The sequence below is a fragment of the Spirochaetota bacterium genome (genome assembly GCA_004297825.1).
GTDB lineage: Bacteria > Spirochaetota > UBA4802 > UBA4802 > UBA5368 > FW300-bin19.
This window is the reverse complement of sequence record SCSX01000018.1, coordinates 1-94,228: the sequence shown is the minus strand read 5'-3', so window position 1 is coordinate 94,228 and position 94,228 is coordinate 1. Positions and strand designations below refer to the sequence as shown.

General features: G+C 55.4%; 84 protein-coding genes and 2 tRNA genes. 58 read left to right on the top strand and 28 right to left on the bottom strand.

Annotated features, from left to right (window positions below; all coding sequences use genetic code 11):
- Positions 1 to 59 precede the first annotated feature (59 nt).
- The 5 genes from EPN93_03915 to EPN93_03895 all read right to left on the bottom strand — a co-directional run bounded on the left by EPN93_03915 (position 60) and on the right by EPN93_03895 (position 3,663).
- Positions 60 to 1,052 carry a class II fructose-1,6-bisphosphate aldolase gene (locus EPN93_03915; GenBank protein TAL38886.1) on the bottom strand — a complete coding sequence of 331 codons (993 nt, stop codon included), beginning with the start codon at positions 1,050 to 1,052 and terminating at the stop codon, positions 60 to 62.
- A 323-nt stretch (positions 1,053 to 1,375) separates the two neighbouring features.
- Positions 1,376 to 1,690, bottom strand: a complete 315-nt coding sequence (gene trxA, locus EPN93_03910) for a thioredoxin (GenBank protein TAL38885.1) — start codon at positions 1,688 to 1,690, stop codon at positions 1,376 to 1,378.
- 155 nt (positions 1,691 to 1,845) lie between these two features.
- Positions 1,846 to 2,490, bottom strand: coding sequence for a DedA family protein (locus EPN93_03905; protein ID TAL38884.1), 645 nt, complete (start codon positions 2,488 to 2,490; stop codon positions 1,846 to 1,848).
- A gap of 70 nt (positions 2,491 to 2,560) precedes the next feature.
- Positions 2,561 to 2,767 carry a hypothetical protein gene (locus EPN93_03900; GenBank protein ID TAL38883.1) on the bottom strand — a complete coding sequence of 69 codons (207 nt, stop codon included), beginning with the start codon at positions 2,765 to 2,767 and terminating at the stop codon, positions 2,561 to 2,563.
- Entirely contained in the window at positions 2,764 to 3,663 is a 900-nt protein-coding gene (locus EPN93_03895) for a hypothetical protein (GenBank protein TAL38882.1), read from the bottom strand. Before EPN93_03895 ends, EPN93_03900 begins: the two co-directional genes overlap by 4 nt.
- 300 nt (positions 3,664 to 3,963) lie before the next feature.
- On the opposite strand from EPN93_03895, the gene EPN93_03890 reads away from it, so the two are divergent.
- The 7 genes from EPN93_03890 (at position 3,964) to EPN93_03860 (ending at position 11,186) form a co-directional block, all read left to right on the top strand.
- Positions 3,964 to 4,713: a FadR family transcriptional regulator gene (locus EPN93_03890; GenBank protein TAL38881.1), complete on the top strand. Its 750-nt coding sequence runs from the start codon at positions 3,964 to 3,966 to the stop codon at positions 4,711 to 4,713.
- On the top strand, positions 4,655 to 6,370 hold the full coding sequence (locus tag EPN93_03885; GenBank protein ID TAL38880.1) for a glycerol-3-phosphate dehydrogenase/oxidase: 1,716 nt from the start codon (positions 4,655 to 4,657) through the stop codon (positions 6,368 to 6,370). Before EPN93_03890 ends, EPN93_03885 begins: the two co-directional genes overlap by 59 nt.
- A gap of 49 nt (positions 6,371 to 6,419) precedes the next feature.
- A complete protein-coding gene (locus EPN93_03880) occupies positions 6,420 to 8,057 on the top strand; it encodes an FAD-binding oxidoreductase (GenBank protein TAL38879.1) in 1,638 nt (545 codons plus the stop codon).
- 97 nt (positions 8,058 to 8,154) lie between these two features.
- Positions 8,155 to 8,631, top strand: coding sequence for a GNAT family N-acetyltransferase (locus EPN93_03875; GenBank protein TAL38878.1), 477 nt, complete (start codon positions 8,155 to 8,157; stop codon positions 8,629 to 8,631).
- 245 nt (positions 8,632 to 8,876) lie between these two features.
- Entirely contained in the window at positions 8,877 to 9,782 is a 906-nt protein-coding gene (locus EPN93_03870) for a DNA adenine methylase (protein TAL38877.1), read from the top strand.
- 5 nt (positions 9,783 to 9,787) lie between these two features.
- A complete protein-coding gene (locus EPN93_03865; GenBank protein TAL38876.1) occupies positions 9,788 to 10,516 on the top strand; it encodes an HNH endonuclease in 729 nt (242 codons plus the stop codon).
- Between the two features lie 109 nt (positions 10,517 to 10,625).
- Positions 10,626 to 11,186 carry a hypothetical protein gene (locus EPN93_03860; protein TAL38875.1) on the top strand — a complete coding sequence of 187 codons (561 nt, stop codon included), beginning with the start codon at positions 10,626 to 10,628 and terminating at the stop codon, positions 11,184 to 11,186.
- Between the two features lie 31 nt (positions 11,187 to 11,217).
- On the opposite strand, the gene EPN93_03855 is transcribed toward EPN93_03860, so the two are convergent.
- Positions 11,218 to 13,644, bottom strand: coding sequence for a hypothetical protein (locus EPN93_03855; protein ID TAL38874.1), 2,427 nt, complete (start codon positions 13,642 to 13,644; stop codon positions 11,218 to 11,220).
- A gap of 146 nt (positions 13,645 to 13,790) precedes the next feature.
- Positions 13,791 to 16,853, bottom strand: a complete 3,063-nt coding sequence (locus EPN93_03850; GenBank protein TAL38873.1) for a tetratricopeptide repeat protein — start codon at positions 16,851 to 16,853, stop codon at positions 13,791 to 13,793.
- A gap of 329 nt (positions 16,854 to 17,182) precedes the next feature.
- On the opposite strand from EPN93_03850, the gene EPN93_03845 reads away from it, so the two are divergent.
- The 5 genes from EPN93_03845 to EPN93_03825 all read left to right on the top strand — a co-directional run bounded on the left by EPN93_03845 (position 17,183) and on the right by EPN93_03825 (position 23,578).
- Positions 17,183 to 17,491 carry a hypothetical protein gene (locus EPN93_03845; GenBank protein TAL38872.1) on the top strand — a complete coding sequence of 103 codons (309 nt, stop codon included), beginning with the start codon at positions 17,183 to 17,185 and terminating at the stop codon, positions 17,489 to 17,491.
- Positions 17,492 to 17,508: 17 nt separating this feature from the next.
- Positions 17,509 to 19,578: a DUF4389 domain-containing protein gene (locus tag EPN93_03840; GenBank protein TAL38871.1), complete on the top strand. Its 2,070-nt coding sequence runs from the start codon at positions 17,509 to 17,511 to the stop codon at positions 19,576 to 19,578.
- A 344-nt stretch (positions 19,579 to 19,922) separates the two neighbouring features.
- On the top strand, positions 19,923 to 20,810 hold the full coding sequence (locus EPN93_03835) for a hypothetical protein (GenBank protein TAL38870.1): 888 nt from the start codon (positions 19,923 to 19,925) through the stop codon (positions 20,808 to 20,810).
- A gap of 48 nt (positions 20,811 to 20,858) precedes the next feature.
- Entirely contained in the window at positions 20,859 to 21,485 is a 627-nt protein-coding gene (locus EPN93_03830) for a hypothetical protein (protein TAL38869.1), read from the top strand.
- Positions 21,486 to 21,607: 122 nt separating this feature from the next.
- Complete coding sequence (locus tag EPN93_03825) at positions 21,608 to 23,578, top strand: ATP-dependent DNA helicase (protein TAL38868.1); 1,971 nt, start codon at positions 21,608 to 21,610, stop codon at positions 23,576 to 23,578.
- 73 nt (positions 23,579 to 23,651) lie between these two features.
- Here the strand turns inward: EPN93_03825 and EPN93_03820 are convergent, their stop codons facing one another.
- Complete coding sequence (locus EPN93_03820; protein ID TAL38867.1) at positions 23,652 to 24,011, bottom strand: anti-sigma factor antagonist; 360 nt, start codon at positions 24,009 to 24,011, stop codon at positions 23,652 to 23,654.
- Between the two features lie 105 nt (positions 24,012 to 24,116).
- Positions 24,117 to 26,342 (bottom strand): ATP-dependent DNA helicase PcrA, encoded by a 2,226-nt coding sequence (locus EPN93_03815; protein TAL38866.1) that lies wholly within the window; start codon positions 26,340 to 26,342, stop codon positions 24,117 to 24,119.
- Between the two features lie 122 nt (positions 26,343 to 26,464).
- Here EPN93_03815 and EPN93_03810 point away from each other — a divergent pair, with 122 nt between their 5' ends.
- The 7 genes from EPN93_03810 to EPN93_03780 all read left to right on the top strand — a co-directional run bounded on the left by EPN93_03810 (position 26,465) and on the right by EPN93_03780 (position 30,754).
- Entirely contained in the window at positions 26,465 to 27,472 is a 1,008-nt protein-coding gene (locus tag EPN93_03810) for an RluA family pseudouridine synthase (protein ID TAL38865.1), read from the top strand.
- Entirely contained in the window at positions 27,457 to 27,981 is a 525-nt protein-coding gene (locus tag EPN93_03805; GenBank protein TAL38864.1) for a DUF4416 family protein, read from the top strand. The genes EPN93_03810 and EPN93_03805 overlap by 16 nt, the downstream gene beginning before the upstream one ends.
- A 158-nt stretch (positions 27,982 to 28,139) precedes the next feature.
- Entirely contained in the window at positions 28,140 to 28,610 is a 471-nt protein-coding gene (locus EPN93_03800; GenBank protein TAL38863.1) for a PTS sugar transporter subunit IIA, read from the top strand.
- 4 nt (positions 28,611 to 28,614) lie between these two features.
- Positions 28,615 to 29,664 (top strand): Holliday junction branch migration DNA helicase RuvB, encoded by a 1,050-nt coding sequence (gene ruvB, locus EPN93_03795; protein ID TAL38862.1) that lies wholly within the window; start codon positions 28,615 to 28,617, stop codon positions 29,662 to 29,664.
- Positions 29,665 to 29,682: 18 nt separating this feature from the next.
- Entirely contained in the window at positions 29,683 to 30,033 is a 351-nt protein-coding gene (locus EPN93_03790; GenBank protein ID TAL38888.1) for a sulfite exporter TauE/SafE family protein, read from the top strand.
- A 285-nt stretch (positions 30,034 to 30,318) separates the two neighbouring features.
- Positions 30,319 to 30,543, top strand: coding sequence for a type II toxin-antitoxin system HicB family antitoxin (locus EPN93_03785; protein TAL38861.1), 225 nt, complete (start codon positions 30,319 to 30,321; stop codon positions 30,541 to 30,543).
- Entirely contained in the window at positions 30,536 to 30,754 is a 219-nt protein-coding gene (locus EPN93_03780; protein TAL38860.1) for a type II toxin-antitoxin system HicA family toxin, read from the top strand. Before EPN93_03785 ends, EPN93_03780 begins: the two co-directional genes overlap by 8 nt.
- Before the next feature lie 124 nt (positions 30,755 to 30,878).
- Here EPN93_03780 and EPN93_03775 read toward each other — a convergent pair whose 3' ends face one another.
- Entirely contained in the window at positions 30,879 to 31,538 is a 660-nt protein-coding gene (locus EPN93_03775) for a hypothetical protein (protein ID TAL38859.1), read from the bottom strand.
- Positions 31,539 to 31,766: 228 nt separating this feature from the next.
- On the opposite strand from EPN93_03775, the gene EPN93_03770 reads away from it, so the two are divergent.
- From EPN93_03770 to EPN93_03755, 4 genes are all read left to right on the top strand, one after another.
- Positions 31,767 to 32,771, top strand: a complete 1,005-nt coding sequence (locus EPN93_03770) for a hypothetical protein (protein ID TAL38858.1) — start codon at positions 31,767 to 31,769, stop codon at positions 32,769 to 32,771.
- 118 nt (positions 32,772 to 32,889) lie between these two features.
- Complete coding sequence (locus tag EPN93_03765) at positions 32,890 to 33,774, top strand: alpha/beta fold hydrolase (protein ID TAL38857.1); 885 nt, start codon at positions 32,890 to 32,892, stop codon at positions 33,772 to 33,774.
- A 94-nt stretch (positions 33,775 to 33,868) separates the two neighbouring features.
- Positions 33,869 to 34,297, top strand: coding sequence for a hypothetical protein (locus EPN93_03760; protein TAL38856.1), 429 nt, complete (start codon positions 33,869 to 33,871; stop codon positions 34,295 to 34,297).
- A gap of 109 nt (positions 34,298 to 34,406) precedes the next feature.
- On the top strand, positions 34,407 to 35,783 hold the full coding sequence (locus EPN93_03755) for an MFS transporter (GenBank protein ID TAL38855.1): 1,377 nt from the start codon (positions 34,407 to 34,409) through the stop codon (positions 35,781 to 35,783).
- Here EPN93_03755 and EPN93_03750 read toward each other — a convergent pair.
- A complete protein-coding gene (locus EPN93_03750) occupies positions 35,776 to 38,001 on the bottom strand; it encodes a heavy metal translocating P-type ATPase (GenBank protein ID TAL38854.1) in 2,226 nt (741 codons plus the stop codon). The genes EPN93_03755 and EPN93_03750 overlap by 8 nt on opposite strands.
- A 241-nt stretch (positions 38,002 to 38,242) precedes the next feature.
- Between EPN93_03750 and EPN93_03745 the strand changes: the two genes are divergently transcribed.
- Positions 38,243 to 39,118 carry an MCE family protein gene (locus tag EPN93_03745; GenBank protein ID TAL38853.1) on the top strand — a complete coding sequence of 292 codons (876 nt, stop codon included), beginning with the start codon at positions 38,243 to 38,245 and terminating at the stop codon, positions 39,116 to 39,118.
- Complete coding sequence (gene radA / locus EPN93_03740) at positions 39,115 to 40,458, top strand: DNA repair protein RadA (GenBank protein TAL38852.1); 1,344 nt, start codon at positions 39,115 to 39,117, stop codon at positions 40,456 to 40,458. The genes EPN93_03745 and radA overlap by 4 nt, the downstream gene beginning before the upstream one ends.
- Here the strand turns inward: radA and EPN93_03735 are convergent.
- Positions 40,439 to 41,527: a hypothetical protein gene (locus EPN93_03735; protein ID TAL38851.1), complete on the bottom strand. Its 1,089-nt coding sequence runs from the start codon at positions 41,525 to 41,527 to the stop codon at positions 40,439 to 40,441. The genes radA and EPN93_03735 overlap by 20 nt on opposite strands.
- On the opposite strand from EPN93_03735, the gene EPN93_03730 reads away from it, so the two are divergent.
- Positions 41,213 to 42,211, top strand: a complete 999-nt coding sequence (locus EPN93_03730) for a M23 family metallopeptidase (GenBank protein TAL38850.1) — start codon at positions 41,213 to 41,215, stop codon at positions 42,209 to 42,211. The two genes, EPN93_03735 and EPN93_03730, sit on opposite strands and share 315 nt — an antisense overlap.
- A gap of 67 nt (positions 42,212 to 42,278) precedes the next feature.
- The gene (locus EPN93_03725) at positions 42,279 to 47,987 is read left to right on the top strand and encodes a hypothetical protein (protein ID TAL38849.1); all 5,709 of its coding nucleotides are present in this window, start codon (positions 42,279 to 42,281) and stop codon (positions 47,985 to 47,987) included.
- An 8-nt stretch (positions 47,988 to 47,995) separates the two neighbouring features.
- Here EPN93_03725 and EPN93_03720 read toward each other — a convergent pair whose 3' ends face one another.
- Complete coding sequence (locus EPN93_03720; protein TAL38848.1) at positions 47,996 to 49,096, bottom strand: hypothetical protein; 1,101 nt, start codon at positions 49,094 to 49,096, stop codon at positions 47,996 to 47,998.
- A 30-nt stretch (positions 49,097 to 49,126) separates the two neighbouring features.
- Entirely contained in the window at positions 49,127 to 51,298 is a 2,172-nt protein-coding gene (locus EPN93_03715; GenBank protein ID TAL38847.1) for a hypothetical protein, read from the bottom strand.
- Between the two features lie 146 nt (positions 51,299 to 51,444).
- Here EPN93_03715 and ispE point away from each other — a divergent pair, with 146 nt between their 5' ends.
- The 6 genes from ispE to EPN93_03685 all read left to right on the top strand — a co-directional run bounded on the left by ispE (position 51,445) and on the right by EPN93_03685 (position 55,627).
- Entirely contained in the window at positions 51,445 to 52,461 is a 1,017-nt protein-coding gene (gene ispE / locus EPN93_03710; GenBank protein TAL38846.1) for a 4-(cytidine 5'-diphospho)-2-C-methyl-D-erythritol kinase, read from the top strand.
- A 36-nt stretch (positions 52,462 to 52,497) separates the two neighbouring features.
- Positions 52,498 to 52,569: transfer RNA gene (locus tag EPN93_03705), tRNA-Gln, on the top strand.
- Between the two features lie 27 nt (positions 52,570 to 52,596).
- Complete coding sequence (locus EPN93_03700) at positions 52,597 to 53,340, top strand: UDP-N-acetylglucosamine diphosphorylase (protein TAL38845.1); 744 nt, start codon at positions 52,597 to 52,599, stop codon at positions 53,338 to 53,340.
- Positions 53,341 to 53,344: 4 nt separating this feature from the next.
- Positions 53,345 to 54,283, top strand: coding sequence for a ribose-phosphate pyrophosphokinase (locus EPN93_03695; protein ID TAL38844.1), 939 nt, complete (start codon positions 53,345 to 53,347; stop codon positions 54,281 to 54,283).
- A 58-nt stretch (positions 54,284 to 54,341) separates the two neighbouring features.
- Positions 54,342 to 54,974 (top strand): 50S ribosomal protein L25, encoded by a 633-nt coding sequence (locus EPN93_03690; protein ID TAL38843.1) that lies wholly within the window; start codon positions 54,342 to 54,344, stop codon positions 54,972 to 54,974.
- A gap of 38 nt (positions 54,975 to 55,012) precedes the next feature.
- Complete coding sequence (locus EPN93_03685; GenBank protein ID TAL38842.1) at positions 55,013 to 55,627, top strand: aminoacyl-tRNA hydrolase; 615 nt, start codon at positions 55,013 to 55,015, stop codon at positions 55,625 to 55,627.
- Here EPN93_03685 and EPN93_03680 read toward each other — a convergent pair.
- Positions 55,624 to 56,076, bottom strand: a complete 453-nt coding sequence (locus EPN93_03680) for a DUF327 family protein (GenBank protein TAL38841.1) — start codon at positions 56,074 to 56,076, stop codon at positions 55,624 to 55,626. The two genes, EPN93_03685 and EPN93_03680, sit on opposite strands and share 4 nt — an antisense overlap.
- A gap of 26 nt (positions 56,077 to 56,102) precedes the next feature.
- Entirely contained in the window at positions 56,103 to 56,468 is a 366-nt protein-coding gene (locus EPN93_03675) for a polymer-forming cytoskeletal family protein (protein ID TAL38840.1), read from the bottom strand.
- A 603-nt stretch (positions 56,469 to 57,071) separates the two neighbouring features.
- Between EPN93_03675 and EPN93_03670 the strand changes: the two genes are divergently transcribed.
- From EPN93_03670 to EPN93_03660, 3 genes are read left to right on the top strand one after another with little or no spacing between them, the layout of a single operon-like run.
- Positions 57,072 to 57,956 (top strand): ATP-binding protein, encoded by an 885-nt coding sequence (locus EPN93_03670; protein ID TAL38839.1) that lies wholly within the window; start codon positions 57,072 to 57,074, stop codon positions 57,954 to 57,956.
- 30 nt (positions 57,957 to 57,986) lie between these two features.
- The gene (locus EPN93_03665; GenBank protein ID TAL38838.1) at positions 57,987 to 58,535 is read left to right on the top strand and encodes a hypothetical protein; all 549 of its coding nucleotides are present in this window, start codon (positions 57,987 to 57,989) and stop codon (positions 58,533 to 58,535) included.
- A gap of 41 nt (positions 58,536 to 58,576) precedes the next feature.
- Positions 58,577 to 59,050: a hypothetical protein gene (locus tag EPN93_03660; GenBank protein TAL38837.1), complete on the top strand. Its 474-nt coding sequence runs from the start codon at positions 58,577 to 58,579 to the stop codon at positions 59,048 to 59,050.
- Positions 59,051 to 59,086: 36 nt separating this feature from the next.
- On the opposite strand, the gene EPN93_03655 is transcribed toward EPN93_03660, so the two are convergent.
- Positions 59,087 to 59,341, bottom strand: coding sequence for a hypothetical protein (locus EPN93_03655; protein ID TAL38836.1), 255 nt, complete (start codon positions 59,339 to 59,341; stop codon positions 59,087 to 59,089).
- Between the two features lie 87 nt (positions 59,342 to 59,428).
- On the opposite strand from EPN93_03655, the gene EPN93_03650 reads away from it, so the two are divergent.
- Positions 59,429 to 60,097, top strand: coding sequence for a hypothetical protein (locus EPN93_03650; protein ID TAL38835.1), 669 nt, complete (start codon positions 59,429 to 59,431; stop codon positions 60,095 to 60,097).
- Between the two features lie 20 nt (positions 60,098 to 60,117).
- On the opposite strand, the gene EPN93_03645 is transcribed toward EPN93_03650, so the two are convergent.
- Positions 60,118 to 60,342 carry a hypothetical protein gene (locus EPN93_03645; protein TAL38834.1) on the bottom strand — a complete coding sequence of 75 codons (225 nt, stop codon included), beginning with the start codon at positions 60,340 to 60,342 and terminating at the stop codon, positions 60,118 to 60,120.
- A 183-nt stretch (positions 60,343 to 60,525) separates the two neighbouring features.
- On the opposite strand from EPN93_03645, the gene EPN93_03640 reads away from it, so the two are divergent.
- Entirely contained in the window at positions 60,526 to 61,440 is a 915-nt protein-coding gene (locus EPN93_03640) for a hypothetical protein (protein ID TAL38833.1), read from the top strand.
- Here EPN93_03640 and EPN93_03635 read toward each other — a convergent pair.
- The 7 genes from EPN93_03635 to EPN93_03605 all read right to left on the bottom strand — a co-directional run bounded on the left by EPN93_03635 (position 61,437) and on the right by EPN93_03605 (position 66,561).
- Positions 61,437 to 61,853 (bottom strand): PilZ domain-containing protein, encoded by a 417-nt coding sequence (locus EPN93_03635; protein ID TAL38832.1) that lies wholly within the window; start codon positions 61,851 to 61,853, stop codon positions 61,437 to 61,439. The genes EPN93_03640 and EPN93_03635 overlap by 4 nt on opposite strands.
- A complete protein-coding gene (locus EPN93_03630; GenBank protein TAL38831.1) occupies positions 61,850 to 62,332 on the bottom strand; it encodes a GNAT family N-acetyltransferase in 483 nt (160 codons plus the stop codon). Before EPN93_03630 ends, EPN93_03635 begins: the two co-directional genes overlap by 4 nt.
- A gap of 1 nt (position 62,333) precedes the next feature.
- The gene (locus EPN93_03625) at positions 62,334 to 62,927 is read right to left on the bottom strand and encodes an SPOR domain-containing protein (GenBank protein TAL38830.1); all 594 of its coding nucleotides are present in this window, start codon (positions 62,925 to 62,927) and stop codon (positions 62,334 to 62,336) included.
- A 120-nt stretch (positions 62,928 to 63,047) separates the two neighbouring features.
- Positions 63,048 to 63,800: an rRNA pseudouridine synthase gene (locus EPN93_03620; protein ID TAL38829.1), complete on the bottom strand. Its 753-nt coding sequence runs from the start codon at positions 63,798 to 63,800 to the stop codon at positions 63,048 to 63,050.
- The gene (locus tag EPN93_03615; GenBank protein TAL38828.1) at positions 63,772 to 64,569 is read right to left on the bottom strand and encodes an SH3 domain-containing protein; all 798 of its coding nucleotides are present in this window, start codon (positions 64,567 to 64,569) and stop codon (positions 63,772 to 63,774) included. The genes EPN93_03620 and EPN93_03615 overlap by 29 nt, the downstream gene beginning before the upstream one ends.
- A gap of 128 nt (positions 64,570 to 64,697) precedes the next feature.
- Positions 64,698 to 65,069, bottom strand: a complete 372-nt coding sequence (locus tag EPN93_03610) for a DUF1232 domain-containing protein (GenBank protein TAL38827.1) — start codon at positions 65,067 to 65,069, stop codon at positions 64,698 to 64,700.
- Positions 65,070 to 65,100: 31 nt separating this feature from the next.
- Complete coding sequence (locus EPN93_03605) at positions 65,101 to 66,561, bottom strand: M20 family peptidase (protein ID TAL38826.1); 1,461 nt, start codon at positions 66,559 to 66,561, stop codon at positions 65,101 to 65,103.
- A 486-nt stretch (positions 66,562 to 67,047) separates the two neighbouring features.
- Between EPN93_03605 and EPN93_03600 the strand changes: the two genes are divergently transcribed.
- The 9 genes from EPN93_03600 to EPN93_03560 all read left to right on the top strand — a co-directional run bounded on the left by EPN93_03600 (position 67,048) and on the right by EPN93_03560 (position 78,974).
- Positions 67,048 to 67,866, top strand: a complete 819-nt coding sequence (locus EPN93_03600; GenBank protein TAL38825.1) for a GDSL family lipase — start codon at positions 67,048 to 67,050, stop codon at positions 67,864 to 67,866.
- 40 nt (positions 67,867 to 67,906) lie between these two features.
- Positions 67,907 to 70,777, top strand: a complete 2,871-nt coding sequence (locus tag EPN93_03595; protein ID TAL38824.1) for a hypothetical protein — start codon at positions 67,907 to 67,909, stop codon at positions 70,775 to 70,777.
- 153 nt (positions 70,778 to 70,930) lie between these two features.
- Positions 70,931 to 71,374 carry a 50S ribosomal protein L13 gene (locus tag EPN93_03590; GenBank protein ID TAL38823.1) on the top strand — a complete coding sequence of 148 codons (444 nt, stop codon included), beginning with the start codon at positions 70,931 to 70,933 and terminating at the stop codon, positions 71,372 to 71,374.
- A 25-nt stretch (positions 71,375 to 71,399) separates the two neighbouring features.
- Positions 71,400 to 71,792 (top strand): 30S ribosomal protein S9, encoded by a 393-nt coding sequence (locus tag EPN93_03585; protein ID TAL38822.1) that lies wholly within the window; start codon positions 71,400 to 71,402, stop codon positions 71,790 to 71,792.
- A 74-nt stretch (positions 71,793 to 71,866) separates the two neighbouring features.
- Positions 71,867 to 72,529 (top strand): regulatory protein RecX, encoded by a 663-nt coding sequence (locus EPN93_03580; GenBank protein TAL38821.1) that lies wholly within the window; start codon positions 71,867 to 71,869, stop codon positions 72,527 to 72,529.
- Positions 72,516 to 75,149: an alanine--tRNA ligase gene (gene alaS / locus EPN93_03575; GenBank protein ID TAL38820.1), complete on the top strand. Its 2,634-nt coding sequence runs from the start codon at positions 72,516 to 72,518 to the stop codon at positions 75,147 to 75,149. Before EPN93_03580 ends, alaS begins: the two co-directional genes overlap by 14 nt.
- A gap of 100 nt (positions 75,150 to 75,249) precedes the next feature.
- Positions 75,250 to 75,612 carry a response regulator gene (locus EPN93_03570; protein ID TAL38819.1) on the top strand — a complete coding sequence of 121 codons (363 nt, stop codon included), beginning with the start codon at positions 75,250 to 75,252 and terminating at the stop codon, positions 75,610 to 75,612.
- Positions 75,612 to 76,829: a glucose-1-phosphate adenylyltransferase gene (gene glgC / locus EPN93_03565; protein ID TAL38818.1), complete on the top strand. Its 1,218-nt coding sequence runs from the start codon at positions 75,612 to 75,614 to the stop codon at positions 76,827 to 76,829. Before EPN93_03570 ends, glgC begins: the two co-directional genes overlap by 1 nt.
- Positions 76,830 to 76,889: 60 nt before the next feature.
- A complete protein-coding gene (locus EPN93_03560) occupies positions 76,890 to 78,974 on the top strand; it encodes a DUF1926 domain-containing protein (protein TAL38817.1) in 2,085 nt (694 codons plus the stop codon).
- Positions 78,975 to 78,977: 3 nt separating this feature from the next.
- Here the strand turns inward: EPN93_03560 and EPN93_03555 are convergent, their stop codons facing one another.
- From EPN93_03555 to EPN93_03545, 3 genes are all read right to left on the bottom strand, one after another.
- On the bottom strand, positions 78,978 to 79,364 hold the full coding sequence (locus EPN93_03555) for a hypothetical protein (protein TAL38816.1): 387 nt from the start codon (positions 79,362 to 79,364) through the stop codon (positions 78,978 to 78,980).
- A 457-nt stretch (positions 79,365 to 79,821) separates the two neighbouring features.
- Complete coding sequence (gene queD / locus EPN93_03550; GenBank protein ID TAL38815.1) at positions 79,822 to 80,202, bottom strand: 6-carboxytetrahydropterin synthase QueD; 381 nt, start codon at positions 80,200 to 80,202, stop codon at positions 79,822 to 79,824.
- Positions 80,203 to 80,236: 34 nt separating this feature from the next.
- The gene (locus EPN93_03545) at positions 80,237 to 81,271 is read right to left on the bottom strand and encodes a DegT/DnrJ/EryC1/StrS aminotransferase family protein (GenBank protein TAL38814.1); all 1,035 of its coding nucleotides are present in this window, start codon (positions 81,269 to 81,271) and stop codon (positions 80,237 to 80,239) included.
- A 200-nt stretch (positions 81,272 to 81,471) separates the two neighbouring features.
- On the opposite strand from EPN93_03545, the gene EPN93_03540 reads away from it, so the two are divergent.
- The 11 genes from EPN93_03540 to rpoC all read left to right on the top strand — a co-directional run bounded on the left by EPN93_03540 (position 81,472) and on the right by rpoC (position 94,016).
- Positions 81,472 to 82,392 (top strand): septal ring lytic transglycosylase RlpA family protein, encoded by a 921-nt coding sequence (locus tag EPN93_03540; GenBank protein TAL38813.1) that lies wholly within the window; start codon positions 81,472 to 81,474, stop codon positions 82,390 to 82,392.
- A 159-nt stretch (positions 82,393 to 82,551) separates the two neighbouring features.
- Positions 82,552 to 82,624, top strand: a tRNA-Thr gene (locus tag EPN93_03535).
- A 143-nt stretch (positions 82,625 to 82,767) separates the two neighbouring features.
- The gene (rpmG, locus tag EPN93_03530) at positions 82,768 to 82,920 is read left to right on the top strand and encodes a 50S ribosomal protein L33 (GenBank protein TAL38812.1); all 153 of its coding nucleotides are present in this window, start codon (positions 82,768 to 82,770) and stop codon (positions 82,918 to 82,920) included.
- Positions 82,921 to 82,954: 34 nt separating this feature from the next.
- Positions 82,955 to 83,137 (top strand): preprotein translocase subunit SecE, encoded by a 183-nt coding sequence (secE, locus tag EPN93_03525; protein TAL38887.1) that lies wholly within the window; start codon positions 82,955 to 82,957, stop codon positions 83,135 to 83,137.
- Between the two features lies 1 nt (position 83,138).
- On the top strand, positions 83,139 to 83,681 hold the full coding sequence (nusG, locus tag EPN93_03520) for a transcription termination/antitermination factor NusG (protein TAL38811.1): 543 nt from the start codon (positions 83,139 to 83,141) through the stop codon (positions 83,679 to 83,681).
- Positions 83,682 to 83,749: 68 nt separating this feature from the next.
- Positions 83,750 to 84,199, top strand: coding sequence for a 50S ribosomal protein L11 (gene rplK, locus EPN93_03515; GenBank protein ID TAL38810.1), 450 nt, complete (start codon positions 83,750 to 83,752; stop codon positions 84,197 to 84,199).
- A 55-nt stretch (positions 84,200 to 84,254) separates the two neighbouring features.
- Positions 84,255 to 84,932 (top strand): 50S ribosomal protein L1, encoded by a 678-nt coding sequence (locus EPN93_03510; GenBank protein TAL38809.1) that lies wholly within the window; start codon positions 84,255 to 84,257, stop codon positions 84,930 to 84,932.
- A gap of 5 nt (positions 84,933 to 84,937) precedes the next feature.
- Positions 84,938 to 85,456: a 50S ribosomal protein L10 gene (locus tag EPN93_03505; GenBank protein ID TAL38808.1), complete on the top strand. Its 519-nt coding sequence runs from the start codon at positions 84,938 to 84,940 to the stop codon at positions 85,454 to 85,456.
- Positions 85,457 to 85,614: 158 nt separating this feature from the next.
- Entirely contained in the window at positions 85,615 to 85,992 is a 378-nt protein-coding gene (locus tag EPN93_03500) for a 50S ribosomal protein L7/L12 (GenBank protein ID TAL38807.1), read from the top strand.
- A gap of 327 nt (positions 85,993 to 86,319) precedes the next feature.
- Positions 86,320 to 89,766 carry a DNA-directed RNA polymerase subunit beta gene (gene rpoB, locus EPN93_03495; GenBank protein ID TAL38806.1) on the top strand — a complete coding sequence of 1,149 codons (3,447 nt, stop codon included), beginning with the start codon at positions 86,320 to 86,322 and terminating at the stop codon, positions 89,764 to 89,766.
- Between the two features lie 47 nt (positions 89,767 to 89,813).
- The gene (gene rpoC / locus EPN93_03490; protein TAL38805.1) at positions 89,814 to 94,016 is read left to right on the top strand and encodes a DNA-directed RNA polymerase subunit beta'; all 4,203 of its coding nucleotides are present in this window, start codon (positions 89,814 to 89,816) and stop codon (positions 94,014 to 94,016) included.
- Positions 94,017 to 94,228: the final 212 nt, after the last annotated feature.

Genomic DNA, 94,228 nt, shown 5'->3' with positions numbered 1-94,228 from the left:
GGCCGGGTCACGTGACCCGGCCTTCGCGCGTTTGTGTGTCGTTATTTCGGGTTTTATTATCAGGCGTGCCCGGAGGATCCGAGCACGTTGATGTTCTTATGCATGTACAGCTCCTTGAGCGAATCGCGCGCCGGTCCCAGGTACTTCCGCGGGTCGAACTCCGCGGGCTTTTCGGTGAATACCTTGCGGATGGCCGCGGTCATTGCGAGACGCCCATCCGAATCTATGTTGATCTTGCACACCGCCGAGCGCGCCGCCTTGCGCAGCTGGTCCTCGGGGATGCCCACCGCGTCCTTGAGCGCCCCCCCGTGCGTGTTGATGATCCTCACCTGCTCTTGTGGAACCGAGGACGATCCGTGGAGCACGATCGGGAAGCCGGGTATACGCTTCTCGATTTCCTCGAGTATGTCGAAACGCAGCGGGGGCGGTACCAGGATTCCCTGGTCGTTCCGCGTGCATTGTTCCGGCTTGAACTTGTTCGCCCCGTGGGAGGTTCCGATAGAAATGGCCAGCGAATCGACGCCCGTTTTTTTCACGAAATCCTCCACCTCCTCCGGTCTCGTGTAATTCGAGTGCTCCGCCGATACGTCGTCCTCGACGCCCGCGAGCACGCCGAGCTCGCCCTCTACCGTAACATCGTGCTTGTGCGCGAATTCAACCACCTTCTTCGTGAGCGCGGCGTTTTCGTCGTAGGGGAAATGCGATCCGTCGATCATTACGGAGGAGAATCCGCTCTCTATGCAGTCCTTCGCGAGCTCGAACGTGTCGCCGTGGTCGAGGTGCAGGACGATGGGGATGGGATACCCGAGCTCCCGGGCGTATTCGACCGCGCCGCGCGCCATGTTCCGCAGCAGGGTGGCATTCGCGTATTTCCGCGCCCCCGAGGAGACCTGGAGGATCACGGGAGACTTGGTCTCCACGCAGGCCTGGATGATGGCCTGAAGCTGTTCCATGTTATTGAAGTTGTACGCGGGAATGGCGTAACCGCCCTTCATCGCCTTCGCGAACATATCCCGCGTGTTAACCAGTCCGAGTTCCTTGTAGCTTATCATGACGATACTCCCGCTCCCCATTGGAAAATTTTGCGACACCGATCATCGCCGGGATCTTTGCGCGGCATCATTGTATGTACCCTGATTTCGACGACCGGAATCTGCGGCAGGTATCCTGAATTGCCTGGATGTTCGCCCCCCGCCCTATAAGTATGTAATTAAAAATCCGCGCCGTCAAGGCAATTATCCGCTCCGAACGAATAGCCGACCGGCGGGTGCGTGTCGGCTTCCCGCGCCGCGTGATGACGATACCGGGCATGAAATAGGTCCATGCCCGGCGCAAAATTGGAAGAGCGGGGAGGTTGTGCGATGTGCTTTCTGAATTATTGGAGCCTCTTCTTGAGCGATGCTGCCGGCTGTACGCCTACCATCCTTTCCGCCTCCTGCCCCCCCTTGAACAATATGAGGGTCGGGATCGAGTTGATCGCAAAACGGCTGGCCAGGCCGGGATTCTCGTCGGTGTTGCATTTAACGATCTTGACATTCACCTCTCCGGATTGGGCGATTTCTTCGAGTATCGGGGTCTGCATCCTGCACGGCCCGCACCAGGGGGCCCAGAAATCAACGAGGACGGGTACGGTGCTGGCCTGCACCTCGGTGGAAAAGTTCTGCTCGGTGAGTTCGGTTATATGGTCCATGAATATCTCCAAAACGAAATGGTATTTTAACAAATATTAAAATAATGAATTATCGAACGATCGTAAAGAATATTTTTAATAGGCGGGAAATATGTGAGACTCGGAACAACCGGTATGCACCGTCCAGGGACCGCCGGGCATTGAGAAGCGCAGTCCTAGGCGGCGGACCCGGCGCGTTCCTTTGCCGACCTGCGCACCCGGTATATAACGTATACCACGGCCGCCGCCAGCATGATCGCGCCTACGGCAAGGTTGTAGTTCCGGAGCAGGGTCTGTGTTTTGCCGCGGACGGCGTCCCAGTTGGTGCCCAGCATGAAACCGGCGTGGATCCAGATGAAATTCCATACCGCGGCGCTCGCGACAGAGAGCGCCAGGACACGTGCAGGGGAAAGCATGGAGATTCCGGAAACCAGCGAAATCACCGAACGTATGCCGGGGAGAAACCTGTTTCCGGCTACGACGGGATATCCGAACCTCCGGAACCATGCCTCCGCGGAAAGGATGCTTTTGGAGGAGAAAAAGCTGTAATTCTTGTTCATGAAAAATTCCTTTCCCATGAACCTTCCCAGGAAAAACAGCAGCATGAAACCCACAACACTTCCCAGGGTCGTGACGCCGTATACGAGGAAATAATTGAGCCTCCCGGTTCCCACGAGAAATGCCCCGAAGGCGGTGATGGTGTCCCCGGGAATGGGCGGAAAAAGGTTTTCAATGACGGCGCTTACAAACAGGAACAGGTAGAAAAGCGCCTCATTGCAGGCGAGTACCTTGTCGAGAAGCTCTAAAATTGTGGTTTCCATTTAATGACCATAGCGTGTATATCATGAAATTTCCGGATTATCATCAAACTGGCCCGGAATGGCACAAGCCCTACACATATCCCTTGTAAATGTTAATCTCGGGGTCGTCGTTGCATTTCCCGCAGAACGCCATCGATTCCGCATGCCCGCAGCTGAATCCCCAGAGGTCCAGGATGCGGCATTCCCTGCAGAGGGGCTTCCCGCAGCCATTGCACACCACGACCGCGTCGCGCGCTGCGCATACCTGGCATGGCGTGCCGTCGATGATCGTGATCACTCGCCGCGTCCTTCCACGATGTATATCGCGCGCGGGTACACGAGCGCGGTGAGCGCATACAACTCCCAGGCGAAGGCGACAAACCCGAGGTACCCAAGGACCGGCATTTCGAAAAGTTTCACGTCGCCGAGTATCGGTACCGTATAGAACCATTTCGTGTGCGCCCAGTAGTTCCAGAATTCCCACAAATAGCCGCACAGGAGCCCCGCGAGGGAGAGGGCGGCCGCGGGCCTGTAATTCCCCCGTGTCATGGCGCCGGCAAGGGACGGATTTCCCATGGAGTAGTTCAGCGGCTCTATGAGCAGGAAGAAGCCGATCCAGACGAATGCGGCGGTGTACTCGGAGAGGTGCGTTCCGGTGGCCCATTTCAGGAATATAAAAAGCGATTCGTCCGCGGCGCGGCCGGCATAGTACATGGAGAACGGCACTATGGGGACCGCGAGGAATATCAGCCCCAGGATGAAGGAGACGGCAAGCGTCCTTTTCCCCAGGCGCAGGGGACGGCCCCGGAGCGGTTTCATCATGTGTGAAAGCATGCCGTAGGCCAGCAATACCCCCGGCACGATGGTCGCGAATGACCACACATAGCCGAAATAGCGCACCCCGAGGTTCGGGGTGAGATTGAGGTAGTGCCAGTTGGAGAGGAAGATATTGAACCACTCGAACACCCACCAGCTCACCACGGAAATTACGGCAAGGGGGACGATAGCGCCCGTCCGGATCAGGGAGGCGCGGCCCGTACGGACGAGGACCGCGTCGAAGACAAGTATCAGGCCGGTCCAAAGGACAGGTGTGGCCCAGGTGGTGAACGCATTTGCCTGCACCAGGATACAGCACTCCATGCCTACGATAAGCACAACACCCGGCCAGAAATGATACGGTATCCCGGATTTCACAGACCATCCCCGAATTCTTAATATCATGAATCGCCGTGAGTATAAGGAGGGGGACCCCGTTGGGCAAGACTTTTATCGCGCGCGAACCCGCCTCCCGCGAGTCGCCGACGTCTCTGCCCGAAGCCGGGAAACTGGCAGGCCTTTAAGGCCCGGCGGGGAGGGGGCCGATACGGGAAAGGCAATCCACCATACCCGTGGAAAAAATAAAATTCCGGACAAATCTCAATTATTTATTGACGGAATGCCTGCCTTTATGGTAAATTGTTATTGGTCGGACCACTCGGCCACCGGACAAATAACATGACAAGCGCGGCAAGAAAACTGGATCCCGTCGTCAAGAGCAGGCTGCACGAGGGAATCGTGCGCCAGGTGCTGCAGAAAATCCTCGCGGGGGAGCTCAAGCCCGGTGAGAAGCTCCCTGCCGAAAGGGAGATCGCGGAAAGCCTCAAGGTAAACAGGGCCACCCTGCGCGAGGCGCTCAAGAAGCTCGAGGTGCTGGGGCTGGTCGATATCCGGCACGGGGACGGCATCTACGTACAGAATTATCTCGAAAGCGGCAACCTGGAGCTTTTCCGCGAGATAATTTACAGCAAGGCGATACTGAACCCCGGCGTGCTGGAAAACATCCTGGTGATACGCCGGATACTGGTGCCCGAGATGGCGGCTATAGCGGCGGAGAAGCGAACGGACGAACATGTGCGCGATCTTGCAACGCTCGTCCTGGACGATCCCGGCGACGAGATGCTTGAACGCGATCTCACCGTGCATCGGATGATAGCCCGCGCGAGCGGCAATTTATTCTACATATTCATACTGAATTTTTTCAACCAGCTCTTTCGGGACTTCGGGCCAATCTATTTCGATTTTCCCGAAAACAGGGAGCGCTCCGCGAAATTTCACCGTGACATCGCGGCGGCGATAGGGGCCGGGAAGGCCGACAAGGCTCGCAAGATTATGCACGAGGTCCTGCTTTTTACCGAGGAAAGGATACATGAATACTACAAGGCCGGCAACTCCGTGGGACGCGGCGCGGCCGGCAAGGGGGCGTAACATGAAACGGTTCATCGAAAAATACAAGGGCGAGGAATACGACATCGTGGTCATCGGGGGAGGAATCACGGGAGCGGCCGTGGCGTATGACGCGGCGTCCCGCGGGCTGAAGGTGGCGCTCCTCGAGAAAAACGATTTCGGATGGGCGACCTCCGCGGCGACCTCCAAGCTCATTCACGGGGGACTGCGGTATCTCAACAACATGGAGTTCGGCCTCGTGCGGGAATCGCTCCGCGAGCGGCGCATCCTGGAAAACATAGCCCCGAACCTGGTGTACCCGATTCCCTTCATGGTTCCGAACTACCACAAGTTCAAGAACAACAAGTGGATAATCAAGATCGGGCTCACGCTCTACGACATTCTTTCCTTCGATAAGAAATGGACGTGGGACAAGAGCAAGCGGATCCCCAACCACTCATCGTACTCGAAGAAGAAGGTCATGACCATGGAGCCCAACGTGAGAAAGCTGGGGCTTACCGGGGCGGCACTCTACTACGACTGCCAGAGCATCTTCCCCGAGAGGCTCACCCTGGCATTCGTCAAGTCGGCCGAGAGCTACGGGGCGCATGTGGCCAACTACGCCAGGGTTCTCGACTTCCTCTACAGCGACGGGAAGGGCGTCGCCGGCGTAAAGGTGCAGGATATCCTAACCGGGAAAACCGTCGAGGTAAAGGCGCGCCTCACGATAAACTGCGCGGGCCCCTGGGCGGACATCGTGCTCAACCTCGCCCAGAAGGGCAACGGGAACCACCATATCCGGCGTTCGGAAGGGATTCACCTCATCCTGAAAAACGCGGTCGAGAAAAACGCGGTGACCATGCTCACGCCGGGTGGGAGGCATTTCTTCGTGGTGCCGTGGCGGGGCCACTCGCTGGTCGGGACCACCGACAAGGAATATGTGGGAAATCCCGATGAGTACCATGTTTCGCGCGCGAGCATCGAAGAGTTTATTACCGAGATCAACGGGTCCTTCGGGGACGGCGGCATCTCCTACAAGGACGTGCAGTACGCCTACGGCGGACTGCGCCCGCTGGTCGATACCCAGACCGAGGGGACGTACAAGTCTTCCCGCAAGTACGAAATTTACAATAACGCGCTCCAGGGCTTCGAAGGACTCATCACGGTCGAGGGCGGCAAGTATACGACGAGCCGGAAACTCGCGGTAAATGTGCTGAAAATGGTCCAGGTGAAGCTGAAAACACGGCTGCCCCGGTCCACGACCGCGCTCGAATATCTCAAGGGATGCGAGATCGAGGACATGGCCGGGTTCCTGGACAGGGCCCGCAAGCAGAACCCGGACTTCAGCATAAAGACGCTTGAGTACCTCGCCCGGAATTACGGGACCGAGTACAACGCGGTGCTCGAGCTCGCGCGCGCCGATAAAAAGCTCGCCCAGCAGGTGAGCGCCGACGGGGAAATACTCGCCGAGGTCGTCTACGCGGTACGCGTCGAGTGTGCGCGGACGCTTTCCGATATCATGCTGCGCCGGACGGGGACCGGTACCCTGGGCTACCCGGGCGACAAGATCATGAAGCTCGTGGCTGCGGTCGCGGCGAAGGAGCTCAAGTGGGACGCGGCACGCGTGCGGAAGGAGATCGCCAGCGTCAAGGCGCAGCTTGTGCTTCCCAACGGTGAAAAGGGCGCGAAGAAGCGGTAACGCGGACCTCACGCCGCGTAATGACATCATTACCTTTGGAGTAAGGGACATGCACAAGGATAAGACCTACCGGGACATTTTGAAATGGGGCGACCCGTCCCACGAGGAGACGCTGGACGCGCACCTGCTCGAATTCGCGGGGAAGACGTTCGGCCTTTCGAAGGGCGATCTTGAAGGGAAATACCTCCCGGGCGACGCTTCGGTGCGCGTGCGAAAAAGCGCGCTGCCGAAACCGGTGATATCGGCGCTCGAAAAAATAGCGGGGGCCGGGAACGTAAGCGTGGACGGCTTTGAAAGGGCATACCACGCATACGGGAAGTTTTTCCTCGACCTGGTGTATCTGCGCCTGGGCCGGGTGAAGTACCCCCCGGATGCGGTCGTCTATCCGCGGGACGAGGAAGACGTCATGAAGCTCGTGGCGTTCTGCAACGCGAAAAAAATTCCCATAACGCCCTTCGGCGGTCACTCGTCGGTGACGCGCGGCGTGGAGACACCGCGCGGGGGTATCAGCCTGGACCTCACCCGGCATATGAACGGGGTGATCAGGGTGAACGAGGTGAATTCGACCGTGACGGTGCAGCCCGGCATGTACGGCCCGGCGTTCGAGGAATATCTCAACAAGTTTAAATCCGGTTTCACCTGCGGGCATTTCCCGCAGTCATTCGAATACTCCACGGTGGGCGGCTGGGTGGTGACACGCGGCGCCGGCCAGGCCTCGACCGGGTACGGCAAGATCGAAGACATGGTGCTTTCCCTGCGCGTGGTCACGCCGCGCGGCGTCATTGAGACGAAGGATTATCCGGCGGCGGCCATTGGGCCCGATATCGACCAGGTCATTATCGGATCCGAGGGCGCGTTCGGCGTGGTGACGGAGGTCACCATGAAGATTCGAAAATTCCTTCCGGCAAACACCGCGTACGCTTCTTTCATTTTCAGGGACTTTACCGGCGCGGTGCGCGCGATGCGCGAGGTGATGCAGGGCGAGTTCGGGAAGCCGCACCTCTTCCGTATCTCGGACTACGAAGAGACCGACGTCGCCTTCACGCTCAAGGGCGCGGAAGGCTCCCTGGCCGACAAGGTGCTTTCCTTCCTGGGCTACAAGCCGCTCAAGCGCTGCCTCATGTTCGTCGCCGTGGAGGGGGAGCGCGATTACGCGAGGTTCGTCGTGAACAAGGTCAAGGCCGTGGCAAAGGCCCACGGCGCCTTCGCGACCGGGGCCTCCCCCACGAAAAAATGGCTGGAGCAGCGCTACTCGAGCGCGTACCTGCGCGATCCCCTGATGGACCTTGGCCTCATGACCGATACGCTCGAGACCGCCGTGAGCTGGGAAAACCTGGTCCCCCTGTGGAGCGCAGTGCGCGCGTACATCAAGGCGCGTCCCGATACGGTATGCATGGTGCACATCTCGCACGTCTACGAAAACGGGGCGAACCTCTACTTCACCTTCCTGTCGCCCATCAGGAAGGGCCAGGACGCCGACGATTTCATAAAGTTTCACAAGGGGATCATCGACACGGTGCACGCGAACGGCGGATCGCTCTCCCATCACCACGGCGTGGGGAAGCTCATGGCCCCGTGGATGAGGGACGAGCTTGGGGCGACGGGGCACGGCCTGGTGCAGGCGATGAAGGATTATTGCGATCCCAAGGGCATCATGAACCCCGGGGGGACGCTCGGACTCAAGTAACTCTTCTCGATCCCCACATCTTCTATTCTTACACACCCCTCAAAGGCGCAGGAATGTAGTGATTGACAAATCATAAGCATGGGTTCCGATATTACTTATGGCACAGATAAAACCCCTCGCCGCGTGTCCGGACTACGCGCCGGTCCTCGCCTACTGGTCCTACAACCTCTGGTACCGCACGCGTCCGATCGACTACGACGTGCTGGTGAAATCATACCGGCAGCGCACGACGGCGAATACGATACCGCTTGCCTGGGCGGCCGTCGATGAGAGCATGCCGGTGGGAATGGTATCCCTGAAGAACGACGACCTCTGGGCCCGGAAGGACCTGAATCCATGGCTCGCTTCGCTCTTCGTGGTCCCGGAATTCAGGAGACGAGGTATTGCGGAGGAACTTGTTGCCGCCGTTATTGGAAAGGCCAGGGATCTCAAGCTGACCATGATCTACCTCTTCCTGGACGCGAAGGACGAGACGCGTCTCGCGGAATACTACAAGGCGCGCGGCTGGCGCTATCTGGAAGACGCGCTCGACAACGAAGGCCATCCCACGCAAATATTTTTTTTCCCGCTCTAGTTTCGCGATCGTGAATTTCATTCCGCGTGCGCGGAAGCTCCGCGACGCCTGCGTAGATATCCCCGTCCGCGTCAATTTCGATTCCCAGGCACATCACCCCAGCTTTATCGAGTCTGTTGTACGCAATTCTTGGCGTCTTCCTTTAGTGTTATATAATCACTTTAACATAATATGAAAAAACACTTTACAAATATTCGATTATCGACTACCTTAACTTATGAATAGTGCGCCAAGAGAATAAAATTATGAATATCCCTCAGCCAATACCCTATCAGGGAAGTAAAAGATTTTTAGCTCCTTTAATCCTAAAATTTTTTCCTCTATATTTTGATAAATTAATTGAGCCATTTGCTGGTTCGGCAGCTATATCATTTGCTGCCGCAGCAAACAATTTAGCCACGAGCTATCACTTAAATGATCTTAATGCACCGCTAATGCACCTATGGAATTTGATCATCAATGATCCCTTTTCTTTAATTGACTCTTATAATAAGATTTGGCATGATCAGATTGGGAATGAAAAGGAATATTATAACCATATACGAAATAGATTTAATAACAACCACCACCCATCCGACCTGTTATTTTTGCTTGCAAGATGTGTTAAAGCAGCTATTAGATATAATTCAAATGGTGAATTCAATCAAAGCCCAGATAACAGACGAAGAGGTAAATCCCCCACTAATATGAAAAATGAGATTCTTGGAGCATCAAAACTATTAAAAGGAAAAGTTAAAATTACATCATTTGATTACAGAAATATTATTAATGATATAAATCAGAATGATCTTGTATATATGGATCCTCCCTATCAAGGAGTTGTTAGTAAACGTGATACTAGATATTCAAACGGGGTCGAATATAATGAATTTGTAGAATTTCTTAATGAATTAAATAATAAAAATATAATGTATATTATAAGTTATGATGGAAAACGAGCAGATACTAATTACGGAAAAGATTTACCTGTTTTTTTAAGTTTGCATAAAATCTTACTTGATGCCGGTTTATCAACCCAAGCAACATTATTAGGAAGGACTGAGCGAACCTATGAATCGTTATATCTTTCTTCAAGATTAACTGAACAATTAAATGCTAAATATAATCAGATCGACCACTTTCAAGAGGATCAACAATTATTATTTGCTTAGCCAAAATGAAAAAAAACAAAATACCTGCTGATATACTTAAATTTATAAAATCAATAACAAATAAAAGGGCCAAGATAGTAATTGACCATATTATTAAGAATGAATTTATTACTACCGAACAATTAAAAAATGATTATGGTTATGATCATCCTCCACGTGCTGCAAGAGATGTAAGAGAATCAGGTGTCCCCTTAGAAACTTTTTACATTAAATCAAAAAATGGGAAAAATATCGCTGCGTACAAATTTGGAGATTTTAATAAAATTAATAAAGGTAAATTGGGGGGCCGTAAAATATTTCCTAAAGAACTACATGATAAATTATATGAAGAAAACCAAGGGAAATGCTATATATGTAATATCCAATTAGAAAAAAGGTATCTTCAAATAGATCATAGAGTCCCTTATGAAGTTGCTGGTGATCAAAACAATAATTATGATGAACATAATTATATGCTTCTATGTAGTTCTTGCAATCGTGCAAAGTCTTGGTCATGTGAACATTGTGAAAATTGGATAAATATCAATACTATTGAAATATGCTTAAACTGCTACTGGTGTCATCCTGATAATTATAATCATATTTCCATGATAGATACGAGACGACTTGATATTACTTGGCAAGGTGAAGAAGTTCAACTCTACAATTTAATAAAAAATCAAGCTAGTAATTCTTCAAAATCTCTTTCCACTTTTGTTAAAGAAATAATTGAAGAATATATTATTAATAAATAATAACCTGTAACAGGTATAGTATTGGCGTCACACGTGCGGGATGTCCGGTTCAAGGTCGATATGCTCCGCCCTACGTAACTCAAATACAAATTCGGGAAAGAGGTCTACGATGATTCGCAGGATTCTGGTTTTATTAACAGCAGCGACGCTTGCAACCGCCGGGTGCGAAACCGGGCAGCCGAAAACCGGAGAGCCGGAAAAAACGAAATTGAAGACCGAAACCGAGGCAGAAAAATTCCTGAAGGTCAACAAGGATTCCGCCGAGCTGTTCAAGGTTCTGTGGACGTCGGATCGTTACGCGGTCGCCCAGATGGCGTATGAGGACCAGGTCAAGCGCCAGGACGATCCGGGCGGGGACAAGTACATGGCGGAGGAGCTCAAGAAGTTTGACAAGATCGATCACTTCTGCGAAGGGGTCGTGTCGATATCCATCCGGCCCGATAACGGTCACATCGCGAAGGTGCGCCCCAAGGAGCTCACCTATCTCATGGAAATAGACAAGCTCATCGTCGAGGACATACAGCGCTGGAATTTCCAGTTCCCGGCGAACGTCTACAACCCGCCGCTGCGCTTCGACGTGCGCTACCGCGTGGTGCTGCGCAAGCAGCAGTCCGACGAGGAGATAATGAAAGAGGTTCGCGAAAAATTGAAGGAGAAGACCCCCCAGTAGCCGGGCTGCGGGGGGCCCGGCCGGCGGAAAACTACAGCGTGGTGGTATTGATGATCAGCCGCACCGCATGTTCGTCCATCTGCAGCTTCTTCGAAATGTCAAGCGGCGTCCATCCTTTCGATGAGAGGTCGCGCACCGTTTTAATCATTCCCTCATTGATGTTCTTGCCCAGGGCAGGATCCCCCTTCATTTGACGCGCGATCGGGTTGTTTGTCTCCACCGCCTGGAGGAAATCGGCGAATTGCTTCATCTTCCTGTCGGTCTGGTCGAACATCTGCTTGAGCCGCGTATCGGTGCTTTCGATATCGGTGCGCATCGTTTCGACCCTGTGGGACATCGCGTTGATCTGGAGGATTCGCTGTTCAAGGTGTTCCGATAGGCTTTCGAGCTCGGCGAACTTGTCCTTCACATCGCGAATATCCTGCTCCCTCGACTTCAAGACCAACGTGTTTTCCTCGATCGATTTCAGGTACTGGGTGAGCTTTTGGGATTTCTTGTCCGCACGGTCGATGGCGCCCTGGAACGAGCTGATCTTTCCTTCCAGCGTCCTGATAAGCACCTCCGAGGACTGCACCGATTCGAGATTTTTCCGTATCGCGTCGTCCTGCTGGTTGAGATCCGCTATGCGCGACTCGAGCGTGTTGTAGCTCTGGCCTAGCGCGTCGATGCGCGCGTTCACCTGGTCGATTCTGGAGGTCTTTTGAACGAGGGTATCGGCGCGGTTGGACACCTCGTCGGTGATCTCGATGAGCCCGGTGAGCTGGCTTTCGAAATGCTCCAGCTTGCCCTTGCGCGCCTCGTATGCCTTTATCTCTTTGTCAACGCTGCGGCGCATGTCCTTGAAGCGCTCGAAATCCTCCTTGAATTTCTGGAGGTTTTTCGTCTCCTCCCGGGCCTCGCGTATCACCCCGTGATACTGCTGTATGGCTTCCTCGACCTTGCGGACCATCTCCTCGTTCCTCGAGAAGATCTGCTTGCTCTCTTCGTATTTCAGGATTTCGCCGTGGATCTCCGCCAGTCGGGTATCCATCTGCGAGAACTCGTCCTTGACGCGGTCCATCTGGCGTGTCATTGAAATATTAAGCTGGTCTTCCATGGATGAAAGCCTGTCGGAAAGCCGCTCGAACCGTTCCTCGACGCCCTGGTACTCGGACTGGAGTTTGTCCACCTTCTGCTGGGCGGTCTCCGCGAGCCCGCGCTCCATCTCCATGTACTTCTCGCCGAAATCCTCGATTTTTCTCCTGATGTCCTCGGCCTCGCTGCGGGCGGCGCGCACGATTTCGTCCTTCTTCGAAATGGAATGGATGGTCAGGTTGTCGAGCTCGACGCGGATTTTTCCGACTTCATCTTCGAAGGAAGCGATGAGCTTGGATTTGGAATCGTCAATGTTCGACTCAACGTTGCGGAGTTTGCCGTACACCTTCTCGATGTCGGCGTCCAGCTTATCGAACAGGGAATCGCGCGTCGCGCCGAATTCGGCGACCGAGCCGGAGATCTCCTTGCGGAGCTCGCCGGTCTTTTCCTTGATATCGGCGAATACGCTGTTCTCGAGATCGGCGAGTGTCAGCTTGAGCGTCTGAATCTTCTGGCTGATATCCGAGACGTCGGCGCGGGTGTCGGAAAGCGCCTGGTCGCGGGTTTCCTGGAGCGTGAGATCGAAGCCGTCTATAGCCTTCTCGAGGGTCATGATCTTAGCGTTGATCTCCGAGAATACCTTTTTCTCGGCCGATTCGACCCGGTTTTCCAGGAGGTCAACCGAGTGGCCCACCGAATCTGCCTTCTGCTGGATTGTTTCCATGATGGCGTCACCGGTAGTGGTTATGCCCTGCTCCATCCGCTGCAGCGAGTCCGTGAAGCTTCCCATGAGGGAGTCGATGCGCTCCTGGGTGACCTTAAGCAGCGCGGACTCGTTGTCCTTTACGGAATCCTTGAGCCTGTTGAACTGGACGGCGATCTCCTCGCCCAGCTCGCGGGAGCGCTCGCGCACCTTTTCGTTGAATGCCTGGATGAGCACCGCGCTTTCCCGCTCGAGCCGCGCGAGCCCCTCGGAAAGGTTCACGATCTTCTTCGTCATCTCGTTGAAACCGGCTTTCGTGGAGGCGATGAACTCGATCTGGCGGTTTACGTCGCGGGCGGCGTTGGATACCACCTTCAGATCTTCCTCGACCTTTTTGAAGCTCGTCTTCTCGGCGTCTATCCCCTTCATCTTCGTTTCGATCTCGGAGATGGATTCGCGCAGGTTTCCGGAAAGGCCGTGCGCCTTCTTTATGAGAATGTCCATTTCGATGGTGGCGTCATTGAAACGACGGCCCTCGGTGTCGGCGAGTTTGCGGAACTCGGAAAAGATTTTCGAGGAGTACCTCCGGAGCTTGACCAGCTTGAGGTTCGAGCGGTCGAGCCTTCTGAAAAGCACGATCGTCAAAAGGCACGCGAGCATCGTGATGATATTCAAGGTCATTGCGAGCTCCAGGATCGGGTGATATCGTGTGTGCGCGCAGGGACTCCGCGCCAACTGATAATAATTTAATATATGGAGCAAATTGTCAATATATATTTTATGTCACATTAAAAAACGCCTGTCGGTCAATGCCGGCCGTGGGGGACCTACTTTTTTGGCTGTTTCGCGGGATCCGTTTCCTCGGGCGGGACCTCGGAATCCTTGAGCCGGATGTCCTTTGCGGTCTGGTTTATGGGAAGGGGCATGGTTTCGTCCTGCTCGACGTCCATTTGGTTTTTACGGTCCTGGGGTTTCTTAAAAACCCTCCTTGCCTGGAGAGCCTGGCTTATCCGCTCGATACTTGACTGCACGGCGCTGTCATTCGGGTCGGCGAGGAGCGCCTTTTCGTAATATGGTTTCGCCTCTTCCGGCCGGCCAAGCTTTTCGTAGCAGAGCCCCATGTAATGGAACAAAGATTCCGGGCTCTCCCTGAGCGCGAGTGTCCTGGTGAAATATTCCAGCGCCTGCGTGGTCTGCCCGCTTGAAAACAGGAGCACGCCCATCTGGTAGAGGACCCTCGGGTCGTCGCGCCGGAGTTCCATGGCGTGTTGAAGGAATTTGAAGGCATCGTCAAGATTCTGAAGCGTGATCGAAAGTATTCCCATCCGGTAGTTCGCCTCGAAGTGCGCTGCATTGATCCTGAGGATGGCGCGGTAGAGCCGGCTTGCCTCTTCCCAGCGCTTGTCCTTTTCGAACCTGATCGCCTCTGAGAAGAAATACTCCTCCCTGAATGCGGTCAGTTTTCCCGAGTACGCGCGCAGGTCGGCATTGTATTCGGCGAGCGCTTTAAGCTGGGAAAGAGCCTCCGTTTCGGTTTCGTATTCCATGCGTGCGGCCGCGAGCTCCGCCCTCTTTAACAGACTGAGCGTTTTTTCGTTCTGGTTTAAGGCCGCGGGGAGGATTCCCGCGAGCTCGAAATTCGCCGGATCCGTGTCGAGAAGCAGGGTCGCCCCGGCTGAACCGCCAAGGTACGCTTCGATCAACTGTCCATCGATATCGATACCGCCCGATTGCTTTGCCGCGAGCAGGTCAGGGGCGGGCGCCTGGATGTCCATATCCGCAACCGCCGTGACATCATTGGTCAGGTAGTGCGACAGCAGGTGATATTCGTTCAGCTGGAGGGCCGCGATCCCGGGGTGCTCTTTCAGGATCGTGCCGACCCTGTCAACTCCCTGTTTCGAAATTCCCAGGGTTCGGGAATCGTTCGCGGCGAGTACGAGCAGGTGATCCGAAAAAAAGAATACCGCCGTTCGGGAAAAATGCTCCTTGATGCCGCGGCACGCGGAGGCGAAATACTCGGGCCGGCACCCGCTCACCGAGAACACCTGCGCGAAGAGGCCGTCGGGGGCGAGCTTCTTTTTCACCATGCCATAGTACGAGCCGGAGAAGCGGACTGGATTTTGAGACTGGTCGAAAAGATTCGGTATGTCGCAGATAGTCTCGTATACGTCATCCGCGCGGTGGAGAATTGAAAAAAGCTCGGTCTTTTCCGCCGTGTAAAGCTGCCTGCCGGAAATCGGCAGGCGGTTATAGTCCACCCCCCGGTCCGAAACGTAGTCGATGCACCGCATGGATTTAAATTGCCCCAGGATGGGATTGCGATAGAAGCTTTGCGTCCCGTCCAGCACCAGGACGGGACGCGCATGGTCGCGGGCGTCCCTTGAGAAAAACAGCACCGTGAGCATGGCCCTATTTAAATTCTTCACCGTACTGTCGTTGCAGAGAAATATTTCCTTCCCGTTGAAGCGTACCAGGGCGCGCTGTTTTATGAAATCCTGGTGGACGTTGATCGCCTGCAGCGCTTCGAATCCGGAAGAATACTGAACATATAACCCGTCGACGATGGGAATGCCGAAATAAAGATGCGCGAAGATCACCAGGGGTATGACCGAAATCGAAAATATGAAATATATGAGTTTCTTGTACCCCGCAATGGCCCTTTGCATGAGGTGAACGCCGGGGAAAACGATATTCAATAACGTCATGGTGTACAGCAGCACGAAAAACCAGAGATTCGTCAGTTCGACCGACAGGAACGCCAGCAGTATGGGATACGGGAGCATGAAGAGCGACAGGTCGAGAATCAGGAATCGGCGCCGATGTTCATAGTTCGTGACAATATTCCGGATAGTATGATAAAGTGAAAAACCGAGCCATGCGCCCAGGGGTGCCGCATAAAGCGATTGGCTCATGGACGCGGATACGTTCTTTTCCGTGTACAGGAGCACCATGAAAATCAGGAACAGGACCGGGAAGAGCATCTCGGTATAGATATGCCAAAAGGAGGCCTTTACGAATCGCGCGCACACAAAACCCGCGCACATGGATGAGAGCATGATCGCCAGGAAGAGCACCTTGACGAAAGGCCAGCCTCCCGAAAATTTACAGATGCTCTCGTATGCCAGGAGGCAGTATATGAGGATGTAGATGAAATTCAGGTAGGTAAAAAGAAGGCTGTCCCTGCGCACCCCCTCCTCCCCGGATTTAATCACCTCCCGATGAGTCTCCTTGAAGTCCTGAACCATGATGGGTTGCGGGAAATAGGGCGTCTTCACCATCATCGCCGATGAAAATACGAAAAGGATCAGCAGGGCTGCCGCCGGGTAAAGCACGGTGAATTGGATTGCCGCCTGTGCGAAGAGAGCGCCCAGCGCCAGTCCGAGGGCGAGGATAAGCAAATATGAATATACCGGCCTCTTTTCGTCGATGTAATCCCCTGTCGCAGCTTTGAGGGAATAGTTCAGCTTGAGACCGGGGAAAAAGGCGAAAACAGCCGCGGCTAACAGGAATAGCGGCCGTTTCGTGAAATACGAGGACAGGACAGGATCCGGGTGTGACTGGGCGAATCCGGACTTTAAGAAATAGAGTCCCGCGAGGGACAGATATATCATCTCCACGGTTATAAAGACGACCCGGTAATAGGGCAGGCGGAAGAGCACATTCCCGGCAAGGTTGCCGGCGAACAGGCCGGTTACTACGGCAAGGAGCACCGTTTTAACCGCGGATTCATAAGGGGTATAGGGCGCGATGAATAAACCGCAATGGAAGCTGATCATCCCGAGCAGGAAAAAACCGAAAAACGAGTTAATCAGGACTATGCGGCGCTGGAAAATATCGGGATAACTGAATTCCTTGAGGAACTTCATTCGTGAGAGTCTCCATTGGTGCATTGGCGAGAGGCGTCGGCTTTTTCCATATAAAGACGGTGAGCGTACCCGCCCGGGTGATTTGAATATTCTTGAACGGGATAATAAAAAAACAAGAACTTTTTACCCGGGGAGAGCGTTAGCGCAGCGGCGGAAGAGGGCGGGGGGGCGGCAAAAAATAGTAAGTTATCGTCGGCATTATTCCGTTAATTAACTATAGAAACCGGCAGGAAGATACCTGTATCCTGTGCGGACGGGGTTCGCCCTGTTTTTCGGGTTCATATTAATTAGTAATTGAAGTTTTCATTTAATATATTTAGTAATGAATCTATACTATCGAGTCGAGGGCTCGCATGAAGATTGAAAATATCCCCGAGAACAATCTTGTAATTCTTTTCCTCCTCATGCTCTTAACGGTGTCCCTGTATTATTTCTGGTGGCTTGCCAGGGTAAGCCGGGCGTTTGGCGACAATCCCGTCACCAATATCCTGCTGATCGTCTTCACGGGGGGCGCATGGTGGTTCTACATAAACCTCAAGTATATGCAGAAATCGGAAGAGCTTAACGGTAGGGAGATGAAGTGGTATCTGCCCCTGTTCGTCTTTATTTCACCGCTGATAATCCAGCACAATTTGAACGAAAGGTATTGTCCGGGTAGATAAGAGATCAGGAGAATGCGATGATAGTAAGGTGCACCCACTGCGACGCGGCTTACGCGGTAGACGATAAAAAAATCGAAAACAAAAAATTCGGATTTTCGTGCCCGAAATGCGGCACGAACGTCATTATCGATAACAGGATTCATGCGGATGGCGATTCCGGGGCGTTCGACTTCGGTGAGGAGTCACCTGCGCCCGCCGCCGGGAAACGCACGGCCGTTATGCCCCCGGAAGATGATTTTATCGTCGAACCCCCCTCGGCCCGCGGTGCGCAGGCCCCGGTAAAAGACGACCTGGCGTTTGAAAGCGATATGCTGGACAGGGACCTTGGGGACGTAATCGGCGATGAGGACGCACCCTCCAGGACGGCGACGCCGGCGGACGCGTCCGGGGATGAATTCGATTTTATCGATGAACCGCGTCAGAAGAAATCGGCGAAGCCGAAATCGGGCCCCGCGGAACAGGAGTTGGATGACGAACCGCTGAGTCTCGAGGATTTTGCCTCGGGAATAGAGGAGGCGCCTGCCAAAGGCGCCAAGGAAAAGTCCGCCGACGCGTTCGATGACATCTTGTTCGACGAAGATGAAAGGGTTCCGGCCGGGGTCTCGGCCGAGCCCAGGGCCAGGAAGGGCGGTGAGGCCGCAGCCGCCGACGACGACCTGAACCTCGACGATATCGTAACCTATTCCACCCCCGCGGCAAAGACGAAGGGCGCGAAGGCGAAGACAGACCTCGACGAATTCGAATTGCAGGAAGATATCACCCTCGACGACGAGATAAAAACTGACGAGATTTTTTCCAGGGAACCCACGAAAAAGCCGTCCTCAGATATGGACGAAAGCATTACCATCGACCTCGATACGCTCGACATCGAGCTCGAGGAAGAGCCGGGCGGAAAGGCCGTCTACAAGGAAGCGGGTCCCGGCGAAGATTTCCTGATGGACGAGGATTTCCTGAAAGACGCGCCCGGGAAAAAGACCGTCAGGCTGGACGAGGATGAAAGCACGACGATCGACCTCGATTCCCTGGACATTACCCTCGAAGAGGAAGAAGAACTTAAAAAGGGCGTGGAGCTCGACGAAGACGAAAGGCTCACGCTGGACGATACAGGACTCAGCATCGACGACCTGAGCGAACAGGAACTGAAGTCCACCCTGGAGGACGACCTGCCGCTCGACCTCATCGAGGACGAGGACATCAAGCTCAACCTGAAGGAAATAGACCCGAGCCTGAGCATCGACGATCTCACCAGGCCCGAGGGGGCCGGGTCCCGGCTCGTCACGGACGAGTTCGAATCGGAAAAACTGCCGGAGATCGACATCGACCGGCTCGAGCAGGAAGATTTTACGATCGCTCACAGGCCCCTGCGTACCAGGACCGGAATCACCGCAGCGGCCCCCGATTCCATACTCGATATTGAAAATGAAAGAACGGGTCCCGTGTACGATATCGAGCATCCCGAAACGGCTGTCGAGGTGCATGACACGGTCCCGGGGGGAGCGGTCAATTTTTCAATCGACCATTCGCTGGGCTATTCGAGAATCGGCGCGCTCCTGCGCCTGTTCTGCCTTTATTACATTGCGCTTATCCCGCATTTTATCGTCCTGTTCATCTATACCCTGCTCACGATGATCCTGGGTGCCGTGAATACTTGGATCACGCTTTTCGGCGGAAGGTGGCAGGAGGATTTCGCCGAGATTCAGGAGAAGACGCTCCGCTACATGATCTCATTAGGTGCCTGCGCCGCGGACGTGGTCGAGGAAATGCCCCCGTATGCCGGCAAGTCCAGCATTGACTACCCCCTGCAACTGAACGTGATATTCCCCGCGCGCAATTCACGCTGGATGGCATTGCTGCGCGCGACCGGCGTGGGAATGCTCGTCGTGGCGCTCCCGCACCTGCTTCTCCTGTTCCTTCTGAGCCTGGGGGCCGTCCTCATTTCGTTCGCGGGTCTGATATCGCTGATCGCCACCCGAAGCTGGCCGCACATCCTCTTCAACTTCATGGCGAGCTATTACAATTATGCGGCGAACGTCCTCGCGTTCCTGGGGGGCATAGTCGATCGCTACCCCTCGTTCAGGGTGGAATAGCGGTATCTGCGCATACTTCGTCGGGTCAATTCCCCGGCGAATTCGGGAACCCCGAGGCATCTGGGCACGCGTACAGGCCGCCCACCAGGCCCGCAGGGGGCCTTCGCTTTTATGCGCTTCAACCTCCCGTGCCGGTATACTCCCCCAGTTCAATGTAACAGGATAGTTGAAATATGTGCCGGAGTGTCCGACCCCTGCACCGATTTGGCTTGACAGTTTTGAATTTCCCGATATCGTCGGGATATCAGAAGGATTTCGCGTTGCCGATCTCCCCATCGCCGCCAGCAGGATCCTTTTGCGAGTCGTATCATAAAGGACTGATATAGATACAAGGGGAGGTCCTCATGAAACGCGCGCGCATGATATTTTATGCCGGTATCGCATGTTTTCTTCTTCACCCGTTAACCCTGCACGCACTTCAGACCAATTTCCAGTTCTCACCGCCGCCTATCCCGTGGTACGAATTCAATGAGGGGGATAAGGATGCAAGGCTTGGCGGAACGGCGATCTATCTGAAGGGTGATTTAAAAAACCCGGATGAACCGGAAATGAACGGCAGCGTCGACGTGTACGGCGGCGGCGGCAGTTGGTTCGGTCGCTACGCGTTCAGGAAGCATTTCGCGATCGATATTGGCGCCTCAGGGTTTTATGCGGCGGGGAAGGTGGGCAGCAGCGCCGATATGACACTGGGAATGCTCTCCATCCCGGTCGATATCGAGTTCCAGCCAATCAAGAATGACAGGTTCGCATTGATACTATTCGGTGGATTCAGCTTTTCCAAGATATGGCTGGGCATTGATATTAAAACAAGTACAATCGATCAGTCAGCCGATATCACAAGTACCATGAAAGGACCGCAGGGTGGGGTACAGCTTGCGATCAAGCAGTCCGACTTCGTTTTTACACCCTTCTTCATGTTTGCTTCACTTGCCGGAGATACTACAATAAAACTGAGCGGAGATACAACTGGCACATATTCTGTATCGGTCGTAGCCGCGACCGCATATTATTACGGGATTGATATCGTGTACGTGCCCTGGGACATCACCCTGAGCTCCCTTATTCAACAGGTATCCTCCAGCGGGGATAACCAGGGTTACAAAACCTATGTGTTTACCGTGAGCTATCATTTCTCGACCCCGGCAGGAGAAAAGAAAGGGGACGAGAAAAAAGCCGAACCGGAAAAAAAGGCCGAAATGAAACCGTATACGCCCCCTGACGATACGGAATAAAATAGAATGAGTGTTGGACTTTATAAACAATATTATACGGGAGGTAACATGAAGACTATTAAACATGTTTTATTGATCATGCTCGTGCTGTGCGGGGTCACCCTGTCACAGGTATTCGCCGAGGAGAAGGAAGCGGGGAAGGGCTTCGCCGGCAAGGAGTATGACCTAGGCATTTCCCTGGGTATCTGGTTTCCCGGCAATATCAATATCGATTCGGACCTTGTCGCAGTGGATGCCGACAAGAGCAGCGGATTGCTCGTACGCGCGTTCGCCGATGCGTACGTCGCCCCCAAGTTCGCGGTCGGGGCTTATGGAAACTATTCGAAAGCCACCCTCAAAGCGGGAGGCCTGGAGTCCGATGCGACTTTTTACGAATTCGGTGTCGCCATGAAACCGCGCTTTCTGCTCTCACCGACCGTTGCGCTTAAACCCGGACTGAATATCGGCTATCGCAACTCGACGCGGGAAACGATCGCGGGCCTGGACGCGGCCGATGCCGACCTCTCGGCCGACGGCATGGGGCTCAACCTGAGCGTAGAGCTTCAGATTATGATCGAAGGCGGGTATATATTCCATATAGACGGCGGCTTTCTCTCGCAGCCGGTCGGCGGGACGGACGATGCGGATGTGGCCTGGGCGCCCATCATGTATCTGGCTGCGGGCATAACATTTTAATCGTGATTAACCCCGATCGCAAAAGGACACCGGCACTCCCGGTGTCCTTTTGCGATCCGGATGTATATAGAACGCATAAATAGTGCTTGAAGATTCCTTTCAGTAGCAAATCCTCGGCTCCGATGAAAGAGATATTCGGAAGGGACGGCGTACTCAGCGCGCTGCACGAGCGTTTCGACTACCGCGAAGAACAGGAGCGCATGGCGCGGTTCATCGAGGAGGTGCTGTGTGGCCAGGAGATCGGGCTCGTAGAGGCGGGGACGGGCGTGGGGAAGACCATAGCGTATCTGGCCCCCGCGATCCTTTACTGCAAGGAACACGGCAAGAAGCTCGCCGTGAGCACCGAGACGAAAACGCTGCAGAAGCAGCTCATCGAAAAGGAAATCCCGCTGGTGAAGGAGGCTTTTGCGCGGCTGGGTAAAGACGACTTCACGCATGCGCTGTGCCTGGGGGGCGCCAATTATCCGTGCCGTATGCGCTTCGAGGCCATGCTCGCCATGGGAAGATTCACCCGCGACGACCTGGGCGTGATCGACGATCTCAGGGAACGCTTCCAGTCGGAGCAGGTGTTCACCCGCATGGATGTACGGCTTCGCCCGGGGCTCTGGGCGATGATATGCAGGGAGTCCGACGCCTGCTCTCCGCATTCGTGCCCGTTCGGGCAGGGGTGCGCCTTTCAGCAGGCGCGCAAGGAATGGGCGCGCGCCGATATCCTCATACTGAATCACTACCTCTTTTTCGCGAACATCGCCTCCGGCCGTACCTACCTTCCCGGAATAGGCGTGGTCATATTCGATGAGGCGCACGCGCTCGAAGACATCGCCAGCGACCAGCTCGGTTTCGGGGTGAGTCATTCGGATATCACGGATGTGCTTTCGCGGTTTTACCGCCGCGGCACGAAGCGGCACATTCTCTCATCCGTTTCATCGGCGGCGGTGAGGAAAAAGGCGATCAGCCGGATCAACGGCATCGCCTTGGAGCTGGGCGGATTTTTCGAGGGGCTCCGCCCGCGGCTTACGGGCCAGAGGCTGAGTGCGCGTCTGCGCGAGCCCCTTGCCGAGGGAAAGGATCTCGTGTCGGCCTGCCGGGATTTGTACCGCCTGGTCGAAGAGATGGAGGAAGAGATAGACGATTCATTCGTCAGGGTGGAATACGACATCGCGCGCAGCAGGCTGTTCACGGCGATCGAAAACCTGGCTTCCGCGGTCTCCAATTCGTCCGATGACTACGTATACTGGCTGGAGCGCAGGGAGGACGAGATCCTGGGCGATATCGAGATCAAGGGACAGCCGGTAGACGTCGCGCCTATCCTCGAGCGCGAGGTATCATCGTACTATGAATCCTGCATATTCGTCTCCGCAACGCTCACCGTGAACAGGGACTTTTCGTTCATCGCGAACAGGCTCGGTATTCCGTCCTACCGGCATCTCCTGCTGCAATCTCCCTTCGATTACAAGGAACAGGTGGTGTTGTATCTCCAAAGGGGCGGGGATGAACCCGGGGGCGCAAACTTCGCCGCGGGATCGGCAAAGATCGCGGCGGAGGTGATCCGCCACCTGGACGGGAACTGCCTCATGCTCTTCACCTCATATAAGATGCTGGATGAGGTGAAGTACGAATTGAGCGGCAATATCGGACACCCGATATTCGCGCAGGGTGAGTACCCTGCCCCGGAGGCGCTGGAACTGTACCTGAATACCCCGGGGTCGGTTCTCATGGGAACGCATTCATTCTGGCAGGGGGTCGACCTCCCGGGCGATCTCGTCCGCGGGGTCATACTCATGCGGCTTCCCTTCAGCGTACCGGATCGGCCCATGATAGAGGTAAAGATCGAAAGGCTCGAGGCGCGGGGACAGAATCCCTTCTACGCATACCAGGTTCCCAACGCGGTCATCAAATTCAGGCAGGGATTCGGCAGGCTCATCAGGGGAAGAGGGGACCGGGGAATCGTTGCGGTCCTGGATTCGCGCATTCTTTCCAAGGGATATGGAAAGGTATTCCTGCAGAGTATCCCGCCGTGCAGGATCGTGTATTCCATCGAAGAGATGAAATCCGCGTTTACCACCAACGCGCAAACTCCACTCGGCGGGTGAGAATCGGCGCGCAGCGCAAAATAAAAAACTTGGTCTTGATTTTGTAAATCTGGAGACCCTGAAGCGCCAGGGACTATTTGGCGGTTTTGATCTCCCGGATGGCATCGTAGTCGGTATTGTAGATGTCGACGAAGTCGGAAATCCCGACGATATCCATCACCTTCTGGAAATGCGTGGAAAGACCGGCGATGCTGATTTTCCCGCCTATTTCTCCAATGTCCTGGATGATGTTGATGAGGGTTGCGATTCCCGCGGAATTGATGTAATTGGTTTTTTCGAAATTTATAACCACACTCTTGGGAGCGTTTTTCTCTTTAATCTTCTGGTATGTCTTCATCACGTCGCTGTCGGCTTCCGACGTCATATCCCCCTCGATGACCATGACGGGGATATCCTCGATATATTCAAATGAGACTTTGTGCGTGTTGTCCATCACCGGCTCCTGCGGTCAGTTTGGCTCTTTATAGAAACGTGCCCTCTTGGATTTATCCGACACCCTAATCTTCTGTGCCTGACAAGCTCAATGTCAAGCAATAATTTAGCCCCTCATTTTTTCGAGCGGGGTATATTTTTCCATGAACGTTTTCGTGCCCCCCGACAGGAAGTTTATGGTGAGGCGCACGTTGTCGCCGCTTCCCTCTATTGCCGTTATCCGGCCTTGCCCGTATTTCGGGTGGAGGACCTGGTCCCGGACGCGGAATTTCAACGACTGCGACGGGGACGGCGCGGGGCCGGGAGCGGGCTTGCCCGGGCGTGGGGCGGACGGTTCTCCGAACTCAAAACGGCTCTGCCTGGTCGGGGAGTATCCCTGCTGCACGAATTCGGAGATCGTTAAAAGCGCGGGCGGTATCTCGAGAATAAAACGGGAAGGACTGCGGTAATCTACCCCGGCGTAACTGCGCCGCACCTCCGCGGAGGTGATGAAAACGCGGTCCTTTGCGCGGGTGATGCCCACGTAGCAGAGCCTGCGCTCCTCTTCGATCTCCTCGTCGGTATCGCTCGACATGCTGTGCGGAAACGTGCCCTCCTCCATTCCCGTGAGAAAGACGACCGGGAACTCGAGACCCTTGGCGATATGGACGGTCATGAGCGTGACCGGATTCGCCGTCACGTTTCCATCCTCAGGAGAATCCTCGGAGGTGAGAAGGGAAATCTCCTGTAAAAACTGGTCCAGCGTCGCCGCCGGATTTCTCGACTCGTAATCGAACACGCTGTTCAGGAACTCCTCGATATTCTCGATCCGGGAGCGGCTTTCCAGCGTCTTTTCCTCTTCGAGGCACGTGCGGTAACCGGAGAGGGTGACCATTTCCTCGACCAGCCCGGAGAGTTTGAATTCGCCTTCCGGTTTCGCGGCCAGTTCAATGCCGCGCTCGATCATCTCGCGGAACTGGACCAGTCCCGCGGGAAGCTTTCCCTTGAGGGGGAGGGATCGCTTGATGACCTCCCAGTCCGAGATGTTTTCGGTATAGGCAGTGTCGCGAATGCGCTCGATGGTCGCGGCGCCTATTCCCCGCGCCGGAACATTTATTATGCGCATGAGCGCGACCGAATCGTCGGGATTCGCGACCAGGCGGAGATAGCAGACGAGATCCTTGATCTCCTTGCGGTCATAAAATTTCAAGCCCCCCACCACGCGGTAGGGAATGTTCTCCCTGCGCAGCACTTCCTCGAACACCCGGGACTGGGCGTTCGTGCGGTAGAAGAGGGCGAAATCGCCGTTCTTTAGGCCCTCGCGCCTCTTGAGGGAGATGATGCTGTTCACGACGTACTCGGCCTCGCCGTACTCGTTGTAGGTGCGGCACCACACGACCGGCTCGCCCTCTCCCCGGAAGGCGCGGATATTCTTAGGCTTTCGGTTTTGATTGTTCTTTATCACCGAGGTGGCAACATCGAGAATCTGGGAGGTGGACCGATAATTCTCCTCGAGGGTGATGGTGCGGGCGTCCTCGAAATCCTTCTCGAAGTTGAGGATGTTGCGGATGTCGGCGCCCCTCCACGAGTAGATGGACTGGTCGTCGTCCCCCACGACGCAGATATTGCGGGTCGCGGACGAGAGATGCTTCCCGATGAGGTACTGCGCGTAATTGGTGTCCTGGTACTCGTCGATCATGAAATACCGCCAGCGGCGCTGGAGCTGGGCGCGCACGTCCTCCTGGTCGCGCAGGAGTTTCACGGTGTGAATGAGGAGATCGTTGAAATCCAGCGCCTTCTGCGCGCTCAGGCGCGCCTGGTAGGCATCGAAGACCTCGGCGAAGTTGTGGAGAAAGTTTTTCGGCATGACGCGGGAGATATCGCCGCCCTCCAGTATATCGGACCCGTCCTTAATCTGTGATATCCTGGAGACGACGGCCGAGGGCTTGATCTTCTTGGGATCCAGGCGCATTTCCACGAGGATATCTTTTACCAGCGATTCCTGGTCCTTCTGGTCGTAAATGGAAAAGTTGCGGGGTACGCCCGCGGCGTCGCCGAACCGCCTGAGTATATACACCGCCGCCGAATGGAACGTCTTGATGAAAACATTCTCGCCTATGGGCCCTATGAGGTCGGCGATGCGCGAACGCATTTCGCCCGCGGCCTTGTTGGTGAAGGTGACCGCGAATATGTCGTAGGGCGGAACGCCCATCTCCCTGATGAGGTAGGCGATGCGGTAGGTGATCACGCGCGTCTTTCCGGAACCCGCGCCGGCGAAGATGAGAAGGGGCCCCTCGGTGTGGGTTGCCGCGATCCTTTGCTGCTGGTTGAGCTGTTCGAGTAAGGCGTTCATGTGATTGGTCTCTCGTGGGTGATTGACTTACGAGCACCGCGCGCGTTCAATTTTCAAGCAGTTTTTTTCGATGTCCCGCCTGCCCGGCGGAATTCTCCTCTCCCCGGTAAAAATATATTGCCATGATGCCGGGCCCGGTGTATCGCTTCCACGGCATGATCGAAGTATCCGAAAATTCGTTCGAGCGGCGCGTCGAAACCGTTGTAGCGCCCGAATCCGGGGGCGTGCGGATGGACGCGTACCTCTCGCGCCGTTACACGTACCTCAGCAGGAACGCCTGGCAGGCGGAGATAAAACGCGGGCGGATTTTCCTGAACGAGTCCTGTATGACGAATCCGCACAGGACGGTGCGCGCCGGGGACAGGATCCGGTTCTCCGGCATGCGCGTGGAGGAGCCCCCCGTCGACGATCGGGTGGGAATACTGTTCGAGGACCAATGGCTCGCGGTCCTTGACAAAAGCGGGAACATGCCGGTGCACCCGGCGGGAAGATATTTTAACAACACACTCGTCAGGATAATGGAAAGAAAAATGGGGTGCGCCCTCCTGCCGGTGCACAGGCTCGACAGGGAGACCTCGGGTGTCATCCTGTTCGCGAAAGATTCCCGGACGGCATCGGCGATCCAGAGGAATTTTTCCAGGGTGCGCAAGAGTTACGTGGCGATCGTGCACGGAACCATGACGCCGCGAAGAATCGAGGTCGATGTGCCGATAGGCTATGACCCGTCATCGGAAATCAAGAAAATGCGACTCGCGTACAAGGATGCCCCGGAGGCGGCGTTCACGGATTTCAAGGCGCTGTTTTCGTTCGGAGACTATACGCTGGTACGAGCCTATCCGCGCACCGGGAGACTGCACCAGATACGCGTGCACCTCAGGTACGCGGGATTCCCCATCGTGGGTGACAAGATGTACGGAAAGGACCCGGCGCTGTACCTGCGCTTCATCGGGGAGGGAATGAACGAATCCCTCGCGCGCGAACTGGAAATGGCCCGATCGGCCCTGCATTCGCGGTCGCTCAGCTTTTATCATCCCCGGGAGAAAAAAATGATATACGTAAAGGCGCCGCTTCCCCAGGATTTCAGGGAATTCATTCTTTCAAGGAGCCAGGGCGAATGTCGGAACCGGTGATCCCCACACGCGCCAAGCTCTTCATGGGACTGCTCGTGAACTCGGACCTGGTCCTGGAGCGCACGGAATTCCTGCTTCAGAAGAAATACGGCGAGATCGATTTCAAAACCGTGAAGATGCCGTTCGACCATACCGAGTACTACAGCAAGATCGGGAAGAACCTGTTCCGCGTTTTTCTTTCCTTTAAAAAACTGGTACGCAGGGAAGACATCGTAAAGATAAAGCTGTACGCGAACGGGCTTGAAAAAAAGCTGTCCGAGAAGGATAACAGGCGGGTGAATATCGATCCGGGCTACCTCACGCTTTCAAACGTGTACCTTGCGACGTGCAAGGAATTTTTCCACCGCGTGTATCTCCGCGAGGGCGTGTACCTCGAGAACGAATACCGGTATGTGGCGCGACGCTTTGAACCGTGGGACTGGACCTATCCCGACTACCGGAAACAGGAGAGCGTCCAGTTTTTCTACAATATCCGCGTTATTTACGCGCGCCAGCTCAAGGAGAGATAGACGATCGGGCGGCCGGCGTACGGCAATATAAAACTTGACTTATTGAGCGCACTGCCGCGTAGTACTATCTGCGTTCCGCCGCTCTTCCCTTGTCGGGGCGGAAGTGCGCGCGGTTCAGGGATTTTCCCGGTCCCGGCGGCGCTGACCAGAGATGCAGTATGCTTATTTCCGAATACCTGAAAACGGACAACATTATCCTTGGCGCGGCGTCGAAAGACCGCTGGGAGCTTATCGGCGAAATGCTGGAGCGCGCCCTCGCGAGCGGAGAGATCAAGCCTGAGGATCACGACACGATCAGGAAGGCGCTCACCGAGCGGGAAAAATCAATGAGTACGGGGATCGGCAAGGGCGTCGCCATACCCCACTGTTCATCGGTCAAGGTGGACGAGGCGACCGTCGTGCTCGCGGTGTGTGCGAATGGAATCGATTTCGACGCCATCGACAACGAGCCGGTAAGGATCGCGATCCTGCTCTTGGTGCCCAAGAACAAGCTCGCGCAGCATATCAAGACGCTCGCAAACATCGCCAAGCTGATGAGTATCGAAGAACTGCGGTCGGAGCTCCTGAATTCCAAAACCCCCGACGCGACCCTGGATGCCATCAGGAAATACGAAAGCCTGAAGAAGTGACTTCATGGAAGAACCGGCCCGTCTCATAAATGTAAGCCGCCAGGAAGAGGACGAGGAGGAGCGCTCTCTCCGGCCGTCGCGGCTCGATGAGTTCATCGGCCAGGTGAAAATCGTCGACAACCTGAGGGTCTTCATCACCTCGGCGCGGATGCGGAAACAGCCCCTCGACCACGTGCTCCTGGCGGGGCCTCCCGGGCTCGGCAAGACGACGCTCGCGTTCATCATCGCGCAGGAGCTTGGGGTTAACCTTCGCGCCACCTCCGCGCCCGTGATCGACAAGGCGGGCGATCTCGCCTCCATACTGACCGGCCTCGAGGCGAACGATGTCCTTTTTATCGACGAGATTCACCGCCTGTCGCCCGCAATCGAGGAAATACTCTACCCCGCCATGGAGGACCGCTGCATCGACGTGTTGATCGGGCAGGGGGTGGGCGCGAAAACGATCAAGATTAACCTCGCGCCGTTCACCCTGGTGGGGGCGACCACCCGCACGGGGCTGCTCACCTCTGCGCTCCGGGACCGCTTCGGCATCCCGATCCGGCTCAATTACTATGAGGATGCGGACCTCAGGAAGATCGCTGCGCGCAGCGCGCGCATACTCGGTACCGCGCTCGAGGGCGAGGCGGCCGACGAGCTCGCGCGGCGCTCAAGGCGAACGCCCCGCGTGGTGAACAGGCTCCTGAAACGCGTGGCCGATTTCTCGGTAGTGGAGAAAAAGGACACGATCGATATCGCGCTCACCCGCTACGCGCTCGCCCGGCTCGATATAGACGAGCTGGGACTGGACGAGATGGACCGGAGAATCCTCTCAACCATCATCGAAAAGTACGAGGGCGGTCCAGTGGGGCTCAAAACCATAGCGGTGTCGGTAGGGGAGGAGACCGATACACTGGAAGATTTCTATGAGCCCTTCCTGGTCCAGAGCGGCCTGCTCAACCGTACGCCCCGGGGACGGGTCGCGACAAGGCTCGCCTATGAGCACATCAAGGTCGCCTATACCAAAAAGCCCGACAGAGAGGTCCAATCGGGGCTCTTCGATACACCGGCGGAATGAGGGAGATTTCTCATGTACATGATTGGAATCCTGATAGGCGTCGTTGCGGGAATTCTCGGGGGATTCATGGGAATCGGCGGCGGTATCGTCATGATCCCTGCGCTCGTTTTTTTCCTGGGGTTTGACCAGCACTCGGCACAGGGGACCACGCTTGCGGCGATGGTGCCGCCCATTGGCCTGTTCGCGGCGTATGTCTATTACCAGAAGGGGTACGTGAACATTCCACTGGCAGCCTGCATCGCGTTCGGTTTCCTCGCGGGCGGCCTGGTCGGGGCGAGCTTCGCCGTGGGTATCGACGAGGTGATGCTCAGGAAGGGATTCGGCGTTGCGCTCCTGCTGCTCTCGCTGTATCTCATCTTCTGGAAATAAGGCTTTTATCTTTGAAGTCGTTATAATTGATATTGGAACAGGCAGATAAATGATGTTACTTGAAATTAATATCTCGTGAAAAGGATGCATAGTAATTACAATTCGCTTTATATCAAATAATAGACTTGTTGCATAACTCTAGTCTTTACGGGGTTAAAGGGGCGAAGCCCCTTTAAAGCCCCCGCAGGGGCTTCCCGCGAGCGCGAGACGGCAGTTCCGCAACAAGTCTAATGAGATCAATTCTTCTGATTCAATAAGGGAACGGATATCATAGTGGGAGATGTAATGATGACAAAACAATTAACTGCAATCATCGAGCGCGAGGGTGACGGATATGTTTCATTGTGCCCTGAGTTAGATATAGCCAGCCAGGGGAATACAATCGAGGATGCGCGGTTAAATCTTCAAGAAGCATTGGAACTGTTTTTTGAAACTGCCTCCAGCGAAGAGGTTGCACAGCGCTATCACGAGGAAATATATATAACACGGGTTGAGATCGCGATTGGGTAGGTTACGGGTTCTATCAGGTATGGAGGTATGCGCGATCCTGTCCCGCCATGGGTTTCTAATGATTCGCCAGCGAGGATCACATGTGATAATGCAAAAAAAGCTCCCCGAAACCACAATTACGGTTCCTGTTCCCAATCACTCGGAGATTCGTATTGGGACATTGCATTCGATTATTCGCCAGTCAGGAGTATCCCGTAGCGAATTTGAATAATAGCCTGGAATGGAATAATTGTTATACCGTATTAATTTTCCGAATTCCGTACCCCGAGATACTGCACCAGAGCCAGAATCCCCAGAAAAGCTCTGAATTAATGAACACCGGTACTCACGAATAACTATTTTATATTGTACTTCGCTTTCGCCCGTTCGTAAAAGACCGGGTTTTCCGCGGCGGCGCGCATGTTCCGCAGGGTATGGAAGGGCATGTCCTTGCTGAACGCGTTCGCCACGAACGCGGGGATGGCGCCTCCCGGGTTCGTCGTGTTCGTGAACACGACCATCGTGCGATCGGGCGCGATTCGCTGGAAAATCCAGTGCTGCTCGGAGTTCGTGATGCGCAGGCAGCCGTCGCGCACCGGCACCAGGGGCTCCGCCGTCGCGATGCTGGTCACGTCCACGTAGCCCGCCTGCCAGTCCACCTTCGTCTTCGTTATGAAGATCACGTCCCGGTAATTGAGCGGCCACGGCGTTTTAATCACGTAGTACTGGACCAGGTTCTGCTCGTTCTCCTGGCTGACGATCTTTACCTCGACGCAGTCCTTTATCCAGTTTATCTGGTTCGGGACGTCGGCAAGGAGTTCGCCGACAACCTCGATGGGCTTCTCGATTACAGCCGTCGCGCGGAACTCGTCGATGTCGGACCCGGCGACGCTGCGCGTTTCGACGGTAATGCCCTCTTCGTTGATGACGGTTTTCCAATCCGCGTCCGCCCCGGAGGGCCGGGGGGAAATTCCGGCGAGTAGTATTGTTAGTGTGATGAGTGCCGTTCTTTTCATTCCTGTTCTCCTCCAAGTGTACTCGTTATTATCTGACCCTTCGACTGCTGCAATACTTTTTCGAGCTGGTGTATAGTGGCGATCGGCATTTCGACTATGTGCTTGCCGAATGTGCTAACATAGAATCGTAGTCTATATTAGTCAAGAAGATTCGGATATTTTGAAAAGAATATCTCCTTGCGTAATTGCCTTTGGGACTAATAGTATACGTTACCAGGAGCAATCCCCATGAAAACTCATCCGCTTGCAGCAAATTATAATTTTTCACGATACCGTGAGGGCATGAAAACCGGCCATTACGAAAGCTTCTTCCTGCGCGCGAACCATCCCGTCAAGGCGCAGGCCTTCTGGATAAGGTATACCATATTCGTGCCGAAGGGCGAACCCGGCAGCGCGATCGGAGAGCTCTGGGCGACCTGGTTCGACGGAGCGACGGGGAGGCATGTCTCGGTCAGGGAGGAACTCCCGGCAGTTAAGTGTGCATTTTCCCCCGATACCCTGGGGGTGCGGATAGGGGGCGCCTTTCTGGAAACCGGAAGGTTGAAGGGAACCGCGCATCACCGGGGACACACGGTGGCCTGGGACCTCGCCTATAAAGGAAACGAGCCCCCGCTCTACCTGTTCGCCCCGGCGCTCTATGCGAAGGGCTTTCCCCGTGCAAAGAGCCTGGTGGGTCTGCCGCTCGCCGCTTTTTCCGGAAATCTCACCGTGGACGGGACCGTGCACCGCGTGGATGCATGGACCGGGAGCCAGAATCACAACTGGGGAAGCAGGCATACCGACGACTATGCCTGGGGACAGGTCGCGAGATTCGACAACGCGCCCGCGAGCTTCCTGGAGATCGGGACCGGAAGGGTGAAGATCGGACCGCTGTGGACGCCCTATCTGACCATGATCTCCCTGCGGCACGACGGCGTGGATTATGGGCTCAATACCATCCGCCAGGCGCTCAGGGCGCGGGGCAGTTTTGGCAATTTCCACTGGAAATTTTTCTCGGAAAACAGGCAGGCGCGCATTGGGGGCGAGCTGGTATCGGACCCGAAAAATTTCGTGGGGCTCACGTATCGCAATCCGCCCGGGGGGAGCAAATTCTGCCTCAACTGCAAAATCGCCTCGTGCGCCCTCACGCTCACCCTGCCCGGAAAGAGGCCCATTAGAATGGAGACCGCGAACCGGGCCGCGTTCGAGATACTCACCGACGATCCCGGGCATGGGGTGACGATGCACGTTTAAAATGTTAATATTAACTTCGTAATTTTTTAAACCGTCCAGGCGGATTTTTATTGACTAAAATGAACCCTTGTTCTATGTTTAACTTAGTTCAATAAATAGAAACAGCCGGAGGGTTTGAATGCTTAGAAAGTCATTGATGCTTGTTCTTTTAGCCGTAATCCCGGCGGCCGCGTTTGCCGGCGGAGACTCATCGCCCTGCGCGACGAAGTATCCCATCGTCCTCGCCCACGGCATGGGAACGCAGTCGGAAATCGTGAGGATAGTCGACTACTGGTGGAACATACCCGACGCCCTGCGCGACGAAGGCGCGGAGGTCTATATCTCCAACGTGAACGGCATGGATTCCACGGCGAACAAGGGCGCCCAGTTCAAGGCCAACGTGCTCTATTTCCTGGCCGCCTCCGGCGCCTCCAAGGTGAACGTTATCGGCCACAGCCACGGCGCCATCTATTCGCGGTACGCAATCACGAACCTGGGACTTTCATCCAAGGTTGCGAGCTATACGAGCATGGGCGGGCCGCATCGCGGCAGCGCCGTCGCGGATCTCATCATGGGGGCCATTCCGGACGCCTTCGAGCCCTTCGTGGGAGGGACGCTCGACCTGGTGTACACGATCCTGTTCGGCGACAAGAACGGCGATGCCGCCCAGAACGGGCGCGACATGGTGCGCGCGAACATGATAAACGTATTCAATCCCAACACCCCGAACGTGCCCGGCGTCTACTACCAGAGCTGGGCTTCCAAGATTAAAAACATCCTCGCCGGCGAGCTCCTCGCGGCGACATGGCTCATCATGCTGGGCTACGAAGGGGATAACGACGGGCTGGTTTCCATCAATTCCGCGAAATGGGGAAACTTCAGGGGAACGCTGTCGGGGGCGTGGTGGTGCGCGGGGGTCAATCACCTGCACCAGGTCGACCAGTTCCTGGGCTTTACGCCCGGCTTTAGCGCCCCGGATTTCTACGTGGACGTCGTGAGCGAGCTCCAGGAAAAAGGATACTGAGAAAAAAAGACATACACGCAAAAAAAGCCGCGGCCATGCCGCGGCTTTTGCATTATTGTTGACCCGGGGGGATGCCGCGGGGAGAATTCCTTCAATGAGCTCACACGGCCTTGAAGCGCTGAAGCAGATATGCACGAGCATCGCCCGGGAGACGCCCGCCGGGTACGCCTGGGCGTGGGACGAGCGCTTCCGGACCGCGCTCCTCGTGTTTGATGCGAAGGACCACGAGCGTATCTGCGCCCAGGTGATCGGGCGTTTCATGGGGAAATGGGACGTGACGACGATCGAAAAGGCCTCGGCCATGGTGCACGACCTGGTTCGCTCGCGGCTCGACATTCGACCCGGGCAGGTGGTATTCGCGAGCGACGACGGGGTGCATACGCTGCTCTACGCGGCCTGGTGGCCCTGGGACGACGGCAGCCGCATCTCGCTGCGGGTAGGGATGTGCGCCGGAAGGGCGGGCGCGGTGATCGACGAAAAGCTGGAGCACTTCATACGGGAATGGTTCGATATAGGCGGCTGAGCGTTTCCCGGTACGGGTTTTCCGGCATGGTCCGGCAGGCGTTTCGCCCGGCCCGGGGACGGCGTATCGGCGCCCTAAAAGCCGTAAAGAATATTCAGGGGACGGGGGCATGAACACCGGCACGCAGGTAAAAAAATTTCCCGTTCTCATCATGGCGACCATGGTGTCGTTCATCACGCCCTTCATAAGCGCCGCGGTGAATATCGCGCTGCCCATGATCGGCGAGCAGTTCGGGATGGACGCGATGGACCTGGGCTGGGTGGCCTCGTCCTTCCTGCTCGCGGCGGCCGCCTTCCTGGTCCCCTTCGGGCGGATCGCCGATATCTACGGCCGAAAAAAAATATTCACGATCGGGATGTGGCTCTACACGGCATCGGCGCTTGGGGCGGTCTTCGCCTGGAACGCTGCCTCGCTCATCCTTTTCAGGGCCCTGCAGGGACTGGGAAGCGCGATGGTCTTCGGGAACGCGCTCGCCATTCTCACCTCGGTGTTTCCCCCTAAAGAGCGCGGAAGGGTGATCGGCGTGAGCGTGGCGGCGGTGTACCTGGGGCTTTCGATGGGGCCCTTTCTCGGGGGGCTGCTCGCGCATTACGCAGGCTGGCACTCAATTTTCCTCGTGATGGTGCCCATGGGCCTCGCGGTGATTCTCATGGTCTACCGGTACCTCCCCGCCGAGTGGGCGGAATCGAAGGGAGAGAGGTTCGACGCGGCCGGCTCCGTTCTTTACGTGCTGGGTCTCATATTCATGATGTACGGATTTTCGAGGCTTCCCGCCCCCGGCGCAGCGGGGCTTACTGCGGCGGGATTCGCGCTCCTGGTCGTGTTCGTGATCTGGGAGAAACGCGTGAAATTCCCCGTGCTGCACCTGGATCTGTTCTGGAAAAACACCGCGTTTGCCATGTCGAACCTCGCGGCGCTCATCAACTACTGCGCGACCTTCGCGGTGGGATTTCTCCTCTCGCTCTATCTCCAGTATATCAAGGGAATGGGTCCAAGGGAGGCGGGGATCGTGCTCGTCGCCCAGCCCGTCATCATGGCGCTCTTCTCCCCGTTCGCCGGGAGGCTTTCGGACAGGATCGAGCCCAGGGTGGTGTCGTCGATAGGAATGGCGCTCACGACGGCAGGGCTGGGACTCCTCACGTTCGTGCGCGAGGACACGCCGCTCTGGTTCATTATCGCGTGCCTGGTTGTGCTCGGGTTCGGGTTCGCCTTCTTCTCGTCCCCCAATACGAACGCCGTGATGAGCTCCGTGGAGAGCAGGCAGTACGGTGTCGCCTCCGGCACCATAGGGACGATGCGCCTGGTGGGGCAGATGCTCAGCATGGGGATCGCGATGCTCATCTTCGCGCTTTTCGTGGGACACGCGAAGATCGGCCCCGAAAACCACCCCCAGTTCCTACAATCAATGAAGCTCGCCTTCGGCATCTTCGCCGTCATGTGCGGGGCGGGAATTTACGCCTCGCTCGCGCGCGGGAAGATCAGGTAGCGCGTCCCTTCCCGTACACATTGGGAACGAAGCGCTTCAAGAGCAGCGACATGCTCACCACCGTGACCGAGCTCATCGCCATCGCGAGGCCCGCGAGCTCCGGGCGGAACGATATCCCGAACAAGGGATGGAGCGCCCCGGCGGCGACCGGGACGAGAAGCATGTTGTAGGCGAAGGCCCAGAAGATGTTGACCCGTATGCGCGCCATGACCGCCCGGCCCAGTTCGAGCGCGGCGGGCACGTCGCGCAGGTCGTTTTTCATGAGGACGATGTCCCCGCTCTCGACCGCGATATCGGTGCCGCCGGAAAGCGCGATCCCTACGCCGGCGGAGGCGAGCGCCGGGGCGTCGTTGATGCCGTCCCCCGCGAACGCGGTGCTCCTGCCCGCCCCCCGGAGCCGTTCCACCTCCGCCGCCTTGTCTCCCGGAAGCACCCCCGCGATGATCGTCTCTATCCCGGTTTCCCGGGCCACGGCCATGGCTGTCCGCTCGTTATCGCCGGTTATCATGTGCACCGATATGTTCATCTCTTTAAGCGCGCGCACTGCCGGGGCGGCGCTTTCCCGTATGCGATCCGCCACGCCCAGGAGGCCCAGGACACGGCCCCCGTGTGCGACCGCGATCACGGTGGCGCCCCGGTCTTCCATTCGGACAACCGCTTCCCGGGCGGCGCCGGGAAGCACGATGCCCTCCCGCTCGATATACGCGGGCGAGCCGGCCAGAATCGCCTGTCCGTCAAGAACCGCACGGACGCCCTGACCCGCGACCGCGCCGAACGAATCCACCGGCGGAACGGCTATTCCGCGCGACTGAACGTGCCGCATGACGGCGCCGGCCAGCGGATGCTCGGAGTTTTTTTCCGCGGCCGCGGCGCAGGCGAGCAGGTCGGCCTCATCCGTCCCGAAGGGAAGCGTCTCTACAATCGAGGGATGCCCCTGGGTCAACGTACCGGTCTTGTCGAAGAGAACGTCGGTCGTTCCGGACGCCTTTTCAAGGGTTTCGCCGTCGCGTACCAGGATACCGAGCTCCGCGGCGCGTCCTATCCCTACCGTCACCGCGGTGGGGGTGGCCAGGCCCAGCGCGCAGGGGCACGCGATGACCAGGATGCTCACGAACGCGGTGAACGAGAAGAGGAGCGATTCCCCGGCGAGGAAATACCAGGAGGCGAACGCGAGCACGGCGACCGTGAGTATGACCGGGATGAACCAGCCCACCACGCTGTCGGCAATACGCTGGACCGGGGGACGCGATCCCTGGGCGTGCCTGACCAGCCGGACGATCTGCGCGAGCACGGTTTCCTCCCCTACCCGTTCCGCGCGCACGCGGAGCACGCCGTTGGTGTTGAGCGTGCCGCCCGTTACGCGGCTTCCTTCCGCCTTGCGGACGGGAACGGGCTCCCCGGTGAGCATGGATTCGTTCACGAAGCTTTCTCCGCCCATCACGGTCCCGTCGGCCGGGACCCTCGCCCCGGGCTTCACCACGAGGATGTCGCCGATACGCACCTCGCCCAGCGGAATTTCCCGTTCGGCGCCGTCCGATTCGAGGAGGGCGGTCTCGGGATTGAGCGCGATGAGCTTCCTGATGGTATCCGACGTGCGCCCGCGCGCGCGGCTCTCCAGGTAGCGCCCCAGCATGAGGAAGCCCGCGAGCATCACGGCCGTCTCGTAGAACATGAAATGATGCGGCAGCACGCCCAGCGCGCCCAGGATGCTCGCGCCGTACGCGGTCCCGATCCCCATCGCGTACATCACGTCCATTGAAAGGTTCCTGTTCCGCAGCGCCCGCCAGGCCGCGAGAAAAATCGGGGCGGCGGTGTAGACGAAGAGCGGGAGCGAGAGCGCGAGGAGCGCAAGGTGCAGGGGCACGGGGAACAGCTCCGGGAGGTACATGAGCCCCATCAGCACGAAACCGCCGGCGATGCCGGCGATGAACCGGTTCCTCTTTCCCCGGAGATCGCGCTCCCGCCACGCGTCCTCGGCGCCGGACGAATCCTCATCCGCGGAACCCAGCACCTCGTAACCGGCCTCGTGGATGGCCTTGCGCATGATGTCGAGTCCCAGCGGGTCGCGTGCGAATTTTACCCGCGCCGAACCGGTCGCATGGTTAACCTCGGCGGTTTCCACACCGTCCAGCCCCGTGAGCGCGTTCTCGACCGTGCGCGCGCACATCACGCAGCTCATTCCCCCAATTTTCAGATCGATCTCGGATTGCCTGTTCATTGCAGCACCTCGGTGAGAAGATAGTACCCAGACCACGTTTTGAAATCAACCAGTTGAAAAAAAATAATTCGATTACGGTTGGACGAAACGTATCCACTACACCGGGATTTATAAAGGGGAGGGGGGCCGATACGCCGGCATGCCCCGCCAGGCGCTTCCGGAAGACGGATGCCGCCCAGAAAAATTAATTTACAGCCCCGCCGCGATATGTATAGTCAGACACGGACCCTGGAGGTGACGCATGAAACTCAGTAACGAAGCGCGGGTGGGCCTTATGGTCACGGTGAGCTTCACCATCTTCCTGCTCCTCGTGGGCATACTGGCAAAGATAAACGTGGCCCAGAGCGGATACCGCCTTAAGGTCTACTTTGGATTTCTGAACGACCTGCGCATCTCCGCGCCGGTGAAGATCGCGGGGGGCATCCGGATAGGGCAGGTAGAGGAGATCAGCCAGTCGTCGGAGAAGACCGAGGTCACGGTGTGGATCGACCGGAAGTTCAAGCTCATAAAGAGCACCAAGTTCGCGATCTTCACGACGGGGATTATCGGCGAAAAATATATTAACGTGTTCGTCCCCCCTTCCCTGGACGTCGAGGATTTCCTGGGCGACGGGGACAAGGTGTACGGCATCGACCCGCCCAGCTTCGACCAGATGATGCTCACCTTCCAGGGCTTCATGCAGGACAAGAGCGGCGGCGAGATCCTTGCCGAGATTTTCCAGAACTCGAACAGGTTCGTCGCCAATTTAAACAAGATGGTCGACGAGAACCGCTACGACGTGAAGCAGTCCGTGTCCACCGCCCGGGTGATGATCGAAACCATGGCCATGGACACCAAGATACTCATCGAGCAGCTTAACCTGCTCTCGCGCAACCTCGCGCAGATTTCCGAGAAGAACAAGGAAGAGGTCTCCATAACGATGCGAAACCTCTCGGAGGTCGCCGCCGAGCTCAACAAGGTCATATTCAGGATAGAGAGCGGCCGCGGCACCCTGGGTAAGCTTCTTACCGACGAGGAAGTCTACAACAACCTGCGCGACGCGTCCGTCTACGCGCGCGACCTCTTCTATTCGCTCAAGCAGGATCCCTCCAAGCTCTTCTATAGAACGAAGCAATGACGGCCAAGGCGGCCGACAAGAAACACGCGCGCTTCGTCTGCACCTCGTGCGGGGCCGAGCACCCCAAGTGGGCGGGACGATGCGACGCCTGCGGCTCGTGGAACACGATCGCTGCGGCGGAGCCCGTTCATTCCCGCGCAGCGCGCAAGGCGGTGCTGCACCCCCTTGCCGACGAGTCCAGCGAGGCGCCTTGCCGGGTCACCGGCGGGATCGCGGAATTCGATCTGGTGACCGGGGGTGGCATAGTCCCGGGTTCCGTGATACTCATCGGCGGCGACCCGGGGATAGGGAAGTCCACCCTCGCGCTCCAGATCGCGTGCTCCCTGCGCTCCATCTATTTTTCCGGGGAGGAATCCCCCCTGCAGATCCGCCAGCGCGCGGTGAGGCTCGCCGTCCCCGCGGAAAAGGTCCGGGTGTCCTCGAGCACGACGGTGGAGGAGATCCAGGCCGTCGTCGAGGCGGAAAAACCCGAGCTCGTGGTCATCGACTCGGTCCAGACGCTCTCGCTCGCGGAGCTTCCCGGCTACCGCGGCTCCGTGGGGCAGATCCGCGAATCGACGGCCCGGCTGGTTGAGCTCGCGAAGCGCACGGACATCCCCATCATACTTATAGGCCACATCACCAAGGACGGCGCGATCGCGGGCCCCAAGATGCTCGAGCATCTCGTGGACACGGTGCTTTATTTCGAGGGGGACTTCTCGCGCGACTATCGAATCCTGCGCGCGTTCAAAAACAGGTTCGGCTCGGTGAACGAGATAGGGCTCTTCCGGATGACGGAAAAAGGGCTGCAGGAGATCCGCGACAAGAACTCGCTTTTCCTCTCCCCCTTTTCCTCGCACGCCGCGGGGAGCGCCGTATCGGCCTCGCTCGAGGGAAGCCGCATCATCCTCTTCGAGGTGCAGTCGCTCGTCACCTTCACCAACTTCTCGAACCCCCGTCGCATGGCGGACGGCTTCGACCTGAACAGGCTTATCCTGATCGCCGCGGTGCTCGAAAAGCACGGGATGCTCAAGCTGGGGACCTGCGACGTGTTCGTGAACGTGGCGGGGGGCTTCTCCATTACCGAGACGGCATCGGACCTCGCGGTGGCCATGGCTATCGCATCGAGCCTCCGGGAGCGCCCCATACCCGCGCACACGGGGTTTGCGGGAGAAATCGCGCTTTCGGGCGAGGTGCGGCCCGTCCCGCAATGCCACCGGCGCATCCAGGAATTCGCGCGTTCGGGGTTCAAGACGCTCGTGCTTTCGAAGAAGGACAGCCTGGAGACGAAGGCGGCGGGATTTGCGGGCGAGGCTATCGGCGTGGCGAATATCGCCGAGGCTATGGAGTATCTTTTTTGAAATTGTCTTCCTGGAGTGCGTCGTCGAGCATGATCGTGAGAAGCCCGTCGGTCGCCAGTACCGGGTCGACGCGCCCGGCTACCCTGGATACGATCACCTGGAAGAGGGCCTCGGCGTCTTTGAGCATCTGAACCTGTCCCACGGTGCGCACGGCCTCCCTGCATTTTTCCGGCTCGTCGGTGGAATGATACGCCCTGCAGGAAAGGGGCCGCGCCTCGTATACGGAGCAGGCGCCGTCAACGAGAAAGGGGCAGGGCGTGCCGCGCGAGAACCACGTCGCGTCGCGGTCGTCCGCTTCCGCCCGCTCGTTCAGGAACTGCTTGAGCGCCGCGGCGTGGGGGCTTACCAGGGCGCGTAGGTCGTCCACGCTGCGGGAGGCATAGCCCAGCATATAATCGATGAGTCCCAGCGCCTCTATGCGCGACGCGACCACGATGCGGCTGCAACAGAAGTCGCACCCCTTTCCGCAGCGCACCCGAGGGGCCGCCTCGCGGAGCAGGCCCTCGAGGGGCGCGTACACGGTATGCGCGAGGATGGGATAATACGAATCGAAACGCTCGAAAGCCTCGTCGATGCGGCTCATGAGCAGGGTGTGCAGGTCGCCGGTCATGAGAGACTGTGTACCGGCGGCGCCCGGCGAGCGCAAGCGATTAATAGTAAAAAATGCTTGCGCGATAAATTGAAATTTTCGATAATCTAAATATCTGAAATTGTGCAGTTTTTGGCCGATTTCGCGCTCAAAAAAGGGATACCGATGAAGTTCAAGATAAAACAGTACCAGAACAAGTTCCGGATGCGCTTCTCCGAGAGCTACTACATATACATGAAGCGATTCACGAAATGGTGGGACGGCTTCCAGGAGAAGGGGCACGAGAAGATCACGGTTATGTTCATCCCCCACAACGAGAAGAAGATATTCAACTTCCAGATATCCAAGTTCACCGTGCTCTTTTTCATCGCGCTTTTCAGCGTGGTGCTCGTGACCTCCGCGTACGCCATAATCAAGAACGCGAGCTCCCGCAGCGAGGAGCAGCGCCTGTTGATGAACTACAAGGACATACGCTCCCATCTATTGAAATTCGAAAAGCTCACCGTCGCGATTTCGGACGTGGTGGACGACATGAAACCCGATATCGAGGAGCTGTACCTGCTCGCGGCGGGAGAGAACGTGAAGACGGACAATATCTGGAAGCTCGACAAGTTCGATCCGCGCGCGGTATCCGACAAGAAGAGCGTCGCGGGAATCATGCCCGACGAGATATTCACCCTGCGGGAAATTCAGAAAAACATAATCTGCTCCACGAATACCATCAAGACCATCAAGAATTTCGTGGACGTGCGCAGTAAGGTGGTGAACGATACGCCTTCCATCGTGCCCAACATGGGAAACGTCACCTCGCTCTTCGGCTGGCGCAGGTCCCCGTTCGGGATGGGGCGCGACTTCCATTCGGGGATCGATATCGCCGCGCCCGACAGCACCGAGATCCACGCCACCGCGCCCGGAACCGTCGAGACCGCGGGATGGATGGGCGGGTACGGCAACACGGTGAGGATCAAGCACAAGTACGGCTTCGAGACGATTTACGGGCACTGTTCGCGCCTCGTGGTGAACCAGGGGGACCATGTCCAGAAGGGACAGCATATCGCCTACGTGGGCCAGACGGGATCCGCGACGGGTAACCATTGCCACTACGAGATCAAGCTCGGCAACGTCGCGATCAACCCGTATCCCTATATGAGCAGGATCTGGTAACGACGCGCGCGGCCTCCGCGGCGGTGCCGCGAATATAAAAAGAGATCCGCTCCCCATCCCCTGAGGTATGATACAGCGACTGCCCCTTCTTGCGAAACTCGGCATCCTGGCGGGGACCCTCTCCGCGCTCACCTATGCGCTTTCCCAGGAAAACGGGAAAGGGCGCGCATTTACCGACATGCTCCGCACCTACCTGGAGGAGCGCACGGGCCGGCCGGTTCCCCCCGTCATTCAAGAGGGGGGAAAGGGCGGTATCGATTCCCTCTTCCCGGTCGACCCCAACGCGCCCCTCGCCTATCACGCGGGAGACTGGCATCGCTACATCATAGAGCCCAAATACACGCTCCTCTACGAGAGCATGGACGAGGGAAGGCTGGTCCTTGAGGAGCGCGATGACGTGGACATCAATTCGTACGGCGCGGCGAAATGGAACCTGCTCCGCGGGAAGTCGGCGTTCACGAGCCGGAAATACAAGCTCTTCGACACCGACGAGCCCGTTTCGCGCGTGATCCAGTCGGGCACCACGGTGGAGAGCGAGATGCAGCTTCACATGGAAGGCCGCGTGGGCGACCGGCTCACGGTTTATATCGATCACGACAGCAGGCGCCAGAACAACGAGAACCAGTATCGCATGCAGTACAAGGCGGTGCGCGACGACGAGGTCATCCGCGAGATCAACGCCGGCGATATCAGCATCAAGCTCAACAATTCCAAGTACGCCGTTTACGACGAGACCTCCACGAGCGGACTGGGGATCGATACCACCGTGCGCAAGGGGAATCTCACGGTGAAGGCCTTCGGGAGCGTCACCCGGGGGGAAACCGAGGTCGAGTATTTTCGCGGAAATTCCGCGTCCGGAAACCTCACGCTCGCCGAATACCAGTATATCAGGAACACCTATTTCCAGATCGAGGCCTTCAAGCGCTACGACAACCTGAGCGCGCCGCCGGGGGCCCCATATGTCACGCGGACCTTCACCTCCGCGCCGGCGAGCTTCACGCCGTACCAGGTAAATATCGACGCCCAGGGCTTCGAGCTCTACGTGGACGACCAGAACCCGCTCAACAACCTGAACGCGATCACCCTCGCGATCGACGACGGGAAGTACACGAAGATGGTCTCCGGCGCGGACTACACGATCAATTTCGCGACAGGGCTTGTCACGTTCCTGAAAACAGTGCCCGCAGGCGCGCGGATATTCGCGGTCTACACGCTGAACGGAGGGAGCACCTCGTCGTCGGATCCCGCGAAGCGCAGCGACGCGCAGTTTCCCGGAAAAATATTCGTATTCATCAAGTACGGCTATTCGATAGACGAAGACGCGGACAGGAACGGATTGTCCGACGGCGATAAAAACGGCGACGGCGTGATGAACCTGGACATCTACGAGGTGCGCTCGTTTTATCACGTCGGGGAGCAGCAGCTTCTCCAAAATAATTTCAGCCTGAAGTTTTTCGAGCGCACGCGGCTCCTCACGAAAACGGAAACGGGCGATCTTGGAAGCTATACCGTCGATTACACGAGGGGCATAATAGGCTTCTCGCTCAGGGAGCCGTTCAGGAGCGGGCTTTCGCTTTCGGTCGCGGCCGCGATCTATAGCGAGATACAGGCATCCAATATCGCGGATGTGTCCGCGTTCAGGATGCGGGTCGACTATTACCGGGAGGCCAGGAGCTTCCAGCTGAAGCACTTCAACATCATCCCGGACAGCGTACGCGTCAAGGTGGACGGGCGCGAGATTCCCGCCTCCCTCTACACGCTGGACCTCACGTCCGGGTATTTCGCCTTCGTGAACCAGAACAACCCCGTCATCTCGCCGGAGACCGCGATCGAGATCAGGTACGAGTTTCTCCCGTTCGCGGCGGAGGCGCAGTCCTTCGTGGGCGGGGCGCGGGCCGACTACCGTCTCTCGCGCGACCTGTTGGTGGGGGGGACCATGCTCTTTACGCGCTCGGCGGGCGGCGGGGTTATCCCGGTGGTGGGGTCAGAGCCCACGCAGACCCTGGTGCTCGAGGGCGACATGTCGCTCTTCCTGAGCGAACAACGCATGAAGGAGCTCGTGAACCTGTTCCCCGGCGTGCACGTCGATTCGTCGCCCGTGGACGTAAAGGCGTACGCCGAGTACGCCCGCAGCTACCGGAACGTGAACACCTTCGGGAAGGGACTCATAGACGACATGGAATCCGCGGACGAGGTGGTGTCGATCTCACTCTCCGAGAAGGACTGGATACTCTCGTCCATGCCTAATCCCCTGGCACAGAACCTGAGGGGGCTTTTACTGTACAAATTCTACCGCGAGCCATCGAGCCCCGACCGCCTGCAGGGGACGGGCTTTACGCCGTATACGATCCCGTATTCCGTCAAGCCGGGTCCCTACAACGTGGCGACCGGGCACGTAGCCGATTCCATCCAGAAGGCGGAGACGCAGCGATCCCTGGTGCTCGATTTTGACCTGGGCTCTTCGGGAACCACCGTTCCCATCGTTACGCGCAACCTGTCGTCGGACGCGGTGGATTTTTCCGGGCTCCAGTACGTCGAGATATGGTACCGTGCCGGTTCCGGGGCGGAGGCGCTCGAAAGCCCCGTAAACCTTTTCCTGGACCTGGGTTCGATAAACGAGGATGCAGACGGCGACGGCTCCCTGGACACGGAAGACCTTAACGCGAACGGTTTCCTCGACTACGACCCGACCCGCAGCCAGACCGAGGACCGGGGATACCGGTTCAACCCCTCCGGGGGCACCGATACCGTGATAGGCTCCGGACCGGGGCTGTCCGATTCGACCCGCGGCGACGGGATACTCAACTCCGAGGACCTGAACGGGAACGGGACGCTGGACGCCGCCGAAAGCATCGTCCGGCTCCAGGGCGCGATCCTGAAGGGCGCCTCCGCGACGCCTATAACCGTCGCACCCGGCGACACCGCATGGCAGATGGCGCGACTCTACATCGAAAGGAGCTCTACCGCGTTCACCGACAACATTTCCCTGCTGAAGCAGGTCAGGTCGATCAGGCTTTTCCTGGCGGGGAGCGCGCCCAATGCGGGAAGGATCTACATCGACAGCATGCGCTTCGTGTCGTCGCGATGGCGCAATATTAAAATTAATGGGACTTCAGATGAGGACCCGGACAGGTTCAGCGTCACCATGGTCGATTCGATAAACGACCCGGAGTATCGGTCCAATTCCTTCCTTTCGAAAAAAAGCGATGTGTACCAGGAGCTTCACGGAGAAAAAACGAACCGCGAGCTCGAGATCGAGCAGGAAACCGCGATGCAGATCGATTACAACCTCCCGGGAACCTTTACCGGTTCCGTATCGCGCAAGTTCGCCAAGGAAATGGATTTGCGGTTTTATAAAACCCTTTCACTCTGGCTGAACTGCAGGTCGACGCTGCCTTATAAAATCGGCGTGCGTGTAGGTTCTTCGGAGAATGATTATTACGCATATGAATTCATTCCCGATTTTCCGGACATCTGGCGGGAAGTGAAACTCAACCTCAAAAGCGGTGCAAATGGAATCGACCGGATTTCGGCCACCGGGCATCCCGACCTGAAACGCGTCAGTTATATGGAGATAATCATTGATAGCGGAAGCACCGGGGGCGCCGGAAAAATCTGGGTCAACGATATTTACTCCGGGGACGCCGAAACGCTGGTGGACAGCGCCTACTGGTACGAGGGCGAAATAAGGGGGAAGAGGCCGCTTTTCAAAACGGCGGCGGGGGTTCCGATACTCTCGGACCTCGAGATAAAAGTGATCGAGAAGGGACACGGCGCGCAATTCAGCTCGGTGGGGAAGACCCAGTCGGACGTCATGGAGCGCTACCGGGAGATATTCTCGTCGGTAAAGATCCTGCCGGCCTGGAGCGCGCGGCTCGACTATATCACGGAAGACTCCCGGACCGATTCGCAGAACGAAAACGTATCGGTCCAGAAGCGGGGGAAATCCGGCAGATCCAGCTTAAGCATCGAGTCCGATTTCGCACCCTCCGCAACGGCGGTTCCGGGCGTGAAGCTCGTCTACAAGAACGATCGGTACAGAAATTCCCACAGCGATTACCTTTCCGCCGACATCTTCCGCGAGGATAGCGAGGAGGATGTGCAGAATCCCGTGGTCATCGTACGCGAGAACCTGGACGATTTCCTGGGGGGAAAGCTCCTTGCCTCGCTGCTCGTCGATACCTCCTTCAAGCAGGAAAGCGTCACGCGGGGCTCTCCCACGCTCCCGAAAAACATTCTAAACCAGTCCGTACCCGTAAGCGAGCGGGAAAAGCGCCAATCATCGAGCGCGGAGCTCACGGCGGATTACCAGGGCTCACACGTCTACGTGCAGCCGGCGATCACCGTGTATTCGCAGGAGATCGTCGATATCCGGGGCCGTTCCTCGTACACGGACACAGGCGTCCAGGGAGACATGGAGGGCGATTTTCACATTCCCTTCTTATACGGCTCCGACTACCGTTTCGTCGAGCGAAACAAGAAGGGCGCATTGAACCTGGGACTCAAGGGTATCGGGGCCGTATCGCCCTCCTGGAAAGGCGAGATGGTATATTTTGAAAACCAGTTCCGGGACTACGACGACAACGAGAGGCTGCTCTCGGGGCGCTACCGCAGGGACAAGGACGCGCGCAGCTTCGTGTCCAGCGCGTGGAACCTGCCGTTCGATTTCAGCGCTTCAAAAAATCTCGATTTTATCAGCTCCATGAATTTCGGCTACACGCGTTCGCTGCAGTTTCGGGAGGAAGGTATTCCCTACGAGGGTGAGGGGGCGTCGTCCTTCTCGGAGCGTTACGGCATCAACAGGACCTTTGACGGAATCGCGGGCGAGGCATTCAACATGGCGAAATATCCCCCCTGGTATTTCATGACGGGAAGGGGAAACTACGCGCGGGGCCGCGATTTTACATACGCGCGGTTCAACAACCCCCTCACCTTCTCGGACGGGGAGAGCGCCCAGGATTATGATAACGGACTGAGGCTTATCGATAACTTTTCCCTGAATTCGACGCTCAATTTCCAGAGATGGACGCTGGCCCTGGCGTCGGGCCTCAACCAGGTGAGCGAGCGCCAGGCGGTGGAGGGTGTTCCCCAGCAGGTGATAACCTTCACCTCGAACGCGGACCTGAGCTTCGACCTCATGCGTTTTTTCAGCTTCTGGTTTTTCCGGCCCAATCTCCCGGGGATCCCGTTCCATGCCGTTACCCTGAGCCTGGGGTATGATTACAGCAGGAACATGATCATTACTTCCAACGTCCGGGAAGACGTGCATACCCCTGAGCTGGGAATCGTGTTCAAGCGCGACAGGGCAAGTCTCGGGCTCAAGGCCGGCGTGGATCTGCGAAACCGGCAGCGGGAGGAATATATCGACCAGGGCGGCGGGAACGACCCCAGGGACGATGTTTACCTTGATAACATGCAGAAAAATCCCTATTTCCGGGAAATAGACCGGGGATACCGGTTCTCCGCAATTTTCGAAACCGACGTGCACTGGATTCACGAGTACTTTTCCGCTTTTTACACCCTCACCGGGTTCCCGATTTTTTCAATAGAGTACTCGATGCTCCTGAACCGGTATGATTACATCCGGACCGTATCGCCCGAGCCTTACGACCAGCACCTGGTGACGGGAAAGCTCACACTCGATCTTCATAAAAATGTCCAGGGGGGGCTGGTGGGAAGATGGGCCCTCGAAAAATTCCGGAATCGGGAGACGGGCAATGTTTACCGGGAAATCATGTCCTACGAACTGGGGATGAATTTTTCGCTCGTTTTCTAGGGTGGAAACTATTCGCCCTCACTGCCCGTGAAGAGCCTGTGGAGCCGCCTCCGTATCCGCTTGTAGAATCCCTTCAATTCAGCGAAATGCATGTCGTCCCTGCTTCGGTGGAGCGCCTCCCTGGTCGCGTCACTGAGCACAAGCCAAAGCGCCTCCCGATTCTCGCAATAGCGGAAATAGTCCAGGTTTATCTGGAACGCCCCCTTGTACATGCGGCCGCCGCCGTTGGGGGTTATTTTCTTGATGATCATGTCCAGGTCCAGGTTGGGGTTTCTCGTCCGGAACGACGCGTCAAGGGTGAGGCCGTTTTTCCTGTCGATCGCGGCGAAGATGATGACCGTCTCGGCGCGCTCCTGCTGGAGGACGAAATCGGCTACTATCGCGATACTGTCCCTTATTGATTCGTCGATAAAACCGAGTCCCGCGTAGAGCCAGTCCCTGTACATTCCCTTTTCCAGGAAGGCCTTTTCTATCAGGCGAAGCGTCTGGTCCGAGAGCGGGGAATTGGCGATCCGCGCGATGACCTGCCTGTTTGTAAGCGGCGTCAGGTATTCGAGCGCCTCGCTCTCGAGTGTTCCGGCGTGCCGGAAATTGTCCGTATCGGTAAGAATACCCAGGTAGAGGGCCGTTGCCAATCTCGTTCGTTCCTCCGGCGAAAGTCCGATATCCCTCGCCTTGAGCACAAGCGCCATAATTGTGCTTACCGACCCGGCGCTCGCCGATATAAGGGTAAACTCCGCTTCGACCGTGTCGTCCATTTTTTCGTGATGATCGATGTGGATGGCGCATGGTATCCGGCCGGAAAGCTTTTCCACCGCGGCCGACTGGTGATCGAGCACCGCGTACGCGTCAAAACCCTCCGGGGGATGGTCGGGCCGCCCAAAGAGAATCGGGATATCGAGCGTTTCGACGATCGCGCTGTTTTGCGGGAGGGAAATTTTAGAAAATGCGAATATCTGCGCCTTGACCCCCGCGAACGCGGCGAGGTGCTTGAGTGCGAAGGACGAGGCGATCACGTCGGGATCCGGAGAGCCCTTTATGACGATGAGGAGGGTGCGGTGTCGGGCGAGCGCCGCCAGCAGGCCCTCGGATGTTTCAACGATATTCATGGCATTGACGTGCGGGACGGACCAGCTCCTTTACTCGGCCCTGAAGATTACCAGGCTCGCGTCCTGGGATTGAGCGGCGCCCGCGATAAACTGCTTGATGTCGGCGAGCACCTTGCGGACAAGGACCGCCGGCGAATCGTTCTTGTTGAGACGGACGATATCCTTGATCCTGCCGGCGGAATACGACGTCCCCTGCGCATCCAGCAGGCTTTCCAGGCCCGGCGTATGGATGATCCCCGTTGAACCGGGGGAAACATGCATGGTCTTGGATTCGTAGATGAAATTACGATCGAGCCCTATGGGAATTCCCTTGGTGTCGAGCTCGGTATAGGTTTCATGCTCGTAGTCGAAAAGCGTAAGCGGTTTCATCGCGGCGTTCGAGAAGCTCAGCATCCTGGAACTTGCGTTGTAGATCATGTAATAGCAGGGCGCGTACGTGTCGGAGAAGCGCGAGGTGGTGACTACCCAGTTTAAAAGGTTCATTATTTTTTCGGGAGATTCATTCGCGCCCGCGTGCGCGTGCAGGACGCTGAAAAGCTGCAGCGCGACGGTGAGGGAATGAATGCCGGCGTTCGCGGTCGTCCCCATGAAAAGGCCGACCTTGTCCTGTTTCACGATCGTGGAATCAAAAAAGTCGGTACTGAAATCGGAGTTGTTGAGGAACAGCGAACTCATGCGCAGTCCCTCTATCTGCTGCATGGACTTGGGCATGATCTTCGCCTTTGCGCTCTGGATCACGAGACGGTCGTGCTCGGCAATTTTGGATTCCTTGATGTCCTCGAGAAAAATTGAATTTGCCAGGGATACCTCGAAATGGATGCGGTAGAGATCGAGCACGCCCAGGAGGTCCATTGAATACGGTTTCCTGCCGGCAAGCGAGCCCAGCATCAGTATTCCGATAATCTGTTTCTCGATATTATAGAAGGGAAGCGCCACCTGGATATTATTCTCGTTAAAGAATGTGCGCAGCGCCGACCGGTATCCCGAGAGGCGATCGTCGGTAAAAAGCAGCGATTTCTCGAGCAGCCCCGGGAAAGAATCCATACAGCGCACCAGGTCGCTGTTTTCATCGATCGCCCTCAGGCCGATCTCATCCCCGAATCCGTAGTTAAAAAGATAACTCTGATCCCTTGTCCTGTGCATGAAAAATGCCGCGTTTTCGATCCCGAACCGCGTGTGCAGCGCGTCGATGGTGCTGCCGAAAAACATATCCCAGTAACCGGCCTGATCCTTCGTATCGGATACGCTGCTGATCCCCTGGAAGAATTCGTTCACGTTTCTTTCGAACTGAATATACCGGAACCGCGCGAACTGTTCGATCATCGGGGCGCCGAATCGATAGAACAGGAAAAAGTAGATGAATATCGCAAACGCCGTCGCCACCGCAGGAACGCCCTGCGACTCCTGCGAGGAATCGAATCCCAGGGCTATAAGGAAATACGCCGGGACAAAAAGGACAAGAAACACCACAATTCGGTACAATACCCTGAAATAAAATTTCTTGAAGTCCAGGAGGCGTTCTTCCGAAATCGCATAGTTACTTATAACCAGCAGTATAATGCCGCCCGTAGCGAGCGCAATCGCCTGGTATCGGTGGATCGCGAAAAAGTAGGGAAGCACAATAAATCCGCCTACGGAGATCGCGGCCCCTATGTTTTCCCCCAGGGACCTGAAAAACAACTGGATCCGGAACGAATCGTTTTCGAGCACGCGGTGCTTGTAGTTTATAATAACGGTACAAATGAGCAGGTTGAAAGAGAAAACCGCAATGTACGCCGCATAGTACTCGCCGAAGACGAAAGTCCAGGACCCGTCTGAATAGAGCGCGGCAAGGATCGTGTAGGGTGTCGCCGCGGTGATCACGAAGAGTGCGCTTCCCGGCAGGGCGGTCGTGAGCATCAGCCATAGGGGTGATCGCTTTTCCCATCGGGGAACTACCTGTGCGTAGTGCATGTACAGATGGCTTTGAAGCGCGACAAGGGCGAAATAGACCCGAGCCGCATCGGTGGCATAAGGCCATTGCGGATCGAGAAGGAGGTAGGCCATGATTCCGAACATGGGCAGCGAAATGAACGCCATAGCGCTCACCAGGTAATTCTCCGCGTAGCGGTTTCTTCTGAAGAATATATTGATGATGAATACATACAGGGCGGTGGCGATTGCCGCCGCACAGGCGCTCACTTCCAGGTAAGTTAAGTTCACGAGCCGATTCTCCGCGGATCTTAATTATGGTGCTGCTTCTCGAAACGCGCTTTTACCCGGCGGGGTGTTCTTTTCGAGTCCCGCGGGCCTGATAAGTGTAGGCCGGTCTTCTTTTATTTCAAGCCAAATATAGCCGCTTTCCCCAAATCCGCACGGGTAGTGTACGCATAGCGGGGCTAAGTGATGGCAATAAAAAACTTGACACAAATACCCGGCTATACTACCTTTGCCACCTACTTTTACCAGGTGCTCCCAAACCCTTGGAAATCGAAACACGAGCCCACGCGAAGATTAATCTGCATCTCGAGGTGCTCAACAGGCGTCCTGACGGATACCACAATATTTTCAGCCTGATGACCAGGGTGGGATTAAGCGATCTTTTAAAACTGAGATGCAATCTGTACTGGCGTTCACCGGTTTCGCTCGAAGTCGGGCTGAGGGTTACAGGCGGATCGTTCGCCCGGGTAATCGAAAAAACACCGGCGGGGGACAATCTGATAACCAGGGCCGCCCGAATCTATTGTGAAAGGGCCGGACTGTCCGGGGGGATCGAGGTCGAGATCGAAAAGAATATCCCGGCAGGAGCAGGTCTGGGGGGAGGAAGCAGCGACGCTGCGGCGGTGTTTACCGCTTTAAACGACTTGTATCGCGCGTTTTCCACGGAAGAGCTCCTCGGGCTTGGGGCCGGCCTGGGTGCCGATATACCCTTCTGCATGACTGGGGGCGCCGCGTTCTGTGAGGGAATCGGAGAACGGATAAGCCCGGTCAAGTGCAACCTAGGCTTCGCGGTCGTAATCGGTTTCGACGGAACCCATGTGAATACAGCCGCGGCATACCGGGGGCTTGGGCGGACCACGGAATCAATGAGAACCCCGGGTTATATTGAACGGAAGCGCAACGAGCTTGCGAGACTGTGCCGGCAGGACCTTGAAATTGATAATTTCGATTTACTGCAAAACGATTTCGAGCCGCTTGTAGTCAGGGACAACCCAACGATCGGGGAGCTAAAGTCCGCACTATTGCACGGAGGCGCGGTCCATGCGGCGATGACCGGTTCGGGTTCGGCGGTCTTTGGTTTATTTACCTCCCGCGAGCGGGCAGCGGAATCGGCGGATGCGGTGCGATCACGGGGCGCGTGGGCCCATACCTGCGATTTTATGTAGACAGTATGCACTTTTTATACTATTATTTTTTTACTTTGAGGCGTAGCCAAGCGGTAAGGCACCGGGTTTTGGTCCCGGCATCCCAAGGTTCGAATCCTTGCGCCTCAGCACGTTACAAGGAACTGGGCCGTATCCATGACAAAGGCGGTAATTCTGGCTGCGGGCAAAGGGGTCCGCATGAAATCGGACCTTCCCAAGGTGCTTCATCCCTTGGGCGGAATTCCCCTGCTCGTCCACGTAATACGCAGTTTGAGGGAGGCGGGGATAGACGATATCATCACCGTGGTGGGCTACCGCGGCGATGAAGTGGCGCGCGCCGCGGGTGAAGGGGTGCGCGTCGTGTGGCAGCATGAACAGAAGGGGACGGGGCACGCGGTTATGCAGGCCGAACCCCTTCTCGCGGATTACCGGGGCCTGGTCGTGATCGCGTGCGGCGACGTTCCCCTGATAAGCCCGAAGACCGTGCGTGAGATGGTAATCGCCGCGCGAGAGCCTGGCGTGAAGGCATGCGTGCTTTCAATGACACCGCCCGATCCCTTCGGGTACGGGCGGATTCTAAAGGAACCGGACGGCACGCTGGTCAGGATTGTCGAGGAAAAGGACGCCGGGGAAGAGGAGAAACGGATACGCGAGGTGAACACGGGAACGTATGTATTCCATTCCGAGTTTCTTTTTCCGGGACTAAAGACAATAACCACGAACAATGCGCAGGGTGAGTATTACCTGCCTGACGTGTTTAATTATATACGATCGTCTGGATTCAAGACGAGGGCCATGATGCTGGCGGATCCAATCGAGGGAAGCGGTATTAATTCTACCGAGGATCTCAAAGTGCTCGAGGCTCGTATCGAGTCCAGGAAAGGCGCGGAAATAAAATAGAACCATGACAGGATCCATGAAAATAATATCCGGATCGTCCAATACGCAACTCGCCGAGGAAATCGCAAGTTACCTCGGTATTAAGCTCGCCGAGGTGGAGCTCAAGAAGTTCAGGGACGGTGAAATATCGGTCAAGATCGGGGAAAACATCCGCGAGGTCGACCTTTTCATTGTTCAGGGGACGAGTAATCCGGCGAACGATCATCTCATGGAGCTGCTGTTGCTCATTGATGCGGCCTTCCGCGCATCGGCGAAGCGCATTACCGCCGTAATACCCTATTTTGGATATGCGCGGCAGGACAGGAAGGTGGAGCCCAGGGTTCCCATATCCGCGAAGGTCGTGGCGAACATCCTCCAGGCCACGAATGTGAAGCGCATTTTAACCATGGAGCTCCATTCGGACCAGATTCAGGGTTTTTTCGATATACCCGTGGACAATCTCATGGCGTCCCCGATCGTGATCGATTATTTAAATTCCCTTGAAATTGACAACCGGGTCGTTGTCTCCCCGGACACGGGGGGGGTGGTAAGGGCGCGATTCATAGCGAAGAGATTAAAGGCCAGCCTCGCGATTATAGACAAGCGCAGACCCGAAGCCAACGTCTGCGAGGTTATGAATGTGATTGGCGACGTGAAGGGCAAAAATTGCATCATCGTGGACGATATGATCGATACGGCAGGATCTATCTCCGAGGCTGCTCACGCCTTGAAGGACAGCGGCGCGAAGGATATTTATTGCGCGTCGACCCATGCGGTGCTTTCGGCGGACGCGCCGGTAAAGTTGAAAAACGCGGGTTTCAAGGAGATTGTCGTCACCAATACTATCCCCATCCTTGGGAACAAGCGTATGGACAACATGACGGTACTCTCAATAGCCCCGCTGTTCGGGGAAGCGATACGAAGGATTCATAACGGGGAATCGGTGAGTTCCCTGTTCATATAGTGAATGATCAAATGCTGACAGTGAACGGCATAATAACCAGCACGGATGTGAGGCAACCATGAAAACACACAATCTCAAAGCACAATCCAGGACCGCAACCGGGAAAAACGAGTGTAACAGGATCAGGAGCAAAGGATATATACCGGCGGTGATGTATTCCCACGGGAAAGCAGAAGCCTTGCAGGTTTCCGAGCATGAATTCTCAAGGCTTTTCCGCGGGCAGGTACCGGAAAGCGTACTTATAAACATGGACTTCGAAGGGACCCCCGGACAAAATGTGATCATAAAGGATTACCAGCTGGATCCGGTGAGCGGCAGGGTGCTGCATCTTGATTTCTACAAGGTGACGACCGGCGAGAAACTGCACACGGTGGTGCCCGTGATCATCAAGGGTACCTCAAAGGGCGAGCGCCTGGGCGGCATAATGGAAGTTCTCGAAAGGGAGCTCGAAATCGAGTGTCTGCCCACGGAACTCCCGGAAAAAATCGAAATAGATGTAACCGACCTCGATCTCGCGCACTCTATTCATGTCAGGGACCTCCCTGTTACCGGGTCGATGAAATTCCTCGCAGACGGTGACCGGGCGGTCGTCACGGTGCTCGTGCCCAAGGCTGTGAAGGAAGAAGTGCCGGCAGAAGCCGCAGTTGAAGAAGCGGTTGCCGCCGAACCGAAGGAAAAGGCCGAGGAGTGATGCTTCCCGGCCATCATCCGTACAAGGGGTAGAAGTATTTGAAACTAATAGTTGGTTTCGGGAATCCGGGCGAGCGATTCTTGAATAACCGCCAGAATATCGGCTTCAAGGTTATCGATATTATAGGCAACAATGAGAATATAGAAGTAAAGATCAAGAAGAAAAAATCGCTCATTGGACGCGGCAAGATACGCGATGCCGATGTGGTGCTGCTGAAACCGCAGACCTTTGTGAATCTCACGGGCGAATCGGTCCTGTACATTGCGTCTTTCTTGAGGATCAGCGTGGCGGACATCATGTGTATCGTGGAAGACTCCGCGCTTTCAATCGGCGAACTCAGGATCGATTACCTGTATTCCGCGCTCACGCATCCCGGCGTACATTCCATAGCCAAGGCGCTTAAATCCGATAAGTTCGCGAAAATCAGGGTGGGGATCGGCACTCCTCCGAAGGGCGTCACCATGGAGGAATATCTTCTTCAAGATTTTACGGACGAGGAAAACCTTATCCTCATCGATGTGCTGAACAAGGCTGAAAAGGTGGTGAAGATGCTCATCACCACGAGTATCGAAGAGGTTCAGAATAAGTACAACCCCGGGGGGGCGCCTAAAGTCGAGAAGAGGAAAATACGCAAACTTCGCATTCGACGCTAGTAGGCGAGGTCCAGCAGCAGGCCGCGTATTTCCTCGATTGACTTGAGCAGGTTGAATGCCTTGTTCCCGCGCGTTATTGCGCCGGTCATCTCCAGCAGCCGGACGTTGATCTTTTCGATCACGGTGAAATCCGCTTTATTTCTGCGAGGGCGTTTCAGCGTGGTGGTTTTAAAACCGTCTTCAAGTATCGATTTTAATATTTTTTGCACAAGCGCCTTGTAACGCTGAAGCTCGTAACTGGTCTGGCTGTCCAGGAATTTTTTTTCCTGATCCCGGAGATCTTCCATCAGTTCGTCTATGCTCCCCTGGAACTCGAAGCTGAGAGACGAGTCGAGAGCGTGGGCGAACGCCCCCGAGGTCGCGCGCCCCGCATGGGCGCGCTTTTTGCCCTTTATTTTAAGCTTCTCTTCACGGTTGAGGTCACTCAGGGTTTTTTCTATTATCCCCATTTAGTCCGTCGATCGTGCGCGGCTTCTTACGATCGAACCTCCTGGGCTTTATTGATTATGCAATTTCCGTCGAAAATCACCCCGTCTTCCATCACGAGGCTGGGTGTGATTACATTTCCATGCATTCGTCCCGTCGAAAGCATAATGACCCTCTCGGACGCGAAAATGTTTCCCCTTACCGTGCCCCCGATCACCACCACCCTGGCCTTGATATCCGTGGTCGCCTCGCCGTTCTGGCCGATAAGAACCTTGCCGTCGGTTTCCAGCGTTCCCTTAAACCTGCCGTCGATGCGCAGAAGTCCATTGATCATGAATTCACCCTTGAATTCCGATCCCTCTCCAATTATGCTGTTGACGAGGTTATCCTCGATTTGTCGCGTTGCTCGTGCCATAGTCCCCTGGAATTCACGGCCCGACCGGGCCTTGGATGTAGGGAAAGGCTACACAGGATGGGCGGTTTTGACAAGGATAAAATTCCCCCTGCCTTGAAATCCAGCTTTTTATACAATAATACTTATGCATATATAATTATATGGTCAGTTTCGAATAATTAATAAAAAATGATTGATAATTACGACAGGTGTGAATTAATAATCCTGACGGAGGAATCGAATACATTTCAGGGAGGAAATATGAGGAAATCTATCATCAAACTTCTCGAATATGGCTGGCCCGACAAAATAATCGCGAATTACCTGATGATAAAGCCCACGATAGTAAAGTATTACAGAAAGAAATATCGGATTTCCCGCAACGAGTACCAGGGCTTTTACTGAATGCCGACTGTTTATCCCCAATAAAAAAGAGGGGGGGACTAAAAATCCCCCCCTTGAACGAGAGAATAATATTTGGAGGTTCGCAAAAAAGGAAGACAACTGGGACCAGTTGTCGAAACCTTGCGCTTTTTTTCAAGGTTTTTTCTCCATCGCAGGCCGAAAATAATAGTACGCAATTCTTTTAATATCTGACCATCGGGTAGTCGTGTGTATGGTGCAATGAATGAGGCCCTGGTTCTCCCCAATCGGTGCAGGGACGCGTATGCGTTCGAGGAAATAATCAAGGCGCAGGATCCGATCTATGCCAGGGGTGTTTCTGTACTTGATCTGTCGCGCATAGATTTCATCGAGCCGTATTCGATGCTGGGACTGCTGCTTCTTGGAAGAACCTATTTACGGAATACCGGACACCGGCTGTCATTGACGGCGATTCCGCTGGCAATCCACCAGTACCTGTCAAGGATGGATTTTTTCAAGTGGGGATATTTCGATGTTTCTCAACGGCTTGAGGAGGGACGGCAGCTCAAGAGAAGCGCGTTCAGCAATCGCGTCGTGGAGATAACGGAAATATCCCACCGCGAGCGCGAAAGCATCGCCGCCATCTCCGCCGTTATAGGCCTCTTCAGGAAAAGGGCAGAGCATATACTCAAGTACTGGGTGTCAGAATCGACCGTTGATTATTTCGTGACGGTGATTTCAGAGGTATGCCAGAATATTTTCGAGCACAGCCTTGATTCAGGATATTGCGCGTTGCAGACATATTCCGCGGGGGGAGAGCACGTGCTGCGGCTGGTCATTTCGGACTCGGGGATCGGAATCCCCGCCAGTTTTGCCTCCCGGCCGGATATTTCAGGTGAGTCGAACGCGAGGCTGATAGAAATGGCGCTCACCACGCCGATTTCGAGCAAGCGCAAGTTCGGTTACGGGCTGTGCCAGGTCAACGACATCGTTGAAAAGCTCAGGGGGGGCATATTCATGAGGTCGGATCACGGTTCTGTCGCGGTCATGTACAATAAAAAGCGCAGCGGCCCCCCCCAGGTTTTCCTGAGAAACGATTTGACGCATTTTCCGGGTACGCAGATTTCGATCAGTCTTTTCGGGTAGGAGAGGAGGAATGCACGGATGCAATGTGTCATGAAAAAAATAGCGCTGGACCTGAAGCTCCCGCTTCCGGACCTGATTACCCGGCCGGTGGGACGAAAAATGTATGAAAAAGTCCGAAAGATGCTATCCGTGCTGCACAATGAGGAGGTCGTCGCCCTGGACTTCGGCGGTGTCAAGGTCGTGGATTCATCGTTCATCGATGAATTCCTGCTCAGGCTTATCCTGGAAGCGCGCACCGCAGATCCTGTCTATTTCATAAAGATCCAGAATTTCTCCGATGCCGTCGAGGTTAACTGTGAATCGGTATTCTCATCCTACCGCCGGTTCAATAACGAGCGCGTGGTGGTGATTACGGACAGGGTGACCGGGAACAATTCGGTCTTTTTGGGCGCCCTGGCCGCCGTCGAGCGGGATATCGTGGATTACCTGCATGTCAACCGGACGGCGAAAATCGGCGATATCGCCGGTTATGTGGGGAAATCGGAAGAAGAGGCATCCGCTCTCGCCGATTCGCTTTATTCTCTCCGTGTAATTCGGCGGGAAAAAGATGATGGCAATTTCCGCTATACGGCGCTATGATTGACCCGTCGGGAACCCGATACAGGCGTACACCAACAGCCATGAAAAACCCGTATAAAAAAGGGGCGGAGTTGTCCCGGACAGAAGATGAAAGCCTTTTCGGACTCCTCTCCTCGTATAAGTCTTTCAACACGTATCTTAATATCTACATGTCCGAAAAAGACGACCAGGTGATGCTCATTATCACCGACAACCCGAAGCGGTGGTCGCTCATGTCGGATGAGAAGTATAAAAATTTCAAGCCCCTGCGCAGGCTGTCAATCGGGGTAGGCAAACTTTCGGTGAAATTCCTGCTGCCGGAACATCTCGTGCGCTTCATGGGTCCCATGCTGGGAATGAAACTCCCCTCAAATAAAGTGGCATTCGTCAACAACCTCGATAAGGACGGATTTTTCCTGCTTGAAACTTCGCTCAAATTCCTGCCCGAAGTGGTACAGGGAATTAAAAAGATAATCAGCATGCCGCCGCAGAAGAAGTACGAGATACTCGAAAAATGTCTTGTCGATAATTCATGAGGTGCCTGGATGTCCCCGGAAAAAACGCAGTATGGTTCACTGAGCGAACAGGCCCGCATGGTCAATATTGCGGCGAAATATACCGGCGGAGATATCGAGAAAGCCCGTCAGATGGTTGCGGGACAAAATAACGACGCGGTCGCAGTGAAAGGGAAGTTTTCGGTGATTTCTGCGAACAAATTCGGGATTTTCATCATATTTGTAAACATACCGGGAAAATATCTGATGAATATCAATGATCTGGTTGTCGGGTCCCGAACGGGAATCGAGAAGGCCCGTATTTTCGATCATTGGAAACATTACTATACCGAATTTGCGGAGATAGCGAAAAGGGAAGGGGATGGCGCCGCGGGATCATACGAGTTATCAAACCACCTGATGAACTCCATGGACGGCTATAATCTTTACCCGGGCATCGAATCGGGAGACCTGGAGGGCGTTACCTCCGCGATTACGGAAATACTCGTCAAGTTTTTCGGGACAGGCGACGTGGAATGCCAGGTCGAACTCGAAAAAACCAGTTCGCTTGCAATAGAACTGGAGGGAATTCCGTTGGAACAGACGGACGGGATTTCTCCGGAACAAATATCGCCCGGAGCGGAGACCGCGAAAGGCAAATTCCACGAGATCGAATCCCAGGCCGATTATATCGTCGAGGGAAAGGTTATAATTTCTCCTGCCAGGGGTAAGAGCATTCAATCCCTGAAGCCCGGGGAAACGTTCAAGGTCCAGCTCCTGAACAAGGATGAAATTTCGATGCGCGTGGCGGAGGTTCTCAAAGCGGTAACGGAGGAAGGCGATATCCTTCCGATAAAAGGAAGACTCAAGGCTAAAATTCCCGATGAAAACGCCGGAACGATTTTGTATGCCTATATCGCGAAGAATGTCCTCGCCAAGATCATTGAAGAAGAAAATGTCCGGATCGAGGTAGACACCCTGCGCGCCGAAGAAGAAGCCGATGATTCTTCCAACAAGCTTTCCCTTTACGTCGCGTTGCTGGCCGGCCTGATACTATTTACGGTCCTGCTGTTATTGGCGATATTCTGAAAACCCGGGCAGAGGGGGATTCAATCCAGACGGTACTTTTTAATCTTTGTCTTGAGGGTGTTCCTGGCAATATCCAGGAGCCTGCTCGATTTTTGCAGGTTCCAATCCGTGAATTCCAGGGTTTTCGCGATGTGTGCGCATTCGACCTTATCCAGCACCTGCTGCAGGGTTTCATAACCGTTGGTCAATTCCGCTCCTTTTCTTTTCTTGACGACGGGTGCAGAGCTTTCTTTTTGCTTTTTCATGGCTACGCCTCTCGGTACTGGAATATAGTTTAAATTATAGCATAAATTTGGCGAGAAAAAATTTTTTTATTCATCACTACCAAAATTTTTTACTGTTTAATTTGTAATATTCAAAAATCATGGTCACAGTAAAATTCCCTCGAGGGGCGCCCTGTCGTCCCTGTACGGGAGGGACATAAAAACATGCGAAATCCCAGCGCTATTACCGCTCCGGTCGGGCCAATCCTGGTCGCCATCCTGTTCATGTTCTGGAGCGCTCCCATTTCCTCCCAGATGCCGGATTGGGTGACCGTTCGTGACCGCGACGGCAATACGATGTTCATGGATCGTAATGGCAGGATATATTGCGATGGCGATCCCCGGCCCGGATTTATCAGGGTATCGGCCGATAACGCGAGTTTTTACCTCCACCAGGGCGCCGAACTCATCAGGAACCACTACAAGAGGGAGGGCCTGACGGTTCTAAAATCCATACTCGCGCTTCCCGAGAAGGATGAGCGCGTGCGGAAGGCCCGCGAGGGCGCGTCGGCACTCGTAAACGCGTTTGTAAAAAGCGAAGGCGATCGGTTCGATTCCCTTAACGCGCAGGCATCCCTGTTTCACATTAAGGCGGACGGGATCGAATCCGTTATCAATGATAAGTACGGATACAGGTTTGATATCCGAGGCAGGGTGGCCATCCTTAAATCGAGCGAGCGGAAAACGGGCCAATCTGGCTATCACGGGCTTTCATTCAGCGTGATCCTTGAAACCGGTTCCCCGGCAGCCGCAGAGGAGAGTGCGAGCGATGCGCTCGTCGCGCTTGATGTGGAGAAATTCCCTGAACGGGCCGTCTCCGTGGCCAGGGCGGAGGACCATTGGCGTAAAACCCTGGGTGCCGATACGTTCATCCGGACCAGGCATCGTTTCGATGAGCAGGCCATTGAGTACGAGTTTTCCGATGCGAAGGCTCCCTACGGGGGTTTCGAGGCCATATACCTCGCGGGCAGGAAGGTAATCTGCCTGCGCATCATTTCACCGGCGCAAAAATTCCAGGCACAAACTGCAAAGTTCCGGGAAATCCTGAAAGGATTTTCTACGGTTAACGGCGCGGATTAATCAATATCGAGTGCGCTATCGGGGTCATCGTCATCATCGCGTGACGGCTTCGTGAACAACAAGGGCTGGCCCTTTCCTTTCGCTTCCCTGGAAAGTGAAGGATATTCGTAATTGAACGCTTCCACGAATCGCCCGATCTCTTCCTCTGAATTCAGGAATTTCACGCCTACCTCGCGGCCGTCCAGGCGAAGTACCTGCGCCTCGAGAATTACTTTCGCGTTTTTAAACGGAAACTTGATCAGCAGGACATCGTTTTTTGTGAGAATCGAGTTCCTGAGAAAGCATAATCCCCCCGAGGAGATGTTGACTATTTCCACCTTGAAGGGCGTTTCGCTGCCTTTGACCTTGTATTCAATGAAACTGTTGGGAATCCTGATCCTTCCCGTATTTCTCTTGTCTATCGACTTTCTCATTGGGCTCCGACTTCCTGTACATGGTGATATTCCAGGGCTGTTTCCCCGCACTCCTCGCGGTGAGAGCAATGGTCGCAGTCTTTCCAGATTTTTTCGGGAAGGGATTCCTTGGGCACCTCGACAAATCCAAGCTTACGGAAAAAATCGGGTGAGTAGGTCAGCACGAATACTTTTATATGAACGCCGCCCGCCTCCAGGCGCTCGTTGAGGTGGCGCACGAGGCTTGATCCGATGCCGCCGCCTGAGAGCTCCTTCCGTACGGCCAGCGAGCGGATTTCCTTGAGCCGGGGGCCGTAATTGTGGTAGGAAATCGTTCCCGCGATTGCGCCCCCGCTTTCAGCGACAAGGAAAGTCCTGATTTCGCGTGCAATTTCCTCACGGGTTCGCTTCAGTATGAGTCCTTCCTTTGCATAGGGACGCAACAGTACCAGGATATCGTTGATATCGGAAGGGCTGGCGGGACGTACGGTTACGGGCATATCATCGCTTGACTATTGTGGCGTTATCGAACCAGTCCTTATTCGGATATGCGCTTATTTTTTTCAAGGATATTTCAGCTTCTTTTTTTTCCTTGAAGGGGCCAATGTAGAGGCGATAGCTCTGGTTGTTCTTTGCCAGGATCACGGTATGGCCCTTGCCGCTCAGGAATGTGGCGATCTCCTGCGATTTCGATTTGTCGAGATCGCCTCCCAGGCGCACGGCGTAGGGATACTCGTCCCGCGGGAATACATTTTTCCCCTTGGAATGCTCCTGGCTGGTTTCGGCCGAGGCGTCCTCGCTGATAAAAGACGACATCCTGCTTCCGATATCGGTCATCATTTTTTTCGTGTGCTCGTCTACTATCTCGTTCCTGGAGCCCGAGGTGAACTTGATGCCGATGATCAGCCCCGCGGTAAAGGAGATGATGCACAGCGCGATGATGAACGACATCATCCGGCTGGCGCGCTTGCGGTTGCAATCCTGCTCCCGGTGATGGGTATTGGAGAGGCGCGTGAAATACTCGGGGTCCTGTATATCGAGTTGCATGGGAAAATTCTTTGCGGGACGCCTGGTGTGGAAATCCATGTTTTGCATAGGTTTGTCAGTTCCCCTGTGAATATACAGGCGCGCGCGCCTGACGCTCTCCGGCTGCCGGGGCGAACGCCGCCCCGCAGCATAACTATGTTTTATTTTCGACCGTGCGGGGGGATACGATTAGGAAAAATCGGTTTTCGGACGGGGAGCGAGGAGCTGGCGGAGCAGACGTATTTCTCCGGGCTTGAGAAGCCGGTACTCCCCTGAGTGGAGCCTTCCAAGGCTGATGGGGCCGAATCGGACCCGTGCGAGCTTTTTGACCTTGTATCCGAACGAGGTGAACATGATGCGAATCTGGCGCTTTTTGCCTTCATTGATGGTGATCCTGACCGCGTCGCCCACCGGCCCGACGGGGGATATGCTCGCCCTGTTGGTCCTCTTCCCGTACAGGAAGATGCCTTTTTCAAGGCGTTCCCGGTCCCGGGAATCGAGGGGCCTGTCAAGATTGACGATGTATTCTTTCTCTACGCCGAACTTGGGGTGGGTGAGGGTGTAGGCGACATCGCCGTCGTTGGTGAGGAGGAGCAGGCCCTCCGTGTCCTTATCGAGCCTGCCCACCGGGAAAACCCCGGCATGCCTGAATCGGTCTGGGATGAGGTTGAACACGATGGCCCGCCCTTCGACGTCTTCGGCGGTGGTGAGATATCCCTTGGGCTTGTTGAGCACGAGGTAATAGAATGTGCCAATCATGGTCACCCGGGTTCGGTTGATGGTCACCTTGTCGACGTCCGGGTCCACCCTGTGAGAGAGGTCCGTGATGACGGTGTCGTTCACGCGAACCTTGCCCTCAAGAACAAGATTTTCGACCTTGCGGCGCGAGCCGAGACCGCAGGCCGCGAGGTATTTATTGATTCTTATCTGGTTGTTTTCCACTGTCAACGGGCGCCTTCGCGGCCTCTTTACCGGCCTTTTTCTCTTTTTCCTTCTCTTTGTCTTTTTCGGCCTTTTCTGCCTCGATATCGTCCACGATCTTCTTGAACCTCAGGTTCCATCCGTCGACCTTGGTTTCGAGACGATACACGGTCCCCTTCTTGGAATACTTCACGTTCTTCCCGAACGAGGTACCCTCTGAAAAAAGGAGTTCGTTTTCCATATAATTGAAGGAATAGTCTCCCTCGATTTCCTTCTGGCCGCGCAGGTACGATTTGTATTTTCCATCTTCATAAAGCTCAAGCGCGTGATTGGTATAGTCGTCCCGAATGTCCACGCTCCACCACTTCCCGGAGAGCACCTTGCGGTATTTTTTTTCCTCGTCCTTGTAAATGGCGGTCACGTAGCTGTCGATCGATTCGGCCTGCGCGAGCTTGAAGGTCTTGATATTGCCGCCAAAGAGCCAGCCGGTGATGCCCTTTCCCATTTTAACCTTGTACCAGTAGTCGCTCAGCTTTCCGGCGGTGGACTTGTCCTTCGTCTGTTCAATTATCTCCACCCTGTCGCCTTTGTTGAGAAGGGCGATGCGCGTCGAGTAGAGGAGGGGATCGATGCGCAGATTCGCGTCGTCGCTGATGACAATGCCGTACTGCAGCACCTGCTCGCCGGCGGCGGGCTGCGTGCCGGACTTTCCCCGGCATGAGGGGATACATACGAGCATTGCGAGCGCCATCAGGGCTGCCCTGGAAGTTTGCGCGTGATTGGAAGCCATGTCTACCTCGGGAATACGGATGCTCCGGTCTGATCCTACTCTTAAATCCCGCCCGAACACCCTGAGTCAATCATTTTTATTCTCCGGGTGGCCATTTGCAAGAATTATTCAGCAGCGGCCTGCCGGCATTATCGGACAAATAGAATTAAAACAAGGCCGATGCAAAGTGCCCAGGCCGCGAGGACAATGAGAATCCCGGAGCGCATGGTGCGGGGTGAGGCGGATGAACGCGCCATTTCGCGGCATTCCTCCATAATCCCGGGTGGGATGAGCGCGCGCGACGCAGCTATGCCAAGCGGCAGGAGGATGATATCGTCAAGAAGCCCCAGGACCGGGATGAAATCGGGAATGAGATCGATGGGGGAGAGGGCATAGGCCGCGACGATAAAGGCGAGCGCTTTCGCATACCATGGCGTGCGCGGATGGCGCAGCGCATAAAAAAGCGTGCGGGCCTCCATGTCGAGAGCCCGCACGCGTTCTTTCATTGTATTCTGCTTCATGCCGCGCCTGTAGCGGGTACGGTCGAAAAGTCTACTTCGCGTCCGCGTTTTGGATAAGCTGGATGTAAAACCTGATGCACTGTTCGTAATTTTCCGTGCTCATGCGCTCGTTGGTCCCGTGTATGCGGGGCAGGTCGTCCGGTTTGGTGATCGTTGGTCCAAACCGGAAAATACTTTCCGTCACGTTCGCGTAATGCCTGGAATCCGTCGCCCCGAGCACCAGGTAGGGGCTTACGATCGTATCCGGGAACAGCTGGCGGATTGTCTTCTGGATATTCTTGTAGCTTCCGGATTCGACGTCGGATATCCTGGACGGGTTGTCGGTCTGAAATGCCTTGATCTGCACCCGGGGATCATCGATGGTCTTTTTCACGTATTCGGTAACGCTTTCGACCGTGTCGCCCGTAATGATCCGGAAGTTTATCACCCCCACCGCCTTCGAGGGCAGCACGTTTTCCTTGACGCTGCCCTGGAGCATTGTCGGGGCGATGGTCGTGTGCAGGGAGGCAGCCATGGATGCGGATTTCGAGAGCTGTGATTTCACCATGCCACCCAGGAGCCAGAGGTTCGAAAGTGCGATCCTGTTGCCGAACGGCATCTCCGGTCCCAGGGTCTCGAACATGAGTTTTACCGGGCCGTCGATCTTTTCAGGGAAGGGATTGTCCTGGATCTTCGCGATGGCCTTGCTGAGAATACCCACCGCCGTCTCCCTGGGCGGCATGGACGAGTGGCCGCCCTCGGCGGTCACGGTGAGCTCCAGGGTCAGGTAGCCCTTTTCCGCGATACCAAGGAGCGCGACCTTCTTGTCGATCCCCTTCACGATATCCTGGGTGATGGTCCCGCCTTCATCGAGCACGAACTCGAGCTTGATGCCGCGCGACGCGAGGAGCTCGGCGATTTTCTTGTTCCCGTTCGCGCCGCCCACTTCCTCGTCATGCGAGAAGGCGAGGTAGACGGTGCGTTTCGGTTTGAACCCCTTCCCGACGAGGTATTCGACGGCCTCGAGGATGCCCATCACCCCTACCTTGATGTCCTGAGTCCCGCGTCCCCAGATGAAGCCGTCGGCGTTTTTCCCGGAAAAGGGGGGCTGGGTCCAGCTTGATTCGGTTCCCGGCTCGACGGGTACCACGTCGAGGTGCGACATGAGAAGCGCCGGCTTCAGGGATTCGTCGCTTCCCTTCCAGGTGTAGAGCAGGGTCAGGTCATTCACGGTTTCCTTTTTCAGTTTAGCGTGCACCCCGGGAAACGCCTCCTGGATGAAGCGATGCAGCCCGAGAAACTCATTGCGATCGACCTTTGATTGGTCCTGGAATGAAATGGTTTTAAACTGGATGGCGCGGGAAAAATTCTGGAGCGCCTTTTTAATGTCCAGCTTCACGGCGGGCGCGGGTTCTGCATTGATCTGTTTCGAGGTGAAAAGGCTCATGCGAATGAAGAGAACGGCCAGCAGTACTATGAATACCGCAAGCGCGCCAAGCGCGATCTTTTTCATGTGGGTCCCCCTGGAATGCGGATTAAAAGCAGCCGAGCTGGCAGCCCTGAATCTTTATCTTTAATTCGTTGAGCTTTTTTCCCACCTGGGCGGGCGCTATATCGAGCCGCTCGGCTATGGCGAGCGCTTCTTTACAGGGAATCTTACCGTCCTTCACCTTCTTGTTGATTTCTTCGACCAGATTGTCCATCGGCAACTCCGTTTATCGTAGCGTAACCATGAAATTATATCAGTAACGATGTTTTTATCAATTCTTTATTTGCTGTTCAGGCAAAATTTGCATATTTTCATTAAACTTTGGACTTGTTGCGAAGCTGCCGTCTCGCGCTCGCAGGGAACCCGTGCGGGGGGCTTCACCCCTTTTACCCCGTAAAAAATGGAGTTATGCAACAAGTCTGTTATCATTTTGTCCGCAGGCGCATGCAGCCCGGCCGTCGGGTGGCAATGAGGGCAAATCGGAAGGAAAATTGCCGCGAATAATTAAAACTGGAACGGTGTGAACCCGGAAATGAACTTGACCCGGCCGGTTGTCCCGGTATAGAAGATTCCGGATCAATAAGCATTATCCCGATTTCCAGGAGCGGTCCCTTGCGAAAAATCCGGAATATCCGCCTGCTGACGGCGACGCTGCTTTTCGTGTATGCCTGCGCCGCCACGCCCGATTATTCCGCCGTCCGCCCCGCGCAACGGGGCGAGGAATGGTGGAAGAAAAGGTTCACGACGCAAAACGATCGCGCCCGGTGGGCAAATTTCGACGTGGTCTTCGTGGGCGACTCGCTCACGCAGGGATGGGAGACGGCCGGCAAGAAGGCCTGGGAGCGCTACTACGCGCCGCGCAGCGCCCTGAACCTGGGTATTATCGGCGACCGGACGCAGCACGTGTTGTGGCGGCTGGACAACGGCAACATCTCCCACCTCTCGCCCCGTCTCGCCGTCCTGCTTATCGGTGCCAATAACAGAAGGTATAATACCTCACTCGAGATCGCGGAGGGGGTTACCGCGGTCGTGGAAAAATTGAAGATGAAATTTCCGGCGGCGAAGGTGCTCGTGCTCGGCATCTTCCCGTGCGATGAAGACATGTCGGTGTATCGGACCAAGATCTTCGAAACGAATCGAATGCTCTCCCTCCTGGACGACGGCCGGCGGGTGTTCTTCCTGGACATCGGGCGGAACTTAATCACGGGCGAGGGGGGCACGCTCTCGCGCGACATCATGCCCGACTTCCTGCATCTTTCCAGGAAAGGCTACGACATCTGGGCCGAATCCATGGAACCGGCGATGAAAAGGCTCCTTGACGAAAAATAGAACTTGCAAAACTCACCGCGGATTATAAAAGGTGCATCCCATGAAACGTCATATTTTTATTTTAATACTCGCGTGTGCCGGCTCCCTCGCGCTCCTCGCGCTCGCCCAGGAAACCGTGTGCGCGCGCTACGGCGTGAGTTATTTCCCCGCATTCAGGGATTACGTGCCCGCGGCGCTCCTCTCCCTCGCGGCGCAGCCCGCGGAATCCGATAAAACAGCGGACGATCCGAAACCGGCCATCGAAAAGCTTCCCGTCTTCGACGACGGCAAGGGCCACGAGAGGCTTGCGCGCTTTTTCAAAAAACTGTACGAGCTCGAGAAGAAGGACAGGAAGAAGGTCCGGATTCTCCACTACGGCGATTCGATCATCTGGGGCGATATCTTCACCCTGGGGCTGAAACGGCGCTTCCAAAAGGACTTCGGCGACGGGGGGCGCGGCGTCGTACCGATCATCTACACGCGGCACACCGACATTAAGGACTATGTAAACAGCACTAACAAATCGGAGTTTTATTTGAAGGATCTCCTCCAGGGATTCCGCAAGGATCTGGTCCCCCTCCTGGACCCGGGCGTAAATCCCTGCCTGGGGTTTACCGGTGAGAGCGCGCTTCCGACAAATCCCTACGCGACGATCCGCTACGCGATCCCCGACGGGGGGACGCCGCTCGAGCGCCTCCAGATTTTCCTTCGCGCGCCCATGAACGACGGCGCGGAGAGCGCCGAGTACCGGGCGAACATCGCGTGCGTGCCCGCGGGGCAGAGCGGCGAGGAAAAACTCAACTGGAAAATTTCCCTGAAGCCGGACGAAACGGGCGTGGTCAATTTCAATATTCCGCCCTCAAAGGGAGTGAATATCGATTTTTCGGGGGCCGATGCGCGGCTTCCCTGGGTTGACGCGGTGAACCTGGAGACGGCGCAGGGCCTGGTGTACAACACCGTATGCCGCATGGGAACGTTCATGTCCTGGCTGAACATGATCCCCGAAAAGAATCTGGAGCCCTCGATCAAGGCGCTCGCGCCGGACCTCATCATTTTCCAGTGGGGAATGAACGAAGCCATCGAGCTCCAGCAAAACAAGCAGTTCTCGGCGGAGCTCTACAAGGCGCAGACGACCAGGTGGCTCTCGAGGATCAAGGGCATCTATCCCGACGCGGACTTCATGCTTATCGGACCCATCGAGGCGATCAACACCTGGCACGGGAAGGCGCTCGCGCTGGTCGAGGTGCACGAGATCATCCGCATGCAGCGCGAGATGGCGAAAGAGCTCGGCATGGCCTTTTTCAACCCCTACGAACACCTGGGCGGCGAAGGACAGATGTTCGAGATGGTGAAGACGGGGCTCGCCATAAGCGATCACACGCACTTCACCGTCAAGGGGGGCGAAAACCTCGCGGAGGGGTTTTACCCCATGCTCATGAACGCGTACAAGTCCTCCACCGGCAGGGCGGGCGACGTGAAGGCCACCGGAACCGCGCTCATACGGGAGGAAAAGCGCGAGCCCATTATGTTCAATTCGAAATCCTTCGTCTATTTCATGGCGGTGGTGCTCGTGATCGCGGGGCTGTTGTCGCGGCTTCCCCGGTTCCGGGTCGCGTTCATTCTCGCGGCGTCATGCATGTTCTACCTTTCATGGCAGGTATGGCCCATCGTGTTCCTTCTCGGGATTTCCGCCCTCGATTATTTTCTCGCCCTGGGAATCGAAAATGCCCAACTGCGCGGGCGAAGGGGATCCCAGTACGTCGTGCTTTCGCTTCTCGCGAACCTGGGGGTGCTGTTTATCTTCAAGTATTTCGATTTTTTTTCTACGCTCATAAGCGATGTCCTGAGCGCCGGCGCGCACAGGATAGATCTTCCCCTTCTTAAAGTGGCGCTCCCGGTGGGAATCTCGTTCTATACCTTCCAGAGATTGTCCTACACGATTGACGTCTGGCGGGGGCACATGAAACCGGAGTCCCGGTTTCTGCCGTTCATGATGTATGTCAGTTTCTTTCCGCAGCTCCTCGCGGGTCCCATTGTAAGGGCGAAGGAGTTCCTGCCCTCGCTTAGTGAAAAGCTGAGGCATTTCGCCGTGGACAAAGAAAAGGTTCTCGCGGCGCTCTTCCTCATCATGACCGGGCTTATTAAGAAAACCGGCGCTGACTGGCTCGCGGTGAACCTTGTCGACCGTGTTTTCACCAGCCCCCAGATGTTTTCGTCGCTCGAGACCGTAACCGCGCTCTATGCGTATACGGTACAGATATATGGCGATTTTTCCGGTTATACCGATATGGCGGTGGGAAGCGCGATGCTCCTGGGGTACAACCTCACGCTGAATTTCAATCGCCCCCTGCAATGCATTTCGATCACCGATTTCTGGAAACGCTGGCATATTTCACTGGGAACCTGGTTCAGGGACTACCTGTATTTCGGCCTGGGGGGGAACAGGCGCCACGTTTACCTTAATCTCCTTTTCGTGATGAGCATATGCGGTCTCTGGCACGGCGCGAACATGAATTATTTTTTCTGGGGAGTGTACATGGGCCTTTTCCTGGTCCTGGAGCGCAGGTTCAAGCTGAACGAGAAGGAGATCGCAAACCCGGTCAAGAGGGCCTTCAGGATATTCGTCGCTATTCAAATACTGGCCGCGGGCTGGCTGCTTTTCCGCCCAAGCACCTGGGATGCGACCCTGATCATGGTTCGGAACATCGCCCAGGGTTCCCTGCAGGCGGCGAATCTGTCATTAACCCTGCTGGCCGTCATCGCGCTGTTTTTCGCGGTGCATTACACCCCGTTGAGCTGGAAGGACAAATTACGCGCCTACTGGATAGGAAGTCACCCGGCCCTCCAGGGGATGTGCGCGGCGGGAATCGCGGTATTCGTATATAATATCGCGACCGCCCAGGTGATGCCCTTCATCTACTTCAAGTTCTGAATTAATCATATTTTTTATTGACAAAAATACGCACCAATACTAGCGTTGCGCTCTGACTGTTTGACCCCAATCGGCAGTTATTCCTTTATCGAACGATCTCCAGACAGGGACAGTACGGTAACGAAGCGCAATTCGTATGCAATGAGGAATCCGATGAGCAAGCTACATAAAACATACTCGATGAAAGAAGCGGAAATCCAGAAGAAGTGGTTCATTGTCGACGCCGAGGGCAAGATCCTGGGCAGAATGGCCACCGAGATCGCCATAATCATCCGGGGGAAGCACAAGCCCACATACACCCCGCACCTGGACATGGGCGATAACGTGATCGTGATAAATGCCGACAAGATCAGGCTCACGGGCGCGAAGGCGCAGGACAATGAGTACTTTTCGCACAGCCAGTACCCGGGCGGAAAGAAATTCACCAATATCCAGAAAATTCTAAAAGAGAAGCCCGAATTCGTCGTGGAGCACGCGATCAAGGGAATGCTTCCGAAAGGTAAGCTGGGCAGGAAGTTATTCAAGAACCTGAAAGTATACGCGGGCACAGGGCACCCCCATGCGGCGCAGATGCCCGAGGTTCTGGAACTCAAATAGACATCTCGTATAAGGAGCACTATATATGGCAGCCGAGAAATTATACGCTACTGGCAGAAGGAAATCCTCCGTCGCGCGCGTGTATCTCAAGCCCGGTTCGGGCGTAATCAAGATCAACCACCAGCCCATTTCCAACTATTTTCGCAGGAAGACCCTCGAGCTTATCGTGCGCCAGCCGCTCGAACTCCTGGGGTCGGTGGGAACGTTCGATATCGAAGCCCAGGTGGACGGCGGCGGATGGTCCGGCCAGGCCGGCGCGGTGAAGCTTGGAATCGCACGCTGCTTGGTGAAGGTCGACGAGAAGCACCGCAAGCCGCTGCGTGACGCGGGATTCATGAGCCGCGACTCGCGCGAGGTGGAGCGCAAGAAGTACGGACGGAAAAAGGCGCGCAAGAGATTCCAGTTCTCCAAACGCTAGGACGTGCGTCGTACATTACGCATACACGGGAGGGTGTCCTTTTTACGGGGCATCCTCTTTTTATTTACACGGGCATGATCGAAGTCATCAGCATACGGACTAAAGGCGAATCCATATACGCCGAATTTTCCACGGGCGAGAAGCTGCTCGTCCCCCCTGACTTCGTGAAAATATATGGACTCGCGAGCGGAAAAAGCATTGACCCGTCATCCTTCGAAAAGCTAAAGGAGGGGGCGGAGCGCCACCGGTGCAGGCGCAAGGCGCTCGATCGCCTGGCCCTGAGGGCCCGGAGCGTCCGCGAGATGGAAACGTATCTCCAGGGAAAGGGTTTCCCGCGCGAGATGGTGACCGGGGTAACGGCTTCCCTCAAGGACGCGGGATACCTGGACGATTTTGAGTGCGCAATGCAGTATATCCGGGCGCGCAAGAGCCGGAAGGCGATGGGGAAAAACCTTCTCGCAGCCGAGCTCGCACGCAAGGGAATAGATCGCGGCACCGCGACGAAGGCGCTTGCAGAATCCGGCGCCGATACAAGCGACCCCGAGATGGTGTATGCGTGCGCGCGCAGCCGCCTGGCGCGGCTGGCCGGAAAACGAAACAGGCTTGGGAAACTGGCATACTTCCTGAACCGTCGCGGGTTCGACGCCCGCGAGGTGCGAGCGGCCATCGACCGCCTGCGGCGGGAAGGGCTGATTTCAGACGAATCGGAAGAGGAGATCCACGATGAAGGTCAATGAACTGAGGGAGTCGTTCCTGGATTTTTTCAAAGAGCGCGGGCACAGGATTGTTCCCTCGAGCGCGCTCATCCCGCGCGACGATCCCACGCTCCTGTTCACGACGGCGGGTATGGTCCAGTTCAAGCCCATGTTCGCGGGTACGGTAACGCTCGACTATACCAGGGCGGCCACGGTGCAGAAATGTCTCCGCACGAGCGACCTCGAAAATGTCGGCAAGACCGCCCGGCATTGCACCTTCTTCGAAATGCTCGGGAATTTTTCATTCGGCGATTATTTTAAAAAAGAGGCCATCGAGTACGCCTGGGATTATTCTACGCGGGTGATCGGCTTTCCAAAAGACGCCATATGGGTGTCCGTGTACGAAAAGGACGACGAGGCGGTCGAACTGTGGAATAAGCATATCGGCGTCCCGGGGGAAAAGATCGTACGCCTGGGTAAAAAGGACAATTTCTGGGGACCGGCGGGCGATTCGGGCGCATGCGGCCCGTGTTCCGAGCTTTATCTGGACCGCGGTCCCTCCTACGGCTGCGGGGATGCTGAATGCAAACCCGGATGCGAGTGCGACCGGTTCCTTGAATTCTGGAACCTCGTGTTCAACCAGTTCTACCAGGATACCAACGGGGCGCTTTCGCCGCTGCCGCAGACGGGTATCGATACCGGGATGGGCCTGGAGCGCCTCGCGACCCTCATCCAGAACGTGGAGACCATCTTCAGCACCGATGAGCTCATGCAGCTCGTGAATTTCGTCTGCCGGGAGAGCGGCGTAAGCTACGAAGGGAAAAACATCTCCCCGGTGAACGTCCTGGTGGAACACGCGAGGGCGCTCACCTTTGCGATGTCCGACGGCGCGTACCCGTCGAACGACGGACGGGGGTACGTCCTTCGACGCATTCTTCGCAGGGCCCTGCGCTTCGGCCGGCAGCTGGGTATATCGGACCCCTTCATTCACAGGATGGTGAAACCGGTGGTCGACATCTACGGGGTACAGTATCCCGAGCTTTTGAAAAGCCTCGACAACGTAAGCCGCGTGCTCCAGGGAGAGGAGGTGCGCTTCCTGGAAACCCTTGAAAACGGGATGGACCGGCTCGAAGAAGGAATGAAGTCGCTGCAGGGACGCGGAGAAAAAACGCTCCCGGGCAAAGATGCGTTCATTCTATACGATACCTTCGGCTTCCCCCTCGAGATGACGAACGAAATCGCGGGCGAAAACGGGCTCGCGGTCGATATCCCGGGCTTCGATGCGGAGATGGATAAGCAGCGGCAGCGGGGAAAGCAGAGCTGGAAGGCCGGGGATTTGGGAATCGAACGACTGTTCGAATCCGCTTCGAAAGAAGCAGGGGATACGGCATTCCGCGGGTACGAGCAAAACTCGGTGCGGGCGAAGATATCGGTGATGGGTTCGGAAGCGAAGTTGGTAAAAAGCCTCCTCGCCGGGGAAAAAGGCTTCATCGTGCTGCCCGAGACGCCCTTTTACGGGGAATCGGGCGGCCAGGTGGGCGACCAGGGACTCATCAGCTCGGAAAAAGGCGCCGTCTTCCGCGTCGATGACACCAGAAAGCTCAACAAGACAATGATACACGTAGGCGAGCTCGTGGAGGGCGCGCTGTCCGCGGGCGACGAGGTCACCGCCGAAATCGATATCGTGCGCAGGAACCTGATACGGGCGAATCATACCGCCACTCATTTGTTACAGGCTTCACTGCGCAGGGTATTGGGCGATCACGTGCACCAGACGGGTTCGCTCGTGGAGCCGGAAAGGCTGCGGTTCGATTTTACCCATTTCAAGGCCCTCGCCGAGGATGAACTTATGCAGATCGAAGACCTCGTGAACGACGTAATCTGGCGCGCGATTCCCGTGAACACCCAGGTCCGTGATCTCGATGAAGCGGTCAAGCTGGGCGCCATGGCCGTGTTCGACGAGAAGTACGAGGACAAGGTGCGGGTGGTGAGCGTGCCCGGTTTCAGCATGGAGCTGTGCGGCGGAACACACATGGACAACACCGGGAAGATCGGTGCATTCAAGATCATGCGGGAAGCGTCGCCGGGGGCGGGGATGCGCCGGATCGAGGCGATCACCCTCAAGGGCGTGCTCGAACGGATGAAGGCGAACGGCGCCATCGTATCCTCCATCATGGGCGCTCTCAACGCCACGGAAAGCGAAGTTCTGAGGAGGGTGAGCGATCTGCAGGAACGCGTGCGCGGGCTGGAAAAGGAGCTGGAAAAGACCAGGACGAAAAACATCACCGCGGACATGGACGGGATAATTGCCCGCGCGATCGAGGTGTCCGGGACCAAAATCATCGCCCACCAGGTAGCCGGCGCCGGTGTCGAAGAGCTGCGCGCGCTCGCGGACGCGATTCGCGTGAAATGCCGCGATTCCGTCGTCTGCCTGGGCAGCGAATCCAACGGGAAGCCCATGCTTCTCTGCGCCGCGACCCCACCCGCGGTGGGGAAGGGCGTAGACAGCGGCGCGATCATCAAAAAAGCGTCGCCCCACATAGGCGGGGGCGGCGGCGGCCGGAAGGACATGGCCCAGGCGGGGGGCAAGGACGCGAAGGGTATCGCACGGGCGCTCGAAGAAGCGCTGAAAACCGCGCAATCGATGCTCGGCGGACAATAGTGGACTCCCCGGGAAAATTTTATTGAAATCCCTAATCCCTGATGTTACACTTTAAATGCAGGGTCGTTCTGCGGAAATTCCACTAACCCCGGAGGGTGTAATGAGCAGGATACTGATCGTCGAGGATGAACAGCATCAGCGGGAGCTCTATGCCATGGAGCTCCAGGACGACGGGTACGAGGTGGAACAGGCGGCGAACGGAAAGGAAGCCGTCGAGAAGGTTAAAAACAACAAATACGACCTCGTCGTCCTCGACATCAGGATGCCCGAAATGGATGGCATCGAAGCGCTCGGGAAAATACTCTCCCGCGACAAGAAGATTCCGATCATCATCTACACGGCCTATTCGAATTATAAAAGCAATTTCATGACCTGGACCGCCGACGCCTATATTACGAAGTCATCCAATCTGGACGAGCTCAAGAATAAGATTAAGGAGATCCTCTCCAGCAGATCCAGATAATGGACGTCGATTTCCTGAAAAAAACGCTGGTGTTCCTGCTCTCGGGGGGACAGGGCGAGAGACTGCATCCGCTTACCAAGGACCGTTCCAAGCCCGCGGTCCCGTTCGGGGGAATCTACCGGATTATCGATTTTTCCCTGTCGAATTGCCTCAATTCCGACCTGAAAAAAATCATTGTCCTTACCCAGTACAAGTCCCTATCGCTTGACCGGCATATCAAGAACGCCTGGAACCTGTTCATACGCGACATGGGATACTTCATCGACGTGGTTCCCCCCCAGCAGCGCATCGACAACAACTGGTACCGCGGAACCGCGGATGCGATCTTTCAGAACATCTACATAATCGAGCAGGAAAAGCCCGACTATGTGCTGATACTCTCCGGTGATCACGTATACAAGATGGATTACCGGAAGATGTTGAAGTACCATATCGAAAACGACGCCGACATGACGATCGCCGCGGTCGAGACGCCCCTGGGCGAGGCCGACCGGTTCGGGGTGCTGGAGGTTGACCAATCGAACAGGCTTATCGGTTTCCAGGAGAAACCTCGCGACCCCAGGCCGATCCCCGGGAAGGGCGAAAGCGCGTTCGTTTCCATGGGGATATATATTTTCAAGACCGAGAAACTTGTGCGCTATCTTTCGGAAGATCACAAGCGTGAAGGCGAAAACGATTTCGGGAAAAATATCATACCCAGGATATACCCGTACGAACGCGTCTACGCCTACGATTACGTGGGTTACGAGGGGGAGCGCGCCTACTGGCGGGACATCGGGACCGTTAAGTCTTTTTTCGAGGCGAACATGGACCTGATCGCGGTTTCGCCGGTATTGAATCTTTATGACCACGGCTGGTCGATCAGGACCTACATGGAGCAGTCCCCGCCGGCAAAAATGGTATTCGAAGAAGGCGAACGAACGGGGCTTGCGATCAACTCAATAGTTTCGAACGGCGCCATCCTGAGCGGCGCACGGGTGTATCGATCCGTAGTGTCTCCCGGGGTTAAAGTAAACAGCTATTCCGAGATTCAGGACTGCATTCTCATGCACGGGGTCAATGTCGGGCGTCACTGCAAGATCAGGAACGCGATCATCGACAAATACGTAAACGTCCCGGAAGGGGAGACCGTGGGGTATGACCTTGAAAAAGACCGTACGCGGTTCACCGTGACCTCAGAGGGGATCGTCGTGGTACCCAAGCGCTACGTGTTTTAAGCACGTGCGTAAACAGACCGGGCAGGGCGACCTGTCTTTTTTATTCGGGAGAAAATTGCAATGAAGTGCCATTTTATATTCTGCCTGCACGATCACCAGCCGGTGGGCAATTTCGATCATGTGCTCGAGTGGGGATACAAGGACTGCTACCACAAGACCCTCCAGGTCCTCGAAAAATACCCGGGGTTCCGGTTCGCGGTGCATCATTCCGGACCGCTCCTGGAATGGATAGAATCGCATAATCCGGACTATATCGAGACCCTTAAACGGATGGTCGCACGAGGCCAGGTGGAAATAATCGGCGGCGGGTTTTACGAGCCGATATTTTCGATCATAAGCGAGCGCGACATCAGGGGTCAGATAGGCTTGATGCAGGAGTATTGCGCGTCCCGTTTCAACGTCAGGCCCAAAGGCTTCTGGACCGCAGAGCGCGTATGGGACCCGGAGATCCCGCGGCTCGTGTCCGGGTTCGGCCTCGATTACACGATTCTCGACGACAACCATTTCCGATACGCGGGCATCGAGGAAGAGGATCTATACGGGTACTTCCTGACCGAGCGGCTCGACCACTCCCTGCGGGTATTCCCCATCGACAAGTACCTGCGCTATTCGATCCCGTTCCACATGCCGCACGAGACGATCGCCTACTTCCGCGAAAAGACGGAGCGGCTGGGCGAATGCGCGTTCGTGTACGGCGACGACGGGGAAAAGTTCGGGATGTGGCCCGGGACGTTCGACTGGGTGTTTGGACAGAACTGGCTGGTAAATTTCATAGAAGCCGTGCTGAAAGAAGACTGGATCACGATGACCCTGCCTTCCGAATACATCGCCGCCCGGCCGCCCCGGGGCCGCGTGTACCTCACCCAGGGCAGTTACTTCGAACTTTCCGAATGGGCGCTGCCCTCGAGGGTCGCGGCGAAAATGGTGCGGATACACAAGGAAATCAAGGATTCCGGCAGGGAGCCCGATTTTTATCCCTTCCTGAAAGGGGGCATCTGGAACAATTTTCTCATCAAGTACCCCGAATCGAACGCGCTCAACAAGCGTACACTTCTGCTGAGCCAGGAGATCGCCGATCTTGAAAAGGACGGGAACACCGTGGACGAGGCAAAGCGCGAGCTCTACATGAGCGAATGCAACTGCGCCTACTGGCACGGCCTGTTCGGGGGAATATACCTCACCAACCTGCGTCACGCGCTCTACGTCCATCTTCTAGGCGCCGAGGCGCTCCTGGCCCGGTACCGGGGTCCGGGGAAAAGCCTGATCGAAAAGGATTTCTGGAACGAGGGGGATGCGCAGCTCCTCTTTCGTATGCCCGATTTTTCCGCGATTGTCGTTCCCCGGCGGGGCGGCTGCATGTCCGAGTTCGGCGTTTACGGAGAAAAATTCAATATTTTCGACACGATCCCGCGGCGCTACGAGGCCTACCATGAGGATTTGAAAAACCTTAATGAGGATGAGCCCGGTAAAAACGGCGAAGCGGTCAAATCGATACATGACACGGTGACGGTTAAAGAAAAAGGCCTCAAGCGCTACCTTGTGTACGATAATTCGCGGCGTTATTCATTCAAGGACCTGCTGTTCGGATCGATGCCGGACGCGGAAAACCTTATGCTGCGCCAATCCCCGGTCCATGACATGGGAAACGAACGTTACGAGGAAGACAGACCCAGGGGCGAAGCCGGGGCGGACATTTCATTGCGGGCCCGGGCGCATTGTTTTTCAAAATCGCCTGAAATCCGGAAAAGTTACTTTTTCAATGATCATGAGCCCGAGGTAAGGGTCCGATACGCGATCACCGGGGGAGAGGGGCTGGTCTTCGGGGTAGAGCTGAATATCAACCTGCTTGGCGGACATGACGAGGACCGGTATTACGAATTGCCCGGCGTTCCCAGGGAAGACTCGTACCTTGACGCCATAGGATTCAACGATGCCTGTCGCGAATTTCGCATGGTGGATCGATACTCCAAATTAGTCGTAACGCTGACCTCCACCGGGGACCCTGCACTGGCGAGGTATCCCATATTCACGGTGTCACAATCCGATCGAGGGTTCGAGAAGAACTACCAGGGGAGCTCGCTTGTTTTTCTGCATGCGTTACGCGGCCAGACCGATACGTTCGAGCTTAAGGTTCGTATCGAGTAACGTTCATTCCTCTTTTTTATTCGCCACCTGGACCAAGTCCTTGTTGACCGCCTTGTAGTGCACGGGGCTCATCTTTACGAGCGTAAAGAACAGCCCCTCATCCCTGTGTTTCAGCATCATGTTGATATGGGAGACAAGGTCCCTTATTTCCAGATCTTTCCTGAGCAAGCCGTTTTTACGGTCGTTCTCCACGGTTTCCCGCATGAATTGCATGTGCCCGTTTATAAATTCAAGGGCCAGTTTTTTTTCCTCGGAATCCGCCTTGAAGTCCCGGACCGCCGCATTTATGTTTTCCTGTTCCAGGAGCGCACGCGCCTCCCTGGCCACTGCATTCCGGTCGGGATTGAGCGGTTCTTTAACTGGTTCCGACGAAACCGTATTTTCGGACATGGATAAACCGTCTCTCTGGAAATTTCAGTCGATATGGAAAATGTACTCCGGGCAGGATACTATGGCAAAACAAAAAGAGGATATTCATTGAATATCCTCTTTTTGGACAAATTGAAGAGTAATTTACTTACTTCTTCTCGGGAGCCTTTGCGGCTTCTTTCTTGTCGTCAACCTTCTTGTCGTCAACTTTCTTGTCTTCCATCTTCTTCTCTTCGGGGGCCTTGGGAGCCTTGTCGCAACCTACGAAGCTGAAGCTGACTGCCAGGATCATGGCGAAAAGCAGTACGAGAATATTCTTTTTCATATTCTTTAAACTCTCCTAATAAATTTTGGATGGATAGTGATTTTTAAACATAAAAAATTCAAGCAATTATTTTTTCAAAGTTGAAATATTTTTGGCTTTTCGGCAGTTTGTAACAGTATAAGTGAACATATAAATCAAATATGTTCATCTCTTTTACCGCTCAGGAATATAGGTGCAGCGCGAGGTGTCGGATTCCCAGACAACCACGGATTCAAGCTCTGCCATGGCTCCAAACCCTGAAAGCTTGTCCCCCAGGAGAAGGGCTATGTGAGCGGCAATATTTTCAGAACTGGGATTCTTATCCCTGAAAAAAGGCAATTCGTTCAGATTTTTATGATCGAGCTCGGCGATAATCGGTTTTAGCAACGCCTTGAGGTCGTGAAAATCGATGAGAAGACCCGTTTTATTGAGCGTACGTCCCCGAACGCTCACTACGACGCGCCAGTTGTGTCCGTGCAGGTTTTCACATTTGCCCTTATATCCGTTCAGCTGGTGGGCCGAGGCAAAACTGTCTTCAACAGTGAGAATATACATTTGGTTCCCTCATGGGGTGCTCGAAGTCCCCTGTTTAGATAAACTTAGCGAGGGTCTTCGCAATTTTCTCGATTTCCTTCTTGGATAAGGTCGGATAGACGGGAAGGGCATAGAGTTTTTTAGACATCCTGTCGCTATTCGGGTAATCCATTCCTCTCAAGCCCAGATGCTGATGCAACGGGACCGCACAGGGATGAATCACCTCGATGCCGCTTTTCTTCCAGAATTTTTCCGTCTTTTCGGCGCTGGCGTCAAACAGGATCGGAAAGGATTGGTATACGAAACCGTCGCTGAATGCGTAAATCGTGCGGTGCGGCGTATTTTTCAAGACCTCATGGTAAACCCTCGCGATATCCCTCCTGCGCCTGATAAAGTCCTGGAGCCGGGATAACTGGGAAACGCCCATCGCGCCCTGGAAATCGGTCATGGTGTAATCGAAAGAAGGGATCGGTCCGGAAGATGACCTTGAGTCGCGCATCGAGGAAAAATGCCTTGAGTTGTTGGTGAGCACGACCCCGCCGTTGCCAGTGGTAATCATCATGGAGGGTGCGAACGAGGCGATGGTGATCAAACCGTCCTGGCCCGCGGACTTCTCCTCGTATTCCGCCCCGATTACATGCGAAATATCCTCTATTAGGGGTACGCCCAGTTCCCGGTATTCCGCCATGGGTACCATGAAGCCAAAGGTATGGCCCAGAACCAGGGCCTTCGTCGCCGTGGTAATTTTTTCCCTGACCTGCCCGACAGACGGAATCAGGGCATTCTCGTCGATATCCACCAGCACGGGCAGGGCCCCCATGAGACGCAGGGCGTTGAGCGGTGCGGGGTCGAAGTAGGACGGCAGCAAGACCTCGTCACCCGGCTTAAGATCGAGTGCAATAAATGCGAGGTGATATGCCGAGGTGAGCGAATTGGTCGCGAGAGCGTACTTGAGCCCGGTGAGTTCGGATACCTGCGACTCGAAACTCTTGATAATGTCGCCGGATTCGAGTTTTTCGCTGATAAGGCAGTCGAGAACGCTCTCGAGCTCCTTTCGGGTGATCGTGGGCTTGCATGAAACTATGCTCATCTGTGCGACCTCGTGACCTTTTATAGGGGGAAATATCGCGCCACTATGGTACAGCAAGTACGAAGGTCAAGAACCTTTTGCCAGCGTGCGCGATCCGCGCCTGATAGCGAATCTGACCCCGAAAACTACTATTTATATAGTAAGGCATTCACCGAAAGTTACCGATAATCCACCTAGAACTGGAGTCTGGAGGTTTATCGATGAAACATGTGGTCCGTGCCGTTATAATAATAATCGCGATACTTCTCATGTTTATGCTGCTCACGGCGTGTGCGCCCGGGAAGTCCCTGACCAAGGATAGTTCAACTGCAATTAAAAAGAAGGAAGCGCCGGTAAACGGCGATGAATACGTATATACCTACCCCGATGAACCCGAGAACGAAATGGTCGATCCCCGGGCGAAACATGCCGGTAAAAAAACCGAGGCGAAGGGACAGACCGATGAAATCATGGTGAGCGGCACCGCCGATACCCCCAGGAAAGAACAATTCTACCAGACCGGCATGGCGTCCTGGTATGGGAGGGAGTTCAACGGTAAAATGACCGCATCCGGGGAAAAATTCGATATGAACGGACTCACGGCAGCACATAAAACCCTGCCCTTCGGGAGTCTTATAACCGTTAAAAATCTCGATACGGGCAAATCTGTGCAGGTGAAGGTCAATGACCGCGGACCATACAAAAAGGACCGGATTCTCGATCTTTCGTTCGGCGCCGCCAAGCAGCTGGACATGGTTTCCACGGGCGAGGTTATGGTGGGAATCAACCTTGTGAAGCAGGAAGGCGACCAGAAAACCGCCGTTCGTGAAGGCGACGAAGTCGAGCCGGTAAGCGGAGATCTCAAAAGCGACGGCGCGGACAAGGGCGGCCGCAACGGCACGAAAAACGACAGCGAGGGCCGATACAGCATCCAGGCCGGGGCGTTCTATTCCCAGAAAAAGGCGCAGGATCTTAAGGTAAAAATAGAATCGATGGTGGACAGGCCGGTGATCCTCATCAAGGAGAAGGAATATTTCAAGGTCCGGATCGAAGGCATACACTCGAAATCTGATGCGACCGCTTTCAAGAAGAAATTAAGCGGGAGTGATATCTCCTCGTATATCATAGAAAACAAGGAATAATCCCCGTTCCCCCTGCGCGCAGACAGCCGGCACTCTTTGCCGGCTGTCTGCGCGCAGGGTTTGACATTATGTCCCATAAAAAATCATCAACCTGATCTATAGTGTGAAAATATTTTGTTGACAAAAAGAGGGTCGATTTCGATACTACATCGCCACTGTGCCCACGTAGCTCAGTCGGTAGAGCATTTGCATGGTAAGCAAAAGGTCACCAGTTCGATTCTGGTCGTGGGCTCTTGTATGTACAACGTGATGCATCTTCGCTGCATCGGTCCTCGGTTTTTCTCGCACAGAGAAAAGGCGTAGTTCTATTAATTGCTTGACGCGGAAAGAGCATCATTTAGTGTGCTCATACTTTATTTTCTGGGTAGGGTCTTTATGCGCGACATTATCTTACTCTCCTGCAAGGAATGCAAAAACCGTAATTACGCGGTCACCAAGAACAAGAAGAACCAGGCTGGCAAGCTTGAGATAAAGAAATACTGCAAGTTCTGCAATCGCCATACTCCCCACAAGGAGACCAAGGCGTAGGCGTACCACTACGTACAGGCAGGGTGTGAGCGTGATTAAGAAGATAATTGGATATATAAAAGAAGCCCGCGAGGAGCTTAAAAAGGTAACCTGGCCGGACAGGGATGAAGTCACGAGCTTTACGATGGTGGTTATCGTATCGGTGGTCGTGGTCTCTATATTCCTCTGGCTGGTTGATTCCGCGCTCATGCAGATAATCAAGCTGGTGATTAGCTGATATGGCGAAGGAGTGGTATGTAATCCATACTTATTCGGGGCATGAAAATAAGGTCAAACTGGCCCTGGAAAAGAAAGTACAGAATCTGCACCTCCAGGAAAAGGTATTTCAGGTAAAAGTACCGACTGTCGAGGTGCCGGAGATAAAGGACGGCAAGAAGCGCCTGAAATCGAAGAAGTTCTTCCCCGGGTACGTGTTGATCGAAATGGAACTCGATGACGAAACCTGGCTCGCGGTGAAGAACACGACCGGTGTGACCAATTTCGTGGGCGCATTCGGCACGAACCGTCCAAGACCTTTGCAAAAGGGAGAGGTTGAAGCTCTTTTCGACCAGATGGGCGAGCAAAGGGCGAAGGAAAAAGTCTCCGTGGTAATGGATTTTGCCGTGGGAGAACACGTGAAAGTAATAGACGGCCCCTTCAACAACTTCAGTGGGGTGATTGAAGAAGTATACCCGGAAAAGGGCAGGCTGCGGGTGAAGGTTGAAATATTCGGCCGCGGTACGCCGGTTGAGCTCGACTTCCTCCAGGTGGGTAAAATCTGACAGTATCATGCGAAGGCGTTTCGTGCGTCACGCATAGCGAACTATATTAGCGAGACAGGGTAATTCTCATGGCACCAAAAGGAAAATCGGCGAAGAAGAAAAAAATCGTTACCATGATAAAGCTTCAGATCACGGGCGGAAAGGCCAACCCCGCTCCGCCGGTCGGTCCCGCCCTTGGGCAGCACGGGCTTAATATCATGGAGTTCTGCAAGGCCTTCAACGAAAGGACCAAGGACCAGGAGGGCACCATTCTCCCGGTCGTCATCTCGGTGTATGAGGACAGGACTTATACATTCATAATAAAGACTCCTCCCGCATCGGTGCTCATTCGCAAGGCGATGGGACTGGAAAAGGGATCAAAGGAGCCGAATAAAATCAAGGTAGGCAAGATCACGAGGCCGCAGCTCGAAGAGATTGCGAAGATTAAGATGCCCGACCTGAACGCCAATACCCTGGATGCGGCGGTAAAGATTATCGCGGGGACCGCAAAATCCATGGGAGTCGAAGTCGAGTTGTAGGCCGGTCGTATCGGAACCTCGTCGTTTATTATCAAGGATGCAATGAGGAAGAGCAATGAATCGCGGAAAGAAAATCACTGACGCCAGAACCAAAGTAGACAAGAACGTCCTGCACAACATAGAAGAGGCCGTGGGGCTCATGAAGGAGCTCAAGTTCGCCAAGTTCGACGAGAGCGTCGAAGTCTCGGTGAAGATCGTGCACAAGAGTTACCAGAATGTGCGCGGTTCGGTATCGCTTCCCAATGGTACAGGCAAGCAGGTCAAGGTCCTTGTGATATGCAAGGGCGACAAGCAGAAGGAAGCGCGGGACGCCGGCGCGGACCTTGTAGGTGCCGAGGATGTCATTGAGAAAATCAAGGGCGGCTGGATAGATTTCCAGGCGGTGGTTGCCACCCCCGATATGATGAAGGAAGTAGGCAAGCTCGGTCCGGTTCTCGGCAAGAAGGGACTTATGCCGAAACCCAAGGCGGGAACCGTGACGGACGACGTCAAGGGCATCATCAAAGAGCTCAAGGGCGGCCGCATAGAATACAAGGCCGATAAAAGCGGAGTGGTGCACGTCGGCGTGGGCAAGGTATCGTTCGAGAATAACGCAATAGTTGAAAATGTGAAGACATTCTTCAACCAGGTAATGAAAGACAAGCCCTCGGATGCGAAGGGAAACTATATCAAGTCGGTGTTTCTCAGCTCGACCATGGGGCCCGGCATCAAGATCAACCACAAGGGGATCTAACGGTAATGGTTAAACAGTATAAAATCGACGAAGTACAGAGCCTGTCGGAAAAGCTCAAAAAGAAGCGCAACATCATCCTCACCAATTATTCCGGCATCAAGGTGAAGGACCTGAGCGATTTGCGCAGGAAGCTCCGCTCGAAAGGCTGCGATTATAAGGTTGTTAAAAATAATCTATTCAAACGCGCCATCAAGGATACCATCGGGATCGACATGGATAAGCACTTGGTGGGTCCGGTCGGTGTGGTGTTCACCGAGACCGACCTGGGTGAGGCCGCGAAGATATTAAAGGATTTCAACAAGGAGATCGAGAAGTTCAGCTTCTCCGTCGGTGTGATGGATAACGTCATCTATACCGGCGAGCAGGTCCGCACAATAGCCGATCTTCCTTCTAAAGAAGTGCTTCTCTCGCAGATCATGTCGCTCCTCAACGGCCCTGCTTCGAAAGTGGCCATTGGAACGAACCAGATCATGGCGTCGCTGGCGAGGGGCATAAACGCTGTTGCAGAAAAAAACGCCCTGTAGTCCGGGCTTGTTTTTGTAATTTAAGGGGTTTGTGATTTCATAATCTGCAGTAATTCTGCGTAAGGATGTGATTACAATGCCTTGAATTACCCTTATAGGTTTTTACGGGATACACCGTATTAACTTGATAAAGTTCACTAAGTATAAGGAGTAACCAAATGGCAAAGCTTTCTGTTCAAGAATTGTTGGATGCGATTGGAAGCCTGACGCTCATCGAAGCGGCAGAGCTGGTTAAAGCGATGGAAGAGAAGTTCGGAATATCCGCCGCTGCTCCCGTCGCCGTGGCCGCCGTCGCCGGCGCGGTTGCCGAGGCCGTGGAAGAACAAACCGAATTTGACGTCATCCTTACGGGATTCGGGGATAATAAGATCAACGTTATCAAGGTTGTCCGCGAAATCACGTCGCTCGGTCTCAAGGAAGCCAAAGACCTGGTTGAAGCCGGCGGTAAGGCGGTTAAGGAAAAGGTTTCCAAAGAAGATGCGAATAAGATCAAAGAGCAGCTTATCGCTGCCGGCGCGACTGTCGAAGTCAAGTAAATCGGACATCGGCATCAGCCGCCTTTTACTGTAGGGACAATAATAGGTTTGATTGCCTGGCAATCAAACCTATTGGCGTCTCTATAATTATTTTTTGACGTTATTTAATTTGAATTTCGGCTTTTTATTGTTATTATTACTCTTGTTCAGAGTAACCGGGGTGAGTAATCTGACTCTTCTACCGTGGGCAGCGGTTTTTCTTAATATAGTACATGTACCATACACCCTTTACCAGAAACTGCAAGCGTTTAAGTGTAACTCCGGGTGCTGAGTCGCCGGACGCGTATTTATTGGGTAAGCAAAAAAAAGTGAAAGGATAAACCTTCCATGCAAAAGGCGAAAATACTGAATTTCGGCAAGATCAACCCTAAAACCGGGCTTCCAAATCTCATCGATATCCAGCTGAAATCATACGAATGGTTTTTACAGGATAATATCGCTCCGGGAAAACGGAAAAATCATGGGCTTCATGCGGTTTTTGAAGAGGTTTTCCCCATCGAAAGCCCCCACGAAGACGTCGTGCTGGAATTTCTTGAATACGAGATAGGATCGCCAAAATATTCCGAGGTTGAATGCAAGGAGCGTGACGCCACCTTCGCGGCACCCCTCAAGGCCACGATCCGCCTTATCAAGAAGGACAGTATGGAGGTACGCGAACAGACTGTGTACATGGGGGACATTCCCCTCATGACGCCCCGCGGAACCTTTATCATAAACGGCGCGGAGCGCGTGGTGGTTAACCAGTTGCACAGATCTCCCGGCATATTCTTTTTCTACGAGGAAGCCGAGCGCGTTTACAACGTGAGGGTGATACCCGACCGCGGTTCCTGGCTCGAGTTCGAAATGGACACCAAGGGCTACGTAATCGCCCGTATCGACAGGAAGAAAAAATTCTCGGTAACGCTGCTCATCAAGGCCCTGGGATATGAGAAAAACGACGAAATAGTGAAGTTGTTCTACACCACGAAGACCCTGAAGCTCAACAGCGAAGAGGCCTTCGATGCGCTTTCGGGCCGCAGGGTCGCGCGGGATATCGTGAGTTCCGAAACGGGCGAGATCATCATCGAGGCCTGCGGAAGGATCAACATCGATATTATTGACAGGCTCAGGGAAGAGAAGGTCAAGGAAGTGGAGTTGATCGAGTTCCCGAACAGCAAGGACGACGCTTTTCTGTTCAATTCATTTGAGAAAGACGAATGTCATACGGCCGAAGAGGCGATTCTCAAAATCCACCAGATTATGCGCCCCGGTGAGCCTTCAAATATCGACAACGCACGCGCGGAATTGAACAGGCTCTTCTTTAATCCCAGGACCTATAGCCTGGGTTCGGTCGGGCGCTATAAAATCAACAAGAAGTTCGGCTTCGACAATAAGGCGGTCACCGCCGAGGTGCTCAGCAAGGATGACATCGTCGCCACGGTAAAATATCTTCTCCACCTCATTGCGGAGGCGGAAGGGTACTACGTGGACGATATCGACCACCTGGGGAATCGCCGGGTGCGTTCCGTGGGCGAGCTCATCATGAACCAGATCAAGGTCGGGTTCCAGAGGATGGAGCGCGTGATCAAGGAGCGCATGACCATACAGGACCTGGACCTTGTCACTCCCCAGGCGCTGATCAGCATCAAGCCGATAACCGCGGTCATCAACGAATTCTTCGGTTCAAGTCAGCTCTCGCAATTCATGGACCAGACGAACCCGCTCGCGGAACTTACCCACAAGAGGCGGCTCAACGCCCTGGGACCCGGCGGTCTTTCGCGCGAAAGGGCGGGCTTCGAAGTCCGCGACGTTCACCCGTCGCATTATGGCCGCATGTGTCCCATAGAAACGCCGGAAGGGCCGAACATCGGCCTTATCGTTTCCATGAGTACGTACGCCCGAATCAACGACTACGGATTTCTCGAAACGCCGTACAAGGTCGTTGAAAAGGGCAAGGTTACCGACAAGATCGAATACCTCACCGCCGACGAGGAAGATAAGTACTTTATCGCCCAGGCGAACGCCGAGATTGACGACCATGGCGTGTTCACCAAGAGCCTCATTCCCTGCCGGAATATGGGCAACTTTCCCTATAAGAAACCCAATGAAATTCAGTACATGGACGTAAGTCCGTCGCAGATATTCTCCGTTTCGACGTGCCTCATACCGTTCCTTGAACACGATGATGCGAACCGTGCGCTTATGGGATCCAACATGCAGCGGCAGGCCGTTCCGCTCATGGTGACCGAATGTCCCCTGGTGGGGACGGGCATAGAGCCGGCGGCGGCATACGATTCAGGTGTGCTTCTCATCGCGCAGCGCGGCGGCGAAGTCGTGAGTGCGGATGCGAGGGTGATCAAGGTGAAAGCCTCGAATGGGGAGACCGACACCTACGACCTTCTTAAATTCAAGAGGACAAACCAGGGAACATGCTTCAACCAGACCCCCATGGTACGGCTGGGGCAAAAGATCAAGCAGGGGGACGTCCTGGCTGACGGGCCCGCGACGGAAAATGCGCGGCTCGCGCTCGGTAAAAACATCCTGGCGGCGTTCATGCCCTGGATGGGTTACAATTTCGAGGACGCCATCCTGATATCGGAACGGCTCGTAAAGGATGACACCTTTACCTCGCTGCACGTCGAACAGTTCGAGATCGAGGCCCGTGAAACCAAACTCGGTCGCGAAGTAATTACCAGGGACATCCCCAACCTGAGCGAGAAGGCATTCAGGGACCTCGACAGCGGCGGGATCGTGCGCGTCGGCGCGTATGTCAAGCCCGACGATATACTCGTCGGCAAGGTAACGCCCAAGGGCGAACAGGACCTCACCCCGGAGTATAAGCTGCTGCACTCGATCTTCGGCGAAAAGGCGCGCGAGGTGCGCGATACGTCATTACGGGTGCCTAACGGCATCGAGGGCATCGTGCTCGACGTGAAGCGTTTTTCAAGGGAAAACGGCGATGAACTGGCCCCGGGCGTTGAGGAACTGGTGAAGGTTTACATTTCTACGAAGCGCAAGATATCGGTCGGCGATAAAATGGCGGGCCGGCATGGGAACAAGGGTGTCATCTCGCGCATCGTTCCGGAATACGAGATGCCGTACCTCCCCGACGGAACGCCGGTTGATATCGTACTGAACCCGCTCTCGGTTCCTTCCCGAATGAACCTGGGACAGTTACTGGAGACCGAACTCGGATGGGCTGCGAAAGAACTCGACCTTCTCGTGGAAACACCGATCTTTGACGGCGCCACGACCGTGGATATAAAAGAGTATCTCAAGAAGGCAGGACTCCCGGAAGACTCCAAATCCGAGCTCTTCGACGGGCGTACGGGCCAGCCTTTTGAGAACAAGGTGATGGTCGGGTACATCTATATGCTCAAGCTCGCGCACATGGTGGATGACAAGATACACGCGCGTTCTACCGGACCGTATTCGCTTGTCACCCAGCAACCGCTCGGAGGGAAGGCGCAGTTCGGAGGGCAGAGGCTCGGGGAAATGGAGGTTTGGGCGCTCGAGGCGTACGGTGCCGCCTACACGCTCCAGGAACTGCTTACGGTGAAGTCGGACGACATGCTGGGCCGTGCCCGTATCTATGAAGCGATCGTGAAGGGCATCAACACGACATCTCCCGGTATTCCAGAGTCGTTCAATGTGCTCGTCCAGGAACTCAGGGGTCTAGCGCTCGACGTCAAGATTTTCGACGAGGCCTCGAACGAGATCAGTCTATCGGAATGGAGCGAAGGATTCACCAAGCCGAAACGCAAGATCAAGATCGACACCTTGCAGAATATCTGACGGAAGGAACACGCTCGCGAATAAATTCACCTGGTGAAGGGAACTATATGAGGGATTTTAACGATTTCAATTCGATTCAGATAAAGCTGGCATCGCCCGACATGATCAGGGAATGGTCATACGGGGAGGTTAAAAAGCCCGAGACGATAAATTACCGGACTCTCAAACCCGAACGGGACGGACTCTTTTGCGAAAAGATTTTCGGAACGACCAAGGAATGGGAGTGTTACTGCGGCAAATTCAAGTCGATTCGCTACAAGGGGGTCGTCTGCGACCGCTGCGGGGTTGAGGTCACCCATTACAAGGTCCGCCGGGAGCGCGGGGGCCACATCGAGCTCTCGTGCCCCGTGGCCCACATCTGGTATTACCGCTCCGTTCCTTCGCGGATGGGGCTCCTGCTCAACCTGACCGTGAATGCGCTCAAATCGGTGCTGTATTATGAAAAATACGTGGTGATTGACCCGGGCGAGGCCGCCGCGGAAAATTTGAAATCCGGCGACACGCTCGACGAAGAAACCTTCAATTATTATTACGAAAAATACGGCGATACGCTTGTCGCCGATATGGGCGCCTCGGCGATTAAGGAGCTGCTGGTCAAGATCGATCTTGACGAAGAATCCAAGAACCTGCGCGCCGAGATACAGGGCAAGGAAACGAAGGTCGACAAGAAGCTCATCAAGCGGCTCGAGATCATCGAGGCATTCCGCGATTCGGGGAACAAGCCCGACTGGATGATACTGGACGTGATCCCCGTTATTCCGCCCGAGCTCCGTCCCATGGTTCAGCTGGACGGCGGGCGCTTTGCCACCTCCGACCTGAACGACCTTTACCGGAGGGTGATAAACCGCAATAACCGGCTTAAGAGGCTCCTCATGCTCAGGGCGCCTGAAATTATCGTGCGCAACGAAAAGCGCATGCTCCAGGAAGCCGTGGACGCGCTCTTCGACAACAGCCGGCGCAAGCGTGCGGTCAAGGGGAAGGGCAACCGTCCGCTCAAGTCTCTTTCCGATATGCTCAAGGGGAAGCAGGGTCGCTTCCGCCAGAACCTGCTCGGGAAACGCGTCGACTATTCGGGACGATCCGTAATTGTCATCGGCCCCGAGCTCAAGCTGTACCAGTGCGGCCTTCCCAAGAAAATGGCGATCGAGCTTTTCAAGCCTTTCATAATGAAAAGGCTCGTCGATAAAGACTATGTGCAAAACATCAAGTCCGCCAAGAAGATGGTGGAAAACGAGAGGCCCGAGGTTTGGGAAGTACTCGAAGAGGTAATTTCGGAACACCCGGTTCTCTTAAACCGTGCCCCCACGCTGCACAGGCTCGGCATTCAGGGCTTTGAACCGGTGCTGGTCGAGGGGAAGGCCATTCGCCTCCACCCGCTGGTCTGCCATGCCTACAATGCAGACTTCGACGGCGACCAGATGGCAGTGCACGTTCCGCTCTCCCCGAAGGCGCAGCTTGAATGCTGGACCCTCATGCTTTCGGCGAACAACCTGCTCTCACCCGCAAACGGACAGCCGGTGGTTTCGCCCACACAGGATATCGTTCTCGGGGTTTATTTTCTGACCTCGTTGCTTCCGGGGGCGCCCGGCGAAGGGTTGTATTTCGACGATGAAGACGAGGTCCTCCGCGCGGTTGATTTCGGACAGATAAAGGTTCGGACGCAAATCAAGTTCCTGATGAACAATGAATGGGTGGATACCACCGCGGGACGACTCGCATTCCAGAAGGTCATGCCCGAGGGATACCCGTTTGTGAATCGGACCATTAACGACAAGGGCCTGTCGGGGATCATCTCCGATATATTCAGGAAATTCGGTCCCACGCACACGGTGAAGGTGCTGGATGACGTCAAGGAAATGGGGTACCATTACGCAACCTATTTCGCCCCGACGATCAGTATCTCGGACATCATCGTGCCCAACGAGAAAAAGGGCATTATACTCGACGCCGACAAGAAGGTCGAGGAAATCGAGAACGAGTTCCGCATGGGATTCATCACGAACGAGGAACGCTACAATCGCGTTATCAACGTGTGGACCAGTACCAACGAAATCATCGCCGAAAAGATGTTCGAGGAGCTCGCGAAGGACCGCAACGGATTCAACCCGATTTATATCATGGCGCAGTCCGGGGCGCGCGGATCGAAGCAGCAGATACGCCAGCTTGCCGGTATGCGCGGTCTCATGGCCAAACCCAGCGGCGAGATTATCGACGTTCCCATTCGCGCAAATTTCCGCGAGGGACTGACTGTACTCGAATATTTCATCTCGACAAACGGGGCGCGCAAGGGCCTTGCAGACACGGCCCTTAAAACCGCCGATGCGGGCTATCTTACCAGGCGTCTCGTCGACATCGCACAGGATGTGGTGATCACGGGAGAGGATTGCGGTACGACGATCGGCATCGACGTCACGGCCATCAAAGAGGCCGATGAAATAATAGAGTCCCTGGGCGCGCGCGCCCTTGGGCGCACCCTCCTCTACGATCTCATCAATCCCGTGACCGGGGAAATCATCTGCAAGGCAGACGAAATCGTCACCGAGGAAATCGCGAAGGTGGTCGATGATCTCAATATTGATACGATAGAAATTCGTTCGGTACTCACCTGCGAGGCTCGCTATGGCGTGTGCTCCAAGTGCTACGGGCGCAATCTTGCGACTGCCCGCCCCGTGGACCTTGGAGAAGCGGTCGGCATCATCGCCGCACAGTCGATCGGTCAGCCGGGCACGCAGTTGACCATGCGTACATTCCATATAGGCGGGATCGCCTCACGTTCGGTAGAGGAGAGCGATATCAGGCTCAACTATTCGGTATTCGTGAAAGATCTGACTTTCCGCACCATCCGGACCGAAGACAAGAAAACGATCTCCGTCCGGCGCGGCTACATGGTCGTGCAGAGGGTCGTGGGCGAGCTGAACCTTAAGGGAGAAACCGAGAATCTGCTCCAGGAAGGTTCCAAGATTTACGCGGGAACCGCCGTCGCGCGCGGAAGCGGGGGCGAAGAATACACCGCAAAGACCTCGGGCATACTGAAATACGACAAGAAGAAAATATACGTTCTTGGCGATCCGCACTCGATTCCCATCAATGTGGGCACCGAAATCTATGCCAAGGAAGGGAAGTTCTACGAACGGAACGAGATGCTCGCATCGTTCGACCCCTGGCTCGAGCCGATCGTCACAGAAAGCGCCGGCAAGGTCCAGTTCGTCGATATCGAGCTTAACAAGAGTCTCCGCGAGGAGATGGACCACCTGACGGGTAACGTGAAAAGGGTCATCGTAGAGTACAAGACGGAAAAGCTGCAGCCCCGGATCGATATTTACCCCTCATCGGGTGAGCCGACGACGTACCTGCTTCCCAAGGGGGCGCACCTCATGGTCGTAGAGGGCGATACCGTCAAGGCGGGGGCGATCCTTTCAAAGATCCCGCGCGAGGTGGAGAAAACAAAGGACATCACCGGCGGTCTGCCCAGGGTTGCGGAGCTCTTCGAAGCGCGCACGCCTAAAGACTCGGCGACGCTCTCCGAACTCGACGGTACGGTAACTATCGGCGACACCTCGAAGAACAAGCGCAAGATCATCATTTCCGCCGAGGACACTACCCAGAAGGAATACTCAATCCCGGCGTCAAAGTTCCTGCGGGTCCAGGACCGCGACTTCATCAACAAGGGCGAAAAGATCGACGATGGTCCGATAGACCCGCACGATATCCTCCGGATCAAGGGTCCCCGGGAGCTCCAGAAGTTCCTGGTGAACGAAATCCAGGGAGTGTATCGGCTGCAGGGCGTGGCAATCAACGATAAGCACATCGAGGTGATCGTCCGCCAGATGCTCAGGAAGGTCAAGATCACGGATCCGGGCGACACCACCTTCGTGGTGGAACAGATTGTCGACAAGTTCGATTTCATCGACGAAAACGACCGGGTCGGGCAGGAGGGCGGGAAGCCCGCGACCGCGATACCGGTGCTCATGGGTATTACGAAAGCGGCGCTCAATACGGAGTCCTTCATCTCCGCGGCTTCCTTCCAGGAAACCACGCGCGTGCTCACCGATGCCGCCATAAAGGGCAAGGTTGACCAGCTGCGCGGTCTCAAGGAAAACGTCATTATCGGCCACCTCATCCCCGCAGGCACCGGGGTCCGGGAGTACCGGAAGGTCGACGTGTACCAGCATGAGGAAGGCGACCTTGAGGGGATCGCACCCGAAAAAGTGGAAGGGCAGGAGATACCCGTAGAGCAAGAAAATTCTTGACAAAAAACCGTTGGAAATTTCAGAGTTATGCTCTCAGTTTTACATTAATTCTGTATAGTGGCGGGGGAGAGCGGTGTGCGGTTCCCCCTGTAAAGAATACCGGTTATTGTCCCATACGGGGAGTAAAACCCTCGACTTCAGTCGAAGACTTTAGTATGCTTGCGGGATGGAAAACTATCGTAGGTCAAGTCACTCGATATACGATATAAAGT

What these genes read in the sequence shown, in the direction of transcription:
- EPN93_03915 (TAL38886.1), bottom strand. Translation starts at nt 1,052, where the DNA reads ATGATAAGCTACAAGGAACTCGGACTGGTTAACACGCGGGATATGTTC.
- trxA (TAL38885.1), bottom strand. Translation starts at nt 1,690, where the DNA reads ATGGACCATATAACCGAACTCACCGAGCAGAACTTTTCCACCGAGGTG.
- EPN93_03905 (TAL38884.1), bottom strand. Translation starts at nt 2,490, where the DNA reads ATGGAAACCACAATTTTAGAGCTTCTCGACAAGGTACTCGCCTGCAAT.
- EPN93_03890 (TAL38881.1), top strand. Translation starts at nt 3,964, where the DNA reads ATGACAAGCGCGGCAAGAAAACTGGATCCCGTCGTCAAGAGCAGGCTG.
- EPN93_03885 (TAL38880.1), top strand. Translation starts at nt 4,655, where the DNA reads ATGAATACTACAAGGCCGGCAACTCCGTGGGACGCGGCGCGGCCGGCA.
- EPN93_03880 (TAL38879.1), top strand. Translation starts at nt 6,420, where the DNA reads ATGCACAAGGATAAGACCTACCGGGACATTTTGAAATGGGGCGACCCG.
- EPN93_03875 (TAL38878.1), top strand. Translation starts at nt 8,155, where the DNA reads ATGGCACAGATAAAACCCCTCGCCGCGTGTCCGGACTACGCGCCGGTC.
- EPN93_03870 (TAL38877.1), top strand. Translation starts at nt 8,877, where the DNA reads ATGAATATCCCTCAGCCAATACCCTATCAGGGAAGTAAAAGATTTTTA.
- EPN93_03865 (TAL38876.1), top strand. Translation starts at nt 9,788, where the DNA reads ATGAAAAAAAACAAAATACCTGCTGATATACTTAAATTTATAAAATCA.
- EPN93_03860 (TAL38875.1), top strand. Translation starts at nt 10,626, where the DNA reads ATGATTCGCAGGATTCTGGTTTTATTAACAGCAGCGACGCTTGCAACC.
- EPN93_03855 (TAL38874.1), bottom strand. Translation starts at nt 13,644, where the DNA reads ATGACCTTGAATATCATCACGATGCTCGCGTGCCTTTTGACGATCGTG.
- EPN93_03850 (TAL38873.1), bottom strand. Translation starts at nt 16,853, where the DNA reads ATGCACCAATGGAGACTCTCACGAATGAAGTTCCTCAAGGAATTCAGT.
- EPN93_03845 (TAL38872.1), top strand. Translation starts at nt 17,183, where the DNA reads ATGAAGATTGAAAATATCCCCGAGAACAATCTTGTAATTCTTTTCCTC.
- EPN93_03840 (TAL38871.1), top strand. Translation starts at nt 17,509, where the DNA reads ATGATAGTAAGGTGCACCCACTGCGACGCGGCTTACGCGGTAGACGAT.
- EPN93_03835 (TAL38870.1), top strand. Translation starts at nt 19,923, where the DNA reads ATGAAACGCGCGCGCATGATATTTTATGCCGGTATCGCATGTTTTCTT.
- EPN93_03830 (TAL38869.1), top strand. Translation starts at nt 20,859, where the DNA reads ATGAAGACTATTAAACATGTTTTATTGATCATGCTCGTGCTGTGCGGG.
- EPN93_03825 (TAL38868.1), top strand. Translation starts at nt 21,608, where the DNA reads ATGAAAGAGATATTCGGAAGGGACGGCGTACTCAGCGCGCTGCACGAG.
- EPN93_03820 (TAL38867.1), bottom strand. Translation starts at nt 24,011, where the DNA reads ATGGACAACACGCACAAAGTCTCATTTGAATATATCGAGGATATCCCC.
- EPN93_03815 (TAL38866.1), bottom strand. Translation starts at nt 26,342, where the DNA reads ATGAACGCCTTACTCGAACAGCTCAACCAGCAGCAAAGGATCGCGGCA.
- EPN93_03810 (TAL38865.1), top strand. Translation starts at nt 26,465, where the DNA reads ATGATGCCGGGCCCGGTGTATCGCTTCCACGGCATGATCGAAGTATCC.
- EPN93_03805 (TAL38864.1), top strand. Translation starts at nt 27,457, where the DNA reads ATGTCGGAACCGGTGATCCCCACACGCGCCAAGCTCTTCATGGGACTG.
- EPN93_03800 (TAL38863.1), top strand. Translation starts at nt 28,140, where the DNA reads ATGCTTATTTCCGAATACCTGAAAACGGACAACATTATCCTTGGCGCG.
- ruvB (TAL38862.1), top strand. Translation starts at nt 28,615, where the DNA reads ATGGAAGAACCGGCCCGTCTCATAAATGTAAGCCGCCAGGAAGAGGAC.
- EPN93_03790 (TAL38888.1), top strand. Translation starts at nt 29,683, where the DNA reads ATGATTGGAATCCTGATAGGCGTCGTTGCGGGAATTCTCGGGGGATTC.
- EPN93_03785 (TAL38861.1), top strand. Translation starts at nt 30,319, where the DNA reads ATGATGACAAAACAATTAACTGCAATCATCGAGCGCGAGGGTGACGGA.
- EPN93_03775 (TAL38859.1), bottom strand. Translation starts at nt 31,538, where the DNA reads ATGAAAAGAACGGCACTCATCACACTAACAATACTACTCGCCGGAATT.
- EPN93_03770 (TAL38858.1), top strand. Translation starts at nt 31,767, where the DNA reads ATGAAAACTCATCCGCTTGCAGCAAATTATAATTTTTCACGATACCGT.
- EPN93_03765 (TAL38857.1), top strand. Translation starts at nt 32,890, where the DNA reads ATGCTTAGAAAGTCATTGATGCTTGTTCTTTTAGCCGTAATCCCGGCG.
- EPN93_03760 (TAL38856.1), top strand. Translation starts at nt 33,869, where the DNA reads ATGAGCTCACACGGCCTTGAAGCGCTGAAGCAGATATGCACGAGCATC.
- EPN93_03755 (TAL38855.1), top strand. Translation starts at nt 34,407, where the DNA reads ATGAACACCGGCACGCAGGTAAAAAAATTTCCCGTTCTCATCATGGCG.
- EPN93_03750 (TAL38854.1), bottom strand. Translation starts at nt 38,001, where the DNA reads ATGAACAGGCAATCCGAGATCGATCTGAAAATTGGGGGAATGAGCTGC.
- EPN93_03745 (TAL38853.1), top strand. Translation starts at nt 38,243, where the DNA reads ATGAAACTCAGTAACGAAGCGCGGGTGGGCCTTATGGTCACGGTGAGC.
- radA (TAL38852.1), top strand. Translation starts at nt 39,115, where the DNA reads ATGACGGCCAAGGCGGCCGACAAGAAACACGCGCGCTTCGTCTGCACC.
- EPN93_03730 (TAL38850.1), top strand. Translation starts at nt 41,213, where the DNA reads ATGAAGTTCAAGATAAAACAGTACCAGAACAAGTTCCGGATGCGCTTC.
- EPN93_03735 (TAL38851.1), bottom strand. Translation starts at nt 41,527, where the DNA reads ATGGGAGCGTATGTCCTTGTAGTTCATCAACAGGCGCTGCTCCTCGCT.
- EPN93_03725 (TAL38849.1), top strand. Translation starts at nt 42,279, where the DNA reads ATGATACAGCGACTGCCCCTTCTTGCGAAACTCGGCATCCTGGCGGGG.
- EPN93_03720 (TAL38848.1), bottom strand. Translation starts at nt 49,096, where the DNA reads ATGAATATCGTTGAAACATCCGAGGGCCTGCTGGCGGCGCTCGCCCGA.
- EPN93_03700 (TAL38845.1), top strand. Translation starts at nt 52,597, where the DNA reads ATGACAAAGGCGGTAATTCTGGCTGCGGGCAAAGGGGTCCGCATGAAA.
- EPN93_03695 (TAL38844.1), top strand. Translation starts at nt 53,345, where the DNA reads ATGACAGGATCCATGAAAATAATATCCGGATCGTCCAATACGCAACTC.
- EPN93_03690 (TAL38843.1), top strand. Translation starts at nt 54,342, where the DNA reads ATGAAAACACACAATCTCAAAGCACAATCCAGGACCGCAACCGGGAAA.
- EPN93_03680 (TAL38841.1), bottom strand. Translation starts at nt 56,076, where the DNA reads ATGGGGATAATAGAAAAAACCCTGAGTGACCTCAACCGTGAAGAGAAG.
- EPN93_03675 (TAL38840.1), bottom strand. Translation starts at nt 56,468, where the DNA reads ATGGCACGAGCAACGCGACAAATCGAGGATAACCTCGTCAACAGCATA.
- EPN93_03670 (TAL38839.1), top strand. Translation starts at nt 57,072, where the DNA reads ATGAATGAGGCCCTGGTTCTCCCCAATCGGTGCAGGGACGCGTATGCG.
- EPN93_03665 (TAL38838.1), top strand. Translation starts at nt 57,987, where the DNA reads ATGAAAAAAATAGCGCTGGACCTGAAGCTCCCGCTTCCGGACCTGATT.
- EPN93_03660 (TAL38837.1), top strand. Translation starts at nt 58,577, where the DNA reads ATGAAAAACCCGTATAAAAAAGGGGCGGAGTTGTCCCGGACAGAAGAT.
- EPN93_03655 (TAL38836.1), bottom strand. Translation starts at nt 59,341, where the DNA reads ATGATCGAAAATACGGGCCTTCTCGATTCCCGTTCGGGACCCGACAAC.
- EPN93_03650 (TAL38835.1), top strand. Translation starts at nt 59,429, where the DNA reads ATGAACTCCATGGACGGCTATAATCTTTACCCGGGCATCGAATCGGGA.
- EPN93_03645 (TAL38834.1), bottom strand. Translation starts at nt 60,342, where the DNA reads ATGAAAAAGCAAAAAGAAAGCTCTGCACCCGTCGTCAAGAAAAGAAAA.
- EPN93_03640 (TAL38833.1), top strand. Translation starts at nt 60,526, where the DNA reads ATGCGAAATCCCAGCGCTATTACCGCTCCGGTCGGGCCAATCCTGGTC.
- EPN93_03635 (TAL38832.1), bottom strand. Translation starts at nt 61,853, where the DNA reads ATGAGAAAGTCGATAGACAAGAGAAATACGGGAAGGATCAGGATTCCC.
- EPN93_03630 (TAL38831.1), bottom strand. Translation starts at nt 62,332, where the DNA reads ATGCCCGTAACCGTACGTCCCGCCAGCCCTTCCGATATCAACGATATC.
- EPN93_03625 (TAL38830.1), bottom strand. Translation starts at nt 62,927, where the DNA reads ATGCAAAACATGGATTTCCACACCAGGCGTCCCGCAAAGAATTTTCCC.
- EPN93_03615 (TAL38828.1), bottom strand. Translation starts at nt 64,569, where the DNA reads ATGGCTTCCAATCACGCGCAAACTTCCAGGGCAGCCCTGATGGCGCTC.
- EPN93_03610 (TAL38827.1), bottom strand. Translation starts at nt 65,069, where the DNA reads ATGAAGCAGAATACAATGAAAGAACGCGTGCGGGCTCTCGACATGGAG.
- EPN93_03605 (TAL38826.1), bottom strand. Translation starts at nt 66,561, where the DNA reads ATGAAAAAGATCGCGCTTGGCGCGCTTGCGGTATTCATAGTACTGCTG.
- EPN93_03595 (TAL38824.1), top strand. Translation starts at nt 67,907, where the DNA reads ATGAAACGTCATATTTTTATTTTAATACTCGCGTGTGCCGGCTCCCTC.
- EPN93_03590 (TAL38823.1), top strand. Translation starts at nt 70,931, where the DNA reads ATGAGCAAGCTACATAAAACATACTCGATGAAAGAAGCGGAAATCCAG.
- EPN93_03585 (TAL38822.1), top strand. Translation starts at nt 71,400, where the DNA reads ATGGCAGCCGAGAAATTATACGCTACTGGCAGAAGGAAATCCTCCGTC.
- EPN93_03580 (TAL38821.1), top strand. Translation starts at nt 71,867, where the DNA reads ATGATCGAAGTCATCAGCATACGGACTAAAGGCGAATCCATATACGCC.
- alaS (TAL38820.1), top strand. Translation starts at nt 72,516, where the DNA reads ATGAAGGTCAATGAACTGAGGGAGTCGTTCCTGGATTTTTTCAAAGAG.
- EPN93_03570 (TAL38819.1), top strand. Translation starts at nt 75,250, where the DNA reads ATGAGCAGGATACTGATCGTCGAGGATGAACAGCATCAGCGGGAGCTC.
- glgC (TAL38818.1), top strand. Translation starts at nt 75,612, where the DNA reads ATGGACGTCGATTTCCTGAAAAAAACGCTGGTGTTCCTGCTCTCGGGG.
- EPN93_03560 (TAL38817.1), top strand. Translation starts at nt 76,890, where the DNA reads ATGAAGTGCCATTTTATATTCTGCCTGCACGATCACCAGCCGGTGGGC.
- EPN93_03555 (TAL38816.1), bottom strand. Translation starts at nt 79,364, where the DNA reads ATGTCCGAAAATACGGTTTCGTCGGAACCAGTTAAAGAACCGCTCAAT.
- queD (TAL38815.1), bottom strand. Translation starts at nt 80,202, where the DNA reads ATGTATATTCTCACTGTTGAAGACAGTTTTGCCTCGGCCCACCAGCTG.
- EPN93_03545 (TAL38814.1), bottom strand. Translation starts at nt 81,271, where the DNA reads ATGAGCATAGTTTCATGCAAGCCCACGATCACCCGAAAGGAGCTCGAG.
- EPN93_03540 (TAL38813.1), top strand. Translation starts at nt 81,472, where the DNA reads ATGAAACATGTGGTCCGTGCCGTTATAATAATAATCGCGATACTTCTC.
- rpmG (TAL38812.1), top strand. Translation starts at nt 82,768, where the DNA reads ATGCGCGACATTATCTTACTCTCCTGCAAGGAATGCAAAAACCGTAAT.
- nusG (TAL38811.1), top strand. Translation starts at nt 83,139, where the DNA reads ATGGCGAAGGAGTGGTATGTAATCCATACTTATTCGGGGCATGAAAAT.
- rplK (TAL38810.1), top strand. Translation starts at nt 83,750, where the DNA reads ATGGCACCAAAAGGAAAATCGGCGAAGAAGAAAAAAATCGTTACCATG.
- EPN93_03510 (TAL38809.1), top strand. Translation starts at nt 84,255, where the DNA reads ATGAATCGCGGAAAGAAAATCACTGACGCCAGAACCAAAGTAGACAAG.
- EPN93_03505 (TAL38808.1), top strand. Translation starts at nt 84,938, where the DNA reads ATGGTTAAACAGTATAAAATCGACGAAGTACAGAGCCTGTCGGAAAAG.
- EPN93_03500 (TAL38807.1), top strand. Translation starts at nt 85,615, where the DNA reads ATGGCAAAGCTTTCTGTTCAAGAATTGTTGGATGCGATTGGAAGCCTG.
- rpoB (TAL38806.1), top strand. Translation starts at nt 86,320, where the DNA reads ATGCAAAAGGCGAAAATACTGAATTTCGGCAAGATCAACCCTAAAACC.
- rpoC (TAL38805.1), top strand. Translation starts at nt 89,814, where the DNA reads ATGAGGGATTTTAACGATTTCAATTCGATTCAGATAAAGCTGGCATCG.